Here is a 113127-nt window from a genome sequence, read left to right on the forward strand (position 1 = left end):
CCTGCCCATGTTGCCTGGACACATGCACTGACGCCGGGCGCGGGTTCCGCCCGCGAGGGTCCGCTAGACTCCGCCGCCGCGGTCCACCTGGAGGCGGTCGATGCGAGCGGGAAGCCTGGGCTGGGTGTTGGGCTTGGGGGTGTGGGGCGCGCTGGCGTCCGCGGCGGTGCCGGTGTCGGCGCGGCCGGACGTGGGCGCGACGTACGACGCGCTTCAGCGCGCGGTGCGCATCAAGCAGGTGGCGCTGTCGCCGGAGGGCGCGCGCGTGGCCTGGGTGGAGTGGGTGCCGGGGACCGCCGAGTCCACGCGGCTCCAGGTGCGGGAGCTGGCGCACCCGGAGCGGGCCCCGGTGCGCATCACCGCGTCGAAGGACGGCGCGCCGTGCGCGGAAGGGTCGCTGGCGTGGAGTCCGGACGGCCGGAGGCTCGCGTTCCTGTCCACGGCGGGGGAGGGCACGGCGCGGCAGCTCTACGTGGCGGACGCGTCGGGGGAGGGCGGGCCCGCGCGGCGGCTCACGACGCTGAAGGGCGTGCTGGCCACGCCGAAGTGGTCTCCGGACGGGACGTCGGTGGGGGTGCTCGCCATCGAGGGCGCGGAGGACGCGCAGGGCCCGCTGGGGCCGGCGGCGCGGGAGACGGGCGTGGTGCAGGAGTCCTCGCCGGTGAAGCGCTTCGCGGTGGTGTCGGTGGAGGACGCGCGGCTGCGCCTGGTGTCGCCCGCGGGCCTGTTCATCTACGAGTACGCGTGGAGTCCGGACGGGGCCCGGGTGGCGGTGACGGCCGCGCCGCCGCCGGGGGACGCGAACTGGTGGGACGCGCGGGTGTACGCGGTGGAGGCGGCGACGGGGGAGACGTCGCTGCTGCACGCGCCCACGTGGCAGGTGGCGGAGCCCGCGTGGAGTCCGGACGGGAAGCAGCTCGCGTTCATCGAAGGGCTGATGAGCGATGAGGGCAGCACGGGCGGGGACGTGCTCGTGGTGTCGGTGCCGGAGCGGCTGGCGGCGAAGCTGCGGCCCGGGGAGAAGGCGGAGTTTCCCGCGAAGGTGCCGCCCGCGCGCAACCTGACGGAGGGCTTGAAGGCGACGGCCACGGACCTCTTCTGGTCCACGCCGGAGCGGCTGGTGTTCGCGGCGCAGGCGCAGGGCGAGGCCGCGTTGATGGCGGCGCCGCCGAGGGGCGGGGCCGTGGAGACGCTGTGGAGGGGGCCGGAGCACGTGGCGGTGTCGCTGGGCCGCGACGGCGTGACGAGCGCGGTGGTGCGCGACGCCGTCAACCGGGCGCCCGAGGTGTGGACGGGACCCTTGGGGGCGTGGAAGCAGGTGACGCGCCTCAACGTGGACGTGACCGTGCCGGTGGGGGAGGTGCGCAGCGTGACGTGGACGAGCGACGGGCAGCCGGTGCAGGGCTGGTTGGTGTTGCCGGTGCCGGAGCTGTCGGGCCGCAAGGCGCCCATGGTGACGGTGGTGCATGGCGGGCCCGCGGCCGGGGTGCTGTCGACGTTCAGCCCGCAGACGGCGCTGCTGGTGGCGCGGGGCTACGCGGTGTTCATGCCCAACCCGCGCGGCAGCTACGGTCAGGGTGAGGCGTTCGTGCAGGCGAACCGCCGCGACTTCGGCTACGGCGACTTCCGCGACGTGCTGGCGGGGGTGGACGCGGTGCTGGCGTCGGCGCCGGTGGATCCCGCGCGGCAGGGCATCATGGGGTGGAGCTACGGTGGCTTCCTGACCATGTGGGCGGTGACGCGCACCCAGCGCTTCCAGGCGGCGGTGGCGGGCGCGGGCATCGCGAACTGGCAGAGCTACTACGGCACGAACCACATCGACACGTGGATGCTGCCGTACTTCGGCGCGTCGGTGTACGACGAGCCGGAGGTGTATACGCGCTCGTCGCCCATCAACGGGGTGAAGCAGGTGCGCACGCCCACGCTGGTGTTGCACGGCGAGCGCGACGTGGAGGTGCCCGCGTCGCAGGGCTACGAATTCCACAGGGCGTTGAAGACGCTGGGGGTGAAGACCCAGCTGGTCATCTACGCGGACGAGGGTCACGGCCTGCGCAAGCCCGAGCACCAGAAGGACCGGCTCTTGCGCACGCTGGACTGGTTCGACGCGAACCTGCCGGCCGCCGCCGTGGCGCCGGGGCCGAAGGTGCGGCCGTCCGCGCGTTAGTCAGGGGCCGGTGGGGACGCCGGGTTCGGGTGGGGCCACGAGCGAGGTGATGACGTGGTCGCGCCACCGGCCGTTGATGAGGAGGAAGTCGCGGGCGTAGCCCTCGGGGATGAAGCCCAGGCGGCGGAGCACGGCGGCGCTGCGGAGGTTCTCCGGCAGGTGGTTGGCCTGGAGCCGGTGCAGGCCCAGGGCGCTGAAGGCGAAGGCGCAGAAGGCGCGAAGGGCCTCGGTCATCAGGCCCTGGCCTTCGTGGCGGTGATCCAGGCCATAGCCCAGGTCCGCGGCCTGGAGGGGGCCCCGGCGGATGTGGGCGAGCGTGGCGTTGCCGATGACGGGCGCGAGCGCGAGGGGCTTGCTCCGGGGGAGGAGGAACACGCGCAGGGACAGGTCATGGCGGAAGTCCTCGCGGTCCTGGGCCAGGCGTGTGCGCCAGTAGTCGGTGGAGAAGAAGGTCGCCGGGCGTGCCGGGGACACCGGCCCCAGGTGGTCCTTGTTGGCCACGTGGTACGCCAGCACCCGCTCCGCCGAGTCCGGGGACAGGAGCATCAGGTGCAGGCGCTCGGTGGTGAGCAGGACGGGGGACTTGTCGATCATGGCGGCGTCGGACTTCAGCTCACTTCAAGGCTGGCGGCGAGGAATGATCCACGCCGCCATGCATGACCGCGGCTCCGTGGAGCCGCTTGAAGGGTCCCGGCAAGGTGGCGGAGCGGGGGGAGGACCTCGGCGAAGCCACTCGCGCGGCGACGAGGAAGCCGACGCGGCGGCCGCATCCGGACACGGGCACCTCCAGCGGGCTGGTCCACGCAGGCGATCCTTCCAAGGCGCTCACGAAAGACGCGAACGGGGCTCGTCGCGCACCCTGCCGCGACGAGCCCCAATCGCTACCGCCACTTCACGCCGTCACTCGCCGTGGTCCATGGGCTGCTCGGGGACCTGCTTCTGGGCGCCGCTGCCGCCGGTGCCTTGATCCGGGGCCGGGCTCTGGTGGTCGATGCCCGAGCCTTGCGGCTTCGGCTCCTCGCCGCTGCCTCCGACGCCGCTGCTGGAGCGGGACGGCTGCGTGCCCGCCACGTTGCGCTCCACCACGATCTCCACGCGGCGGTTGTTGGCGCGGCCCTCCGCCGTGGCGTTGCTCGCCACCGGCCGGCTCTTGCCCATGCCGCGGATCTGGATGCGCTCCCTCGGCACGCCCTGGGCGACCAGGAAGTCCCGCACGCTCTCCGCGCGGCGCTCCGACAGCTGGTCGTTGTACTCCTCCGTGCCACGCGAGTCCGTGTAGCCCTCGATGATCAACGGGTTCCTCGACTCCTTCAGCGCCGTGGCCACGTCCGACAGCCGGTCGCGTGACGCGGGCAGCAGGCTCGTCGCGTTCGTCGCGAAGAGCACGCTGCCGGACAACGTCACCACCGTGCCGCGCGCCTCCTCGCGCACCTTCACGTTCTCATCCTGGAGCCGCGTCAGCGCATGGGAGGCCCGCTGCTCCGCCTGGAGCCTCGCCTGGCGCTCCTGCTCCAGTTGCTGCGTGCGCTGCTGGAGTTCCTGGTTCAACTGAGCCAGCCGCTGCGACTCCGCCTCCTGCTGCTGCGCGTTCGCCGTGCGCATGCGCTCGGCCTCCTGCTGGCGCTGGGCGTCGTACTGCTGGCGCTGCTGCTCGTACAGCTGCCGCTGCTGTTCGTACTTCTCACGCTCCTCCTGCTGCTGACGTGCGAGCGTCTGCGCCCGCGACTCCTGATGCTGACGCAGCAACTGCTCCGCCTCCGCCCGCTGCTGCGCGGCCAGGTCCGCCTCGCCACGCGCCTCGGCGATCTCCGCCTTGCGCAGGGCCACGTACGCCAGCGAGCGGGTCTTCACCGAGCCCTTGCTCTGCGCGTACTCGTTCTCCGCCTCCTGCAACGCGGCCCGGGCCGCCGCCACGTCCGCGGGGCGCTCGCGGCCCTCGGGGCTCGTGGACACCTGCTGGTACGCCTGCCGCGCCGCGGTCAGCTCACTGGGCGGGGGCCCATGGGCACACCCCATCGTGAGCGCGGAGGCTCCCGCGATCGCCAGCCATCCAAGTTTCCATCGCTGCATGACGCTCTCCTCACAATCAAAGGGGGGACTTCAGGGCTGGCCGCGCTGCATCGAATCGACCCGTTCAGAGGTCCGGCGCGCCTCGTTCTTCAGGGGGACCGCGCGGGCCAGCGCCGCCGCCAGGTCGGCGTCCGCGGCGGCCTGACGGAAGCGCAGCTCCGCGGCCTCCTGCTCGCCCTCCTGCATCAGCCGCTCGCCGTCGTTGATCTGCTGGCGGGCGAAGGCCAGGTGTCGGGCGGCCTCCGGCACGTTGGGCGCCTGGGAGTTCTCCGCCGAGCGCAGCGCCGCCTCTGCCTGGACGCGCTGCTGATGGGTGGACGTGAGAATCACCTGCCTGCTTGCACAGCCAAGGGCCGCGACGCAGAGCAGGGAAGCGGCGAACAGCTTCGGGCGCATGGATCACCTCATGCCGGTTGGAATGCTGGGACGCTCCGGCGCGACCCAGAGGGAGTCGGTTCAGAAAGTGGGGCGTGCGACCCCGGTCGGCATCGGCGACCTGTCTCCAACAGGCACGCTGGCCAAGGGGGTTGACAGGCGTCGTGTAGGGAACGAGGCGCACAGGCAGGAGACGCCGCCCAAGCCCGGCCCCGGCTGTCCCCGCGCACGGGCCGCTGGCCGCGCGGCGGCTGGGACGCTAGAGGGGGAGCATGCGCCTGCACCTCGTGGACGGCACGTATGAGCTGTACCGGGCCCACTACTCGCCCCGGCCGGGCACCACCGCGCCGGACGGGCGCGACGTGAAGGCCACGGCCGGCGTGATGGATTCCCTCCTCGCGCTGTTGCACGACGAATCCGAGGCCGTGACGCATGTCGCGGTGGCCTTCGACAACCCCATCCGCTCGTTCCGCAACGCGCTCTTCGCCGGTTACAAGGGAGACGAGGGCGTGCCGCCGGAGCTGCGCGCGCAGTTCGACCTGGTGGAAGAGGCGGTGGCCGCGCTGGGCGTGCGCGTGTGGTCCATGAAGGACCACGAGGCGGACGACGCGCTCGCCACCGCGGCGGCGCGCTGGGCGGGCGAGGTGGAGCAGGTGCGGCTGCTCACCCCCGACAAGGACCTGGGCCAGAGCGTGCGGGGCTCGCGGGTGGTGCAAGTGGACCGGCGGCAGCAGAAGGTGGTGGACGCGGAGGGCGTGAAGGCGAAGCTGGGCGTGGCCCCCGAGAGCGTGCCGGACCTGCTGGCGCTGATGGGCGACGACGCGGACGGCATCCCGGGGCTGCCGGGCTTCGGTGCGAAGGGCGCGGCGGCGGTGCTCCAGGCCTACGGCCACCTGGAGGCCATCCCGGACAGCGCGGCGGAGTGGACGGTGAAGGTGCGGGGCGCGGACAAGCTGGCGGCGACGTTGAAGGCGCACCGCGAGGACGCGCGGCTGTACCGCACGCTGGCCACATTGGTGGAGGACGCGCCGCTGCCGGGCACCGCGTCGCTCGCGGACCTGGAGTGGAAGGGCGTCCCGGAGGCGCGCTTCAAGGCGTTCTGTGAAGGATTGGGATTGAGGAGCCTCCAGCGCCGGCCAAAGCGCTGGGCGGCATAGAGGAAGCCATGGGTATGGAATTGAAGCCGCCGTCGTCGGATGACTGGGTCCCCACGCTGGAGGACACCCCCTTCCATCGCCTGGGAGGCGAGGAGGCGGTGCACGCGCTGGCGGAGACCTTCTACGACGTGATGGACGCGGAGGAGCCCACGCTCGCGAGCATCCACGAGCTGGACGCGCAGGGCCGGGTGAACGCGGGCACGCGCCAGCGCTTCGGCATGTTCCTGGTGGGCTGGCTGGGCGGACCGCAGCACTACAGCGCGACGCACGGCCACCCCCGGCTGCGCATGCGCCACGGGCACCTGCCGGTGGACACCGCGATGCGGGACGCGTGGCTGCGCTGCATGCGCAAGGCGATGGACGTGCGGGGCATCACCGGAGGGTTGAGGGGCTTCCTGGATGGCCGCTTCGCCCAGGTGGCGGACTTCCTGCGCAACACGGAAGGGTGAGGTTCATCGAGTCCATCCGCATCGCCTGCCCGCGCGAGCGCGTGTTCGCGTACACGCAGGACTACGGGCAGCGGCTCGTCTGGGACACGTTCCTGCGCGAAGCGGTGCTGAGGGATGGCGCGACCGAGGCCGGGCCGGGGGTGAAGGCCTGGTGTGTGTCGTGGCACGGCCTGGGGATGGAGACGGAGTACGTGTCCTTCCTGCCGCCCGCGGTGACGGCGGTGCGGATGACTCGGGGGCCGCGCCTGTTCGAGAGCTTCGCGGGCTCCTGGAGTTTCGATGAAGAGGCCCCTGGCGTCACCCGTGTCACCTTCACGTATGCCTTCACGCTGAGGCGCCCCTTCGGCTGGCTCACGCCGCTGATGACGTGGACGCTGGTCCGCGAGGTCCGAGGGCGCTTGAAGGACCTGAAGCGGCGGCTGGACCTGGGGACCTCGGACCCGGCGTAGACTGGCGCGATGCGCACGCGGATGCAGCCGCCAGCCCCCGGACGTGAGGACCTCTCCACTCCTTCCGCCGATGCGCTCGCGCCGTTGTTCGAGGAGGCCGCGAGCGCCACCGGCGCCTCCCGCCGCTTGATGGCCGGGCAGCTCAATGCCCTCATCGCCCGGTTGGTCCACACGGAGGACCCCGGCGCGCTCGCGCATGCGCTGCACGGACTCCTCGGGAGACAAGGCGTGGGTGATTTGGTGGATGACCAGGGCATCCCCGTCAGCATCGCCGCGACCCGGGGCCTGTTGGCCCTGCCCCATCCCCACCCGCTGGAGGTCCCTCCCGAGCGGCTGAAGGCCGTGTACCAGTACGGCTTCACGGTGACGCCGGCTCCGGCGAAGGGGATGCTCTTCGTGTTGGGGGTGGCGTCGCTGGTGCAGTTCGGCTGCTTCATCGTGGCGGAGAACCTCCGGAACAACTCCCATGGGCTCACCGCGGCGGGGGAGGCGCCGCTGGCTCCTCCTCCCGTCTCCACCTGGACGGAGGTGCTCGCCAGGTGGGGCTCCGAGCTGTGGCTGCTCGTGCGGCCCGGCTTTCCCCTCGTGCAGTTCGTGGGAGCCGTGCTCGCGTTCTTCTTCGCCACCGTCGCCGCGGACACCACGCGGGAGCGCCGCATGGCCCGGCGCATCTTCCTGGGGCTCGGCATCGTGGGCATCGACGTGGCGTTGGCGGCTCCCGCGGGCGACCACGAGACCTGGGGAGTGCTGGCCGCGGGAGTGGGGGCGCTGATCGCGGGCCTGATGCTGCGGGCCTCCCCACCCTCCAGGCCTCCTGTCCCTTGAGTGGCCGCCTGCACGGACATGGCCGGATGGCCGCGGCGCCCCCACCCTCCCATTTTCACCACCCACCACGGGGGTCGGAACCGATGCGTTCGAACAATGATGTCTGGAAGGCGGCGGGCTTCGGTGTCCTCGCGGGGATGCGGACCCTGACCGCGCCCGCGTTCCTCGCGCACGAGCTGTCGCGCAAGCCGAGCCGGCGTCTCAAGCGCGCCCTGCCGGGCCTCACGTCGAAGCGGGTATCCCAGCGGCTGAGGGTGCTGGCGCTGGGGGAGATGGTGGCGGACAAGTCGCCCAAGGCGCTCCCGCGCATCGACCGCAGGCTCATTGGCGGACGCGTCATCGCGGGCGCCATCACCGGCGCCGCCGTGTCGCGCGACCGCAAGGGCGCCAGGCTCGGGTTCGCCATCGTCGGCGCCGCGGCGGCCATCGCCTCCAGCTACTTCTTCTACGGCTTCCGCTCGCTCGTGTCGGGCAGGCTGCGCGTGCCCAACCTGGTCGCGGGCCTCTTCGAGGACGGTCTGGCCATCGCCCTGGGCTCGCGCCTCACGCAACACCTGCGCTAGGTCCCCGGCTCACCGTGGCGTCTTGCCGGCGGTGAGCCGCGCCTCCAGCCGCTCCAGCACCGCGTGCTCCGCCCGCGCCCGCTCCGCCAGGGGCGCGAAGAGCAGGCGCGAGCGCAGGCCCATGCCCTCCGTCAATTCGAACTGGCGCAGGTCCTCCGGCAGCGCGAGCAACACCTCTCCCAAGGGCCGCACCCGGTGCAACTGATAGGAGCCCGCCGCCTCCAGGGCGCGCACTACCTCGGTCTCGGGTTCGGCGCGGGCCAGGGCCTCGCGCGCCTGCTCCTCGTAGCGCAGGCCCGCCTCCACCCGGCCCTCCAGGTCCGCGAGCACCGCGGCCGAGGTGCGCTGCGCCTCCCTCACGAGCCGCAGCGGATCCAACGCCCGCTCCACCCGCCTGCGCACCGCCGGGGACGGCGCCCGGGCCCGGCCCTCCACGCGGGACAACACCGCGTCGCGGTAGCTGGCCGCGAAGCAGACCGCGAACAGCGCCTCCTCCAGCGGCGCCCGCTCGCGCGCGGCCAGGCCCTCCGCCAGGGCGCACAGCCCCTCCCCGGTGAGCACATAGCGGCGCCCCCGGGGGAGCCCCTTCGTCCCCGCGCCCACGCTCGCCTCCGCGTGGCCCGCGCGCACCAGCCGCTCCAGCGTCCGGCGCACCTGCGTCAGGTCGATGTCCTGGGACGGCCGGGTGACGTCGTGCTCCACCCAGTTGGTGAACAACAGAAAGAAGAAGCGCACGTCCGACACGCGGAAGCCGCCAGCGCGAGCCCCCGCCCCGTGCGCCGCGAGCAGGGCCGCCTGCACGAAGGTGGCCTGCGTGTCGATGTAGCCCAACCGCGCCGTCAGGGTGCTGTTCCGCGCCATGCCCCGGAGGATGCCAGCCCCCCTTCCTCCCGTCCCATCCCCCTCAGGTGACAGTGTCCGTCCGCGCGGATAGATAGATTCGCGCGCGTCATTCGTATGAGGGTCCGGCTCGAATTTCCGGAGGGACCTCCATGCTGCCCTGGCTCGTGCTCATCGCCGGCATCTGTTTTCTCATCGAACAAGCCGGCCGTGGGTGGAAGCTGCCCCGTGTGAAGGGCTGGCACCTGCGCGTGGTGATCATCAACCTGGCGCAGGTGGGCGTGGTGGTCCTGGGCGGGTTCACCTGGGACCGGTGGTTCTCCGCCGCGTCGCTCTTCCACTTGTCCCGGCACGTGGGCCCGGTGGTGGGCGGGGTGCTGGCCTATCTCATCGCCACGTTCGTCTTCTACTGGTGGCACCGCGCGCGCCATGAGAGCGACGTGCTCTGGCGCCTGTTTCATCAAATCCATCACAGCCCGCAGCGGCTGGAGGTCATCACCAGCTTCTACAAGCACCCGCTGGAGATGACGGTCAACAGCCTGATTGGCGGACTGCTCGTCTACATGGTGCTGGGGTTGAGCCCGGCGGCGGGCGCCATCTACACGGCCTGCTGCGCGCTGGGCGAATACTTCTATCACACCAACATCCGCACCCCGCGCTGGGTGGGCTGGTTCTTCCAGCGGCCGGAGATGCACCGCATCCACCACGAGTACGGCAAGCACAAGAACAACTACGGCGACCTGCCCCTGTGGGACAAGCTGTTCGGCACCTACGAGAACCCCGCCACCTGGGACGCCACATGCGGCTTCGATGACGCGAAGGAGCAGCAGCTGGGCGCCATGCTCGCCTTCCGCGACGTGCACCGCTCGTAGGAGATGGCACACTGGCGCCCCCTTCGCTTCATCCGTGAGGTTGCGCCATGGCCAGCTCGCGTCGGCAGTTCCTGACCCACACCGTGATTGGACTCGCGAGCACCGCCGTGTCGGCGGCACCGGACGCGGGCACGGCCACGCCCGCCGGAGCGCCGCCCACCTTCGGCGCGGGCCCGACGGTGGGCCCGGAGGTCAGCCCCACCACCTTCGCGGAGGCGGAGAAGCTGATGCAGGTGCGGCTCACGCCCGAGGAGCGGGCCCAGGCCGCCGGCAACTGGCGCGTGTCCCTGGCCCCGCTCCAGGAGCGGCGCACCGGCCCGCGCACGCTCGCGCTGGAGCCCACGCTGTCGCCCGCCTCGCAGTGGAACCCCGCGCTGCCGGGCCTCAAGTCCACCGCCCCCGCGAGAGACCGCTTCGTGCGCAGCCGCGCCGCGAAGACGCCCCTGCCCACGAAGGAAGAGGACATCGCCTTCGCGCCGCTCACGCAGCTGTCGCGCTGGGTGGAGTCCCGCGCCATCACGTCGGAGCGGCTGACGCAGCTGTACCTGGAGCGCCTGAAGCGCTTCGACCCTCGGCTCCAGTGCGTCATCACCCTCACGCCGGAGCTGGCGCTCGCGCAGGCCCGGCAGGCGGACCGCGACATCGCGGCGGGCCGGTACAAGGGCCCGCTGCACGGCATCCCGTGGGGAGCCAAGGACCTGGTGGACACCGCGGGCATCCGCACCACCTACGGCGCCGAGCCCTTCCGCGACCGCGTCCCCACCACGGACGCCGCCGCGGTGGAGCGGCTTCACCGCGCGGGCGCCGTGCTGGTGGCGAAGCTCAGCCTGGGCGCGCTGGCGCTCAACGACGTGTGGTTCGGCGGGGAGACGAAGAACCCGTGGCTGCCGGAGGAGGGCTCCTCGGGCAGCAGCGCGGGGCCGGGCTCCGCGACGGCGGCGGGGCTCGTGGGCTTCTCCCTGGGCAGCGAGACGGGCGGCAGCATCGTGTCGCCCTCCATGCGCTGCGGCATCACCGGCCTGCGGCCCACCTTCGGCCGCGTGCCGCGCACGGGCGCGATGACGCTGTGCTGGTCGCTGGACAAGCTGGGGCCCATGACGCGAGGGGTGGAGGACTCGCTGCTGGTGCTGGCCGCGCTCAACGGGCCGGACGCGGGCGACGTGGCGAGCGTCCAGGCGAAGCTGGACTTCGACGCGAACGCGAGCGTGAAGGGCCTGCGCGTGGGCTACGTGCCCGCGTGGATGAAGGAGAGCCCCGCCACGGACGTGGACCGGGCGGCGCTGGAGACGCTCAAGGGCCTGGGGATGACGCCGGTGGAGGTCCAGTTCCCCGACTGGCCGTACTCCAGCCTCAACGTCATCCTCTTCGCGGAGGCCGCCGCCGCCTTCGAGGAGCTGACGCTCAGCCACGGCGTGGACGCACTCAGGATGCAGGTGCCGGACGCGTGGCCCAACCTCTTCCGCCAGTCCCGCTTCCTGTCCGCGGTGGACTTCGTCCAGGCGGACCGGCTGCGCCGCAAGGTGGCCCAGGAGATGGCGCGCGTGATGTCCCAGGTGGACGTCCTGCTCGTGCCCTCGCTGCGCGATGAGATCCTCACCGTCTCCAACCACACGGGCCACCCGTCCCTCACGCTGCGCACCGGCTTCGTGGAGGTGTCCCAGGCCCGCAGCGACTGGGCGCCGGACCCCAGGCGGCCCGTGCCCACCTTCGCCACCCCGCGCCGCGTCCCCCATGGCGTGACGCTCATCGGCCAGCTCTTCGACGAGGGCACCCTGGGCCGTGTGGGCATCGCCCTGGAGCGCGCGTCCGGCGTCGCCGGGGAGCGCCCGCCCGGCTTCTGACCCCCGGAAGGCCCGGGGCTGATTGATTTGACAGGTCAGTCCAGAATCATTACGAAACGCGCATGGCACGGACGAAGGAGTTCGACCGCGACGAGGCCGTGCGTCGCGCGATGAAGGTCTTCTGGGAGCAGGGCTACGAGGCCACCTCCACGGACGACCTGCTGCGCGCGATGGGCATCGGGCGGCAGAGCATGTACGACACCTTCGGGGACAAGCACGGCCTCTACCTGGAGGCCCTGCGCTGCTACCAGGCGGAGTACAGCGCCAACCTGGTGGAGTGCCTGCGCTCGCACCCGTCTCCGCTGGGCGCCATCCGCGAGTACCTCCTCTCCATCCCCAACGGCACCCCGAAGGAGCGCGCCCGGGGCTGCCTCACGACGAACGCGACCTCGGAGCTGGCGAACGTGGACCCGGACGTCGCCACGCTGCTCAAGACCAGCGGGGCCCTGGGCCATGGCGCGCTGGAGCGCGTCGTGAAGGAGGCCCAGCGCAAGGGCGAGCTCAGCCCCCGGGTGGACTCCCGCGTCGCCGCCGGCTTCCTCCTCACCACCATCGCCGGCCTGCGCATGTCCGCCAAGGCCGGCACCCCGCCCGAAGTCCTCCGCGACATCGTGGACTTCGCCCTCGCGGGCCTCCAGTCCCGGTAGCACCTCCTGTTCCGGCGCGGCGCCGCCGCCCGCCGTCTTCGCATGTCTGTATCTGGATTGTTCAGTCCAAATATCCGCAAGGAGCGCCACGCCATGTCGATGAGCCACTACTACCTGCTGGGCCGTTCGGGTTTGCGCGTCAGCCCGCTGTCGCTGGGCACGATGACGTTCGGGAGGGAGGGGCCGCTCGGCGGCATCTGGGGCAGCACCGAGGACGTGGCCCGGACGCTGTTCAACCGCTACCTGGACGCGGGGGGCAACTCCGTGGACACCGCGGACCTCTACACGCACGGCACCAGCGAGACGCTGCTCGGGAAGTTCATGGAGGAGCGCGGCGACCGGGACCGCATCGTCCTCACCACCAAGTACACCTACAACTCCACCCGCCCGGGGGATCCGAACGCGGGGGGCAACAGCCGCAAGAACATGATGCGCGCGGTGGAGGCGTCGCTGCGGCGGCTGCGCACCGACTACATCGACCTGTACCTGCTGCACACCTGGGACCGCATCACGCCGGCGGAGGAGGTCGTCCGCACGTTCGACGACCTGGTGCGCGCGGGGAAGATCCGCTACGCGGGCCTGTCCGACGTGCCGTCCTGGTACGCGGCCCGCGCGCAGACCTGGGCGGAGGCGCACGCGCTGACGCCGCTCATCAACCTCCAGCTCCAGTACTCGCTGGTGGAGCGCAGCCTGGAGCACGAGTTCTCCCCGCTGGCGCAGACGCTGGGCATGGGCATCACCGCCTGGAGCCCGCTGGGCATGGGCCTGCTCTCCGGCAAGTACCGCCCCAGCGAGGGCGGCGCGCAGGGTGATGGCCGCCTCATCTCCGCCGTGGGTGGCCAGCAGCTGGGCCTGTTCACCGAGCGCAACTGGCGCATCGTCACCGCGCTGGAGCAGGTGGCGAAGGAGCTGGGCAAGGACATGTCGCAGGTGGCGCTGAACTGGGTGGCGACACAGCCCGGCGTGGGCTCGGTCATCCTGGGCGCCAGCAATCCCAGTCAGCTGGACGGCAACCTCGCCGCGCTCGACTTCAGCATCCCCGCCGGGCTGCGCCGCCAGCTGGATGAGGCCAGCGCGCCGCCCGTGCCGTTCCCCCACTCGATGTTCTCCAATCCCTACCAGCTGGACCTGCACGGCAAGGCCGCCGTGGGGGACAAGCCCGCGGGCTACGCTCCCCCCGTCTTCACCGGGACCGCGGCCCGGGTCGGTTAGGGCACACCCCCTTGCTTCCCTGGGGGCGGGGGAGCGGCCAGCCCATGTCCTCGCGGTCACTGTTCCGCGAGGGCGCGCGCCGCCACCTTCCGCGCTCGCACAAGCAGGGGGGACGGATGGGATTGAATCGGCCTGGAGTGAAGCTGTGGTGGATGGTGGCGCTGCTGGCGGCGCCGGTGGCGCAGGCCTTCACGGATGCGGACGCGGTGCGGGTGCTCACCTTCGCCCGCGCGCAGCTGTCCGACACCGCGGCGGAGATGCCGAGCGTGAACCGCTCGCCGAAGGCGTCGCTGTCCAACGGGACGTGGACGACGGTGGCCAACACGGACCGCGTCGCCTGGACCCAGGGCTTCTTCCCCGGGAGCATGTGGTACATGTTCCAGGTCGCGAACGAGCCCTACTGGCGCGACCGCGCGGACCTGTGGACGCGCCCCCTGGAGGTCCAGAAGACCAACAAGGAGACGCACGACCTGGGCTTCAAGATGTACCTGAGCTACGGCAATGCCTGGCGGCTCACGGGCAACACCTACTACCGCGACGTGCTGCTCACCTCCGCCGCGTCGCTGGCCACCCGCTACAACAGCACGGTGGGCATCATCGATTGCTGTGATTGGAACTCGAGCTGGAACATCCCGCTCGTCACCGACACGATGATGGACATCGAGCTGCTGCTCTGGGGCGCCCAGAACGGCGGCCCGGCCCAGTGGCGCACCATGGCGGTGAACCACGCGCTGCGGACGCTCCAGGACGCGGTGCGCGCGGACGGCAGCTCCTTCCACTATGTGGACTACAACAACAACGGCACCATCCGCTCGCGGGGCACCTTCCAGGGTTATTCCAACTCATCCACCTGGGCGCGCGGACAGGCGTGGCTCGTCTATGGCTACACCATGGTGTACCGCTACACGAACGACGCTCGCTTCCTCGCGGCGGCGCGCAAGGTGACGGACTACTACCTGGCGCACCTGCCCGCGGACCTGGTGCCCAACTGGGACTTCAACGCGCCCAGCCAGTTCAAGGACTCCTCCGCCGCGGCCGCCGTCGCGTCGGCCCTGCTGGAGCTGAGCGCCCTGGAGACGGACGCCACCCGCCGCACGCGCTACCGCACCGCCGCCCTGGGCATGCTCGACTCGCTGGCGTCGCCCGCGTACCTGGCGCAGGGCACCAACAGCCCGGGCCTGCTGCTGCACGGCGTGGGCAACCTGCCCGCCAACCAGGAGATCAACGTCAGCCTCATCTACGGCGACTATTACTTCGTGGAGGCCCTGCTGCGCTTCAACCCGCGCCCCAACTACCCCTGGTACTCCAAGCTGAGCTTCGACCGGAGCCAGCACCTGCTGGGCACCAGCAACACCGGGACGCGCACCGTGGAGTTCGACCTCACCCCGCTGAGGGCCAACCTCAACGGAGGCATCGTGGGGTGGACGGACAGCTCCACGGAGGTGACGGGCTTCACCCGGCTGAACATGGCGCTGCGCATGAGCGAGGACGGCATCTTCCAGGTGCGCAATGGCTCGACCTATTCGTTCCTCCGCCGGGTGCCCTACGTGCCCAACCAGACGTATCACTTCCGCATGAGCGTGGACCTCAACGCCAAGCGCTACACCGTCTGGGTGAAGCCCCCTGGCGCCGCGGAGGTGATGTTGATGGACCGCGCCGTGTTCCGCTCGGACGCGCCGGCCATCAACGACCTGGGCCGCGCCGCGGTCATCTCCACCGTGGAGGACAGCGACTTCCGCGTGAACAACCACCGCGTGTCCGCGCCCAAGCTGGACGGTGACGGCGTCGCGCTGGCGCCAGAGGAGCCCCTGCCGGAGTCCCTGTGGCGGGAGCTGGATGTCCCGGAGCCGTTCCAGGCGGTGCCCACTTCCTCCGAGCGCTGACCGGAGGGTGTGGGGGGCTTCGGGAACCTTCCCGGAGCCCCCGCCCGCATCCCGGTTCCATCCTTCACACACACGAAGGGGTGACAGGTCTCACTTGGGCTTGGGCTCGCAGGAGTTGAACTGGCAGGTTTGCGTATTGTCGCAGACGACCGGGGCACTTCCCCCGGCGCCACCGCCCTCCACGCAGCACGTTGAGCCCTGTGGGTAACAGCCGTCAATGCCGGTGCCGCAGTGGATGCACATCAAGCCAGGCTCGCAAATGACCGGACCTTTTCCTCCCGCGCCCGTCCCCGCGGCGCAGCACACCGAGCCCTTGGGTTGACAGGAGAACTCCGCACCACAGCTCAGGCACATCTCGTTGGCCTGACACGTCTTCCCACCGCACTCCACGATACCGCCATCCGAGTCGAGTCCTCCGCCGACGCCGCCGGTGCACTGATCGAAACAGCCCGCGAGCGAGAACACAGCAGCTCCCAACGATACCCACAGGTACCGTCGCATCCGCGTCTTCATGGTTCCCCCCTCTTGACCGCGCCAATGCCGCGGTTCGCACTGAGCCCCCAACGCCTTGGGTTCCACGAGCGCGGGTGTGACTCATATTGAGAACGTCGCGTGCAGAACGTCATATCGGTGCGTCTGAACCAGTCGCGGCTTCACGACTTCAACAAGGCGGACAAGGGCAAGCCATTACCACCGACAGGCCCGGCATCACGTGGGAGCACGGACGCCCCCTGCGCGGTGACGACGCTCGAGGGCCGGGCCACCGTCCTCAGCGCCATTCGCCTCTCCCTGCGCGCCGTTCCCCCCGCCCGCCGGACCGTTCGGCCGCGCGGGCTCCGCTTCCTCCGTGGCGGCTGCGAAGGTGCCCCCATGGCTCAATCCCTCACGGTGCCTGACACACGGCCCTCCCTGGCTTCCTCGGCGAAGGACGCGCCAGGGTGGCGGGCCCGGCTCGCGTTCGCCGGAGGGCTCGTCCTGGCTCCCGTGGCGCTGGGCCTGTGGGCGCTCGCCGTCTGGGTCGGGGCTTCGGTGTCGGGGTGGGGGTACGTCGCGGGCCTGCTGCTCCTGTCCGCGGGGCTCCTGTCCCGTTCGCGGCGGTGGCTGGGCCGGGCCGGCCTCGCGCTGTTGCTCCTCGTCGGCTCGACGCGGCTCGTGCTCGCGCGCGGGACCCACCTGGACACGCTCCACCTGCCGGCGGGAAGCCACCGCTGGGTGAATCGGCTCGTCGACGAGCGGGATGGGACGTTGCTCGCGGCGCATGTGCTGCTGCTCACCCGGCGTCTGCCCCGCTCCGACGCACGCGAGTTCGTCCACGCGCTGGAGGCCACCTTCGAACGGATGGGCGCCGCCGAGGGACTGGTCGCCACCCCGGCCATCGCGACCTACCTGGGGCTCCAGTCCCCCGAGTCCTTCGATGCGCTGGTGGTCTCTCCAGAGGGCCAGGAAGGGACAGACACGGCCGTGGTCTTCCTTCACGGCTTCGCCGGAAACTTCGCGGTGTATTGCTGGCAGATGGCCCAGGCGGTGCGGAGCATCTCCGCGCTCACCGTCTGCCCTTCCGTGGGGCCCGCCGGAGACTGGTGGGCGCCGCAGGGCGCGCGCACCCTCGAAGCCACCTACGCATGGCTGGCGGCGCGGGGCATCCGCCGCGTCTACCTGGGTGGGCTCTCCAACGGGGCCGTGGGCGCCACGCTGCTCGTCCATCGCGTGGCACCAGCGGGGCTCGAACTGCTCGGACTCATCCTCGTGGCCGGCGCGGAGACGGCGGCGCCCGCACCCGGCGTCCCCACGCTGATGGTGCAGGGGCGGACGGATACGATGATGCCCACGGCCTCCATGCGGGCCTTCTCCCGCCGCCTGGGCGGCGGCGCGACCTACGTGGAGACAGAAGGCGGCCACTTCGCCTTCCTCGACCACGCGGAGGAGTGCAGGAGCGCCATCTCCACCTGGCTCCTCCAGCGGGAGCGCGCGGCGCGGCCCCCGCTCCAACCCCAGGACGCGACACCGCGGCGGCGCGACGCGCGATGAGCCTGAGCCGAGCGCCGCCCACTCCCCGAGCACTACCGTCGGGGTGGGAAAACGGCGAGGCGCGACGCGCGATGAGCCGAGCGCCGCCCACTCCCTTGCCGAGGTCATCCCTCGCCGTGCTTCACCCCCCCGCGCGGCCACGCTCCAGGCGCGCACCGCACGCGGGGCCTCACCGCTCACAGCTCGTGCTGGATGAGCCAGAACACCGCGGTGCGGTGCGAGCGCGGGAAGTACACGAGGTAGAGGTTGTGGAAGTCATGCGCGCCCGGGGCCACCACCGGGTTGTCGTAGAGGTGCGCCACCACCGGGACCTCCGTGCCGTCGCCCAGCTCCGCGGGGAGCACCGTGCCCAGCTCCGGGAAGGCGTACGCGATGCGGCTCGCGAAGTCCGCGTACGTCAGGTCCGCCAGCCGCTGGAACTGCACGCGCCGGTTCGAGGACAGCTCCGGCAGCGCCGCGAAGGCGCCCTCCACCACCCAGTCCAGCTGCGTGGGCTGCGTGTCCGCGATGGACGGCACGTTGAACGTCCACAGGAACTCATCGCAGAAGTTGTCGCCCGCCTTGCAGCGGGTGTGGCCCGCGGTCCGAGCCTCGTTGATGGCGTCGTTGTCCTCCAGCGCCGTGAGGGGCAGCGGGCCCGCGCCGTAGTAGCGCTGGTAGAAGTCCTTGCACACGGGCCACATCCGCGACGTGAAGGCCGCCTCTCCGTCCGCGCACCACGCCTTCTGGCCCGAGGGCCGCTGGCACTGCTCCACCCAGGCCGCGTGCGCGTCCTGCGCGTCCGTGCACTGGGGCAGCGCCTGCGCGGGCGTCAGGTGCTGCGTCTCCACCACGCTCTCGTCACACACCTCGATGCGCGTGGCCACGTCCAGGTCACACGCCGTGAACAGGTCCTCCGGCGCGCAGGCGCCGTTGAGGCAGCCCAGGTACAGGCGGAACTGCTTGCCCGCGCCCGTGCCCGTGCTCACCACCGCCAGGTACTCGCCGCCCTGGGCCAGGGTCAGGCTGTTCACCTTGGACAGCTCGCCATAGCCCGCGTCGTCGTCCTGCGCGCGCACCGTGGTGCCGTAGCTGCCGCTGGCGTCCTTCGGGCCGTAGATGAACAGGCCCGTGTCCAGGTACATGCTGCTGCCCAGGTGCGTCACCTCCAGGCGCACCTGCGCGCCCGCGGCCACCTTGAAGTTGAAGGACAGGTACTGCGGGTTGGCCGTGAAGCGCGTCTGCACCGAATCGTTCAGCCCCACCGGGCCCAGGAACGCCGTGCTGTCCACGATGTTGCCGCTCGCGGGCGCGGGCGGCGGGTACAGCACGGACCGCGTGCTCGTGCCCACCTCCGCCGGAGCTTCGGGGGACTTCATGGGCTCCTGCGAGGGACCGCACGCCACCACCAGCAGCGACGGCACCAGCCACGACAGCCGATTCCATGCGAGACGCATGCGACACTTCCTTGATTTTGGGGGAATACCTGGGTGGGACACCGCTGCGTGTTTCACACCCGGTGGTAGGCGTTCAAGTCACAACCGGCTCACGGGGCGAGAGGGAGCCCCGGAGCCGGCGGTGTCCGGCGCTTGCGTCAGGGCGCGGCGGGAAACAGGTAGCGCAGCAGGTCACCGAAGCGCGCGGACCACGCGGCCTCGTTGTGCTGGCCTCCCTGCACCACCGTGAACTTGAGGTCGCCGTCCAGCACCCACCCCTTGGCCACCAGCGCGTCGCGCAGCGCCTGGGCGTCCTCCACGGTCTCCGCCTGACTGCCGGAGCCTTCGTTCGTGCCGATGTCCTCCCAGATGCGCAGCGCGGGCTTCGCGCCCAGCGCGTCCACCTCCGCGAGGATCTCCCGGTCCGCCCACCACACCGACGGCGACACCACGCCCAGGCGGCTGAAGACGTCCGGGTGCTTGAGGCCCAGGGACATGGACACCAGTCCGCCCAGGGACGAGCCCGCGAGCCCCGTGGACTCGGCGCCCGGCTTCGTCCGGAACTCCGCGTCGATGCGGGGCTTCAGCTCCTGGATGAGGAACCGGCCATAGACGTCCGCGCGGCCCGCGTCCGGGTAGCCCTCCGCCGCGTCGGGCACGGGCGTGTACTCCGCGATGCGGTCCTGGGTGTTGTAGACGCCCACGATGATGAGCGGCTCCACCGCGCCGGCCTGCACCAGCGCCTGCGCCGTCTCATCCACGTTCCACTCGCCGGCGTACGCGGTGCGCACGTCCATCAGGTTCTGCCCGTCGTGCATGTAGAGCACGGGGTAGCGGCGGGCGGTGTCCGCTTCATAGCCGGGCGGCAGCCAGATGATGACGTCGCGCGGACGCAGCGTCGGGTCGGTGGGCGTCACGCCGCGCAGGTAGCGCACGTCGCCCGTGAGCGACGGGGGCGGGGGCGGTGGGGGCGGGGTGAGGTCCGCCCAGCCGCCCACCTCCACGGGGACGCGCTCGAAGCCGCCGCCCGTGGTGAACGCGTGGTTGGCGACCTCCGCGCCCGTGTCGCTCTTCTCCACTGTCTCCCACGAACCGCGCGTCACCTTGAACTCCAGGGCCGTATCCACCGGGAAGGTGACGGCGCCAGCGTATGCGTTGCCCACGGCCTTGAAGAGCTTTACCTCCGCGCCGTTCCAGTTCCCCAGCTGGGGCTGGTTCCCGGACAGCCAGACCTCCCCATCCCAGGGCGTGATGTCCGGCACCCGGACGATGAACACGGTCTTCGCGCCTGTCTCCCCCGCCCCCGGGCCGAAGCGCTCCACCGTCAGCGCGACATTCTCCTCGTCCTCGTGGACCGTGAGGGTGCGCTCCGCCTCCGGTGCACCTCCGGCGTCGAGCGCCACCTGCGCCGAGGGCGCGGTCATCCGCACCGCGTAGGTGAAGGCGGTGTTCTTGGGCAGGCGCGCCTTCAGGCTGAACACGCGGCCGCCCTGGTAGACCAGCTCCAGGCCCCGCCCGTCGGGTCCGCCGAACGTGGCGCTGGGGCCGGTGAGGAAGAGCTCCGCGTTGGCGGGCGTCTCCGGCGGCACCGTCAGGTCGAACTGCACGTCGGAGTAGACCCGCTCGACCGGGGGCGTGGAGTCATCCGGGTGACAGGCCCAGAGGGCCGTCAGCGCCAGGACGAGCAGCAGGGTGGGCCGCGGGGAGCGGGAAGACGCCATGGATGCGCAAGCCTCCGGTGGCGGGGGGAGGGAGGGGAACCCCCACGCGAAGTCACACCGTACCAGCGCGGTCGGACACCGTCAGGGCAGGTCCCGGTGTCCAAGGCCAGCGCACCGGGGGGAGCCCCCCTTGGCAGGTGGTGGACAGTGCCTACCTTGCGCCGCGCACGGGGGAAGACGCCGGGCCGCATACTCCCGGGCCCCCCGAAGCCAAGGAGTCACATCTCATGAAGAAGCTGACGCTGCTGGCCATGACGCTGGGCGCCCTGTCGGTGGGCGTGGGCTGCCACCGCAACACCCGCGAGTCCGCCAAGGACGACATGGAGGAGGCCGGCGACAAGGCGAAGGACACCGCCGAGGACGCCGCCGACAAGGCGGGCGACGCGGTGGAGAAGGCCGGCGACAAGATCGAGGACGCGACCGACAAGTAGTCCCGCGCGCGACCGCGCGGAAGAAACGCCAACACCCTGGACACCGGACACCCGCGCGGGGGCCGGCCTCCAGGGTGTTGTCGTCAGCGGAGTCCCCGCGCGTCAGTCGCGGACTACGGGTTGACGGGGATGTACCACTGCCAGAAGAAGCTCTTGATGGTCTGCCGCAGGCTCTGCTCGTGATTGAAGTCGATGGTGCTGCCGAAGTCCCAGGTAGCGACCTCCTTGTAGGGGTCGGCCATGCAGGACGCGGTGGCGTGGATGGCCAGGGAGTGGCCGTTGTTCACGCTGGCGGTCGCGCTCTCCCACCGGCCCACCGCGCGGGTGTAGCCGTGGGACTCGACGCGGCCGGTGCTGCCATAGCCATACACGGTGCGGGTGGCGATGTTGTCGAAGCTGCCGCCCTGGGTGACGGTGTGGTTGAGCTGGTAGACGCCATCCACGGAGTAGCGGCCCGTCTCCTCCGCGATGGCGCGGTTGCCGGGGCGGTTGTCACCGTTGATGTACGTCCGGCCCGTGATGCGGCCCTGGTGGTCGAAGCGGGCCTGGCAGGGCGAGGTGCAGGTTCCGTAGACGGGCTGGACGATGTGGAGGCTCGTCATGGAGCCGTCCGGGTTGATCACCGTCACCCACTTGTCGATGGTGTAGAGCAGCTGCGAGCAGCTGAGCCGCAGCGTCAGGTTGCTGTTGCCATCCGCCGAGCCGGAGATCTCGTGCACGCTGGAGAGGAACTTGCCCTGGGCATAGGAGGTCATCCAGTGCTTGGCGCCCTCGCCGTTCCAGCCAGAGCGGCTGCTCAGGTGCGCGGAGCCGTAGAGGGAGTAGCCGCCGCCGGCGGGGCTGCGGCCCTTCACCATCTGCCACGAGCAATTGCAGGGACCCGCGGTGGGCTTCAGCAGCGCCAGCTGGTGGGCGTACACCAGCACCTCGCCGCGCAGCTCGGGGAAGGCTTCGGAGACCTGCCCGACCAGGTCGAACTTGGCGTCCCCGGTCTTCTCACGCACGAGCTTGATGGCGTCGTCCAGGTCCTCGCTCAGGCGCACCACGCCCTCGCTGGCCGCGGTCCCCATGGTCGCCACCAGCCCGCACTTGTCATCGGACTCGCAGTCCAGGGTGAGGTCGTAGGGCCGGGTGCTCACCGCCTGGCCCTTCGCGTCCTGCAGGACCAGCTTGCGCGACCAGCCCGTCTCCCACGGATCCTTCACCGCGCCGAACAGCTTGACCTCCGACTCCTTGCCCGGCTGCGGCTTGACGTCAACGCTCTCGCCGGCGCCGTCCTTGCCGTCCAGGGACACCAGCCGCAGGCCCTGCTCCGGGCTCGCGTCCTCCGACCACAGGATGCGCGCCGTCAACGCACCGTCTTCAATGTTCACGTCGACGATGGTCGCCGCGGGAGCCTGGAAGGGGCCCTCCGACTTGGTCGCCGCGTGCGCGGGTGCGGAGGCGATGAGGCCTCCGAGCGCCAGGGAGGTCAGGGACAGCGAACGCAACAGGGACGGAACGAGGCCACGAAGGCCTCGCACGGAGCTGTGGGACATGGGGTGATTCCTTGTGAGGTGAAGATGCGTGGGCTGACAGGCTTTGTCCGCCCACGTCAGGAATGCAGAGCAGCTTCCGTGCCAGTCATTGCCTTGGGGTGAGGAATAGGAAGGCTTTGCCAGTGATTTCAATCTATGCGGGCATCACTGCGATGACATGGTTTGAGCTGTGAATGTGTCCCATCGCGCTACGAAAACCGGTGGGGTTGTAGCGCGGGCTGCTACTCCCCAGGTCCACACGGGAACCGAGTCCTGCCCCCCGTGCTAGAAGGGGAGGGTGATTTCCGCCCTTCCTGGTCCGGAGCGCGCGGGCTTCGCGCGGCTCGCCTTCGAGCGCTTCGGTCCCCGCACCGTGATACGCACCGCGTTGGCGCACAGCCCCTTACGGCTGCTCACGCCTCGCAACCACGGCCACGCGGCCTGGGCCTACACCAGCTCTTTCGGCGGCGGGCTGGTGGACGGAGACCACCTGCGGCTGGAGGTGGACGTGGCGGACGGGGCCACGGCGCTCGTGGCCACCCAGGGCGCCAACCGCGTCTACCGCTCCCCCAAGGGCTGCCAGAGCGAGCTGCGGGCGCGCGTGGGCCCGGAGGCGTTGCTGGCATGGGTGCCGGACCCGACTGTCTGTTTCGCCGATGCGCGCTATTCACAGACATTTGACGTGACGCTGGCGCGGGGTGCGTGCCTGGTATTGGCGGACGTGGTGTCGGCCGGGCGCAGCGCCCGGGGGGAGCGGTGGGCCTTCCAGCGCTACGCGTCCCGCCTGCGCGTCGAGCGCGAGGGCCGCGCGCTCGTGGACGAGCGGTGGGTGCTGGACCCCGCGCACGGGGCGCTGACCGAGCGGCTGGGCCGCTTCGACGCGCTGGCGTCGGTGCTGTTGGTGGGGCCCGCGCTCTGCTCCGCGCGGGAGGCGCTGGCCGCGCGGGTGGCGGCGCTGCCGGTGAAGCCGCGCGACCGGGAGGTGGTCTCCGCGAGTCCGCTGGGCGAGGACGGGCTGCTGCTGCGCGTGGCGGCCGTCTCGCTGGAGACGCTGCTGGCCACCACGCGCGACTGGCTGTCGTTCCTGCCGGGCCTGCTCGGGGACGACCCGTGGGCCCGGCGGGTGTGACTCAGCCGTAGCGGGTGAGGTCGAACGACTCGTAGCCGGGGTACAGCCGGTCGATGTGCTCCGCCGTCAGGTTGACCAGGTCCTTGTGGTTGTTCGTCTTCCACTCGGCGGTGTTGGCGTCCATCAGGCGGCTCTCGCCGTCCGTCTTGTGCAGGCCGATGACGTGGCCTTCCGCGGCCTCGCCCGGCTTGCGCAGGCCCATCCGGTAGTGGCCGTTCTCCTTCGTGCCGTCGAACAGCTTCTGCGCGAAGGAGTCACCCTGGATGGGCTCGTAGTCCTGCACGCGCACGCCCGGGTAGCCACCGCCGCGGCCCGCGCGGAAGGCGTCGGTCTGCGCCTGGAGCTCATGGTGCGTCTGGGTGATGGCCTCCGAGTCCTGCTTCGCCTGGGCGCTGCCCGCCTTGATCTCATGGTTCAGCGCCTTGCGCTGCGCGAGCAGGCTCTGGCGCTCGTCGGGGGACAGGTCCGGGTCGGTGAGCTTTTCGTTGATGGCCCCGCGCTGCGCCTGCTTGAGCTTCAGCGCCGCGATGTCGTCCTGGAGCTTGGAGATGGAGTCGATGTTCGCGTTGTTCTTGCGCCTGATGGCGTCGCCCTGGAGCGACTCGGCGTGCTGCTTGTCGATGAGGCCGCCGAACTGGTGGTCCGTCACCTTGCCGAACGCCTGCGAGCCCTTCTTCGGGTCGCCGCCCGCTTCGATGCCGGTGCGGATCCACTCGGAGGTCATCGCGCTGCACACGCCCGCGTCCGTGCCGGAGGGCAGGCCCGGCTTCTTCAGCATCGGGTGGCCGCCCTGGTCCGTGTAGCGCAGCACCTCCGCGCCCGGGAGCTCCTGCTTCATCTCCTCGCACACCTGCTGGATTTCAGGCCGCGGCGCCGCCGCCTTGCCCTTGCCCGGCGTGCGACCCAGGGCCAGGTCCTGGATCTCACTCTCGGAGAGCTGGGGGGCCTGCAGCTGCGGGCCCTGGAGCTCGTGCGCGTTGATGTTCGGGCGCGGCGAGGAAGAGGAGGAGGAAGAGGAGGCCGGGGAGCTCATGGACGGCTTGAACGCGTCCCCCTGCGACGTCTTGTCCGGCGTGGAGGGCCGGGGGACCGGCGACGCGCTCGGGGGCGGCGACGAGGACGACGCGGCAGGCGGCTTCATCTGCGCCGGCGGCTTCGTGGAGGTCGACGAGCTCGACGAGCTCACCGTGCTCGGCACCTTCGGCGCAGCCGGGGGCGTCGTCTTGGGCGTCCGGGAGAACGCGGCCTTGATGCTCTTCATGGAGGGGACCCTCTGGAAGGGGGAAAACGCGGAACAGCCGCATCCTGGCTCAGGGTGACGCGTCGCGCTAGGTTGAAGGGGTCGAAATCCCCGCCGGACCCCCGAGGGAGTCGCGCCCATGCATCTGTCCCCCCGTGACGTGGACAAGCTGCTGCTGCATCAGGCGGGCGTGGTCGCCCAGAAGCGGTTGGCGCGGGGCCTGCGGCTCAACTACCCGGAGGCGGTGGCGCTCATCGCCACGCAGCTGCTGGAGTTCATCCGCGACGGCCGGAGCGTGGCGGAGCTGATGGACCTGGGGCGGCGGTTCCTGGGGCGCGCGCAGGTGATGGACGGCGTGCCGGAGATGCTGATGGAGGTGCAGGTGGAGGGCACCTTCCCGGACGGCACCAAGCTCGTCACGGTGCACCACCCGGTGGTGGCGGAGCACGGGGACCTGTCGTTGGCCCTCTACGGCAGCTTCCTGCCGGTGCCTTCCCTGGAGCGCTTCACGGTGCCCGCCGCGTCGCCGGAGGGGCCGCCGGGGCACGTGCGCGCGGAGGGCGGCACGGTGGAGCTGAACGCGGGCCGCAGGGCCGTCACCCTGCGCGTCACGCACCGGGGAGACCGACCCGTGCAGGTGGGCAGTCACTACCCGTTCGCGGAGGTGAACCGCGCGCTGGTGTTCGACCGGGGCGTCGCCTACGGCCACCGGCTGGACATCCCCGCGGGCACGGCGGTGCGCTTCGAGCCGGGCGAGGTGAAGACGGTGTCGCTGGTCCCCATCGCCGGGGAGCAGGTGGTGCGCGGCGGCAACGCGCTGGGCAGCGGCAAGGTGTCCGACGCGGGCCGCGAGCAGCTGCTCGCGGCCGTGCGCGCGCACGGCTTCGGTCACGAGGACGCGAAGGAGGAGGACCGCTCATGAGCCGCACGATGGATCGCCGCCACTACGCGGACATGTTCGGCCCCACCACGGGGGACCGGGTGCGGCTGGGGGACACGGGCCTGTGGCTCCAGGTGGAGCGCGACGCCACCGTGTACGGGGACGAGTGCAAGTTCGGCGGCGGCAAGGTGCTGCGCGAAGGCATGGGCCAGCGCGCGGGCGTGGGGGACAAGGGCGCGCTCGACTGCGTCATCACCAACGCGCTCATCGTGGACTGGACGGGCATCCACAAGGCGGACGTGGGCATCAAGGCCGGGCGCATCGCGGGCATTGGCAAGGCGGGCAACCCGGACGTCATGGCGGGCGTCACGCCGGGCATGGTGGTGGGCGTCACCACGGAGGTCATCGCGGGAGAGGGGCTCATCCTCACCGCGGGCGGCCTGGACACGCACATCCACTTCATCAGCCCGCAGCAGGCGGACGAGGCCATCGCCAGCGGCATCACCACCTGGGTGGGCGGCGGCACCGGCCCGGCCACGGGCACCAACGCCACCACCTGCACGCCGGGCGCGTGGAACCTGGCGCGGATGCTGGAGGCCACGGACACGCTGCCCCTGAACATCGGCCTCACCGGCAAGGGCAACACGTCGCTGCCGGACGGGTTGTTGGATCAGGTGCGCGCGGGCGCCATCGGGCTCAAGCTGCACGAAGACTGGGGCACCACGCCGGCCGCCATCGACACCTGCCTCACGCTGGCGGATGGCGAGGACGTGCAGGTCACCATCCACACGGACACCCTCAACGAGTCCGGCTACGTGGATGACTCGCTGGCCGCGTTCAAGGGCCGCACCATCCACACGTACCACTCGGAGGGCGCGGGCGGCGGCCACGCGCCGGACATCATCCGCGTGTGCGGCGCGCCCAACGTGCTGCCCAGCTCCACCAACCCCACGCGGCCGTACACGGTGAACACGCTGGATGAGCACCTGGACATGCTCATGGTGTGTCACCACCTGGACCGCGAGATTCCGGAGGACGTGGCCTTCGCGGAGAGCCGCATCCGCGGGGAGACCATCGCCGCGGAGGACATCCTCCACGACCTGGGCGCCATCAGCATGATGGCCTCCGACAGCCAGGCCATGGGCCGGGTGGGCGAGGTCATCACCCGCACGTGGCAGACGGCGCACAAGATGCGCGAGCAGCGCGGACGGCTCCCGGGCGAGCAGGGCGACAACGACAACCTGCGCATCCGCCGCTACGTGGCGAAGTACACCATCAACCCGGCCATCGCCCACGGGCTGTCCCATGAGGTGGGCTCCGTGGAGGTGGGGAAGCTGGCGGACCTGGTGCTGTGGCGGCCCGCGTTCTTCGGCGCGAAGCCGGAGCTGGTGCTCAAGGGCGGCTTCATCGCCTGGGGGCAGATGGGGGACGCGAACGCGTCCATCCCCACGCCGCAGCCGTACCTCATGCGCCCGATGTTCGGCGCGCGCGGCCGGGCGCTCGGCTCCACCAGCATCGCGTTCGTGTCCGGACGCGCGCTGGCGGAGGGCACCGTGCAGGGCCTGGGGCTCACCAAGCGGCTGTCCGCGGTGGCGAACTGCCGCCGCCTGGGCAAGAAGGACATGCGGCTCAACGACGCGCTGCCGGTCATCACGGTGGATCCCGAGACCTACGAGGTCCGGGCGGACGGAGCGCTCTTGCGCTGCGAGCCCGCGAGCTGGCTGCCCCTGGCCCAGCGCTACTCGCTGTTCTGAGGGACGCGGCCATGGCTTCCGGCTGGAGGGTGTTGCAGCTGGCGGACTCGGGCTTTCCCACCGGGGGCTTCGCGCACTCGGGGGGACTGGAGGCCGCGGTGCAGCTGGGCGAGGTGCGCGGCGCGGCCGGCGTGCGGCGCTTCGTGGAGGCGCTGCTCTGGCAGGCGGGCCTGGGAGGACTGCCGCTCCTGGGCGAGGCGTGGCGCGACCCCGCGTCGCTCCCCGCGCTGGACGCGCGCGCGGAGGTGTTCCTCACCAACCACGTGGCCCACCGGGCCAGCCGCACGCAGGGGCGGGCCTTCCTGGACACCTGCGCGCGCATCTTCCCGGACGCGGTGGGGCCGGTGCGCGAGGCGGCCCGCGCGGCCGGGGTGCGCTTCCACCATGCGCCGGTGTTCGGCGCGGTGCTGCGCGCGCTGGAGGTGGACCTGGAGGATGCGCAGCGGCTCTTCCTGTCGCTCACGCTCCGGGGCGCGCTGTCCGCGGGCGTGCGCATGGGCGTCATTGGCACGCACGAGTCGCATCAGGTGCAACATCAGGCGACGCCGCTGCTGGACGCGGTGCTGTCGCATTGCAAGGCATTGGGCGTGGAGGACCTGGCGCAGCCCGCGCCGCTCTGGGACCTGGTGGGCGCCACGCACGACCGGCTCTATTCGAGGCTGTTCCTGTCCTGACTCCAGGACGAAGGGGAGGGCGACATGCACGACGAAGACCACCGCGGACATGGGCAGGATGGACATGAGCACACGCACGAGGACTGGGAGCACCCCGGCCACTTCGACGCGCGCGACAAGCCGCACCGGCGGGACTATTCGCAGCGGGCGTTCACGATTGGCATTGGCGGGCCGGTGGGCAGCGGCAAGACGGCGCTGGTGCTGGCCCTGTGCAAGAAGCTGCGCGACCAGTACCGGCTGGGCGTGGTGACCAACGACATCTTCACGAAGGAGGACGCGGAGTTCCTGGTGCGCAACCAGGCCCTGTCCCCGGAGCGCATCAAGGCGGTGGAGACGGGCGGATGCCCGCACGCGGCCATCCGCGAGGACATCAGCCACAACCTGCTCGCGCTGGAGCAGCTGATGGAGGAGCTGCACCCGGAGCTGCTCATCGTGGAGAGCGGCGGTGACAACCTGGCCGCGCAGTACAGCCGCGAGCTGGCGGACTACACGGTGTACGTCATCGACGTGGCGGGCGGAGACAAGGTGCCGCGCAAGGGCGGGCCGGGCATCACCCAGTCGGATCTGCTGGTCATCAACAAGACGGACCTGGCGCCGCACGTGGGCGCGGACCTGGGCGTGATGGACCGCGATGCCCGGAAGATGCGCGGCCAGGGCCCCTTCGTCTTCACCCAGGTGACGCACGACGTGGGCGTGGACGCGGTGGTGGGCCACCTGCTGGACGCCTGGCGGCGGCGCTAGAGGCGACGGCTGATGGCGGCCGGAGGCCAGCACTGGCGGTGACTGGATGTCACTCCGCCGGGAGGGGAAGACAGGGACCTGACGGACGGTCCTCCCCGGGGGCACTCCGTCACTGACAGCCGGGGTGGGATGTGTACTCTGCTGCCCGTGGGCATCCTGGAGCGGGCACGTGTGGAGTGGTTCGCGACGGCGTTCGGCCTCGTGGTGGGGACCACGATGGTGTTCGTGCCGTACGAGTTCGGGGCGGCCCTCTTCCAGTTCATCTATCCGTACGTGCGTCCGCTCGGGAGCCTGTTCCTGGTGGGCTCGGCCACGATGCTCGCCGCGCTCCTGTTCCCCAACTGGCCGGCCTTCGTGGGGTGGCTGGGACGGGTGCTCTTCCTGGGCGCGGTCGGGTTCTACTGGTGGACCGCCACGGTCCTGCCCGGTGGACTCACGGGGCTGGTGCTGTACCCGCTGCTCGCGGGGCTGCTCCTGCTGGAGCAGGCCCGCCGCTTCCGGGGGCGGGGGCTGCTGGCGGTGTTCATCGCCGCGGTGGCGCTCTCCTTCGGGGTGCTGATGGTCCTGAGCCCCCATGGCTTCATCCGCTTCTCGCTGCTGGCGTTCGGTCCGTTCATCCGGGGGCTGGGCGCGCTCTTCCTTGGGACGGGGGTCCTGCTGTCGGTGGGGTTGTGGCGCGGGTGGCTGGGGCTCAGCCGGGTCGCGCTCGCGGGGTTGTGCATCCTGTTCCTGAACATGGCCCTCGCGCTGGGGTCGCGGGGGTCGTGGGCGGGGGTGGGCGTCTACGCGGTGCTGACCGTGTCGTGCGCGGTGTTGACGTGGGTGCGCGAGCTGCCGGTGCTGAGCGGGGTGCGCTGGCGGCTGTTTCGCGGCATGGCCCTGGCGTCGGTGCTGCCCATCCTGGGGGCGGGCGCGGTGGCGTCGTTCGTCGCGCAGCGGGCCATCGAGGCGGAGCTGCGGAGCAAGGCGCAGCAGGCGGTGTCCGCGGAGACGGCCTGGCTGGAGCAGACGGCGTACATGGCGCGCTCCCTGCTGCGCGCGCAGAGCCGGGATCCGGGCTTCATCGCGGCGGTGCGCGACGGGAACGTGGAGGGCATGAGCGAACGGGTGGACCTGCTGGAGAACGACTCCGGCCTGTTCGACGCGGCGTGGCTGCTGGACTCCGCTGGGAACACGCTGGTGCCCTCCACGAAGCTGAACCGGATCGGCGCCAACCACAACTACGCGAACCGGGAGTACTTCCAGCAGACGATCCAAGGCGACAACGCGGTGCTGTTGTCGCGGCCCTTCCTCACCCGCGCGGGCCTGCCCTTCGTGGTCTTCACCACGCAGGTGGAGCTGGGAGACGGCAGGCGCGCCGTGCTGGTGGGCGGGCTGTCCCTGAGGCGGCTGGGCCTGCAGCCGACGCTGGCCTCGCGCAGCTACCACGTGGAGCTGTTCGACCGGCGCGACGGGACCCTGCTGCGGGAGACGGACCGCGGCGACGTGCTCACCCGGGCGCCGGTGCTGGGGATGCTGACGCCGCAGGCGCTGTCGACGCCGGAGGGGATGCTGGAGGCGTTCGACGCGTCGGGGCACCGCCTGCTGGTGGCGCACGAGCAGGTGAGCGAGACGCCCTGGACGGTGGTGGTGACGGCGCGGCTGCGCGAGGCGTTCGCGCCGGTGACGCGCATGGGGGCGTGGGTGGTGGCCATCGCGGTGCTGGCGGGCGCCATCTCGCTACTCTTGTCGCAGTGGGTGGGGCGGGACGTGGCGCGGCGGCTGGAGGCGCTGCGGGACGGCTTCGCCGCGCTGGGCACGCCCGCCCTGGAGCGGCGGGTGCAGGCCGGGGGGGATGACGAGTTCGCGCAGCTGGCGTCGGGCTTCAACGACATGGCGGCGCGCATCGACCGCACGCAGCAGGAGCTTCGCGAGGCCATCAACATCCGGGACCAGTTCCTGTCCATGGCGAGCCACGAGCTGCGCACGCCGCTGACGCCGCTGAAGGCGACGCTGGAGCTGCTCATCCGCCAGTCCGAATCCAGCCAGGGGCTGACGCCGGAGCGGCAGCGCGCCATCTTCGACCGGCTGAACCGGCAGGTGGACCGGCTGACGCGGCTGATTGGCGACATGCTGGACGTGTCGCGGCTGCAGTCCGGGCGCTTCGCGTTGACGGTGGCGCCCATGGACCTGGTGACGCTGATGCACGAGGTGATGGAGCGCGTCCAGTCCACGCGGCCGGAGCGCGAGGGGTTGTTGTCGCTGGCGGTCCCGGACGCGCCGCTGGTGGGCCGGTGGGACGCGCAGCGGTTGGATCAGCTCTTCACGAACCTGGTGGAGAACGCGCTGCGCTACTCGCCGCCGGGGACGCCAGTGGCGGTGCGGGTGCGAGAGGAGGACGGTCAGGTGCGGGTGGACGTGGAGGACCGGGGCATCGGCATCCCGGCGGAGAGCCTGCCGCAGCTCTTCACGCCCTTCTACCGCGCGGGCAACGCCGCCGAGCACTACGCCGGGGGCCTGGGGCTGGGGTTGGCCATCTGCCGTGAAATCGTGGAGCGCCACGGGGGCCGCATCCAGGCGCGCAGCGAGGGGCCGGGCCAGGGCACGTGCTTCACGGTGTGGCTGCCCCGCGCGGCCGTCTCGGGCGCGACCTGATGCGCTACGTGGAGGCCCGTCCGTGCGCGGCGCTGGCGCCGTACGTGGAGTGCTACTGGGCGCTGGAGCTGTCGGGGCCCGCGCCGGTGGGCGTGCACCGGGTGTTGCCGGACGGGTGTCTGGACATCCTGGTGGACCTGTCGGCGGGAGCGGGCCCTCGGGTGGTGGGGGCGATGCGCACGGCGGAGGTGGTGCCGCTGGGGGACGCGGCGTCCTTCATCGCGGTGCGCTTCCGTCCGGGGGGCGCGCAGCCGTTCCTGCGGCTGCCGTTGCTGGAGTTGACGGACGCGAAGGTGGCGCTCGGGGACCTCTGGCCGCGCGAGGCGCGCGAGTGGTGGGAGCGGCTGGCGGAGGCGGAGGGGCGGGCGGCGCGCTTCGCGTTGTTGGAGCGGCTGTTGCTGGAGCGGCTGCCCGGGAGGGAAGGGGACGCGGGGGTGCGGCACGCGGTGGACCTCATCCTGGGGGCCAGGGGGCAGGTGCCGGTGCGTTCACTGGAGGGGGTGATGGGGGTGGGGGCGCGGCAGGTGGAGCGGCGGTTCCTGGCGTCGGTGGGGTTGTCGCCGAAGGTGTTGTGCCGCATCGCGCGGCTGCAGCACGCGGTGGCGCTGTCGAGCGGGCCCCGGGCGCTGGAGGGCGCGGCGTGGGCGTTGGCGGCGGGGTACTACGACCAGGCGCATCAGGTGCGGGAGTTCCGGGCGCTGACGGGGTTGACGCCGGGGGCGTATGTGCGGGAGCAGGCGGAGGTCGGATTCGTCCAATCCCCTGGCGGGGTGGATGCGTAAGGTGCCGGTGTTCTTTTCTTGATGGGGAGGCACTCCATGTCCACCGCACCGCAGCAGGCCGAGCAGCACCACCGCATCGACTACATCGAGCTTCCCGTGAAGGACATGGCGGAGGCGAAGCGCTTCTACGGCGCGGTCTTCGGCTGGAAGTTCGAGGACTACGGTCCCCAGTACACGAGCTTCATGGATGGCCGTCTGAGGGGAGGCTTCAACCCGGAGCTGGCGGTGGTGAAGGGGGGCGCGTTGATCATCCTGTACTCGAAGGACCTGGAGGCGACGCACGCGAAGGTGCGCGAGGCCGGTGGGCGCATCGTGCAGGACACGTTCTCCTTCCCAGGCGGCAAGCGCTTCCACTTCACCGACCCCACCGGAAACGAGCTGGCGGTGTGGGGCGATCCCTAGTCGCGTCCCTGTCCGGTGCGTGGGGGCAGCCGCGCGCGCCCCGGGGTTCAGGCCTGGGGCGGGAGTCCTGGCGCGGGCTGTCCCGCGCGGTCCGTCCACCGGGCGCGGATCCACCCTCGCGCGGGCTTCTCCACGCGCTCGTAGGCCAGCACGCTCAGGGACACCGTGCCCACCGCCAGCGCGGAGACCGCCCATGCGGACGTGGGCGACGCACCCAGCCGCTTGAGCACGGACTTCCACGCGAACATCACCGGCATGTGCAGGATGTAGAGCGCGTAGCTCGCCTCCCCCAGCAGGCGCAGCGGACGCGAGGCCAGCAGCCGCGCCACCGGGCCCTGGCTCCGGGGCAGCAGCACGATGAGCGCCGCGAACACCGGCGCCAGCAGCCCGTTGTGCAGCAGCGGGAAGGGCAGCGACGTGCTGCCCACCAGCGCCGCGAGGACCGCCCCACCCAGCGCCGTCAGCACCCAGGGCCGGGCGCGCGGGGCCTCCTCCGCGCGCAGCAGGAAGAAGCGCCCCGCCAGGATGCCCAGGACGAACTCCGGCAGCCGCGCCAGCGGATTGAAGCGCAACGCCAGCATCCACGGCCCGGAGTTGTACGCGGACGCCACGCCGCCCGTGTGGTCCGGATCCACCAGGATGTAGAGCGCCGGGAGCCCCAGCGCGGCCAGATACGCCACGCCCATGCCCACCACGAGCCCCCGCGTCCCCCACCGCCCCAGCCGCCCCGCGAGGAAGGGGAAGGTCGCGTAGAAGAGCGCCTCCACCGCCAGGGACCAGCCCGCGCCGTTCCAGGCGAGCGCCGTCCACGGCATCCAGCTCTGGAGCAGCAGCGGCGCCAGCACCAGCGCCTCGCCCTGCCTCCACGCCTCCGACGGGTCCGCCAGCCACGCGTCGCGCAGGCCCTTGAGGAACGCGGGCGCGGCGACGGCCAGCCCCAGCGCGTAGACGGGGTAGACGCGCGCGAAGCGGGCCACCCAGAACGCCTTGCGCGCCTCGCGCGTGTCGGGCGGCCGCTCCAGGTAGTTGTAGCCAAGGATGAAGCCCGACAGGACGAAGAAGAAGCTGACGCCCACGTACCCGCTGTCCAGCAGCCCGTGCAGGCCCGGCGGGGCCTCCGTGCCGCTGAAGACCAGGTGATACACGTGGTAGGCGACGACGTGCGCGGCCGCGAGGAACCGCAGCCCGGTGAGTGCGTCCAGGTGCTGCCGGGAGGAGGCCATGAGGGCCGCGAGTCTCGCAGCCCCCCGCCCACACCTCAATCGGCCCCCGCCGTCCTACCTAGAGCTGTTCGACCCCCGGCACGCGGGTCGCTCCTCTGACGGTGGCCTTCGCCTCCTCGGGGCGCAGCCTGGCGCGCACGCGGGGGTCCAGCTTGAGGATGACCGCTTCCACGGCCTGGGCCTGGGTGAAGTCCTCCACCGGCGTGAGCAGGAAGAAGCCGACGGCCGCGTCGCCCCCCGCCGCCAGCGCCACCTGCTGCACGTGCGTGATGAGGTCCCGCTTGGAGTCCAACCGCCCCCGGCTGAAGGCCATCTTGCCCAGCAGCTGATGCGAATAGCCGTCCTTCGTCGACAGCATGTGGGAGGTCATCTCGATGCCCTCCGGCAACGTCTCCTGCAGGAAGATGACCGACGCGGTGTCCTTCGCCCCTTCCGCGCGGGTGAGCACCTCGCGGTCCCGCTCGGGTTGGTACTCGCCGTAGCCCCGGTACTCGTTCTGCGCCAGGGCCTGCCCCTGTAAGTACATGGGGTTCGCACAGCCCAGGGACGCGCACGTCCCCCATGCGAGGAAGAGACAGAGGGTGCGGAGGTTCATGACCTGGCGTCTAACACACCGCGCTGGGGCTCCTCTGGACGCGGCGGGCACTCTCCCGAGGAATCCGGAAATGGAGTCCCTGGCCCGGGCGTAGAAGAGGCCTCATGCTCAGCCTGCGCAATCTGGTGAAGGTGTATCCGGGCCCGGTCACGGCCCTTCGTGGCATCGACCTGGACGTGCCCCGCGGGATGTTCGGGCTGCTGGGGCCCAACGGCGCGGGCAAGTCCACGCTGATGAAGATCCTCGCCGGCCTGCTGGAGCCCACCTCCGGGGAGGTGACGCTCGACGGGCTGGACCTGGTGCGTCATCCGGAGGCGCTGCGCCCGCACCTGGGCTACCTGCCTCAGGAGTTCGGCTTCTACCCGTACCTCTCCGGCCAGGACATGCTGCGCTACCTGCTGGAGCTCAAGGGCGTCACCGCGCCGCAGGGGCTGAAGGCGCTGTGCGCGGAGCTGCTGGAGCGCGTGAACCTCACGTTCGCGGCGAAGCGCAAGGTGAAGGAGTACTCGGGCGGCATGCGGCAGCGGCTGGGCATCGCCCAGGCCCTGGCGGGGAACCCCAAGCTCCTCATCGTGGACGAGCCCACCGCGGGCCTGGACCCCGAGGAGCGCCAGCGCTTCTACCGCCTCCTGGCGGAGGTGGCCGACGAGCGCACGGTGCTCCTGTCCACGCACATCGTGGAGGACGTGGCCATGCTCTGCCCGCGCTTCGCCGTCATCCGCCACGGCCGCGTGATGGCCATCACCAGCCCCAGCGAGGCGAAGGCCGCCCTCCATGACACCCTCTTCGAGGGCTCCGTCCCCCCGGCCGACATGGCCGCCTTCCAGCAAGCCCACCGCGTCACCCAGGCCGTGCTCTTCGAGGGCCGCAACCGCGTGCGCATCCACGTGACCCCGGGCGCGGCCGTGCCCCCGGGCTTCGAGCGCACGCCGCCCACGCTGGAGGACGCCTACCTGCTCCTGATGAAGGACGCGCCCGCGCCCGTGGCCCCCGCGCCCGTGGTGGCCACCCCGGCGGTGGGCACATGAACCTGTCGCGGCTGGTCCTCGTGGCGCGCACGGAGTGGCGCCACCAGGTGAAGCGCCCGTTGTTCTGGGTGCTGCTGGTGCTGCTGCTGGCCATGGTGTGGGGCGTGACGTCCGGCAACGTCACCATCTCCGCGGGCAGCTCGGAGGTGGGCGGCAAGAAGGCCTGGGTGACGAGCGCCTTCGCCGTCGCGCAGACGGTGCTGCTGCTCACCTTCCTGGTGTTCACCTTCTTCGTGTCGGTGGGCGCGGGCATGACCCTCATCTCCGACGACGAGGCCCGCGTGCAGCCGCTGCTGCACACCACGCCGCTGACGTCGGCGGAGTACGTGTGGGGCAAGTTCCTGGGCGTCCTGGGCGCGTACGTGCTGGCGCTCGGGGTGATGATGGGACTGCTCGTCTTCTTCCATCACGTCGTGCCGCCGGGCGCGTCCGCGGAGTTCCGCGGGCCCTTCGCCGCGGGCCACTACGCGGGCGCCGCGATGTGGTTCGGCCTGCCGCTCATCGTCTTCATGGCGGGCGCCGCCTTCGCCATGGGCGAGCGCACGCGCCGCGCGGTGCCGGTGTACTTCCTGCCGGTGGGCCTGCTCTTCCTCTGCGCCTTCTTCCTGTGGGACTGGACCCCCGGCTGGTTGGACCCCCGCGTGAACCGGTTCCTGATGGCGGTGGACCCCGGCGGCTACCGCTGGCTCACCGAGACGTGGATCAAGGTGGACCGGGGCGTGGACTTCTACAACACGCAGCCCGTGGGGCTGGACGCGCTCTTCGTCACCAGCCGCTTCGTGCTGATGGGCCTGGGCCTGGGCGCGGTGGCGTGGAGCGAGCGCCACTTCCGCCGCGCGCTCCGGGGCGAGGTGAGCGCGAAGGCGCCGCGCAAGGGCCAGGTCCTGGCGGCGCCCCCCGCGCAGGTGGCGCTGTCGCACGCGGAGGCGCCGCTGTCCGCGCTGCGCATGGAGGTGCGGCCGCCGGGCTTCTGGACGGGCCTGTGGACGGTGGCGCGGGCGGAGGGGCGCGGCCTGCTGTCACAGCCGGGGCTCTACCTGTTCCTGCCGCTGTTGATGTTCCAGATGGTGGCCCAGGCCGTCACGGCGGTGGGCCCCTTCGACACCAGCCTGCTGTTGGTGCCGGGGCGCTTCGCGATGCGCACGATGGATCAGGCGTCCGTGCTCGTGTGTCTGTTGTTGATGTTCTACGTGGTGGAGTCGCTGGAGCGCGAGCTGGCGTCTGGCTTCGCGCCCATCCACGACGCGACGCCGGTGCGCACGCTGTCGGTGCTGCTGGGCAAGGCGCTGGCGAACAGCCTGGTCGCGGGGGCGCTCCTCGCGGCCATGGCGCTCGCGGGCTCGCTGGTGCAGCTGTCCCAGGGCCAGGTGCCGCTGTCGCTGGTGCCCTACGCGCTCGTGTGGGGGCTGCTGCTCATGCCCACGTTCTTCCTGTGGACGGGCTTCATCCTGGCCGCGCGCGCGGCCACGGGCGGACGCTTCGGCACCTACGCGCTGGCCCTGGGGGCGCTGGGCCTCTCGGGCTTCTTCGCCGTGCGCCGCGACCTCACCTGGGTGACGAACTGGCCGCTGTGGGACGCGGTGCGGTGGACCGACCTGGGCCCCTTCCAGGTGGACCGCGCGGCGCTGGTGCTCAACCGCGTGGCCGCGCTGGGGCTGGCCGTCTTCTTCACCGCGCTGGCGGTGCGCCTGGACGGACGGCGCGCGCGCGACTCCGTGACGACGCTGGAGTCGCTGAAGCCGTCGGGCCTCATGCGGGGCCTGCGGCGGCTGGCGCCGTACGCGGTGGTGCCGGGGGTGGCGCTCGCGTGGCTGGGCATTCTGGTGGGGCAGGGGCACCAGGGCGCGGCGGCGAAGAAGCGCGCGAAGGAGTACTGGCAGAAGAACCTGGCGACGTGGAAGGACGCGCCGCAGCCGCTGCTGGTGGACGTGGACCTGGACGTGGACCTGGAGCCGGAGGCGGGGGCCTTCCGCATGAAGGGCACGTACGCGCTGGAGAACGCGCGGGACGTGGCGCTGGCGCGCTTCGCCCTCAGCGGAGGCGATGCCTGGACGGACGTGCGCTGGACGCTGGATGGCGCGGACGTGACGCCGGAGAACCGGGCCGGGCTGTATGTCTTCACGCCGTCCCAGCCGCTGCCTCCCGGAGCGAAGGTGTGGGTGGGCTTCCAGTACCAGGGCCACCTGCCGGACGGCGTGTCCCGCGCGGGCGGCGAGGCCAAGGAGTTCATCCTGCCGTCGGGCGTGGTGCTCACCAGCGAGGAGCCCACGTTCGCGCCGGTGGTGGGCTACCAGGAGGAGCGCGGGGTCGACCCCAAGGAGAACCGCTACGAGCCGCGCGTGTATCCGGGCGACTTCTACGAAGGCCCCACGGAGGCCGCCTGGGGCAGCAACCTGCCGTTCCCCTTCCGGATCCGCGTCAGCGGGCCGGAGGCCTACACGCTCAACTCCGTGGGCGTGCGCGAGAGCGACACGGTGACGGACGGGCGGCGCACGACGGTGTGGAAGAGCGACCACCCGGTGAGCTTCTTCAACGTCATCGCGGGGAAGTGGGCCCGCGTGGAGGGCGCGGGCACGGTGGTGTTCCACGACCCGGCCCACGTCTACAACGTGAAGGAGATGTCGCGGGGGCTGGACGCCGCGCGCAAGTACTACTCGGAATGGTTCCACCCGTTCCCGTGGAACGAGCTGAAGCTGTCGGAGTTCGCGGGCCTGGCCAACTACGCGCAGGGCTTCCCCACGAACATCACCTTCTCGGAGTCCATCGGGTTCCTCACGCGCACGACGCCGGAGTCGAACGCGGTGCTGCTCGTCACCGCGCATGAGGCCGCGCACCAGTGGTGGGGCAACCTGCTCATCCCCGGCAAGGGGCCCGGCGGCAACGTGCTGTCGGAGGGCCTGTCGCACTACTCGGCGCTGAAGCTCATTGAACAGCTCGACGGGCGGGAGGCGCGCGTGCAGAACGCTCGGCGGATGGAGGAGCGCTACGGCAAGGACCGGCGCGTGGACGGAGAGCAGCCGCTGGTGAAGCTGGACGGCTCGCGCGAGGGCGACACGGTGGTCCTCTACGAGAAGGGCGGCTGGACGTTCTGGATGTTGGAGGACCTGATGGGCCGGGACGCGATGCACGCGGGGCTCCAGGCCTTCCTCCGGAAGTACATGAACAACACCGACCATCCGGTGCTGCAGGACTTCCTCGCGGTGATGCGCCCCTTCGCGCCGTCCCCGGAGGCCTTCGACCGGTTCACCCGGCAGGCCTTCTTCGAGGTGGTGGTCCCCGAGTACCGCGTCACCGACGCGGAGGTGAAGAAGGTGGACGGAGGGTGGGTGACCACCGCGACGGTGACGAACGTGGGCACCGGCCGCATGCCCGTGCAGGTGGCGGTGATGAAGGCCGGAGAGACCGACGCGCTGCTCAGCGCCGGGGCGCGCATCGAACCTGGCGCCGGGGAAGCGGCGCGGGTGACGCTGCGCTCGGAGTTCCCGCCGGAGCAGCTGCTGGTGGATCCGGACGCCCGCGTGCTCCAGCTGCGCCGCGAGCAGGCCCAGGTCGCGCTCACCCCGCCGTGACACGCTGACACGCTGACACGCTGACACGCGCGCGCTCGCGTGTCGGCGACAGGTTGTCAGCGCGTCCGGCGCCCCGGCGGGTCCTCGCTCTCTCGGAGCAAGCTGGCACATCGATTGCGATGGGCATCCCCCCGCACGACGGACCTTGGGGGTCCGGCGGCATGACGGGGGTTCATCGCATGGTCGCAAGACAGTGGGCGCTGGCGTTGTCGCTGGCGGTGGTGTCGACGTCGGCGTTCGCGCAGGAAGGCGTCACGACGGGTTCGTTTCCCGTGGAGCGGCGCAACGTGGTGACGGTGTCCGTCCCCATCCAGGCGGGCAGCACCCGGGTGGTGCTGGCGGGGGAGCGCGTGCTGGGGGAGCGCTTCTCGCTGGAGTTGGGCCTGTTCGCGGGCTTCAACCACACGCGGCAACGCTTCGAGGAGCCATGGCCCAATGGCGCGGTGGGGAGCAACCAGACGCAGTACGAGCTGGGTCTGACGCCCGGGGTGCGCTTCTACCTGGCGGGCCGGGCGCCCCAGGGGCTGTGGTTGTCACCGCGCCTGGAGGTGACCCTGGGGCGGGCCTCCCATGGGATGCTACCGAGCACCTTGAACGGTCCCCTGCTCCCGGACCTCGACGCCAACCCCTGGTCCGTGGGGGGGATGGCGGTCCTGGGGTACAGCGTGGTGGTGGATCCCGGCTTCACGGTGCAGGCCGGCGTGGGCGTGGGGGCCGTGCGCAGCGCGAACTCCTACGACCAGGGCACGTGGCACTCCGACGGAGGCATGTCCGTGGAGCGGGCCCACGACACGACGTGGAGCTTCGCGCAGCGGCTCCTGCTCAACCTGGGCTGGGCCTTCTGACGCTCAGGGCTCGTGGGCCTGGGCGCTCACGGTCCACGGCGTGCGAGAGGTGTCCACCAGAAGCAGCTGGAGGTCCCAGCTCCCGGGCTCGGCGCCGGGCGCGTCGGTGGCGACGGCGAAGAGGCGCGTGTCCGCCACGGGCGCGAGGGAGAAGGTGGTGCGCGGCGCGCGGTTGGCCTCGTTCGTGGGCACCACGCCCAGGGTGATGGCGCCCCCGGAGGGCAGCGGCAGGCCGTCCGGCGCGGTGGCGGCGGCGAAGGGCACGTTGAGGAAGGGCGCGTCCGGCAGCACGCGGCGCCCGGAGCCCAGCGGGCCCACGTCCATGGCGGGCGTGTCCGACGCCGCGTGCACCCACCGCAGTCGCAGGTTGGCGGGGTCGTCCGCGAAGCGCTCCGTCAGGGACAGCAGCGTGAAGGGGTGCGCGGAAGGTCCGGGCGGCGTCAGGTAGCCCGCGGCGACCATCAGGTAGCGCTCGCCCGGGACCAGGGTGGGCGTGGTGATGGAGGCCACCGGCGGGGCCGCGGGCCGCGCTTCCGCGGGCGTGGCGGCGAAGAGGTCCAGCACGTAGGTGCCCGGCGCCACCTGGAGCGGCGAGGACAGCGCGCCGGAGGTCAGGTCCCTGAAGAACGGGTGGTCGCCGGCGAAGAGGTCCAGCGGCGGGGCGTCCGGTGACGCGTTCAACACATACAGCGTCGGGTTCTGCCGCAGGATGGCCAGCGTGCCGTCGCGGCCGGCGGTGAGCAGCGAGAAGCCGTCGCCCGCGCGCGCGGGTTGGGACAGGAGGCCGGTGGCGACGATGAGCGTGTCGGTGCCGGAGCCGAGGGCGGGCAGGGTGAACGACGTCATCACCGGGGCCGCGCCGCCGCCGCGGAGGCCCACCTGGAGCGCCGAGCCCGAGGGCACCACCAGCGCCGTCTCCCCCGAATCACTGAAGCGCGCGAGCGACGCCACCTCCACCGAGCCGTCATTGCCCAGGTCCACGTCCACCGTGGGCGCGTCCGTGCCCGCGTTGACGACGCGCAGGCGTGCCTGTCCTCCGTCCGCGGGCACGGGGTTGTCGCGCAGCAGCAGCAGGCGGAGCGCCGCGTCGGTGGGCGCGGGCGGGGAGCCGCCAGCGGCCACCACCGTCCAGCGCGTCCCGCCCTCCATGCCCACCCCGAGCGAGAGCAGGGGCCGCGACTCCGGCGCGGCGCCCGTGGGGCGCAGCTCGACGGTGATGGGGCCCGCGTCCCGCGTGAGGTAGGGCGTGGTGGCGCCATAGGCCACGGCGTTGGCCACGGGCGTGGGGTCTCCGGCGATGTAGACGTCCACCGCGGGCGCGCCCGGCGCGGCCTGCACGAGCCGCAGCTGCGCGCGGGTGGGCGGGACGAGCACCGGCCCGTCCTGCGTGGGAGGCGCATCCGGGGCGCCCACCGTGCCGCTCCCACACGCGAGCGCGAGCATGCCCAGCGACGTGAGCGCGACGATCCGCAGTGTCTTCCCCCGCAACCCGCCCATGTTGAAGTCCCCTTCTCCCGGCGAGCCACGGACTCGGCTCGGCACTGATGTCGTCGATCCCGGTAAGGGTGGACATCCTCCAAGGGGTGGCCACCCCCCCTTCGCGGCGGGACTGTCCGCCCGCGACGTTGTGCACTGGCGCACGTCGCAAGCCGAGGGCATCACGGGCGCGTGCGTCCTCCCCGGACGGTGGGTGTGATGGGCGGTGGGACCGGAGCGCCGCGCCTGAGTGCCTGCCCGGTCGCCGCGGCGCATCACACGCGGCGGGTGGCCGCCGGTTCACCTCGCGTCATCGCGGCCGTCGCGGGGAACCGCGCGTGGGTGCCTGGAGAGGCGACGGCGCTGGTAGGGTCGGCGCACCATGACCCTCGCGTCCCTTCCGCTCATCGTGTCCCTGCTCGCGGCCCAGACGCCCGCGCCGGCCCCGTCGAAGCCCGCTCCGGCGCCGGCCGCCGCGAAGGCGCCCTCCGCCGTCCCGGGGATCGCGCCGCTGCCCGGCCTGCCCAACCTGTGGACGAGCGGCGTGCCGCCGGTGCCCCCCGCGCTCTCCCAGCGCGTCCAGCAGTACCTGGAGTCGCGCTCCGCGCAGCTCCTGGACGTGAGCGGAGATGGCCAGCAGGTGCTCATCTCCACGCGCTTCGGGGACGTCAATCAGCTGCACTTGGTGGAGATGCCGCTGGGCGCGCGCACCCAGCTCACCTTCACGAAGGAGCCCATCAACCGGGCGCGCTTCCTGCCGGGCAACCCGCAGGTCATCTTCTATCTCCAGGACACGGGCGGCGGAGAGTTCTTCCAGGTGCTCAAGCTGGACCGGCGCACGGGGCGCTCGGAGCTGCTGACGGACGGCAAGAGCCGGCACGAGGAGCTGGTGGTGTCCCGGGACGGGCGCTGGCTCGCGTACGCGGGCACGGGGCGCAACGGCAAGGACACCGACGTGTACGTGGCGCCCACCGCGGACCCCAAGCAGGCGAAGCGCGTGACGGAGGCCGACGGAAGCTGGGCGCCGCTGGACTTCTCCGAGGACGGCTCGAAGCTGCTGGTGCGCCAGTTCCGCGCGGCGGATGACTCGGACCTGAGCGTGGTGGACCTGAAGACGAACGCGCGCACGCAGCTGACGCCCAAGGAGGGCAAGGGCAGCCTGGAGGCCGCCGTCTTCACGCAGGACGGGCAGGGCGTGTACGTGGCCACGGACCGCTACAGCGACTTCTCGCAGCTGTACCGCCTGCCGTTGACGGGCACGCCCCCGGCGTCCCCGCCGTCGCTGACGAAGGCGGTGCGCTGGAACGTGGAGCACCTGGAGCTGTCGCCGGACGGGCGCAAGCTGGCGGTGGCCGTCAACGAGGAGGGCTACGGCCGGCTGTACCTGCTGGACACGCGCACGCAGGCCCTGTCGCCGGTGGAGACGCCGCAGGGGGTCATCGCGGAGGTCCGCTTCCCGCCGAAGCGCTCGGACCGGGTGGCGTTCTCGCTCACGTCGTCGCGGGTCCCGCTGGATGTCTTCACGGTGGACCTGGGCACGAAGAAGAGCACGCGCTGGACGCGCTCGGAGGTGGGCGGGTTGGATCCCGAGACGTTCGTGGAGCCGGAGCTGGTGCGCTACCCGTCCACGGACGGCGTGAAGGTGCCGGCGCTCCTGTACCTGCCGAAGCACGTGAAGGGGAAGGTGCCCGTGGTGGTGATGTTCCACGGCGGGCCGGAAGGTCAGAGCCGGCCTGGCTTCAGCGCGCAGCTCCAGCTGATGGCGACGGAGCTGGGGATGGCGGTGCTCCTGCCCAACGTGCGCGGCTCGGAGGGGTACGGCAAGGCGTTCCGGGCGATGGACGACGGCGTGAAGCGCGAGCAGAGCCTGGCGGACATCGGGGCCACGCTGGACTTCGTCGCGTCGCGGCCGGAGCTGGACGCGTCGCGGGTGGGCATCTTCGGCGGCTCGTACGGGGGCTACATGACGCTGGCGACGGTGGCGTTCTTCCCGGACCGCGTGAAGGCGGCGGTGGACGTGGTGGGCATCTCGTCGCTGCCGTCGTTCCTCCAGAACACGCAGGCGTACCGGCGGGACCTGCGGCGCGCGGAGTACGGCGATGAGCGCGACCCGGCCGTGCGCAAGGTGCAGGAGCGCATCTCTCCGCTGGGCTCGGTGGACAGGATCCGCGCGGCGCTCTTCGTGCAGCAGGGCGCCAACGACCCGCGCGTGCCCCAGTCGGAGGCGGAGCAGATCGTCCAGGCGGTGCGCAAGAAGGGCTCGGACGTCTGGTACCTGCTGGCCACGGACGAGGGGCACGGGTTCCAGAAGAAGCCGAACCGGGACATGGCCACGACCACGGCGCTGATGTTCTTCGAGAAGCACCTGCTGAGCCCGTCCGAGGGGCAGGCAGGCGGCACTGCGGACGGGAAATAGCCTTCGGCGCGCAACGACTTCCTCCGCGACGGAGATGGCGTCACCCAGGGTCGTTACACATTGTCAGTGAAGAGGATGTGGGCCCTGGGTGGGCCCGGAGGAAGGTGTCCATGAAGCGCTTGAGCCAGTCTTTGCGTCGGGGTGTGGGGGTGCTGGGGGTGCTCGTCGCGGTGGGAGGCGCGGTCGCGGCCTCCGACCAGGATCAGCTCTCCTTCCGCATCGCGCGGCAGCAGTTCAACCTGCGGATGACGCCGGACAACGTCACGGGGCAGGAGTTCCAGGTGTCCCGGACACCGGGTGAGCTGCGAGGCCGGGTGGCGGACGCCACGGTGGCGTTGAAGCTGGAGGACCAGAAGGTGAAGGGCAACATCGGTCCGTCGGTGGTGAACCTGGACGTGACGAAGGAGGGCGACGCGCTGAAGGCCAAGGGTGGCTTTGGCGGGCGTCCGGCCTCGTTGACGCTCTCGCCGGAGGAGCTGACGGTGTACGTGCGCGACTGCACGTACCGGCTGAAGGCGAAGGAGCCGGGCCGCACCTACGAAGGGCCGCGAAGCTGCGACCGCTCCCTCACGCCGCCCACGCAGGTCACGCTGCCGGACACCTTCCTCGCGGCCTCGCCCACGGAGCAGGCGTCGCTGCTGCTCCTGGCGCTGTAGGCTCCTCCTCCCCCCAGGAGGAGACGGAACGATGAACGGCAGGGCCCTCCGGTGACGCCGCGCGCGCTCTGCCTGCTCATCGCCCTGGCCGCGTTCGCGACCGCCGTGGGCACGGCGGCGTGGCTCGCGTGGCCGGGGCCGGACCTCACCTCCCAGGCCGACCTGTCCGTCGCCCCCGGCGCCGCGCGCCTCGGGCCCCGCGAGGGCTCGGGGGCCAGGGCCGTCATGCTCGCCAACGGCATCCGGCTCCCGAACGTCCCGTCCAACTGCCACGCGGACCCCCAGGGCTCGCTCGCCTGCGAGGACCGCTGCGACGCCGATGCCGCGTGTCCCGCGGGCGACGTGTGCGCGCGCCACCCGGACTTCGGCTTCCGCGAGTGCCAGCCCCGGCGCCGCTTCTGCGAGGACGCGGAGGACTGCCCCCCTTCCGAGTCCTGCCACCCGGTGGACCCCTCCGCGTCCGGCCAGGTCCTGCGCCGCTGCACGCCCGAGGGACGGCTGCGCGCCGGCGAGCGGTGCGCGGGCGACGCGCAAGCGCCGGAGGGCCGCTGCGCCCCGGGGCTCCAATGCGTCCAGGGGGCCTGCGGTCCCCCGTGCGACGTGCACGACCCGGGCGCGTGCGCCTCCGGCACCGAGTGCGCACCGAATCCCTACCGCGTGCGCGGCGCCTGCGTTCCGACCTGCCGCGACCGCCCGTGTCCCGAAGGCGAGCGCTGCGCGACGGACGGCCCGGGCGAGGTGCCCCTCTGCCGCCCCTTCGTGGGGCCCGCCTGCGCGGATGGCGCGCCCTGCGCCGCCCCCCAGGACTGCCTGCGCGGCTTCGCGGAGCCCTCGCTCGAAACCGAGGCCTTCGAGTGCCGGGCCCGCTGTGATGCGCGCACGCCGTGCGCCCGGGGGCTCACCTGCGACGAGGCCAGCGGCTACTGCTTCCAGCCCTGCACCCGCGACACCGACTGTCCCTCCCCCGAGCGCTGCCACATGCTCCACCGCCGCGAGTCCCAGCGCGGCTGCGGCGTCATCGCCGAAGGGCTCCCCGCCCTCCACCGGTGAGCGCCGGCCTCAGGCCCCGTGGGGCAGCTCCAGGCGGAACGTGGACCCTTCGCCCAGGACGCTGTCCACCTCGATGCGGCCGCCCATGGCCTCGACGATCTGGCGGGCGATCCACAGCCCCAGCCCGAAGCCGCCGTAGTTGCGCTCGGACACCGCGCGCTCGAAGCGGTGGAACAGGCGCGGCAGGTGCTCCTTCGCGATGCCGATGCCGCCGTCCCGCACCCGCACCCGCGCCCGGCCGTCCTCCACGGCCAGCGACACGCGCACCGGGTTGCCCCGCCCGTACTTCAGCGCGTTGGACATCAGGTTGGTGAGCACCTGGTCCAACCGCAGCCGGTCCCACTGGCCGCGCACCTCCGGCCCCAGGGCCAGCTCCAGCGGCGTGCCCGCGCGCACGTACTCCGGCTCGAAGCGTTCAGCCACCTCGCGCACCAGCGCGCCCAGCTCCAGGGGCTCCAGCACCAGCTCCAGCTTCCCCGCGCTCAGCCGCGACACGTCCAGCAGGTCGTTCACCAGCAGCGTCTGCCGCTTCACCTGCCGGTCCACCCGCTCCAGCCCGCGCTTGAGCCGCTCCGGGTCGAAGCTCGCGCCGGAGCGAGTCACCCCCGCCAGCAGGCTCTGCACCTGGAGCTGGAGCGCGCTGATGGGGGTCTTCAGCTCATGGCTCGCGATGGAGAGGAACTCCTCGCGCAGGCGGATGGCCTGCCGCGCGTCCCGGTAGAGGCTGGCGTTGTCCAGGGCCAGCGCCGCCCGCCGCGCCAGCTCCTGCGCCAGCGCCAGGTCTTGCACGTCGTACGCCCGCTTCGACGTGACGAACGTCAGCGCCCCCAGCGTGTGTCCGCGCACCCGCAGGGGCACGCACAGGTACGCGCACGTCCCGCCCGCGCGCGCGCACGACGGATCCGCCTCCGACAGCCCCGAGCGCGACTCCGGCCTCCCGGACTGGATGACCCGCGCCACCACCGCGAGCCCCGGCGGCGGCACCTCGCCATCCACGCTGCCTCCCGCCGTGGCCACGCAGCGCACGCCGCCGGACTCGTCCTCCAGGAACACGCCGCAGGACTCCGCGTACGCCGGCACCGCCAGGTGGGCCACGCGCTCCAGCGTCTCCTCCTCCTCCAGGCTCCCCGCCAGCACGCCGCCGGCCTCCGCCAGGAAGCGCTGCGCCGCCTCGCCGCGCTGGCGCTCGGTGATGTCCACCATCACGCTCAGACACTGCGGGGGGCCGCTCGCCGGGTGCACGCGGCCCGTCCACACCGCGACCTGCACCGCGCCGCCGTCGCGCCGCCGCGCCGCCATGGGGGCGCCGTCCAGCACCGTGCCCCGGGTGGCGCGCTCCAGGCTGTGCCGGAACGCCTCGAAGTGCTCCGGCGGCACCGCGGGCAACACCTTCCCCAGCACCTCCTCCGTCGTCCACCCCAGCATCCGCTCCGCGGCCGGGTTCCACATCCGCACCGTGCCGTCGGGGTCCAGCAGCATGATGGCCGCGGGGCTCGCCTGGATGATGGCCTCCAGCGTCCCGTGCGCCTCGCGCAGCGCCGCGCGCGCCCGCTGCTCGCGCTCCAGCAGCCGCGCCCGCGCCAGCGCCTGCGCCGCGTGGTGCGCCACCAGCTGGAGGAAGGCCCGCTCGTCGTCGTCGAACGCGTGCGCCAGGCTGAAGGTGAACACCAGCACCCCCAGCGCGCGCCCGTCCGCCACCAGCGGCAGGCACGCCGACGAGGGCGACTGCCGCTCCGGCCCCGCGAGCGCGTCCTCCGACTCCAGCCACACCGGCCGCGACTCCCGCAGCGCCCGCGCCACCGGCGAGTCCCCGTGCAGCGGCAGCCGCTTCAGCCGCTCCGCCGCGTTCGGCGAGCACCCCGCGCAGCGCAGGAGCACGGCGTGGGTCGCGTCCGGCTCCAGGCCCCACAGCCCCCCGGCCGTCGCGTCCGCCACCGCCAGCCCCTGCTCCAGCACCACCTCCGCCACGCGCGCGGCGGTGAGCGCCTCCGACAGCTCCGAGGTGACCTGCTGCAACCGCGCGAGCCTCCCCGCCGCCACCTCCGCCGCCTGCCGCGCCTGCCGCTCCGCCGCGTACGCCCGCGCCACGTCCAGCGCCAGCGCCGCCCGGTCCGCCAGCTCCTGCAACAGGAGCTGCTCCCCCGAATCGAACGGCAGCGGCTCCGGCGCGTCCCGCCACACCGTCAGCGTCCCCAGCGGACGTCCCCGCGCGCGCAGGGGCAGCACCAGCACCGCCTCCACCCCCTGCGCCATGCCCGTGTCCAGCACCTCCGCCGCCACGCCCTCGTCCGCGCGCATCCGCTGGGACAGCAGCGCCTGCAGGCGCCCCCGCGCCTCCGGCACCGACGCCGCCGACGCCACCGTGCGCAGCCACAGCCCGTCCTCCGACAAGAGCCGCAGCGCGCACGCGGACCCCAGCAGTGGCACCACCAGGCCGCACAGCCGCTCCATCACCGCGGGCGGCTCCAGGGAGGCGTCCGCCAGCACCCGGGACGCCTCCGCCAGCAGCGCCAACCGCTCCTCGATTTCCGGAAGCTGCGCCCCGAAACGCCGCGCTTCCCCCAACCTGGATGCCACCATCGTCATACGGCGTCCCCCCGTTGCGCCCCCCATGGGAACACGCCTCCGCCCGACATGCAGTGCGTCCCAGGTCCCGTCATCCCTGCTTTCTCGGATGCAGGACACCCAAACCCCGGAAGCGTTGGTCGTGGGCACGCTCCTCGTTCCCCGGCCTGGGACCCCCAGGGGCAAGGCGCCGAGGCGCGCACATGCGAACACCCTTGACCGGTTGGAAAACAAAGGAGTGGCACGGCGCCGGTTGCGGCGGGCCAGGGTTCGGCTAAAGCGGGGGCCGTGAACGCACCCTCGGATTCATCCGCCGCCTCCTCGGAGGGGCCGGATTCTCCCAAACGCATCCTGATGCTGGCGCTGGGCGCGCTGGGCATCGTCTACGGAGACATTGGTACCAGCCCGCTGTACGCGCTGCGCGAGTGCTTCACCGGGCCGCACGGCATCTCGCCGACGCCCGCGAACGTGATGGGCGTGCTGTCGCTCATCTTCTGGTCGCTCATCATCGTGGTGTCGGTGAAGTACCTGCTGTTCGTGATGCGCGCGGACAACCGGGGGGAGGGTGGCATCCTCGCGTTGATGGCGCTGGCCATGCACCGCCCCCGAGGGCAGGCGCACCGCGCCCGGCCCGTGCTCATCACCCTGGGCATCTTCGGCGCGGCGCTGCTCTACGGCGACGGCCTCATCACGCCCGCCATCTCCGTGCTGAGCGCGGTGGAGGGCCTGAGCGTGGCCACGCCCGTCTTCGAGCCCTACGTCATCCCCATCTCCCTCATCATCCTGGGGCTGCTGTTCCTGGTGCAGCGGAAGGGCACGGGCGGCATCGGCGCGGTGTTCGGCCCGTTCATGTGCGTGTGGTTCCTGGTGCTGGCGGTGCTGGGCGTGAAGGAGCTGCTGCACAACCCCGCGGTGCTCTGGTCGCTGTCGCCCCTGCACGCCGTGCACTTCTTCATCGACAATGGCCTGCACGGCTTCCTGGTGCTGGGCGCGGTGTTCCTGGTGGTGACGGGCGGCGAGGCGCTCTACGCGGACATGGGCCACTTCGGCGCGGGGCCCATCAAGCGCGCGTGGTTCGCCCTGGTGCTGCCGTCGCTCGTCCTCAACTACCTGGGGCAGGGGGCGCTGCTCTTGCGCCACGCGGAGGCGGCCCGCAACCCCTTCTACCTGCTGGCCCCGGACTGGGCCCTCTATCCGCTGGTGGCCCTGTCCACGGGCGCCGCCGTCATCGCCTCCCAGGCGCTCATCTCCGGCTCCTTCTCCATCACCCGCCAGGCGATGCAGCTGGGCTACAGCCCGCGCATGGAGGTGGTGCACACGTCCGCGGAGGAGATGGGGCAGATCTACCTGCCCGGCCTCAACGGCGCGCTGCTGGTGGGCGTGGTGGCGCTGGTGCTGGGCTTCGGCTCCTCCAGCCGGCTGGCGGCGGCGTACGGCATCGCGGTGACGACGACCATGGCCATCACCACGGTGCTCGCCTACGTCGTGGCCCGCGAGCGCTGGGGCGTCAGCCGCGCCGTGGCCCTGCCTGTCGCGGGGCTGTTCCTGGTGGTGGACGTGTCCTTCTTCGGCGCCAACGCGGTGAAGATTTCGGACGGCGGCTGGTTCCCGCTGCTGCTCGCCGTCTGCATCTTCACGCTGATGACCACCTGGAAGCGCGGCCGGGACATCCTCGCGGCCAAGCTGCGCGCGGCGAGCATCAGCCTCAAGGACCTGCTGGGCAGCTTCGGGGACCACCCGCCCGTGCGCGTGCCCGGCACCGCCATCTTCATGACGGGCAACCCGGACGGCACGCCGCCCGCGCTCTTGCACAACCTCAAGCACAACAAGGTGCTGCACGAGCAGGTGGTGCTGCTCACCATCATCCCGGAGGAGATTCCCCACGTCCCGGGCGTGGAGCGCGTGGAGGTGGAGCCCCTGGAGCAGGGCTTCGTGCGCGTCGTCGCCCGCTACGGCTTCATGGAGAACCCCAGCATCCCGGACATCCTCAAGCGCTGCCGGGAGAAGGGCCTCCAGTTCCAGCTCATGGGCACCAGCTTCTTCCTGGGCCGCGAAACGCTCATCCCCACGAAGAAGCCCAGCATGGCCATGTGGCGCGAGGCCCTCTTCTCCTGGATGAGCCGCAACGCCCGCAGCGCCACCGCCTACTTCCGCATCCCGCCCAACCGCGTCGTGGAGCTGGGCAGCCAGGTGGAGCTGTAGCTCCCCCCGCGCCGGAGGCCCTCCTGGGCCTCCGCGCCGCCGCTTTCCGCCCCACCTGTCACGACGCATCAGGACTTCACCCCACGAGAAGAAAATCTTGTTGGGTCACACCCCGCGTGTTTTCCGGGTCTTGGGCCAAATTAGAGGCACAACCCCTTGGAATCATTGATGTAGGGGTGGGGAGGGGTGGGTCTGATGAGACCGCACGGGGGCAACCCTGGGTGTGACTCGGCCCTTTACGTCCGCGCCTGCCTGCTTCATCTTGCGGCGCCGCACACCCCTAATTCCTGTTCGGATAAAAAAATACGGCAGGGCAGCAACACTTCCGCCGATCAATCGAGAATCTTTTCGCGGGGCAGAGAAAAATCCTGTCCTGTCGTAAAAGAACTTGGTTACCCTGCTTCCAGGTGTCCCCCGACACCCGGCGTCTGAAACGAGGTCAGCTCTTCCATGCTCCAGGCCATCGCCCCCGCCCCCCAGTCGTCGCCGGTGCAGAAGTCCGCCATGCCGTGGGTGACGCAGCCGCTGATGCCTCTGTCGGAGGCGGCGCCGTACACGGTGCTGAGCGCCCAGGAGCTGTACCCGCGCATCTGCGTGCGTGATCCGTACTTCGCGCTGAAGGACGTGACGGTGCTGCCGGGCGAGGTGGTGGCGCGCGTTCCGGTGCAGATGGTGTCGGAGGCGGAGGCGATGCCCATCGGCCTGGGCGAGGCGGGCCGTCACCTGGCCATCCTGGGGTCGTGCGGCGCGGCGCTGGTGGCGCCCAAGGACGGCCAGCACTTCTACCTGGCGAGCGCGGCGCGCGGTCAGTGGCTGCAGCCGTCGGCGCAGGAGCGCGGCACGGACATGCTCTGGGCGCTGGCGCAGGCGGAGTACACGGGCAAGCGCACCTGCACGGCGCGCACGCTGCTGTCCTCGTCGGACGGCACGCCGCTGTTCCGCCTGGAGGTGGACTACAACGTGCTGTCCGCGGCGGCGTTCACCCGCCTGTTCGGCGAGGCCCGCCAGGAGATGCGCCGCGAGCCGCGTCCCTCGGACACCGTGCAGCGCACCCCGGAGGAGTGGGCCAAGCTGCGCCAGAACCCGTACAGCAAGCCGCTGGACCTGCAGGACTGGCGCAACGAGGGCGACATCCTGAGCGCCTCGCTGGTGGTCACCCCGGAGCTGTGCAAGGGCCACTTCGCCATGCACCCGGTGATGCCGGTGGCCGTCGTCGCTGGCGGCATGACGCGGATGGCGACCACGCTGGGCCGCTCGCTGGAGATGAGCCCCGGCGCCCGCTTCGTGGCCAAGGACGTGAAGCTGTCCGCGGACAGCCTGGCCTACGCGGGCCAGAAGGTGGTCTTCGGCGCGCACCGCACCCGCGTCCGCGGCGCCGACCACACCTTCGCCTGCTGGGCGGCGGTGGGCGAGCGCGTCGTCGCGCAGCTGGATGTGACCTACACGCGGGTCGACTGATTCAGGCGGCTCGGGCGACGCGCGGCCCCGCGTCCCACGTCAGCTCCACTGGATGTCGTAGTCCACGCGGTCGATGCCCTGCGCCTTCGCGGTGGCCTTGCCCGTCAAGCCCAAGACCTTGAGTGAGCCGGTGAGGATGCCCACGTGGTACGCGGGCGGCATCATGTCCCGGCGCATCCGCAGGGTGCCCGACTTCGGCCCCGTCGTGAGGTACTCGCGGTTGCCGTAGGACACCGCCGCGCTGTACGCCATCTGCGCGCCCGCGAAGAGCTTCTGGGGGTCCCCCCGGGAGATGATGCCGAACACCAGCATCCCCGGCCCGGTGGAGTAGCGCGTGATGCTCACCTCTCCGCACGCGTGGAACACCCCTTCCGCGGAACCGAACGTCCCCTCCAGGAGATCCGCCGCGTTGAACATCAGCGTGAGGAACTCCCGCGCCGGGTACGAGCGCAGCTCCGCGTAGTCGTGGTCCAGCTCCCCCGTGCGCAGCTTCTCCATCCCGATGGCGCCCGCGTGCTGCTGCACCAGGCCGAAGACGGACTTGAAGATGAGGCCGCGGATGGAGTCCCCCGGTTGGAGGCTGGCGATCCGCGCGGCGAGTTCGGCCTTGTCCGATGGCATGACTTCCACTCCTCGCTTCCCAGGATGGAAGCCGGGTCCAGCTTAACGGGACACTCCCGCCTGTCGACAAAGCGCCTTCACCCGGCGTCACAGCCCACTGGCCACCCAGGCACGACGCCCCATGTCGGGGGCGCGGGCCAACGTGGTGGGTCGCGCGGGTCCCAGGTTCTCTGGTGGCGGATGGCCCCCGGGCCGGTCAGCGCTCGTCGAGCAGCACCGGGGCGAAGCCGGCCGCGTCGCACGACGCGAGCACGTAGCGCACGCCGCCGCGGTCGCCGGTGAAGCCCGCCGGGATGCCGCTCGAGTGCAGGTGGCCGTAGACGCAGACCTTGGGCGCGAACGCTTCAATGGGGGCGCTGAAGGCGGTGGGCCGCTCGTTGGCGTACACGGGGGGGAAGTGCACGGCGACGATGCGCGTGAGCGGCGTGGGGTGCGCCTGCTCCTTCTTCCGCGCGTCCTCAATCGACGTGGCCAGCCTGCGCGTCTCGCGCTCCACGTAGCCCGCGTCGGACGGCTCGTCGCCCATCTCTCCGCCGGGCATGGGCGGGGCCTCTGGCGCGGTCCACAGCCGCGTCCCCGCGATGACCCACGGCCCCAGCACCACCGCGTTGTTGTGGAGGAAGCCCTCCAGCGTGCGGAACGGCTCCAGCAGCTTGCGCAGCTTGGACGCGGAGTCGCCCCACCAGTAGTCGTGGTTGCCGCGCACCAGCACCTTGCGCCCCGGCCGCGCGTCCAGCCACGCCAGGTCGTCCATCACCTCGTGGGGCCGCGTGGCCCAGGAGATGTCGCCCGCGACGATGACCGCGTCCTCCGGACGCACCCGCTCATCCCACGCGCGTTGCAGCGGGAGCGGGTGGTCCGTCCAGCCGAAGCGGTGCATGTCCTTCTGCCGCGTGGAGGGCAGGTGCGTGTCGCCGATACCGAAGAGCCGCATGATGCTGGCGTCATAGCGGATGGCCCGCCCCGTGTCGGCCCTTCCCTCATCCCCGCCCCTTGGGCCGCCTTCTCAGGAGGTCCGGCAAGGCTGAAAATATCAATAGATACAGGAAGATATGTATCAAGTTGTTACGTTTCGGATGTCCTCCAACACGTCAGTGGAGCATGCGTGCACCACGTGTTCTCAGGGCCCGGGACAGTGGCTTCTGGGATGTAGGTAATTACATGATTTCAGGTGTTTGGGTTCCAGGGGGGCATTTCGGGGCCTGAGCAGGTGGAGCATGGATGCACCGGTCCTGGAGGCGAACGGGGGGCGGGCGGGGGGCTGACGGGGGCTGGCACGCGGGGTGCTGAAGGGAGGGCTCCAGACGCCTTCGTGGGAACGCGGAGGCGGACGTGAAGTCCCTCCCCCGACTTTTGGAGTCCCCCTCATGTCATCCTTCCGCAATCCCTTCGCGGCGGCTGCCGCCGCCCTGGTGTTGTCCGCGTGCGGTCCCCAGGCGCAGCAGCCCCAGGAGACGCCCGCCCCCACCGAGACGCCGTCGCAGCCCGGGGCGGAGACGGCGGGCAGCGCGCTGCCGCGTGAGTTGGATCCGCTGTTCGCGCAGGCCGCTCTGGAGTTCAACGTCCCGGCGGAGCTGCTCAAGGCGGTCTCCTACACGGAGACGCGCTGGCAGATGGTGCGGGGCACGGAGGAGTTTCCGGGCCAGCAGCCCGCGTCCGGCCTGATGGCCCTGCGTGGCGAGGACCTGGAGGCGGGCGCGGCGTTGGCTGGCGTGACGGCGGAGGCGGCGCGCACGGACGCGCTGTCCAACCTGCGCGCGGGCGCGGCCCGGCTGTCCCAGCTGGCCACCGAGGCGAACGTGGAGCGTGGGGACCTGGCGGCGTGGGCGCCGGTGGTGGCGCGGCTGAGCGGCATCAGCGACCCGGACGCGCAGGCGGAGCACGTGCACCGGGGCGTGTACGCGGTCCTCAACCAGGGCGCGGTGGCGCTCAACCAGGACGGCTCGGTGGCGGTGTCGCTGGAGCCCGTGCAGGTGGAGGCGAAGTTCGCGCGTCCCCCGGTGCGCGCGCTGGCCGCGGGCCCTGACTACGCCGCGTCCATCTGGCGGCCGGCGCCCACGACCAACTACGGTACGCGCACCACGGGCGCGGCGGGCGACCCGTCGATGATCATCATCCACACCTGCGAGGGCAGCTATTCCTCTTGCTGGAGCTGGCTCACCAACACCGCCGCGGGCGTGAGCGCGCACTACGTGGTGAACGAGAGCGGCAGCGAGATCTCGCAGCTGGTGCGCGAGGCGAACCGCGCCTACCACATTGGCGCGAACTACGACTGCACGCTCAACAGCAACAAGGAGTGCTGGCTCAACGGCACCCAGTCCAACCACTTCACCATCGGCATCGAGCACGGCGGCTACGCCAGCCAGACGTCCTTCCCGGCCGGGCAGATCGACGCGTCCGCGAAGCTGTCGTGCGACATCGCGCGCGACAACGCCATCCTCAAGGACAGCTACCACATCGTGGCGCACGGCAAGCTTCAGCCCGCGACGCGCACGGACCCGGGTCCCAACTGGCCGTGGTCGTCGTACCTCAGCAAGATCAACAGCTACTGCGGCACCGCGACGCCGTCCGGTGAAATCATCATCGACAGCAACAGCGCCAACAACGACGCGGCCAAGGCGCGCTTCGAGCTGACGGGCACGTGGACCGCGGGCACGAGCGCGGGCTACTACGGCAGCGGCTACTACTTCGCGTCCACGGACACGGTCTCCGAGCCGGCGACGTTCTGGTTCTACCTGAGCTCGGCGCAGACGCGCACGGTGGACGCGTGGTGGGTGGCGGGCACGAACCGGTCCTCGGCCGCGGCGTTCATCTCCTTCAACGCCGGTGGCACCAACCTGGGCACGGCGACCGTGAACCAGCAGGCCAACGGCGGCAAGTGGGTGCAGCTGGGCACGTACAGCTTCACCGCCGGCTGGAACAAGGTGCAGCTGAGCCGCTGGCAGGCGCCGGGCTCGGTGGTCATCGCGGACGCGGTCCGGGTGCGCTGACGTGACGCCACGGGGCCTTGAACGGACGTCGCGTTCCGGGTCCCTCCGGGCACGGCGGTGGTGGGCCGTGCTCGGGGTGTTGGGCGCGCTGGGGTGCCAGGGCCGCTGCGGCGGTGCTGGCTCGGCCCCGGCCGCGCCCGGTGCCCTGACGGAAGCGGAGCGGCGGGCCCTGCCGGGCGCCATCGTCTTCCTCTCGGAACGGGCGGGACAGAAGGACGTCTGGCGGGTGACGCCGGACGGGCAGGAGGCGCGGATCACCTCCGCGCCGGAGGACGAATACCCGGGCCCCCCTTCTCCCGAGGGACGGTCGCTGCTGGTGGTGGCGTCGGGGGAGGCGAACGGGCGCGTCTTCCAGCAGCTGCGCGTGCAGCCGCTGGATGGAGGCCCCGCGGTGGCGCTGCATCCGCCCCGGACGCGCGCGCGCAACGCGAGCTGGGGTCCGGATGGGAAGTGGCTGGTGGCCGAGTCGGACGCGCAGGGCTTCAGCGACGTGGTGCGCGTGCAGCCCACGGCGGACGCGGTGGACACGCGGCTGACGCACGTGAAGGAGGGCTGCTTCGAGCCCGCCGTGTCCCCGGACGGCCGCGAGGTGGCGTGCGTGTGCAGCGGCGAGGGAGACCCGGAGGTCTACGTCTACCGCGCGGACGGCACGGGCGAGCCGCGCCGCATCACCACCTTCTACCTGGAGGACCGGACGCCGCAGTGGAGTCCGGACGGCAAGTGGCTCCTGTTCGTGAGCAACCGCGAGCGCAGGGAGCGCGTGTACCTGGTGCGCCCGGATGGCTCCGACCTGCGCGTCCTGTCCGGCGAAGGCTTCGCGGGCGACGAGCGTGAGCCGGCCTTCAGTCCGGACGGCCAGCGCGTGGCGTACGTGGCGCGGCACCCGGATGGGAAGAGCCGCATCTGGGTGGCGGACGTCGCGGGGGGCACGCCGGTGGCGCTGACGGACGGCGCGCACCGCGACGACATGCCGGCGTGGAGCCCGGACGGCAAGGCGCTGGTGTTCGTCTCCGAGCGCGAGGGCGACACGGACCTGTACCTGATGCGCCCGGATGGCACGGGCCAGACGCGGCTCACCACGGCGAAGGGCGCGGACTGGCTGCCGCGCTGGTTCGTCCCGCGGTGATCAGCTCGCGCGCTGGCGCAGGGGCTCGGAGTCGGACTCCGGCCGGGCGGAGGGGACCTCCAGCGGCACGCTGAAGAAGAAGGTGGCGCCCCGGTCCGGTTCGCTCTCCACCCAGATGTGGCCGCCGTGGGCCTCCACGATGAGCCGGCTGATGTAGAGCCCCAGGCCCAGGCCCTTGCCGTCCGCGGAGCGGCCGTCCTCCGTGCGGTAGTACTTGTCGAACAGGCGCGCCGCGTCCCGGGGGGACAGCCCCGCGCCCTGGTTGCTCACCGACACCACGGCCTGGTCGTGCACGGCGGACAGGCGCACGTCCACGGGCGTCCCCTGGGGGCTGTACTTGAGGGCGTTCGTCAGCAGGTTGGTGACCACGCGCTCCAGCCTCGCCGCGTCCATGGGGACAGGGGGCAGCGGATCCGCCAGGTGCAGCCGGAAGCGCTCGCGTGCGTCGGGGGGCACGTCGCGCTCCAGCACCTCCTCCAGGAAGCGGCCCAGGTCGCGCGGCTCGCGGCGCAGGTTCACCCGGCCGGACTCCAGCCGCGAGCCCTCCAGCAGCTCTTCGATCATCGTGCTCATCCACTCCACGTTGTGGATGATGGCCTGGGCCATGTGGCCCTCGCGCTCCAGCTTGCGCTCGTGCAGCGCGCGCTGGAGCAGGTGGGCGCGCAGGTTGATGGTGTTCAGCGGGTTGCGCAGGTCGTGGGAGATGAGCCCCACGTACTCCTCGCGCAGCTTCTCCAGGTCGCGGCGCTCGGTGACGTCGCGCAGGATGGCGATGCGCGTGGCGTCGTCCTCGCCCTCCAGCGGGCTCAGCCGCACCTCCAGCGGCACGCAGGTGCCGTCCTGCCGCTGGCCGGACACCATCCGCCCGCCGGTGCTGTTCCCGGGGGTGTCCCCCGTGGAGGCCGCGGCGCGGAGCCCCGAGGGGACGAGCAGCGCGACGTCGCGCCCCAGCAGCGCTTCCCGCCGGTAGCCGAAGACGCGCTCGGCCTCCGCGTTGGCGAAGCGCACGCGGCCGGTGGCGTCCACCACCACCATGGGATCCGGCGCGGTGTCCAGGAAGGTGCGGAAGCGCTCCTCGGAGGCCGCCAGCGCGGAGGTGGCCCGCATGCGCTCGGTGTCGATCACGTCCAGCGCCCGCGCCGCCAGCAGCACCAGCGTGGCGCCACCGGCGGCCACCACGGTGGCGAAGAGGGGGAACTTCGCGTCGTGGCTGAGCCCGCCCGTCAGGTGCATCACCACCAGCGTCAGCCCCAGCACCGGCGGCCCCAGCAGCGTCACCGGCACCAGCCGCCGCGCCACGAAGCCTCCCAGCGTGTCCCGGGTGAGCCGCGCCATCAGCCCCAGGTGCGGCCGGGCGCACAGCGTGCCCACGCCCAGGAGCATCAACACGCAGGTGGTGTGCAGCCCCATGCTGCGCTCCTGGAAGAACGGCACGGCGGCGGGCGTCACCAGCGGCCCCAGCAGGAAGCCGTTGAGGCCCAGCAGCGCCGCCATCAGCGTGAGCGCCACCAGCGCGTCCGACCAGGACAGCCGCTGGGTGTGGCCCCGGTCCACCAGCGCCAGCGCCGGGCCCAGGAGCATCAGGCACAGCGCCGTCAGCGGCGACGGTCGGATGCCAGGAGGCGCGAAGCCGTCCTCCCCCAGCAGGTGCAGGAACATCGCGTCCAGGCCGCCGTTGCCCCCGGTGATGACGCCGTCCACGAGGCTCGCCGCGCCCAGCAGGGCGGTGCTCAGCGCCAGGAGGGTGCCCAGCCGGTGGCGGTGGACGCTGGTGGCGGCCGGCAGGCGCAGGCCCAGCGCGGCGCCCCCGAGCAGCAGGCCCAGCGCGGCGCTGGGGCGCATGGCGGGGAGCGCGGCGCCCATGGACTTGAGCACCATGACATCCAACGCCCAGCCCACCAGCACCAGCAGGCCGACCAGACAGGAGGCCGCCGCGGAGCTGCGCGCAAGGGCACGGGCCAACGCCGTGCTTGGTGGCATGGATCGGCCGCTCATCGTCCGCGTCCCCCCCGGAACGCCAGCCCTGCATCCTGCCACAACATCACGTCTTGAGGGGTTCTCCGGCAATGCGACGCCAGGGTTGGGCGCGTGTCCGCCCTAGGCAGGGCCGTCCGCAGTATCGAGCGCCGTCAGGGCGCGTATCGGCCTGGATACACGGTGAGCACGACGCCCATGCCCGGGCCCGCGTCGACGTTGCGCGGGACGTAGGCGTCCATTCCCTCCACGGACAGCTGGAAGGACGACACGCCGAAGCCGGAGTGCACGAAGAGGAACAGCCCCTGGGCCGCGGTGCCTGTCGTGTTCACGGACGCGAGGTCCTGGGACAGGTAGTAGACGCGGTCCGTCAGGTCGCTCCGGTCGAGCGCCACGCGCACCCCGCTCACGGGCTGGCCGTTCGCGTCCACCACGCGCCCGAGCACGAAGCCCGCGGTGGCCAGTGTGGCGGCGGGGTCCCCGGTGTGGCTCAGGAGGCGCTGCGCACCCACGGCGGCGCCCAACTGGTCGACAAAGGCCACGGGCAGGGCCCAGACGCGCGCGTCGATGATGTCCGTGCGCGGGCGGGTGCCGGTGAAGGCCGTGTCGTAGACAATCGTGGTGCTGCGCACGAAGCCCTCATGCGCGAGTCCCACCCCGAGCCCCTGGTGCACGTCGCGCACGGGCACGTCGGTGATGCGGAAGGTGCCGTCGTCGGACACCTGCCCGGTGCCGAACGTGGCGGCCGAGTCGTTGACGGCCACGCGCAGGGGCTCCTCCGCGGTGAGCGCCATCCCGCCGAGCGGGATGCCCGTGGCCGTGGCCTCCGGGAACACGTGAGCCTCACCGCTCACGAGGATGCGAAGGTTCTCCAGATCCACCGCCTCGGCGTCCTCGGTCCGCACGCCGGGGTCCGGTGTGAAGCCGCCGTCGCCACAGGCCATCACCCACAGGCCCAGCACGGCACCACCCGCCGCCCGAATGTAGTGTTTCATCGCGCTGCAACCTCTTCACGGCACCGGGGGATCGCAATCCGTCCCGGGGCGCCGTTCGTCCCCTTCACGACGCCTCGGTGGGCCACGGGGCCGGACCCACCAGACACCGGGGGCTCCCGGTGTTGAAAACACGTCGGCACCGGGAGCCTGCCTTCCGTGGAGGACGGAAGGCCGCGCCCGGTGCCGGGGAGTCTCACGCGAGGAGCGGCAGGGGAGAGGCGGAGCGCCTACCAGCGCGTCCCTCCCTTGCCGGAGGAGCTGGAGCCCTTGCCCGTGTTCCAGCCGCCACCGCTGCTGCCGCTGCTGCTTCCACCGCCGCTGCTTCCACCGCTGCTGCCACTGCTCCGGCCGCCGCTGCTTCCGCCGCCGCTGCTGCCAGGGCTGCTCCAACCGCCGCCGCTGCTGCTTCCACCGCTGCTGCCACTGCTGCTCCGGCCGCTGCTCCCGCTATTGCTGCTGCCGCTGGGGCTGCTCCAACCGCCGCCGCTGCTTCCGCTGCTGCTGCTCCCGCTGTTGCCGCTGTTGCCGCTGCTGCTGCTGCTGCTGCTGCTGCTGCTCCCGCTGTTGCCCCAGCCGCCGCTGTTGCCACGGGAGTTGTTGTCGTTGTCGTCGTCGCGGCTCTTGCTGGCCGGGGTGTTCCACCCGCCACCCTGGCTGTTGTTGTTGTCGTCGTCACGCGAGCTGCTCGCGGCGGGGGCGGCGTTGCTGCGGCCCCAGCCACCGGAGCTGCTGGGAGGCCGGGCCCCGGTGCCGGTGCCGCCCGGGGGCGGACGGCGGCCCACGTTGCTGGGGGCCGGGGCGGGAGCGGGAGCGGGCCGCGAGGGGGTGGCGTTGTTGCGGCCATACCCGGCGGAGGCCGCGTGGGTGTTGCTCCAGCGGTAGCCCCGGCTGCCGCGGTCGTAGGAGTAGCCCGCGCCCCACGAGCCCTGCGGGTAGAAGTCGTGCTGGTGGCGCCCGTGGAAGTTGCAGTACCCGCCGCTGGGGATGGGGTGGTAGTCCCAGTACCAGACGACCGTCGGGCCCCGGTAATAGTAGACGTCGTCCGTGTACACGTAGGACGCCTGGGGCGGCTGGTAGTCGTGGACGTGGTTGTAGTCCTCCGGGCACCAGCCGCCGCCGTAGTCGTCGGGGACGGGGTGGGCGCCAGCGAACCGGTACTGCGCCACGGGCGCGACGTAGGCCACGCGCCGGACCGGGCGGTGGGAGTGGGCCTCGACGACGCAGCCGGTCCCCATGAGCAGGGCGAGGGGGACGACCAGGGCGAGCAAACGGTTCATGAGGAGTCTCCTGTCGCGGAAGTGGACCCCCAAAGCGTCCCGCTCCGCAACCTCTGTGCCGTCCGACGGACCGGCGCCCGTTTAATTCATCCCGGCGGGCCGCCCGCCCTGGGAGGAGGGGAGGGGCCCACCTGATATGACGCACGGCGCGCGGCCTCCGGGGGCCGTCCCTGGGGAGGAGAACGGATGTCGGATGCGGATTTCGACCGCGGGATGGGGGCGTCCTGCGCGCTGCACCCGGAGCAGGGAGCCTCGGGCACCTGCGCGCGGTGCGGCAACTTCATGTGTGACGTGTGCAGCCAGGGCGGAACCTCGCCGCGCTGCCCCGCGTGCCGCGAGCGCTTCAGCGCCGCCTTCCCGCTGACCCGGGAGACCTGGAGCATCGGTGGGTTGTTCGCGGTGTGCTGGCCGTTGTTCAAGCGCGAGTGGGGCATGCTGTCGCTGGGGGCGTTGATCTCCATCGGCGTGTCCGGCGGCGCGCAACTGATGGTCCAGGTGGGCACGGGCATCGGTTCCGCGGTGGGAAGCGAGAGCGTCGCGATGGTGCTGGGCGGAGTGGCCTTCGTGGCGCAGTGGGCGGTGCAGGGCCTGGTGCAGCTGGGGCTCATGCGGATGTGCTTCGACGTGCTGAACGGCCGGCGCGCGGACCTGGAGCGCCTCTTCAGCCAGATGCACAAGGTGCTGCCCTACACGCTGACGATGCTGCTCGTCACCATCCTGGTGCTGGTTCCGATGACGCTCCTGGTGGTCCTGGCCGGCATGGGCTTCCTCGCGCTGTCAGGTGTCACCACGACCACGCCGATGGCGGAGGTCTGGCGCTCCGTCTCGCCCCTGCTGGGGCTGCTGGCCCTGGCCGTGATGGCGCTGCTGGTCCCGCTCATCTACGTCGCCCTGCCGCTGTACTTCCTCCAGCCGGAGCTCGCGTACGAAGAGGCGCCGCCGTCCCCCTGGAAGGTGCTGCGTCGCTGCTGGGACTACGTCCGGGGCGAGCGCCTCCCCATCCTGGGCATGATCCTCATCATCAACATCCTCCTGCTCGCGGGCTTCTGCCTGTGCTGCGTGGGGCTCGTTCCCGCCATGGCCCTGACCCAGCTGCTCATCGCGGGGATGTTCCTGGCCCTGCGCTCGCCGCGGGACGAGGCCTCGGGGCCGCATCCGGGCTGAGCACCGGACGGGAGAGGCGCCTTCGCGAAAGGGGCGAAGGCGCGCCGGCGTGGATCAGTGCACCAGCCGTTCGGAGGAGCCGGAGCGGGGCGCCACGACCTTGCCCAGGCACGCGAGGATGTGCTCGCGGTACTCGGACAGCTCACGCAGGCCGCACAGCATCCAGCGGCCACCGATGACCAGCGTGGGGACGCCTCGCACGCCCCGGCTGCCGGCCAGCCGGTGCTCGTCGTAGATGAGCCGGCGCGTCTCTTCCGACCGGAAGGCCGCGGAGAACTGGTTCATGGCCAGGCCCACGCGCGACGCCAGCTCGAACACCACGTCCGAACGCGACACGTTGACGCCCTGCTCCAGCGCGGCGCGCTGCATGGCCCGCGCGAGGAAGGCCCGCGCCTGCGGCCCCTGCAACCGCGCGGCCTCCAGCGCCGCCAGCGCCGGCACGCTGGAGCGGGGCGGATCTCCCCCCAGCCACAGGTCCGTGGAGAGCAGCGCGGCGGAGGGGTCGGTCTCGCGCTGCGCGCGCTTCACCTCTTCCACCAGCCCGCGCACCTCGCGCTCCGTGGGCAGCACATCGTGCAGACGCAGGGGATAGGGACGCACGCTCCAGCGGACCGCGTCGCCGAACTCCTGGCGAAGCACATCCAACCGCTGGTCGGCGAGGTAGCACCAGGCGCAAAGCACATCCTGGTAGACGGTGATCTGCAGCGGCTTGTGCAGCGTTTTCATCGGGGGTCGCCAGATTAGAGGCGCATCCCCGTCGCTGCCAACACCCCCGGACAATCCGCGCCGCGATGCATTCCCGTATTCCTGAGGAGCATCCAAGGCGCCGTGCGCACCGTGAACCGTCGCACGCATGCCATGAAGCAGGCGGGCAGGCACACCGGCGCTGCTCGCGTGCCTGCTTTCATACAACCCTCAGGATGCGCGGCCTGCCCGCGCCTGCAACGCGTTGCCCCGGGTCCCCGCGTACACCAACGCGTGTTCGACGATGGTGCCCGCGATGTCCTGGCCGGTGGCGCCCTCCAGGCCCTCGAAGCCGGGGCTGGAGTTGATCTCCATCAGGCGCGGACCCTCACGGCCCTCCAGCATGTCCACGCCCGCGACCTCCAGCCCGATGATGCGCGCCGCCTTCACCGCGGCCTCCACGTAGGCGGGGGGCAGGATGATGGCGCGGCCCTCGCCGCCGCGGTGGATGTTGGAGCGGAACTCGCCCTTCTTCGCCTTGCGGCGCATGGCGCCCACCACCGTGTCGCCCACGACCAGCGCGCGCACGTCGCGGCCCTCGCTCTCCGCGACGAACTCCTGGAGGACGATCTCCTGTCCCAGGTCCCAGAAGGTGTCGAGGATGGTCTGCACCTCCGGCAGCGTGTGGGCGATCATCACGCCCACGCCCTGGGTGCCCTTGATCAGCTTGATGATGACGGGCAGGCCGCCCACCTCCTGCACCAGCTTGCGCACGTTGCCTCGGTCGTGCGCCATCACCGTGCGGGGCATGTCCAGGCCCGCGCGGGCGAGGAACTGGAGCGCGCGGAGCTTGTCGCGGCTGCGCGCGATGGCGGTGGGCGGGTTGAGCACCGGCACGTCCATCATCTCGAAGTGGTTCACCACCGCCAGGCCATACGCGGTGATGGAGGCGCCAATGCGGGGGATCACCACGTCCACGCCCTTCACCTCCGCGCCGCGGTAGGTCATGCGGGGACGGCCTTGCGCCAGCAGCAGGCAGCAGCGCAGCGTGTCGAAGACGAGCGGCCGGTGGCCCCGGGCCTTGATGGCCTCCACCAGCCGGCGCGTCGAGTAGAGCGAGCGCTTGCGGGACAGGATGGCCACCGTCTTCTTCGCGCGGGGCCTGCGCGGTCGCGGTGCGTCACCGCGCTCGGGTGCCTGTGCGCCAGGGGGGACCGGCGCCTTCTTCGGCTGGGCTTTTCGGGGGGGCATGCGAGGCGCGTGACACTAGCACGCACGGGCGTGGAGGCACGGCGCATGGGCACCCTTTGCTATCCTCGCGTTCACTGATGACCGCCCCGAACCCGCACCCCGACGACATCCACACCAACCCAGGAGACGTCGGACTCGAACTGTCCTCCCAGTCCCCCCTGCTGGGCGAAACGCTGGTGGTGGATCCGCGCGCCACCGTGAAGCTGCACAAGTGCCGGCTGCTGGTGACGTCGGGGCCGGACACCGGGCGCTCCATGGCCAGCGACAAGGAGCGGCTGCGCTGCGGTGCCCACCCGGGCAACGACCTGGTGCTGGTGGAGGACCGCACGGCGAGCCGCTACCACTTCGAGGTCCAGCACACCGAACGCGGCTACCTGCTGGTGGACCTGAACTCCACCAACGGCACCTTCCTGGATGGCCGGCGCATCGAGCGGGCCTACCTGTCCCCGGGCTCGCAGATCCGCGCCGGCTCCTCCGTCATCACCTTCGCCCCCCTGGACGAAGAGGTGGCGGTGGAGCCCGACCGCGAGGGCGAGCTGTGCGGCATGGTGGGCCAGAGCGTGAAGATGCGGCAGGTGTTCGGGCTCATCAAGCGCATCGCGCCCATGGATGTCTCCGTCATCATCCAGGGGGAGACGGGCACCGGGAAGGAGCTGGTCTCCAGCGCCATCCATGAGCTGTCCATCCGCCGCAAGGGCCCCATGGTGGTGCTGGACTGCGGCGCCATCCCCCCGAACCTCATCGAGAGCGAGCTGTTCGGCCACGAGAAGGGCGCCTTCACCGGCGCGACGTCCAGCCGCCCCGGCGCCTTCGAGCGCGCGCAAGGGGGCACCATCTTCCTGGACGAGCTGGGCGAGCTGCGCCTGGACCTCCAGCCCAAGCTGTTGCGGGTGCTGGAGAACCGCGAGGTGCGCCGGGTGGGCGGCAACGACGTCATCGAGGTGGACTGCCGCGTCATCGCCGCCACCCACCGCGACCTGGTGAAGGAGATCGCCGCGGGCAACTTCCGCGAGGACCTCTACTTCCGCCTGTCCGTCATCCACATCCAGCTGCCGCCCCTGCGCCAGCGCCGCGACGACATCCCGCTCATCCTCAAGCAGGCCCTGGCGGAGCCGGAGGTGGTGGAGAAGCACGGCCGCAAGCGCTTCTGCGCGGAGGCCCTGGGCCTGCTGATGGCCTACGCGTGGCCCGGCAACGTGCGCGAGCTGATGAACGTCCTCTCCCACGTGCTGACCTTCTCCGAGGGCGAGGAGATCCTCCCCTCCCACCTGCCCCCCCGCGTCCGGGGCCAGGCCCGGGAGGGGCCCCTGCCCTTCAACGAGCACCTGGCCTTCAAGGACGCCAAGGAGCAGCTCCTGGAGAACTTCGAGCGCGAGTACGTCACCAGCGTCCTCACTCGCTGTGAGGGCAACCTGTCCCGCGCCGCCCGGGAGAGCGGCCTCCACCGCAAGTCCATTGAACGGCTGGTGAAGAAGTACCAGCTCGACGCCAAGGGCCTGAAACCCCGCTGAAACATCGGCGTCACACGGTTTTCCCTCACAGGAAATGTCACGTCCCAGGAAGTTTCCACTGGGCCCATCCTCTGCGACAATCCAAGACCCCCCTGACGCCGACACGGTGTGTCGGCGGTCACTTGACGGATACTGCGTGACTCCCCCGTCCCGCAGGATGCTTCCCCGCATGAGCGCACGTTCCCCCCGTGAAGCAGGAGAGTCCGGCCAGGCCCTGGTGGAAGCGGCGCTGTCGCTGCCCCTGGTCGTGTTCCTCATCCTGGGCGCGTTGCAGCTCTTCCTGATGATGCAGGCGCGGGTGATGACGCACTACGCGGCCTTCCGGGCGACACGCGCGGGCAGTGTGGCGCACGGGGACTGCGAGCGGATGACCCACGCGGCCATCCTGGCGTTGATCCCGACATTCCACTCGTTCATGGGGCAGGGGACGGGGTCGCTGAACGGTCCGCTGGGCCATGGCGCGGGTGGGGATGGGCCGCGGCTGCTGGCGAACGCCTTCGCGGCGCGGATGAACAACCGCTACGCGGGCTCGGGTGCGCCGGGGCCCGGCCTGGACGGCATCCACAACCGCAGCATCGTGTGGATTCTCCGGGACCTGGCGGGCGGCGGGGTGGACAGCCCGGAGGACAGCGACTTCGACCGTCCGGGGCACCTGCGGCGGTTGGAGGTGCAGCTGGTGTTCTGGTACCCGCTGCGCATCCCGTTCGCCAACTGGGTGATGTCGCGCATGTTCCTGGCGCACTTCGGCCTGCGTCCGTACACGGACGCGAACCCGCTGCTCGTCGCCGAGCGCAACGCCAACTGGAACGCGGGCGAGGTGTCGCCGTCGCACGTGCTGGACGGCGAGCTGGCGGCGGAGCTGGCGGACCGCGTGAACTCCCGGCAGTACGTCTTCCCCATCATCACGACGTTCACCATGCGGATGATGACGCCCGTGAAGGCGCGTTTCTTCGCCACCATGAACTGTCCCCGGTGACCTCCATGAAGCGCTCCCCCGCCCAGCGCGGTCAGACCCTGGTGCTGTTCGTCCTCAGCATGCTGCTGCTGGTGCTGATGGTGGTCCTCACGCTGTCGTTCACCATGAAGGTGCGCGAGCGCATCGAGGTCCAGACGGTGGCGGACGCGGCGGCGTACTCCAACGCGGTGGCCACCGCGCGCACGTTCAACACCATCGCCGTCATCAACCGCTCGGAGATCGCCCACATGGTGGCGAACGCCGGCGCGGCCAGCCTCTTGAGCTGGGCGAGCCTCTACCGGGGCGAGCTCAACGCGGCGAAGTTCGGCTACGCGTCCTGGCTGCCCGTCTACCAGGCGTTCGCCACCGCCGGGTGCCCGTGCGCCTGGAGCAACGGCTTCTGCGCGCGCATGTGCCAGTGCGGCATCCGCGGGGTGACGGACCTGGGCCGGCTGATGAGCACGCTCCAGCGCGAGGACATGCGCGTGGAGGCGGTGTTCCAGTCGTTGGATCCAATGGTGGGCTTGCAGATGCGCCTGCACCAGCTGGCCGCGGGCGCGCTCTACGCCTCCGCGCTGGCGGACTTCAAGGACCTCCAGGGCAAGGTGGGTGACCAGGGCTTCGCCAATGACATCCTGGGCGACCTGACCTCGGGGCAGAACCCGCGCGACGCGGGGTGGCGCGCGCCCTCGGCGGGCAACGTCTCCAGGAACGAGCTGGCGAACAACACGATGTGCGCGGGCAGCGGCGCGGTCTGTGACCCGCTGCCGCTGACGGTGGCCCACAGCGTGGACGCGGCCATGGGCAGCCGCGGGTTCCACTTCGTCACGTCGCGCACCATCATGGATTACGCGGCGCACGACGCGAACCTGGCCTTCGTCATCATGCCGCCGGACATCGCCGCGGTCGTCGAAGGCGAGGGGACGGGCTACTTCGGCAAGCCGGTGCTCCAGTACCCGCTGTTTCCGCCCTATGCCCCCGCGGTGACGGCCGAGGACGCGAGCATCGTGGTCTACCTCTACAACCACATCGCGCACGGTGGCGGCCCGCCGTGTCCGGTGGCGGTGGGCGGTTCGTTGCCGGCCTACGCGCAGGTGGCGGCCTCCGGCGGCATCATGCCCACGCCCACGCATATGTGGCTGGGCGGCGCGGATCCCGCGGCGATGGCGCGTCACATGCTGGTTCCCTGCCTGGGCGGCGTGTCGAGCTGCCCGGGCATCTGGCCGCCCTTCATGGACTACAACCTGCTGGAGCTGTGGCCCAACGGCGAGGGCAACAACTTCGGGCAGCCGAAGAACTTCGCGGTCATCCAGCGCGACCGCAGCAACATGCCCGCGGCGCAGCAGGACCCGTGGAACCTGGCGTTCCGCTTCCGCTTCGAGAACAACAACCCGGATCCGAACGCGGGCAAGTTCGACAACCGCAGCGCGACCATGGCGGACGGCACGCCGCTGGGCATCCAGACGGCGCTGTCCACGGGCATCGCCTACTACCACCGGGGCCGCAGCCTGAGCTTCTCCCACTGGAGCGAGCCGCCCAACCTGCTCAATCCGTACTGGCGCGCCACGCTGGTGCCGGTGGACACCGACAACTCGGGTCTGGCGGACGCCGCCAACGCCCTGGGCGCCAGCTCTCCGGCTTCCGCCCAGATGATCCGGGAACTGCAGCGCGTGGGCTTCAGGGGGTTCCAGTGATGCGCGACATCCTTCGTCACCGTCGGCACGGCCGGGGCCAGTCCATCGTCGAGGCGGCCATCGGGGTCACGCTGTTCATCACCATCCTGGTGTTCGGCATCCACTTCGCGGAGGTGGGCTTCCTGTCGCTGAAGGTGCAGGAGGCCGCGGTGTCCGCCCTGTGGAACGGCACGCACGGAGAGATGCACGACATCCCCGTGGACTACGGCTCGGCCCATGACTCCATGCAGCGGGCGGGGGATGATGCCCAGGCGCGTTACGCGGACTTCAACGGGCTGTCGTCCGTCAACCACGGCGACACCATCACCCAGGTCTTCACCCGCGGCTCGGGCCTGCGCGTCGATTGCCGCCGGAACGGGGGGCTGGGCTGGAACGGCCCCATCCTGACCCGGCTGGTCTACCGCGACGAGGGCGGCACCTCGTGCGGCTCGCAGGCGAACCTGAGCTCGTGGAACCTGCCCAGCTCGTTCCTGGACAATCCGGGCGAGGGTGGGTTGTACAAGGAGCGGCACCAGGATGCCGTCCACGCCAACATCCAGGTGTGCGGCGTGGGGCGCGCGGTGGGCGGCAATTGCAGAGCCCGCTTCTCCATGCTCGTGGATGACTGGGGCCTGTCGAACGAGGTGGAGTCCAGCACCTGTCTGTTGTTCCAGGACATGGCGGTGCCCTGCACCAACGTTCCCTTCTATTCGGCGACGAAGCTCGTCTACGAGCCCACCACGCTGCCCATCCCGACCTACGCCAGCTTCCTGGCGATGGATGCCCTCTTCTACAATCCGCTGCCCCCCCTGGTGCTGATGCAGCGGGAGAACACCTTCTGGATGAGCGCGGCGGGAGAAGAGACCAACTTCATGCAGTACTTCATGCTCCCCGCGCCCCTGGGCAACCTGTGGAACACGACGCCCGGCGCGATGATTGGCATCACCACCCCCCATTACGGAATCTCCTATCTGGAGCGCACCGGCAACGGTGGCTGCTTCCTGGGAAAGGATTGTTGAGATGAAGAAGCGAAGCCTGCTGTCGGGTGGAGTGTTGGCGCTGGTGTTGGGCGTGTGTCTGACGGCGTCCACCGCGCGCGCGGACAGCAACTCCTGCAACACCGACTGCGCGACGAAGAACGGGGACACGCTCCAGGCCTGCATCAGCGCGTGCCCGTCGCCCGGGGATCCCGGCTCCGCCAAGGCCGACAGCAACCGCAGCTGCTCCGTGCGCTGCACCCAGAAGTTCCAGGCCCAGTTCAACCAGTGCAAGTCCCGCTGCCCCAAGGCGGAGGGCGACACGGGGCCGAAGAAGGCGAAGTCCGTCAAGGCCGCGCGTTCGCACCACTAGGGAGGGGCTGGATGCGGCGCGCGATTCGTGGGGCGGTCCTGCTGCTGGCGCTGGGGGCGGTCAGCCCCGCATGGGCCCAGCGGGCCAACTTCACCTGGGAGATTCCACAGACCGTCAGCGTGGTGGACGTGCCGGGGCAGGTGGACGCCAACGGCGTGCCGGTGAAGCTGCGGGCGGTGCGCAGCAAGGAGAAGGCGCAGACCATCCTCCAGAGCGTGGTGGACCGGTTCATCTCCTGGGGCTTCGTGGTGCCGGAGGCCTACAAGCAGCCGCAGTTGTTCCGCGAGCCGATGGTGACCGCCCTCGACACGCGCAACTTCATCTCCTACACGGCCATCCTCCAGGTGAACCCGGACAGCACCACCACGGTGTTCCTGGGGGAGGCGAACCTGGGCGCCGCGAAGGCGCCCAAGCCCGCGGGGCTGCCGCTCTTCCCTGGCGCCTCCAAGGTGCTGACGGCGGAGACGGAGGGCGCGCGCACGCTGAGCTATACGGTGTCCGGCAAGACGAGCGCGGACGTGGAGGCCTTCTACCGCGAGCAGTTGCTCAAGGCGGGCTACAAGGAGATCCAGCCGCGCGTGTTCAAGTCCTCCAGCGAGGAGATCGCGCTCAACCTGGGCGTCACCAGGGAAGGCCCGGTGGCGGTGCGGTTGGTGCGCCGCGCGGCGCTCCCGGATGACGGGTTGTCTCCGGGTGAGTGAAGCTCCTGGACGAGGGAAGACGTGACCGACATGAAGACCCGAATCGCGATGCGTGGCTGGTGGGGATGGGTGGCGCTGGGCGCCATGCTGGTGGCGCCCCAGGCGCTCGCGCAGACGTGCGACCAGAAGTGCTCCCTCAACGCGGGCTCCACGCTCCAGGCCTGTGTGAACAAGTGCTCCGCCAAGGACAAGACGTGCGCTGACCGCTGCACGAAGAGGTTCCAGGACACGAAGGCGAAGTGCGCCAAGAAGTGTCCCAAGGGCAAGGGCAAGTCGGAGTCCGCGCCTCACGCGCACGACCACGACGACTGAGTCCGCGCGTGTGATTGAAGGACCGGCGGGAGGGTGTTACGGGCGCGGGAGCCATGAGCGACGCCCCCTCCCGCAAGGACCTCGACACCACCGTCCACCTGCCGCGCACGGAGTTCCCCATGAAGGGGAACCTGGGCCAGCTCGAGCCGCGCCTGCTCGCGTGGTGGGCGGAGCACGGCGTGTGGAAGCAATTGCTCGCGAAGAACGCGGGCGGTGAGCCCTTCGTGCTGGCGGACGGGCCTCCGTACGCCAACGGCCACCTGCACGCCGGGCATGCGCTCAACAAGGTGCTGAAGGACATCGTGGTGAAGTTCCGGAACCTCTCCGGACGCCCCTGTGACTTCATCCCCGGCTGGGACACCCACGGCCTGCCCATCGAGCAGGCCGTGGAGAAGCGCCTCAAGGAACAGAAGCTGGACAAGCGCACCCTGTCGCGCGACGCGCTGCTGGAGCGCTGCCGCGAGTACGCGCTGGAGTTCGTGGACATCCAGCGCCAGGAGTTCCAGCGGCTCGGCGTCTTCGGCTCGTGGGAGGCGCCCTACCGGACGCTCGACTTCTCCTATGAAGCGCAGGAGGTGCGCGAGCTGGCCGCGTTCGCGCGCAGGGGCATGTTGTACCGGCGCAAGAAGCCCGTGGCGTGGTGTCTCCAGGACCAGACCGCGCTCGCCGAGGCGGAGGTGGAGTACGCGGAGCACACGTCTCCGTCCGTGTACGTGGCCTTCGACGCGGGGGCCTCGCTGGCGGATCGGCTGCCGCGGCTCCAGGGGCAGCGGGTGTCCTTCGTCATCTGGACCACCACGCCCTGGACCCTGCCGGCCAACCTGGCCATCGCGGTGAACCCCACGTTCGAATACGTCTTCTACCGGCTGGAGGACCGCGTCCTCTGCGTGGCGAAGGACCTGCTGGCGAAGGTGCTGGCGGAGGTGAAGGCGGACGAGCTGGCGGTGAAGCACGTGCAGCTGCCCACGGGCGAGGTGTCGTCACCCGCGCTGGTGGACCCCTCGCGCATCGTCGCGTACGTGACGGGCGAGGACCTGGAGCACGTGACGTATCAGCACCCGTTCTACGCACGGCAGGGGCGCGTGGTGCTGGGCGAGCACGTCACGCTGGAGGCGGGCACGGGGTTGGTGCACACGGCGCCGGGGCACGGCCAGGAGGACTACGAGGTCGGCCTCGCGTACGGCCTGGACATCTACAACCCGGTGCGCGCGGACGGCCGCTACGACGACACGGTGGGCGAGGTGCTCGCGGGCAGGCGCGTGTTCGACGCGAACCCGGTGGTGCTGGACCTGCTGGTGCAGCGGGGGGCGCTGCTCAATGACAAGGCGGACACGGTCACGCACAGCTATCCGCACTGCTGGCGCTGCCGTCAACCCGTCATCCAGGCGGCGACGTATCAGTGGTTCATCCCCATGGATGCGCCGTTCCAGGGGACGCGGACCTTCCGGCAGGCGGTGCTGGAGCGGGTGGACACGGTGCGCTGGGTGCCGTCCTGGGGACAGTCGCGCATCCGGGGCATGTTGGAGGGGCGCCCGGACTGGTGCATCAGCCGGCAGCGCAGCTGGGGCGTGCCCATCCCCATCGCGTACTGCGACGGGTGCGACGACGCGGTGGTGTCTCCCGAGGTGATGGAGCGCGTGGCGGCGGCGGTGGAGAAGGAGGGCGCGGGCGTGTGGTACCGCACGCCGGTGAAGGACTTCCTCGGAGAGGACTTCCGGTGTCCGCGTTGCGGCGCGGGTGGGTTCCACCGCGAGACGGACATCCTGGATGTGTGGTTCGACTCGGCGTGCATGGCGTCCGCGGTGCTGGAGAAGCGGCAGCGCGTGCCGGCGGACCTGTTCCTGGAGGGGAGCGACCAGCACCGGGGCTGGTTCCATTCGTCGCTGCTGGTGTCGGTGGGCACTCGCGACGTGGCGCCCTACAAGGCATGTCTCACGCACGGCTTCGTGGTGGATGGCCAGGGCGAGAAGATGTCCAAGAGCCGGGGCAACACGGTGGCTCCGGACAAGGTCATCCAGCAGTACGGCGCGGAGGTGCTGCGCCTGTGGGTGGCGGCGAGCGACTACCGCAACGACGTGCGCCTGTCGGACGCCATCCTCAAGGGCCTGTCGGAGGGCTACCGGAAGATCCGCAATACCTTGCGCTACGCGCTGGGCAACCTGCACGACTTCAACCCCGCGAAGGACGCGGTGGCTGGGGATGCGCTGCCGCCGTTGGACCAGTGGGCGCGTGGACGGCTGGCGCAGGTGGCGGCGCGGGTGCGGCAGGCGTACGAGGACTACGAGTTCCACCTCGTGTACGCGACGGTGGTGGACTTCTGCGCCAATGACTTGTCAGCCGTGTACTTCGACATCCTGAAGGACCGGCTCTACACGGCGAAGGCGGATGGGCCCGCGCGCCGGAGTGCGCAGACGGTGTTGCATGAGGTGCTCACGGTGCTGCTGCCGCTGTTGGCTCCGGTGATGAGCTTCACGGCGGAGGAGGCGTGGCAGCACCTGCCGGGCGAGCGCGCCCAGAGCGTGTTCCTGGCGGGCCTCGCGGAGGCAGGGGCCGCGATGCCGCCGGAGCTGGAGGCGCGTTACACGAAGCTCTTCGCGGTGAGGAGCGCGGTGCAGGGCGTGCTGGAAGCGGCGCGGCGGGAGAAGCGCATCGGCGCGTCGCTGGAGGCGCGCGTGGTGCTGACGGCGGGTGGGGCGGTGAAGGAGCTGCTCCAGGCGCACCTCGCGGAGCTGCCCGGGCTGTTCATCGTGAGCCAGGTGGAGGTGGCGGACACGGCATCCGTCGCGGCGAAGGCGCTGGATGTTTCACAGGTGTTTGGAGAGGGCGCGCCGCTGTCCGCGGAGGTGCTGCCCGCGCTGGGGGCGAAGTGCCCCCGATGCTGGGTGTACTCGGAAGAGGTGGGGCAGGGCGGGGACGTGTGTCTCAAGTGCCGTGAGGCTTTGCCCTGAAGTGAGACATCATTCGGGGCAGGTGGATGTGCTGCCCCCTGGCTAGGTGTCGGAGGTCTCCAGCCGTCGCAGCGTGTCCACCAGGTTCTGCATGCGTTCGTGGTGCGTGCCGGGCCAGAAGACGCGCTGGCAGCCGGGGCACTGGCGGAAGTGGGACTGGCGCTCGGCGACACCTTCGGGGATGCGGCCGCGCACCTCCTCCGGCGTGGCGGGAGACAGCGGGGCGTTGCACGCGAGGCAGCGCGAGAAGGGCTTCATGCGCGACGTCAGGCCATAGCGCCGCACCACCTCCACCAGCTGGTGCGCCGGGTCGGTGGCTCGCGGGAAGTAGCCGTGCACGACCTCCGAACGCTTGAGCAGGCCCAGGTCCCGCGTGAGCAACACCCGCGATTCGTCGCGCGACAACCGCGCCAGGAAGTCGTCCGCGAAGTCGTTGCGCCACAGCGTGTCGAAGCCGAGCATCCGCAGGAAGCCCGAAAGCCTCCCCAGCCCCACGTCCAACACGAAGCGCGGCATCGCCGGGAGCGGCGGTCCCACGCGCGACTCCGCCGCCACGCGCGACACCCGGACCGTCACCGGATACACGTCGACGCGCGTGTCCGCCTCCACCCGGTGCCCGAACCCCACCGGCTCGCCGTCCACCAACACCACGTCCACCTCCGGGTGCGGCGGCCCCAGCGACTCGATGAGGTCCTTCACCGACGGGCTCCCCTGCAACACCTGCGTGAGCACCTGCCCCCGTCGCTCCGGTGCGAGGAAGTCGTTCAGCGCGCCGTGGAACCGCACCGTGAGCTGTCGTGCTGACATCCTGGACTCCTCACGTCTTGCTGCGTCGTGACTGGATTCGTTGATGTCTTCCTTTGAATCCGAGTCTTCCGCAGATACGTGTCGCGGTGGCTCTCGGATTCTTGAAAGGCAGGGGAAGGATTCCTCACGGACAGTCAGGGGACAGCTTCCTTGCAAACTTCTATAATCACGCGCCAGTCGGCGCGCCGAAGCCGATGGGTCACCCCCTCGACACCCTCGGAAGCAAGGATTCAGGCCCTGTATGTCCATGAAGCTCCCCCCGTTCCTCCGCCCACTCGTGGCGCTGGGGTTCCTGGCCCTCGCTTGTGGCCCGGGTGATGAGCCCACGCCTCCGTCGGATTCGGGGACCTCCGCTGATGCGGGCACCCGGAGCGACGCGGGCCCCACCGTGGATGGGGGTATCACCGAGGATGCTGGCTCCGACGCGGGCCCCATCGTCGATGCTGGCGAGCCCGTGGACTCGGACGACGCGGGCACTCCCGTTGATGCCGGATCCGACGTGGACGCTGGCTCCGACGTGGATGCCGGCTCGACGGTCGACGCGGGCACGGACGCCGGCTCGACGGTCGATGCGGGTACGGACGCTGGCTCGACGACGGACGCGGGCACGGACGCCGGCTCGACGGTCGACGCGGGCACGGACGCTGGCTCGACGACGGACGCGGGCACGGACGCCGGTTCGGGCTCCGACGGTGGCTACACGCAGATCCGCCTGATGGCGGCCAACCTCTCCAGCGGCAACGGCCAGAACTACGACCCCGGCCACGGCATCCGGCTGATGCAGGGCGTGAAGCCCGACGTCGTGATGATCCAGGAGTTCAACTACAAGTCGAACTCCGCCGCGGACATCCGGAGCATGGTCGACACCACCTTCGGCCCGGGCTTCTACTACTACCGCGAGGGCGGCGCGCAGATCCCCAACGGCGTCATCAGCCGCTACCCCATCATCGAGTCGGGTGAGTGGGACGACCCCAAGGTCGCCAACCGCGACTTCGCCTGGGCGCGCATCGACATCCCGGGGCCGCGTGACCTCTGGGTGGTCAGCGTGCACCTGCTCACCACCAGCTCCGGCAACCGCTCCGCGGAGGCCACCAGCCTGGTGAGCTACATCAAGTCGAACATCCCGGAGAACGACTACCTGGCCATCGGCGGTGACTTCAACACCGACAGCCGCTCCGAGGCCTGCCTCACCACCTTCAAGCAGGTGGTCGACACGGCCGGCCCGCACCCCGCGGACAAGAACGGCAAGGACGGCACCAACGCGTCCCGCAGCAAGCCCTACGACCACGTGCTGGTGGACAGCGACCTGCGCCCGTTCCAGGTGGCCACCGTCGTCGGCACCAGCACCTTCGCCAACGGCCTGGTGCTCGACAGCCGCGTCTACACGCCCATCTCGGACATCGCCCCGGCGATGAACACCGACAGCGGCGCCGCCAGCATGCAGCACATGGGCGTCGTGAAGACGTTCCTCACGCCCAACTTCTAGTCGGCGTGAACATGGCTCGGGCCGGTCATCGGGGGCTCCCCGGTGTCCGGCCCGTGTCTTTTCAGAAGCTCCACTTGTGCTTGTTCTTCGCGATGAAGCGCCCCACCGGCGGGATGCGCGCGATGAGCGGCGTCAGCACGAACACCGCCGCCAGCCTCAGCGGCTTCACCGCCTGCGAGGCCAGATAGGCCGCGCCCCACGCGCCCGCCTGCGCCCCCGTGCCCTGGGGCTGGAAGCCGGCCCGGATGGCCGCCCAGAAGCCCACGATGACCAGGCCGAAGATGAGGTAGTTCACCGCGATGGCCAGCGGGCCGTAGTCCACCAACAGCGCCTTGAAGCGCGCCATCAGCGAGGGCTTCGTCGCCGGCGGCGCGGTGGTTCCGGGTGGGGCAATGTCGGGAGCGGAGGGTTTCACGTCGGGCTCAACAGGCGCCATGGGCGCACCATGCCCGAAACGCGCGACCTCCGGGAGGGAGGAGGCGAGCGAGCTGGTGGACTCTGGACCGTGTCCGGGTTGTCAGGGCTCCCAGGGGCGCGATAGAGGTCGGGGCACCGCATGAAAGCCTCCCTCCGCCTCCTCCTCGTCGTGGTCCTCGCCGTGCTGGCGGCGGATCAGGTGACCAAGTACCTGGCCGTGTCGCGGCTGACGGAAGCCCTGGATGGCCGCAGCGGCATGTCGCGCGTCGCGGGCTTCCTCAGCGAGCGCAACCTGGACAACGACCCGCCCACGGAGGGCGTGTTCCGCAAGAACACCCGGCCGTACCGCTTCATCGAGGACTACTGGCACTTCCGCTACGTGGAGAACCCGGGCGCGGCGTGGGGCATGTTCTCCAACCTGCCGGACACCGCGCGCAAGGCGTTCTTCCACGTGGTGAGCCTGGCGGCGCTGGCGTTCATCCTGGCGCTGTACCGACGCACGGACGCGTCCCAGCGGCTGGTGCGCGTGGCGCTGGCGCTCATCACCGGCGGCGCGCTGGGCAACTTCGTGGACCGGCTCATCCGGGGCTACGTCATCGACTTCATCGACTGGCACTGGCGCAACCAGCCGGGCATGCGCTGGCCCACGTTCAACGTGGCGGACGCGGCCATCTGCGTGGGCGTGGCGCTGATGCTGCTGGACTCCGTGCGCCGGCCGGCCCCGGTGTCCACTCCGCCGCTCGTCCAGAATCCCTAGCACCCGCGTCCGTGACGCGCCGGGAGGGGGCGGATATAAGCCCTCTTCGTGCCGCGCAAATACGCCATCCTCCTCGCCCTCACCCTGGGCGTCATCGTGCTCGACCAGTGGACGAAGTACCTGGTCGTGCGCGACCTCACCACCCGCTTCGACGGGACCACCACGCTGGGCCAGCGGCTGGGCGCCCTGTACACGCCCGCGGAAGAGGTGGGCCGCAACGGCCTGCACTTCCAGCCCCGCACGCACGTGGAGGTGGTGGAGGACTTCTTCCGCCTCCGCTACGCGGAGAACCCGGGCGCCGCGTGGGGCATGTTCCGCGACCTGCCGCCCAACGTGCGCGGCCCGCTCTTCAACGTCGTGATGCTGGGGGCGGTGGTGCTCATCGTCTTCTACTTCCGGAAGCTGACCGGCACGGACCCCGCGGAGGTGTGGGCGCTGTGGGGCCTGCCGCTGGTGCTGGGCGGCGCGCTGGGCAACTTCATCGACCGCGTGACGCGGGCCTTCGTCATCGATTTCCTGGAGGCCCACTGGTACGACAAGGCCGCCTGGCCGTCGTTCAACGTCGCGGACGCGGCCATCTGCATCGGCGTGGGCATGCTCGTGGTGGACGGCTTCGTGCGCAAGGAGAAGCCCGCCTCCGCGCCCGCCAAGGCCTGAGCGTCCCCTCGCCGGGAACGCGCCGCTGAAGTCCGGCCGGGAATGTCGCCCCCGGCCGCTCCGGTTGTCCCCGCCGCTCGTCCGGGCCGCCCCTCCGAGGTCCCCATGCTCCCCGTCCTGTTGCGCCTCACCTTCACCAGCCTGTGGACGCAGCTGCTGCTGTACGCCGTCGCGGTGGGCGTCGTGGCCTCCGTCGCCGTCAACGGTTGGAGGGGCACGCTGGGGCCGGTGGATCCAAAGTCCGGCAAGGAGGCGCCCGCGTCGTCCCAGGACAAGCTCCTGCGCGCGGTGGGGTTCGCGGGGGTGGGCGGCTTCCTCGCGTACTTCGGACTCAAGTACGCGCTGCCCGCGGACGCGTTCCCCGGTGGCAGGGGCGAGGGCATCCCGCTGCACACCTACGGCGTGCTCCTGGCCACGGGCTTCGTCACCGCGGTGGCGGTGGCGGGCCGGCTGGCGCAGGACGAGTGGCGCCGGGTGACGCACGTGGAGGGCCAGGGCTGGGTGGACACGGAGGGCCCGAAGCGGCGCGAGCAGGTGATGGACATGGCGTTCTGGGTCCTCGTGGGTGGACTCGTGGGCAGCCGCCTGCTGTTCGTGCTGGTGAACTGGCGGGACTACGCGGACGACTGGACGCAGGCCTTCTCCCTGGGCGGCGGGCTGGTGTTCTACGGCGGCCTCATCGGCGCGGGGCTGGCGGCGTTCCTCTTCGCGCGCAGGCACGGGCTGGACTTCCTGCGGCTGGCGGACGTGTGCATCCCCACCGTGTCGCTGGGGCAGTGCCTGGGGCGCCTGGGGTGCTTCTCCGCGGGGTGCTGCTGGGGGGACATGGCGGGGAGCCACTCGGCCACGGGCGTCACCTTCCCGGGCTCCCGGCTGGCCCTGGACCTGTTCGGCCAGCCCGGGGGCGCGTCCAGCCTGGCGTATGGCTCGCAGGCGGGGGACAGCCGCTTCGTCGTGGAGGCCACCGGTGAGGTGCTCCACCACGCGGCGCCGGGCGCGGTGCGCATCTCCGACTGGGTGGTCCAGCACGGCACCACCCTGCCGGTGTACCCCACGCAGCTCTTCGAGTCGGTGGGGCAGCTGGTGCTCTTCGTGGCGCTCCTGTACGCGCGCCGCTACCGCCGCTTCCACGGGCACATCTTCGCCCTCTGGCTGATGGCCTACGCCGTCCTGCGCACCTCGGTGGAGCTGTTCCGGGGCGACCTGGAGCGCGGCACCCTGCACGGCCTGCTGGAGTCGCTGGGCGCCCACGGGCTGGCGGGCGCGGTGCCCCTGGAGGCCTGGTACAACGTGTCCACCAGCCAGTTCATCTCCCTGTGTATGTTTACGTTCGGTGCGGTGCTGCTGGCGCGCCACCGACCGGCGGGTGAGGGGGCTGCCCTGGGGTCCACACCCTCGGCGGCCTGAGGTTGCGAGCCGCGCCCGGGTTGGGGACACTCCGGGGACATGCCGCCGCCCGACAACGCCCGACCCGCCGTCAAAGGCGGGGCCCGGCCCTCCCAGGACGCCAGCTCCTCCAGTGAAGCCGCCCTCCATGAATGCGAGGAGATGGAAGCGGCGATCGCGGAGCTGCGCCACACCTACGAGCAGTACTTCATGGGGATGGAGCGCCAGGCGCCCATCCGCGCGCATGAGGACCTGAAGAAGCGGATGCTGAAGCTCAAGGGGGCCTTCATCCGCAGCACGTCGGTGAAGTTCCGCGTGCAGAGCCTCCACAACAAGTTCCTCACCTACGAGCGGCTGTGGACGCGCACGCTCCAGGAGATCGAGGCCGGCACCTACCGCCGCGACCTGGCCAAGGCCCGCCGCCGCGCCGAGGCGAAGAAGCCCGCGGCCGGGGAGCGCCAGAAGGGCGTGGTGGAGATCCCGGAAGAGATCTCCGACATGGACTTCGAGGAGATCGAGCAGCTCGCCGGGCGCCGACCCATCAACGAGCCGAAGCTCGCCTCGGAGCTGCTGGGGGTGAAGGACGTGGCGCCGGTGGGCGGAACGCCCTTCCGGGGGACGCCCGCGGTGGCGGCGCAGCCGTCGGGGGCTCCGCCCCGGGGCACGCCCGCCGGGCTGGTGCCGCCCGGCGCCACGCCGAGGTCGGGCACGCCCTCGGTGGCGCCCGTGGGGGGCCTGCCCTCCATCTCGCCCGTGATCGGCACGCCCCAGAAGGGGACTCCGGCGGTGGGCGCGGCGACGGCGAAGCTGCCCGCCGTGACACCCGCGGTGGCCGGGGGGACTCCGGCGGCGGGACGTCCCGCGGTGCCTCCTGGCATGGCCGCGAAGGCTCCGGCGGCGGCCCCGGTCGCCGCGCCGCCCCGCCCCGCGGCGGCGGGCCCTGGTGGCGGCATGTCCGACGACAAGCTGCGCGCGGTGTACGACGCCTATGTCACCGCGAAGCGCCGCTGCCAGGAGGACACGTCCAAGATGTCCTACGAGTCGGTGGCGGCCACGCTGCGCAAGCAGGTGCCGGAGCTGCTCAAGCAGCACAACGCGAAGGCCGTGGAGTTCAAGGTCGTCATCAAGGACGGCAAGGCCTCGCTCAAGGCCGTGCCCAAGTAGGGAGGCGCGGATGAACCAGGACCTGGAGGCGCTCAAGGCGCGGGTGGCTCGCCTGTCGGTGATGATCTTCGACATCGACGGCACGCTCACCGACGGCCGCATCTTCTGGGTCCCCCACTCCGGGTGGACGCAGATGTACAGCGTGCGCGACGGGATGGGCATCAAGCGCCTCCAGGAGGCGGGCATCGAGGTGGCCGCCATCTCCGGCGGGGACAGCCTCTCCGCGCAGATGCGCATGCAGTCGCTGGGCTTGCGCCACGTGCACTTCGGCAGCCAGGACAAGGTGGTGCACTTCGAGAAGCTGCTCGGCATCCTCAACGTGTCCGCCGAGCACTGCGGCTACATGGGCGATGAGGTGGTGGACCTGCCGCTGCTCAACGCGGTGGGCTTCTCCGCCACCGTGCCCGAGGCCCCGGACGAGGTGCGCGCGAAGGTGCACTACGTGGCCCAGCGCGCCGCGGGCTTCGGCGCCGCGCGCGAGGTGTGTGAGTTCATCCTGAAGCACCGGGCGCGCGCCACGCCCTCGACGTGACGGCTCCTTCCCGTCGCGCGACCGCGAGCGCACCGGGCCTCCCACCACGGGGCTCCGGGTCCTCGTGCATCCTTCATCGTGCGACTCCTCCGGACATGACCCTCCCCATCCGAGGGGTGGGTGCGATGCGGTGAGCGAGGCCCCTTCTGACGCATCGTCAAACCCGCGGGAGAGGAGCGATGCCCGAACGTTCGCTCCTGGAAACGCGCGCATCCCCGCGGTGAGTGCGGGTTGTCGCTCCTGGAGGCCGTTCCTACCTTGCGCTGCCTGACGGCCGGTGGACGGTCCGAGACGCTTGGGAGGCGACGTGGGGATGTGGCGGGTAGGGCTCGGACTGGCAGCGGCCGTGGGGCTCGCCGTGGCCACCGGATGCGGCCAGTCCCCGGAGGACTCCGAAGCGCGCCTCGCGGCCCTGGAGGCCGAGGGCAAGCAGATGGATCAGGCCCTGGACGCGGTCGAGGACCGGCTCATGGGCAGCCAGGGCCGGCTCGCGATGTGGAACGAGCTGGGGAGGCGCCACCAGGAGGTGAGCGTCATCCAGTGCAAGGTGGCCGATGCCCACATCGCCGCCATCCTCAAGCACGAGGACAAGCAGAACCAGAAGGCGCGGACCGTGAAGCAGCGCAACTCCATGGCGTCCGTGGACGCCGCGGTGCTCACCTCTGGCAAGGCGCCCAAGCAGCGCAGCAACTGACCTGGGCGGCCGGCGCGGCGGAGCCGGGTGCTAGCCGGGCATGCGCGTGGCGCGGTCGCGCATGCGCTTCTCCACCGCGATGACGCCCCGGAGGAAGATGCCGGGGGCCAGCCGCCGCAGGCGCCAGAACCAGCGCGCATCCGCCATGGGCAGCACGTGCGGCGCGCCCTGGTCCACCGCCTTGAGCAGCCGCTCGGCGACCCACTCCGGGCCAATCTTCGAATGGTCCACCAGCTTGACGCTCAGGCGGCGCGTGCCCGGGTCGGAGTACGGCGCGGCCGCGGCGGCGATGTTCGTGCGGAAGAACGTGGGGCACGCCACCGTGACGCCCAGCCCCAGCGGCTGCAGCTCCGCGTAGAGCGTCTCCGACAGCGCGACGACCGCGGCCTTGGACGTGTTGTAGGCCGCCAGGTTCGGCGCGTATACGAGCCCCGCGGCGGACGCGATGTTGAGCACGTGCCCCGAGCCCTGCTTGCGCAGCCGGGGGACGAACGCGTGGCAGCCGTGGATGACGCCCCACAGGTTCACGTCCAGCACGCGCTTCCACTCCGCCAGCGGCAGCGTCCCCACCGCGCCGCCGGTCGCGACGCCCGCGTTGTTCACCACCAGGTCCACGCCGCCGAACGCGTCGTCCGTGGCGCGCGCCAACGCCTCCACCGCGTCCGCGTTCGTGACGTCGCACGGGTGCACCCGCGCCTCGCCGCCCAGCGCCGTGACGCGGCGGGCGGTGTCCTCCGCGGCGGCCGCGTTCACGTCCGACACCATCACCCGCGCCTGGCGGGCCGCCAGGGCTTCACAGAGCGCACGGCCAAGGCCACTGCCGGCACCCGTCACCACCGCGCGAGGACGTGAGGGAAGGCTCATGGTTTCAAGACTCCAGGGACGGCGAGGGGAGGGGGCGACGTCGTGACGCGACAGGGCTAGCACGCCGGGCGAAAGGGTGGCCATTCACCCGTGCTCGCTTTTCACGAAGCCCGGGTTTCCGACGGGCGGGCGGGCAGGCGCACGGTTCGTGACCCGGGGGCGGAAGTTGGCTAGAACCCGGGGCGTGCAACGCGTTGGGTTGGCAGCAATGGCGGTCGCGGCGGCCGGGCTCCTCGGGTGCAACAACCTGGAGTCCTGCGGTTCGACGTCAGTGGACATCACCCGGACCGACGGGGGTCTCTACCGTTGCGTGACCTCCGAGGACTGCCCCCGGACCTCGCGTGTCTTCGTCTGCGTGACGGACGTCTCCTCCGAGCGCGAGTGCGTGCGCTGCGACGAGACGCGCTGCGTGCGCCTCATCCCGGAGTCCTGCCAATGACGCGCGGCGCGCCGCGCTGGGCCTGGGTGCTGACGGTGGGGGCGCTCGCCGTCACCGGGTGCCGCGACAAGCCGGTGGACCACATGCAGCGCGCCCGGGACGCCATCTTCGAGAAGCGCCCGGACGAAGCGCTGGTGGAGTACCGCAAGGCGTACGACATGCTGCTGCGCGACGAGTCCGCGGAGGCGCTGGTGATGCGCGCCCGCGCGCTCAAGGGCGCCGCGGACGTGTACTGGCTGGAGCAGCGCAAGGTGAAGGAGGCGGTGTCCGTCTACCGCCAGCTCATCCAGCAGTGCCCGGAGTCCCCGGAGGCGCTGGACGCGCGCATCATCCTGGCGGAGCTGCTGCGGGTGCACTACCGCGACCTGCGCGGCGCCATCGACCAGCTCACCGCGGCCCTGCACCGCAACCCGCCGCAGAGCGCGGAGCTGCAGTACCAGGTGGCCAAGCTCTACTTCGAGCTGGCGGACTATCCGCAGTGCGAGCTGGAGGCGAAGAAGCTGCCCGAGCGCTTCGCCGCCAGCGCCTACGTGGACGACGCGCTGTTCCTCCAGGCGCAGGCCCTGGCCATGGTGGACGGCAAGCGCCAGGAGGCCCTGCGCACGTACGCGGACCTGCGCACGCGCTTCCCGGATTCGGAGCTGGCGCCGTACGCCCTCTTCGAGATGGGCAAGCTGCGCGCGGACGCGGGCGACAACGAGAAGGCCATCGAGACCTGGGTGGAGGCGTTGAAGACGCACCCGGAGCCGGCGCTGGTGCAGGACGCCATCGCGCGGGCTCGCCGCCGGCTGGCGAACCTCACGCCGGAAGGCATTGGTCAGAAGGAAGTGGCGTTCGACCGCAGCAAGCAGGCGCGCACCTCCGTGGAAGCCATGGGCGGCTCCGCCGAGGAAGCGGCCCACGACCGCGGCGACTGAGCGCCCGCCGTCCCTGGCGCATTCGCGTGCGCCCTCCGTTCCCGCGTGCCATGTAACGCTCCGGGCCGGGAGACGGCGGGGCCGTGTCCCTTGCGTGGGAGGCATCACATGAACGTGCTGGTGACAGGGGCCACGGCGGGCATCGGGCAGGCCATCGCGCGCCGCTTCGTGCGGGAGGGCGCGCGGGTCATCGCCGCCGGGCGGCGGGGCGACCGGCTGGAGGCGCTCCGGGCGGAGCTGGGTGAGCGGCTGCTGCCGGTGACGCTGGACGTGACGGACAAGGAGGCCGTGAAGGCCGTGTTCGCTTCGCTGCCCGCGGACTTCGCGCCGGTGGATGTGCTGGTGAACAACGCGGGGCTGGCGCTGGGGATGGAGCCCGCGCAGGCGGCGCGGCTGGAGGACTGGGACGTGGTGGTGGACACCAACGTGAAGGGCCTCCTGTACTGCACGCGCGAGGCGCTCACGGGCATGGTGGCGCGCGACCGGGGCCACGTCATCAACATCGGCTCCATCGCGGGGGAGTTCCCCTACCCGGGCGGCAACGTGTACGGCGCCACGAAGGCGTTCGTGCATCAGTTCACGCTGAACCTGCGCGCGGACCTGCACGGCACCTCGGTGCGCGTCACCGACATCCAGCCGGGGCTGCTGGGCGGGACGGAGTTCTCCAACGTGCGCTTCCGCGGGGACGACGCGAAGGCCGCCGCGCTCTACGGCAACACCCAGCCGCTCACGCCCGACGACGTCGCGGACACCGTGTACTGGGTGGCCACGCGGCCCGCGCACGTGAACATCAACGTCGTCTCGATGATGCCGGTGGTGCAGGCCTTCGGCCCGCTGCTGGTGAAGCGCCAGGGCTGACGTCCGCGCGCGCTCAGCCCGGCACGGGCAGCAGCGCTTCCAGCAGCGGCGCGGGCACCGCCGGGTCGTCCGCGTCCGCCACCAGCAGCAGGTGGATGCGTCCGCCCTCCACGCGCGCGTCCACGCCCTCCAGCTTCACGGCGGCGTCCACCGCGTCCAGGTACACCGGCGTGCCGTCCGGCGCGAGCACCCCCACCGCGGAGCCCCGCACCGGCCCATCCGCCACGCGGTCGCGGGACGCCTCCGCCGTGGCGGTGAACACCACGCGCCCGTCCGGCAGCGGCGATGCATCCGTGAAGGACAGCCGGACGCCGTTCGCCTCGCCCAGCTCCCAGCGGCGCACGGTGCGCACCGCCTCCGGCCCCAGCAGGCCCGCGTCCACGCTGCCCAGCACGCGGTCCAGGTCCAGGTCCACCAGCGCGTCCACGCCGCCCTCGCCGTTGCCCCGGTTGAGCAGCCGCAGCCGCTTGCCCGCCACCGCCGCGCCCTCCACGTTGAGCGCCACCAGCTCCCGCTCCAGCTGCACGTAGAGCGCGGCGCAGTCCACCGTGCGCGCCGGCCCCGCGAGCGTCCCGTCCGCGTTCAGGGGCAGCACCGCCGCGCGGCGCCTCGCGGGCGTCGAGCCCGACGGCAGGGCCAGCAGCGCCCCGTGCGCGAAGGACGCGCAGGGCCCCAGCCGGCACAGCGCCTCCAGGTCCGGCTTCGCCGCCTTGCGCGCCGCGTGCGCGTCCGGGAGGTCGCCGGGGAAGAGCCGCACGGTGTGCCCCGGCGCGTCGCCCGTGGCGGGGAACACGGCCAGGTGGAGCGAGTCGTCCGCGACGACGTAGAGCCAGTCCCCCGCGCGCACCAGCCCGCTGGCGGCGGCCACGTGGGCGGGACGGCCAGGGGCTTCGGGCGCCTCGAGGGTGAGCGTGCGCCGACGGGTGGTGGGAATCACGTGGGGCCTCCGGGCCTTCCGGGTGTCAGGCCCCGGAGCGTCGCCGACTACAGCAGGGTGCCGCGAAGGATGAGGCTGGCCGCCGTGAAGTAGATGACGAGTCCGGACACGTCCACCAGCGTGGCCACGAAGGGCGCGGACGCGCTCGCGGGGTCGAAGCCCACGCGCCGCAGGATGAACGGCAGCATGGACCCGGACAGCGTGCCGAACGTCACCACGCCCACCAGGGACGCGCCCACCGTCATGCCAATGAGCAGCGCGTGCTCCCCATAGCTGTGGAACAGGGTCTGCCACACCAGCACGCGCGTGAGGCCCACCGCGCCCAGGACCGCGCCCAGCGCCAGCCCGGTGCCCAGCTCCCGCCGGGCCACGCGCCACCAGTCCTTCAGCCGCATCTCCGACAGCGCCAGGGAGCGGATGATGAGCGTGGTGGCCTGGCTGCCGGAGTTGCCTCCGGAGCTGATGATGAGCGGGATGAAGAGGCTCAAGACCACGGCGCGGGCGATTTCATGCTCGAAGTAGCCCATGGCCGTGGCGGTGAGCATCTCCCCCAGGAAGAGCACCAGCAGCCAGCCGGCGCGCTTCTTGAGCATCGCCAGGAAGCCCACGTCGAAGTAGGGCGCGTCCAGGGCCTCCATGCCGCCGACCTTCTGGATGTCCTCCGTGGCCTCCTCCTGCACCACGTCCACGATGTCGTCCACCGTGACGATGCCCTTCATGTGCCGCGCCTCGTCCACCACCGGCAGGGCCATGAAGCTGTGCTCGGAGAAGGAGCGGCTCACCGCCTCCTGGTCCGTGTTCTCCGCCACCGTGATGACGTCGCGCTGCATGACGTCCGCCACGCGCTTGTCCGGCGCGGCCTGGAAGAGCTGGCGCAGGGACAGCACCCCCTGCAGCCGCTGCTCGGCGTCCAGCACGTAGGCGTAATAGACGGTCTCCACCCGCTCCCGCGCCTGCTTGCGCAGGTAGCCGATGGCCTCGTCGATGCTCATGTCCGGGCGCACGCGGGCGAAGCGCGGGTTCATCAAGCCACCCGCGTCGTCCTCCGCGTACGCCAGCAGGACGTTCACCTCGCGGCGGCTGGCGTCGTCCAGCTGCGACAGGATGGCGTCCACCTGTTCCGCCTCCACCGCCTGGACCAGGTCGGCCAGGTCGTCCGGGGGGAGCAGGCGGACCCAGGTGCGGCGCTCGCCCTGGGGAAGGCTGAGGATGAGTTCGCCCTGTTCGCGCGCCGTGAGGCCCAGGAAGAAGTCGTCCGCCACCGCCGCGGGCAGCAGCCGGAACCCCTCCAGGCGCTCGTCCACGGACAGCACCGCCCAGGCCTCGTGAAGCTCATCGGGGGACAACGCGTTCTGGCTCTGGGGACTCTCCACCATGACGACGGCCTCGGTAAGGGGGGAGGGTGCGCGTCTCGATGCGACGCGCGCGGGCCTCTCTACACCCCTGCCGCGGACACGGCGAGCGGAAGGCGCGAAACATCGCGCTGAATTCGCGTCCGCCTGCCTGGTCTGTCCAACCCTCCCGGCCGCCCCCCGGGCCCGACCCCAGGACCCGGTGCCCGGTCCAGGGGCCTGGCGGCCCCCGCGAGAGGGCGGCCCGCGAGGGGGTCAGGGCTTCTGCTGGATGAGCTCGACCTTGTAGCCGTCGGGGTCTTCCACGAAGGCGATGACGGTGGTGCCGTGTTTCATGGGGCCGGGTTCGCGGACGACCTTGCCGCCGGCCTGGCGGATGGCGTTGGCGGTGGCGTGGATGTCGCTGACGCCCAGGGCGATGTGGCCGTAGGCGGAGCCCAGCTCGTACTTCGCCGTGTCCCAGTTGTGGGTGAGCTCCAGCGCGGGGTGGGTGTCCTCGGGGCCGTAGCCGACGAAGGCGAGCGTGAACCGGCCGTCCGGGTAGTCCTGGCGGCGCAGGAGCGTCATGCCGAGCACGCGGGTATAGAAGTCGAGCGACTTCTCCAGGTCGCCGACACGGAGCATGGTGTGGAGGATGCGCATGGGCTGGCTATAACCGCCGGGGATGGCGGGGTGAAGCCGCGCGTGACGCCTCCCGTCGGGGGGTGACGACCGGGTGACGGACGGCCTCCGGGGGAGGGCGCGGTGCGGGGCCATGCGAGCAGGCGTCCGTTCGAGCGCGAAAAGGCGACACCCGAGGGCCACGCGGGACGGGGACGGGCGTCCGCCGCGTGCTATGGAACACGGCATGAAACACGCTCAAAGCCAGGCCCTCTTCGCCCGTGCGCAGGCGCGCATCCCGGGTGGCGTGAACTCTCCGGTGCGTGCCTTCCGCGGCGTGGGCGGCGACCCCGTCTTCTTCAAGGAAGGCGCCGGCGCGTGGCTCACCGACGTGGACGGCAACCGCTACGTGGACCTGGTGGGCAGCTGGGGCCCGCTCATCCTGGGGCACGCGTATCCGCCCATCATCGACGCCATCCTGGAGTCCGCCCGGCGCGGCACGACCTTCGGCGCGCCCGTCGCGGCGGAGGTGGAGTTCGCGGAGCTCCTCTGCGCCACGATGCCGTCGGTGGAGAAGGTGCGGCTGGTGTCCAGCGGCACGGAGGCCACGGTGGCCGCCATCCGCGTCGCGCGCGGCTTCACCGGCCGCGAACACATCCTCAAGTTCGAAGGCTGCTTCCACGGCGCGGGCGATCCGTTCCTGGTGAAGGCGGGCAGCGGCGTGGAGACGCTGGGCCTGCCGGACTCGCCGGGCGTGCCGGCCGCGCTGGCGTCGCTCACGCTCACCGCGCCCTTCAACGACCTGGAGGCCGTGGAGCGCATCTTCCAGGAGAAGGGCAAGGACATCGCCTGCACCATCATCGAGCCCGTGGTGGGCAACATGGGCGTGCTGGTGCCCCGGCCGGGCTACCTCCAGGGGTTGCAGGCGCTCTGCCAGAAGTACGGCGTGCTCTTCGTGATGGATGAGGTGATGACGGGCTTCCGGCTGGCGCGGGGCGGCGCGCAGGAGCTGTACGGGCTCAAGCCGGACCTGACCACGATGGCGAAGGTGGTGGGCGGCGGCATGCCGCTGGGCGCGTACGGCGGCCGGCGCGACATCATGTCCAAGGTGGCGCCGGAGGGGCCGGTGTATCAGTCCGGCACGCTGTCCGGGAACCCGGTGGCGGTGGCGGCGGGCATGGCGTGCCTGAAGGCGCTGGCGGCGCCGGGCACGTACGCGCGGCTGGAGCAGGTGAGCCTGCTGTTGGAGGAGGGCTTCCTCGCGGAGGCGAAGGCGGCGGGCGTGCCGGTGACGGTGAACCGCGTGGGCAGCATGCTCACGGTGTTCTTCACGTCGGAGCCGGTGTTCGACTACGGGTCCGCGAAGAAGGCGGACCCGGCGAAGTTCGGGCGCTTCTTCCACGCGATGCTGAACGAAGGGGTGTACCTGCCGCCCAGCCAGTTCGAGGCGGCGTTCGTGTCGCTGGCCATCGGCGAGCCGGAGGTGGCGCACGTCCTCGCCGCGGCCCGCAAGGCGTTCCGCGCGCTTGGCGACGCCCGTTGAACCGGAGGCCCTGACCGGGCCCGTGCGCTTCGGTCCCTACACCCTCGTGCGCCGCATTGGCGCCGGGGGGATGGGGGAGGTCTTCCTCGCGCGCGAGGAGGGCGTGGGCCGGGCGGTGGTCGTGAAGAAGGTGCTGCCGGGGCTGGTGGACAGCCGGCAGTTCGTGGGCCGCTTCCGCGACGAGGCCCGCGTGGTGGTGCGGCTGGCGCACCCGAACATCGCGCGTGTGTACGCGATGGGGGAGGTGGACGGGCAGCTGTTCCTCGCGATGGAGTACGTGCTGGGCAAGACGCTCAGCCGGCTCGCGTACCGGCTGCGCCAGCGCCAGCGGCTCATGCCCCTGGGCCCGCTGCTGCAGCTGGGCCAGCGGCTGTGCGAGGGGCTGGCGTACGCGCACGACGCGACGGATGAGGAGGGGCACCCGTTGCATCTGGTGCACCGCGACCTGTCCCCCGCGAACGTGTGCGTGAGCTACGCGGGCGAGGTGAAGATCATCGACTTCGGCGCGGCGCAGTCCACGTTGAAGGAGCAGCAGACGGCGCCGCGCGTGGTGATTGGCAATCTCACGTACATGGCGCCGGAGCAGGCCCGCAAGCGCACGGTGGATCGGCGGGCGGACCTGTACGCGGTGGGCGTGGTGTTGTGGGAGTTGTTCTCATGGAAGCCGTTGTCGCAGCGGGGCGACCCGTTGGAGCGCTGGCGGCGCGCGGCCTATCCGCAGTGGGAGCCCGCGGGGCGCTACCGGCCGGACCTGCCGCGCGCGGTGGACGCGTTCCTGGTGCGGGCGCTGGCGTCCGAGCCGAATGACCGCTTCCCCACGGCGACGGCGATGGCGGAGGCGTTGGCGGCGCTGAAGGAGAAGCTGGCGCCGGAAGCGACGGATCAGGACCTGGTGCGGCTGATGTCGGCGGCCTTCCCTCGCGAGAAGGTCGTCGAGCAGCAGACGTTGGATGCCCTGTTGCGGGAACAACCCGAGCGCGCGAGCACGCAGCAGGAGTTCCCGTCGGTGGACCTGCCGCCCACGGCGGACCTGCTCCGGGCGCAGGAGGACATCGAGACGGAGGCGCTGGACGCGGCGAAGTTGCGACGGGCCGCGAATGTCTCCGCGGGCCAGGAGACGGAGGCGCTGGACGCGGCGCAGGTGGAGCAGGCGCTGCGGGCCGCGCGGCTGGACGCGGGGGCGGGCCTCTCCGCGGGCCAGGAGACGGAGGCGCTGGACGCGGCGCAGGTGGAGCAGGCGCTGCGGGCCGCGCGGCTGGGGGCGGGCCTCTCCGCGGGTCAGGAGACAGAGGCGCTGGACTCGGCGCAGGTGGAGCAGGCGCTGCGCGCCGCCGCGGCCTTGAAAGCGGCGAGCACGGAGGGGGCCGTGGCGCGGCGGCCGTGGGTGGTGGTGGCGGATGAGGGCGGTCTCCGCCGGGCGCCTCCGGTGCGGCTGCACAACCAGGAGGTCACGAAGGACGCCTGGGTGCCGGGCGTGGGCACGGCGGAGCCCACCGCGCCAGGACAGCCACCCCTGAGTGGATGGGGCACGAGTGCTGGCGTCGCGGAGCCCACCGCGCCAGGACAGCCATCACAGCCTGGACAGGGCACGAGTGCTGGCGTCGCGGAGCCCACCGCGCCAGGACAGCCATCACAGCCTGGACAGGGCACGAGCGCTGGCGTCGTGGAGCCCACCGCGCCAGGACCGTCCCTATTGAGTGGACAGAGCACGAGCGCTGGCGTCGTGGAGTCCACCGCGCCAGGACAGCCGCCACCGAACGGGTGGGCCCCGGGCACGGGCGCCGCGGAGTCCACCGCGCCAGGACAGCCGCCACCGAACGGGTGGAGCACGGGCCCCGGCATCGCGGAGCCCACCGCGCCAGGACAACCACGACCGAGTGGGTGGGCTCCGGGCCCTGGCATCGCGGAGCCCACCGCATCCGTGACGCCGCCCCCTGCCGATGGGACTCCAGGCGCGGGCGGAGAAGCCGCCACCGCGTACGAACGCTCCATGCCCCACCGCGCGGAATGGACGCCGGGGTCGGGGTCGGACGACGCCACCCCACGAGAGGCTTCCACGCCGACGGAACCCTCTCGGGGCCCGGGCTCCGAGGACCCCACCGACCCGGGTGAAGGCGCTCGCGAGGGTGCGGATTCCAGCCCGGACAGGCAGGCTGCGGTTGGCCAACCGCGTCACATCGATTGGAATCCGAGCCCGGACGCGGAAGACTCCGCTTCACACCTTCGAGCGTCTCACCGTGAGGGGCCGCCCCTGGCCCCGGAGGACTCACCGATGCAGAACCGCCCCTCGCGCCCGGGCTGGACTCCCGGCGCAGGCAGTGAGGACTCCACGACGAACGAGCGGCCCTCGCGCAAGAGCGGAGCAGGCTCCGCCGGCTGGACGCCGGGCTCCGGCGAGGACGACGCCACCGAAGGCGCCGCTCCCCTGGCCCGCCACCCGGACACGGACGACGAAGAGGAGAGCACCGACGTCGAAAAGCCGGGACGCTCCAAGGCGAACCCGCCTCCCGCGCAGCGCGCCCCCGCGCCGACAGCGCGCCCCAATACCTCCGTGGGCGCGGCCCCGCAGTCACGCTCCGGCGCCGAAGCCTCTCCCGCGCGCCCCAATACCTCCGTGGGCGCCGCACCCCAGGCGCGCCCCGCCGCTCCATCGCGTCCCGCCGGCGGGGATGACCCCCAGTCCCGTCCCGCCACGTCCGTCGGGGCCGCCCCCCAGGCGCGCCCCGCCGCCCCGCCGCCCACCGAGTCCTTCCCGGACGCCACCCGGCCCATGTCCAAGGAGGAGCTGCCCGTGCCCTGGACGCCCTCCGGCGCGGGCGAAGCCACCGAGGCGCTGGAGGCCGCGAAGATCTTCGGCGCCTTGTCCCAGACGACGGGCAACATGCCGGCCTACCTGGCGGAGAAGGCCGCACCCTACGTCCCGCCCAAGGAAATCCCTCGCAGGCAGGCGCCCGTCGTCGACGAACGGCCCCACGAAACCCGCCCGATGCAGGTGCGGACCAAGACGCGCGAAACGCTCGTGGGCTACGACATGGACATCTCCGCGGCCCTCAAGGAAGCGGAGCTGAAGCGCCGCGAGGCCGAGCTGGCGGCGCAGAAGCGCGACAACAAGAAGAAGCCCGCGAAGTCCTCCGGCCCCGGGATGCCGCGCCTGTGGCCCATCCCGCCCCAGTACCGCTTCTGGGCCATGCTCGCGGTGGTGGCCCTGGCGGTCGGCCTGGGCTTCGGGCTGGTGTGGCTCTCCCTGGGCCTGGGGGGCGGCGACTGAGCCGCCTGCGTCAGTCCCTCGCCAGCAGCCGGTGCGCGGGCCTTGGCCCGTGAAGCCGCCGCCGGAGTCCTCCACCGGGTCGTCCGGCTGACGCGCGGGCTCGCGTCCCGCCGCGCGCCCTCCGTGTCCGGCTCATCCGCCCGTCAGGGCCAGGGGTGGGGTGGGCCCCAACTGGAGGAACAGCCGGGCGATGGTGCCCCCCTTCTCCGGTATCTCCAGCGACAGCTGGCCCTGATGCGAGTCGATGATGCGCTTCACCACGGCGAGCCCCAGCCCGGTGCCCTGGGCCTTGGTCGTGAAGAAGGGCTCGAAGACGCGCATGCGCAGCTCCTGCGGGATGCCTGGCCCGGTGTCGCAGATCTCCACCTGCACGCCGGCCCGCTCCACCCATGCCTTCCGCGCCACCACCCGCAGCGTGCCGCCATGGGGCATGGCCTGCACCGCGTTGAGCGCCAGGTTGAGGAAGGCCTGGCGCATGAGCCGCTCATCCACCGTCACCGACGGCAGGTCCTCTTCCATCAGCCACTCCACCAGGATGGGCGGAGGCTGGCCGCCGTCCACGTTGGAGAGCGCGCCGCCCACCGCCTCCTCCAGGAGCTGCGTCAGCACCGCGGGATACAGGTGCAGCGACGGAGGCCGAGCGAAGGTGAGCAGGTCCGCGACGATGCGGTTGAGCCGGTCCGCCTCCTCCCCCACGATGTCCACCAGCGGCGTCGCCGGACTCTCCGGACCGATGATGCGGCGGATGGTGGCCACCGAATTGAAGATGGCGCCCAGCGGGTTGCGCACCTCGTGGGCCACCACCGCGGACAGCTCGCCCAGCGCGGCCAGCCGCTCGCGGTGGACCAGCTGCTCCTGCGTGCGCTTCAGCTCCGCGTTGCGCTTCTTCAGGTCCTCCACCAGCCGGGCGCCCTCCAGCGCCAGCGACAACTGGTTGGCGATGGCGTCCGCCCGCTCCAGCTCCGGGGGCGTGAAGCGGCGCGGCCGGCGCGTCTCCACCATCACCGCCACGCCCACCATCTGCGCGTGCACCGCGAGCGGCAGCACCATGTACGCCACGCCGTCCGTGGCCCGGCGCAGCTCGTCGTTCATCCGCACATCCACGCGCGCGTCCTCCACCCGGAGCGGCTGGCGCGTGCGGAACACCTCGCCCGCGAGCGAGTTCGGTGACAGGTCCAGCGGCAGGTGGCGCCCCACCAGCTCCGGGTGTCCCCCCGTCGCCGCGCGGATGGCCAGCCGGGCGCCCTGCTCATCCGGCAGCAGCACGTACGCGTCCGGGACATCCACGATGCGCGCCAGGCTGGTGACGCCCGTGGCCAGCAGCCGGTCCAGCTCCAGCGTGGCCGCCAGCGCCTTGCCCACCTCGTGCATCAGCGCCAGGTCCTCCGCCCGGCCGCGCACCTCGTCCAGCAGCCGGTGGGACTCAATGGCCGCCGCGAAGTGCGTGCCCATGGCCTGGAGCGTCTCCACCTCCAGCGCGGTGAGCCGCCGCCGCGCGTGGAACAGCACGCTCAACGTCCCCACCCCACGCGAGCGCACCCGGAGCGGCACCGACACCAGCGTCTGGAACGCCAGCGCCCGCAGCGCGTCACGCGTGGGCGCGGGGCAGGCCTCCGCGTCCAGCACCTGCACCGCGTCCACCAACCCGCCCGGCCGGGGGAGCGACCCCAGGCGCGCGCGGCGCACGCGCGCCACCGCGTCCTCGGACAGGCCCCGAGCGTAGACCAGCTCCAGGGACTCGCCCGTCTCGTGCCGCGAGTCCGCGGGCAGCAGCAGGCACACCGCGTCGCAGCCCAGCAGCCCGGAGATCTCCTCCGTGCCGGAGCCGAAGAAGGCGCGCGGGTGCGGCGCGGAGGCGGCCTGGGACGCCAGCCGCCCCAGCGCGGTGAGCGCCGTCGCGCGTACGCTCAGCCGCTGGATGGTGCGCGCCGCGTCCAGCGCGGACGACACCTGGTGGCCAAACAGCCGCACCGCGGCCACGTCCTCCTCGCTCAGCCAGTCCGCCGCCAGCACCAGCATGGCCAGGGGCGCGTTCTCCACGTCGATGCGCACCCCCACCGCGTGCTGCGTCTCCGCGCGCCGGAACACCGCCAGCACCGAGTCCATGCGCGCTTCCGACACGAACCGGGACGCCTCCGCGCCCAGGTCCTCCACCCACGCATCCCCGTCGCGCCAGGTGCGCACCAGCGCCGGCGCCCAGCCGCCCGGCGCCTCCGCCCGCACGCGGCCCCCCAGGGATGGCGCGTGCGGCACCAGCCTCGGGGACAGCCCCGCCACCGACAGCTCCACCCCCACGCCGCGAGGCGTCAGCCACGCGAAGCCCAGCTCCAGCGACTCCAGCCCCCGGAACACCTCCTCGCGCACCGCGTCCTCGGAGTGCAGCGTCCGCACCGCGCTCCCCAGCTCCGCCAGCCGCCGCAACACCGTGCGGCGCCTGACCCGGGACGTCACTTCCCGCGCTTGCACCACCCAATCCCTTGCATGGGAATGCACTGTCAATTCCACGCGGACTCCGCCGCTCCCGGCGCGGATCCACGCTTCGTACGTGCCCGCCACCGGCGTCGTCCCCAGCCGCCGCGCCATCCGGTCCGCCGGGTCCTCCTGGGGCCCGGGGTCCCAGAGGAGCGCCGTCACCGGCTGCCCCACCAGCTGCTCGCGTGGCACGCCCACCAGGCGCGACAGCGCCGCGTTCGCGTACACGAGCAGGCCGTCCCGAAGCACGAACACGCCCAGGGGCATGTCGTCGAAGAGGCGGTACCCCGCCCCGGGCTCTTCGGGAACCGTCCCCACCCGACGGTTCATGCGCTCTGTGCTTCTCACCCGCGTCACGTTGGCACCCTTGGGGGCCTCCGGTGAAGCCACCCCCGTCACCCAATCGCCCACCAGCGCACAACACGCCCCCACCGCGTCACGCCAACGCGCCGTTTCAAACCTTGCACGTCATGAATCACTTTCATCCACCCAACCCAGGGTGTGGCTTGGTTGACATTGAGAATGGAAACATCTAGAACCATGAATTTATAACAACGCGACTTGCGCTGGACTCCCAGGCCTGACCGGGAGTGACCAGTGTTCGCGTCACCCAGGGGAATGTCTTGAGCCTGCCCCGTGCGACTTCCGGCGTCATCGTCCAGCAGCAGGACGGAGCCTTCTTCCTTCTGGACACCGAAGGGGGAGAGGTCTTCCGGGTGAACGAGACCGCCGCGCGCATCTTCGAGCTGTGCCAGAGCGGCACGTCGCTCGACGGGGCCGTGGCGTCGCTGGCCCGGAGCGCGGGCGCGGTGGGCCAGGACGCGGACATCCGCGAGGACGTCCAGCGCACCGTGGAGCAGTTCCTGGAACTGGGGTTGTGCGAAGCCGCGCAGTCCGTCTGATCGCCTTTCGAAGTCGCCGCCCTCCGCTGTCCGCCGCGAGGCTCCCCCCTTCCGCGGCCTTGATGCCTCATTCATTCGAAGAGCCGCCCCGTGAGAGGGGTTGGGCCGCGCCATGCCCTGGCTCCAGGTGTCGTGGGTGTCTTGAGCTCAAGACACCTACCGACCTGGTCGTGAAACACGTGTTTCACGGCCGGATGAAGCACGTCTGGGTGTGCCAGGGAATGTCAGACCCCCGGGTCACACTCCGCCGCGCTTCACCGCAGTGCAGTCCCACGCAGCACTCATCCAAGGAGAAACACCATGTACGTCCAGGCCCAGATCGTCCGCGTCGCGGCGTCGTCCGACAAGTGCACCTGCTCCAACGGCATGACCGTCTTCACGACGAACGCGGAGTAGTCCTTCCCAACAGGTCGTTCCACCACACCCAACCCAAGGAGAAACACCATGTACATCCAGGCCCAGATCGTCCGCGTCGCCGCCGCCTCCGACAAGTGCACCTGCTCCGGCGGCATGACCGTGCTCACGAACAGCACGAGCGTGGAGTAGTCGCCGTCCGCTGCGTCCGTCGCACCGTGGTTCCCAAATCCCAGACGAGGAGAAACACCATGTACATCCAGGCCCAGATCGTCCGCGTTGCCGCCGCCTCCGACAAGTGCACCTGCTCGAACGGCATGAACGCGAACCTGTCGACCACCAGCGCGGAGTAGTCGCGTCCCGCTGTCTTCGCAGTGCCGCAGTCCCCACACCCCAGACGAGGAGAACCACCATGTACATCCAGTCCCAGATCGTTCGCGTTGCCGCGGCCTCCGACAAGTGCACCTGCTCGGGCGGCATGACCGTCATCGTGCGCAACGACGCGCTCAACCAGGCGGAGTAGCGCTGTCTTCAGCCGGGGGGAGGCCGCTGTCGCCTCCTCCCGGCTGTCTTTTCCTCCCCCGCGCGCCGACGCCCCATGTTTCCCGCCTCCACCTCGTTGCTGCTCTTCACCCAGGCGGACGTCGGCGGACACGCGCTCTTTCGCGTCGTGGCCGTGGACGTGTCCGTGCGCCCCGGCCAGGGTCGGCTGTGGACGGACCTGTCCCGGGGCAATGCCTTCACGCCCGCGTGGCAGGACCACGCGCGGCACCTCGCGGCGCTGGGCCGTGAACACTACGCGCTCCCGTGGGAGCGGACGGACCTGCACGTGTCGCCGCGCGGCAGGGGCGTGACGCTGGATGGCCGCAGCGCCTCGCTGCCGCTGTTCGTCGCGTGGGTGGCGCTCTTGAGCGGCCGCCCGCTGCCTTCGCCCTTCCTGGGCACGGGGGTGGCGCTGGAGGCGCATGGCGAGCGGCTGGCGCCCGCGCCGCGCGAGTTCCTGCAGGGAAAGCTGGGCGTGGCCCAGGCCTACGTGAAGCAGGTGTTTCCGAGGGCCGGGAAGGTGGCGGTGTACGTGCCAGAGGGCAGTGGCTTCGACGCGGCGCCGCTCACCGCGCTGGACGTGCGGCCGGTGCCCACGCTCACGAAGGCGGTGGCGGCGGTGCTGGGGCTCGGGACGCGAACGGACGCGGCGGACGCCGCCACGAACGGGGAGGCGAAGGAATGATCCACCAGGGCGTGCGCGCCATCCGGGAGATGTACGGGCTGACGGCGGGGCTCACCAACCTGCGCGTGATGCTGGGCTCGGGCCTGGTGGGCATGGTGGCCGCGGGCCTGCTCAACCCGGTGATGCCGCTGTACCTGCGCTCGCGCGGGCTGGGCTTCCAGGAGATTGGCGTCCTCTACACCGTGGGCTCGCTGCTCCCCATCTTCGTGCAGCCGGTGCTGGGAACGTTGTCAGACCGCCATGGCAGAAAGCCCTTCGTGGTGGGCCTCTCGCTCATCACGTCGCTGATGGTGCCCGCGGTGGCCCTGGTGGATGACCCGAAGCCGCTCGCCGCGGTGATGATCTTGAAGATGCTCCTGTCGCGCAGCGCGGCGCCCGTGTCCAACGCGATGGTGGCGGACTTCGCGCCCACGAAGCAGCGCGCCACCATCTTCGCGATGCTGGACGCCACGTCGAACCTGGTGTTCGTGGCGGCGCTGTTCGCCTCGTCCGCGGTCATCCGCGCGCTGTCGGTGAGCGGCACGTTCTTCCTGGCGGGGGGCCTGTTCCTGGTGAGCAGCCTGCTGCTGCTGTCGCTGGACGACGCCCGGCCCGCGCCGCGCGCGGACGCCGCGGCCGGCGGGGTGCGGGCGGGGTGGCGGCTGGCGTTCCAGGGGCTCTTGTCCCCCATGACGTACGTGAAGCAGCACCCGGGGCTGCTGGGCCTGTTCCTCTGGCAGTTCTTCTTCACCTTCGCGCTGGCGCTGTTCCCCACGTACCTGCCGCTGTACGCGGTGGAGCTGGGCGCGCCCCGGGAGATGGTGGGCCCGCTGGTGGCGGTGTCGTGGCTCGTCTTCGCCTTCGTGCAGCCCTTTGGCGGACGGCTGTCGGACCGGCTGCCCCGGCGCGTGGGGCTCATCACGCTGGGCCAGGCGGGCATGGCGGTGATGGCGGCGGTGCTCGGCGCCTCTGGCTGGCTGCCGCACGGCTACGCGCTGGGCTCGCTGGTGGTGGCCTGGATGCTGCTCGCGGTGCCGGACGGCCTGCACCGCTCGTCCGCCGCCGCGCTGGTGGTGGAGCAGGTGCCTTCACCCACGGAGCGCGGCCGCTTCATGGGGGCGCTGGGGTCCTGCGCCGCGCTGGCCGGCGTGCTCGCGCCCATCACCTACGGCTTCGTCGCGCAGAAGGCCGGCATCGGCTTCACGTTCCTCCTCTCGTCGGTGTCCTTCGTGCTGGCGCTCGGCTGCGTGTCGAGGGTCCGCGAGTCCACCGACGCCCCCCCTGTCGCGGCCCCCGTGGCCGCCCTCACTCCCACCTCGGAGCCCGGATGAGCCCGCAGAGCCATGTGTGTCGTTGGGGCACCGCGCTGTTCGTCGCGCTGGTGCCCACCCTGGGATTCGCTGATTCGACCTACAAGGTCACGGCGACGCGGACGCAGGACGTCATCACCATCGACGGCAAGGGGGACGAGCCCGCGTGGCAGACGGCGCCGGAGATTGGCGGCTGGTACCTGACGCGCATCAACTACGGCAAGCCCGCGCCGGACGACACCAAGGTCCGCATCCTCTACGACAAGGACAACCTCTACTTCCTCTTCCACTGCCTGGATTCAAAGCCGGAGCGCATCACCGGCTACACGGTGCAGAACGAGGGGTTCCTCCACCAGGAAGACAACATCACCATCATCCTGGACACGTACCTGGACCACCGCAACGCGTACTACTTCTGGACCAACCCGCTGGGCGTGCGCACCGACGGGCGCATCGTGGATGACGGCGAGGCGTTCTCCACCAACTGGCGCGGCGAGTGGGAGACGAAGTCCACCATCGTGGCGGACGGTTGGATTTCGGAGGTGCGCATCCCGTTCGCGAACTTCCAGTTCGAGAAGAAGGACGACATCACCTTCGGCATGCTCCTGGACCGCGAGCAGTCGCGCAACCAGGAGTGGAGCAACTGGACGCCGGACGGCATGAACAGCGCGAAGGTGAGCCGCTATCCGCACCTGGCGGGGCTCAAGGACATCAACCCGCGCTCCATCTTCAGCATCACCCCGTACGTGGCCACCACGGTGGCGCTCAAGTACAACGACGACCGCGGCGCGTTCCGCCCCAACGTGGGCGCGGACGCGCGCATCGACCCGGCGCCCTGGGTGTCGCTGAAGCTGACGGCCAACCCGGACTTCAGCGACGCGGAGGCGGACCAGGGCTTCCTGCTGCTGGACACCGAACAGCCGCTGCTCCCGGAGCGCCGCCAGTTCTTCCTGGAGAGCGAGCACCTCTTCATCGCGCCCATCAACATCTTCACCTCGCGCCGCATCGCGCTGCGGCCGCATGACCGCGTGTGGGGCGGCCTGCAGCTCACCGGCAAGGTGGGCGGCATGAACTTCGCGATGATGGACGTGCAGCACCGCGACTTCACCGGCAAGGACGCGGGAGGCCGGGACATCTACGAGAACGTCAACTCCGGCGTGCTGCGCCTGCAGCAGGACATTGGCAAGCGGTCCATGATTTCGCTGGTGGCGCTCAACCGCAGCGGCCGGGGCGGCATCTTCGGGGACTCCGACTTCCAGACGCTGGGCGTGGACGGCAACTTCCACCTCTTCGAGGAGTTCTTCATCCAGGCGCAGGCGCTGCGCAGCTGGAGCCCGCTGGGCAACGTGGACGCGGACGCGTACCACGTGGGCCTGCACCGCTTCGACACGCTGTCGGAGTTCTGGTTGCAGTTCGAGGACATCGGGAAGAACTACGCGAACCCGCTGGGCTGGACGCCGGTGGTGGACAAGCAGGGCTACAACTCACACCTGTTCCTCAACCCGTTCCCCAAGTGGCGCTTCCTGCCCCGGCTGGACGTGACGTGGGACACGCTGTGGCGCCGCAACCACGAGCACCAGCGCACGCGCTGGCGCCAGCGGCTCAACGTCCAGCCGTACCTGCACCACGACTTCGCGCTCTACATCGACGGCGTCTACGACGACAACGAGGGCTTCAAGAACCGCGTGGGCACGTTCGGCTTCACCCTGTTCCCGCACGACTGGCAGAACTACACGCTGACCGCCATTGGCGGACGCTTCCTGGGCGGCGAGCTGCGCGGCCTCAACGGGGCCGTCAACTTCAAGGTGGGGCCGCACATCGTCGCGCGCTTCAGCGGCTTCTACACGCGCAACTTCGGCGTGCCGACGAACAGCGACCTCTTTGGCAAGTCCGGCGACGGCTACAGCTTCTCCGGCTACGCGCAGCTGCGCTACCACTTCAGCCCGGACCTCTACGCGCGCCTCACGCTGCAGAAGGGCGACGTGTACGAGCTGGCGGACTACAACTCCGTGAAGGGCACGTTCCTGGACGCGATGGTGGGGTGGCACTACCGCCAGTGGAGCGACATCTTCCTCGTCTACACGGATCAACCGTTCGCCGGCTCGCAGGAGCGGCGGATCCTCTCGAAGATCTCCTTCAACTACTGACCTTCTTGCGTCCCCTTGATTCGGGAAGAGAGCACACGCATGAGCACCGCCGACCCCGCAGGCCTCAAGCGCCGCTACGATGAGGTGTCCCCCCGGTATGACCAGGGAGGCCCCAGCCAGGTCGCCATCAAGCTGTTCTGGCTCACCTACGAGCACCTCACCTGGAAGCCGGTGGAGGCGCTGCTGCCCAAGGACGGCACGTCCTGGCGCGTGCTGGACGCGGGCGGGGGCGGGGGCAAGTTCGGCACGCGCTTCGCGGAGGCCGGCCACCACGTCACCGTGCTGGACATCTCTCCGGGCATGCTGGAGGGCGCGCGCGCGCAGTTTGGCGCCAGGGGGCTCCTGGACCGCGTGCGCTTCGTGGAGGGCAACGTGGCGGCGCTGGAGCTGGAGGACCAGTCGTTCGACCTGGTCTTCTGCGAAGGCGACCCGGTGTCCTACTGCCTGGAGGCCTACCCCCAGGCGGTGAAGGAGCTGGTGCGCGTGGCGAAGCCGGGCGCGCCGGTGGTGCTGGGCGTGGACAACCGCTACGAGGCGTTCTCCGGCTACCTGAAGATGGGCAAGCCGCAGGAGGCGTTCCGCACGCTCCAGGACGGCCGCACGACGTGCCCCTACGGCCTGCCGGTGCACGCGTTCACGGTGCGCGAGCTGGAGCAGGCGGTGGCGGACGCGGGCGCGGAGCTGCTGGAGATCTTCGGCAAGCCGGTGATGTTCTTCGACATGCTCAACGCCATGTCCGCCGCGCGCGGCGGCTCCGCGGAGAAGCCGTGGGACGCGTGGAGCGCGCGCGAGGAGATCCTGGCGTTGCAGGAGAAGCTGGCGCACGAGGGCTTCGCCGTCCTGGGCCAGCACTTCCAGGTGATGGCGCGGCGCCGGGCCTGAGGGGAGCGCGCACCGTGGGCCTTCCCTTCCTTGGCGTGGGACTCAGCTACCGCTGGGACCTCAATCCGCACCTCGCGCGAGGCAACCCCGGCGTGGACTGGCTGGAGGTGACGCCCGAGCACTTCCTGCCGCTCACGCCGGACGCGGAGCGGCGGCTGGACCTGCTCGCGAAGCGCTATCCGCTGGTGGGCCACAGCCTGGAGCTGTCGGTGGGCTCCGACGGCGTGGACGCGCCCGGCTACCGCGAGGGCTTGCGGCGCATCACCCAGCGCACGAAGAGCGCGTGGCACGGGGACCACCTGTGCTTCACGCGCGTGGGCTCCTTGCCGCTGCGCGCGCTCACGCCGGTGCCGCTGACGGACGAGGCGGTGGCCACCTGCGTGCGCAACGTGAAGGCGGCGCGGGAGGACCTGGGCGTGCCCTTCGTGGTGGAGAACATCGCCTACCTCTTCCACACCCCGCTCAACACGCTGGACGAGGCGGAGTTCCTGCGCCGCGTGGTGGAGGGCGCGGACTGCGGGCTGCTGCTGGACCTGCACAACCTGTACTGCAACGCGGCCAACCACGGGTTCGACCCGTATGCCTTCCTGGACCGTCTGCCTTTGGAGCGCGTGGTGCAGATCCACCTGGCGGGCGGCGTCACGATGGAGGGCTTGCGCTTGGACAGCCACTCCGCGCCGTCGCCGGAGGAGGTGTGGCGCTTGCTGGAGTACGTGGCGCCGCGCTGCCCGGTGCGCGGGGTGAACTTCGAGATGGACAGCGGCTTCCCGCCCTTCGCGCGGCTGGTGGAGGAGCTGGCCCGCGCGCGCGCCATCCTCCAACGCTGCGGCGCGCACGCGGCCTGAGGGAGGGCAGGGGAGGGCAACGGCATGGGCTATCCAGAGACCTTGGAAGTGCTGGCGAGGCTGCACGTGGACCCGCGCTTCCGCGCGGCATGGACCGAGGACGCGGCGCGCGCGCTGGCCCCGCTCCCATTGATGCCCGCGGAGGCCGCGGCGCTGTGCCGCGTGGACGGGCCGGTGGTGGAGCGCGCCGGGCGGATGATGGACTACCACCGCGCCGAGCGCGTGCGCGAACAGCTCCCCTGGGTGGATGAGGCGAAGCGGCCGGAGCTGGGGCCGCTGCGCCAGCGCTTCCTCCAGGACGTGCTGCCAGAGGTGCTCAACCGCGAGGAGGCCATCGTCTGGTGTCGCTTCCTGGAGGCGGACGCGCGGGCACCCCACGCGACCCTGCTCCAGGGGCTGCCGGCCTACGTGCCGCAGCTGGCCCGCTGCGAGCGGCTGCGCATCGCGCTCGCGTGGGGCCTGTTGCCCCTGCCGCCGGTGGGGCCCCATGTCGAGGCCTTCGACTTCCCGGTGCTGAGCCTGCTCGCCGCGCTGGAGGCGCCGGGCTGGCCTCCGGCGGAGGCGCGGCCCACGCGCGTGGAGTACCTCAAGGTGCCGGGCCTGCCCGCGGTGATGGTGCGCGAGCTGCCGTCACCCTGAGGGAGCCTCCATCACTGTCAGCGCCTTGGGGCGGGGACCTCCGTCCTCAGTGGGGACGGCCGCCCGGCTTGCGGTGGTGCGCCTTCTCATAGGTGCCCATGAGCTGGGTCTCACCCACGATGTGCCCCTCCATGGCCTTGAGCAGGTCCGCGCGCGACGGGTGGCCCAGGTCCGGCAGCACCGTGTCCAGGGCGTACAGCCGGAAGAAGTAGCGGTGGTTGCCCACGGGCGGCATGGGCCCGCCGTAGTCCTGCCGGTTGAAGTCGTTGCGCCCCAGCTTCACCCCCTCCGGCAGCACGTCCAGGGTGGCCCCGTCCGGGATGTTCTGCGCGTTGACGGGGAGGTTGTAGAGGACCCAGTGGCAGAAGGTGCGCTGGGGGTTCGCGGGGTCCGGGGCGTCCGGGTCCTCCACGATGAGGGCCAGGCTCTTCGCGCCCGCGGGGAGGTTCTCCCAGTGGAGGGGGGGCGCCTTGTCGTCGCCCTCGCCGGTGTAGGCGATGGGGATGGGCATCCCGTCCTTGAACTTCGGCGAGGTGAGCTCGAGCGGTTTCGGCATGCGTGACTCCTGTGGGCAAGCCCGGCCAACGTGTCCGTCGGCAAGCTGGTGATGCCCCCGCCCCGGTGCGCAGAGGCGGAGGGCGCTCCGCCCGGCCGCCCGTCACCCCCCTGGGGGCATGCCGCCCGCTGATCCACCGGGCGCCCCCCGGGCCGCCTGCCATGGCGGGGCGGTTCCTCAGAGGAGGAATCCCCCCTGCTGGCACCGCGCCGTGGTAGCTGCGCTTGCGGGTTCGGCAACCCCTGCTGGACGCGGGGTGGCCCGCGCCCCCGTAGCGGTTGCACGCGCCGCGCATTCGGTGCTAAGCGGCGCCCGCGCGTGTATGGGCGGGGTCGGGGTTGGCGAAGGAAACCCAAGACTTTCCCGGGGTTTGGTGAGGCGTCCGCATGACAGACCAGGAGCCACGGGAGCGGGCGGACGCGCCGGGCAGTGAGCTGGGCGAGACGGCCCGGCAGATGCGGGCGGCGGAGCCGTACATCTCCGCGGTCTGGAAGCTGGTGGGCGGGGCGGTGGTGGGGGTCCTGGGAGGGTACTTCCTGGACAAGTGGCTGAAGACGTCACCCTGGCTGCTGCTGGGCCTGAGCCTGCTGGGGATTGGCGTGGGGTTCTACAGCTTCCTCCATGCGATGGCGCGGCTGGGGAAGCGCAAGTGACGGGGACGGGCGGCGGGAAGCAGGGGCGAGACCCGTTCTGGACGCACGCGGGGCTGGCGGCGACGGTGATGGGCGTGGGCGCGGTGGTGGCGGCGGCCTTGCCGAAGGCGGCGGAGGACCGGGTCGCCGCGCTGCTGGGCGTCGGGGTGGCGGCGGTGACGGGCGTGCTGGCGCTGGTCCTGAAGCGGCGCGCGGCGCTTCAGGCGGACCTGAAGGCGGCGTTGAAGGTCGTGGGTGTGGTGTTCGCCCTCAGGGGCGTGGGCGTGGGGATTGGGCTGGCGTGGGTGGTGTCCCGGGGTTTGAGCGCGATCGCGTTCGTGGGCGGCTTCTTCGGCGTCTACTTCGCGCTCCAATGGATTGAAGTCAGCTACGTGATGGCCGCTTCGAAAGACGCGGCGGGCGGAGACGAGTGATGCGCAAGGCAATGGTGCTGTTCGCCTGTCTGTTCGCGGGCACCGTGTGGGCCTCCGAGCCGCATGGCGGGAGCGCGGCGGCGGGTGAGCACGGCAAGCCCCACGACGAGACGGACGCCGAGGGCGAGGACGTCGCCGGCTACATCCTCCACCACGTGTCCGACTCGAACGAGTACGAGTTCGAGATCCCCCTCAGCCACGAGCACGTGGCCTTCCACCTGCCGAAGATCCTCATCCCCTTCCACGAGGGCGCCTGCACGCCCGTGGTGGACCCGCACGGTGGCCACGGCGAGGTGTACCCGGGCCTGGGCGCCGGCTGCCTGGACCTCTCCATCACCAAGCACACGGTGATGATGTGGCTGGCGGCGCTGCTGCTCATCGGCTCGCTGCTCCTCTGGAGCAACCGCGACAAGACGAAGCTCGTGCCGCGCGGCGCCGGGGCGAACCTCTTCGAGATGCTGGTGCTCTTCGTTCGCGACGAGCTGGCCATCAAGAACATCGGCAAGGAGGAGGGCCCCCGCTACGTGCCCTACCTGCTCACCGCGTTCTTCTTCATCCTCTTCATGAACCTGCTGGGCCTGTTCCCCTGGATGGCGACGGCCACGGGCAACATCGCGGTCACGTGCGGCCTGGCGGTGTGCACCTTCATCGTCACGCAGGTCGCGGGCATCCGCGCGGCGGGCCTGGGCGGCTACCTGAAGCACCTGACGGGCGGCGTGGCCCCCTGGCTGTGGCCCATCATGATTCCGGTGGAGTTCCTGGGCCTGTTCACCAAGCCCTTCGCGCTCACCATCCGCCTCTTCGCCAACATGCTGGCGGGCCACATCGTCATCTTCTTCCTGCTGGGCCTCATCTTCATGCTCCGCAGCCCCGCGGTGGCGCTGGTGAGCGTGCCGTTCGCCTTCGGCATCTACCTGCTGGAGCTGTTCGTGGCCTTCGTGCAGGCGTACGTGTTCACCATGCTGTCGGCGCTGTTCATCGGGATGAGCGTGGCCATGGGCCACCACGATGACCACGGCCACGGGCACAAGGAAGGTGGCGAGAGCCACGACCACGGCAAGGCGCACCACGCCTGAGCCGCTTCCCCTCAAGGTTGACGGGGCGCCTGTCGGTGTGACGGCGCGCCCCGGTTGAAGACCCGGCGGTTCGAAAGGCCGCCGGAGGTAGTCCTAAAGGGCCTTCACGACCCCCCCACAAGCGGGTCCCGCCTCACGAAAGAAGACGTGCTCCCATGACCAACATCGCTCTTGCCTTCCTCGCCGCCGGTATCGGCGCGGGTCTCTCCATCATCGGCGCCGCGCTCGGCATCGGCAAGCTGGCCGCCGCCGCCATGGACGCCACGGGCCGTCAGCCGGCCGCGGGCGGCGACATCCGCACCACGATGATCATCGCCGCGGCGCTCATCGAAGGCGCCACGCTGTTCGCGCTGGTCGTCTGCATCCTGCTCGCCATCAAGGTCTAGGCAGGGTTGGCAGTCACGGGAGCCGGCGTCCACTTCGGGAAGAAGGGGCGCCGGCGCTCCGGCTGTAGGTACCGTCGCACCTGTCTCACCTGTTGTTCCCGCACCTCACCTTCGCTGTCCGTTGCATCCGGGACCCGCCATGTTCCTGCCCTCAGTCCTCGCCGCCAGCAGCTTCGTGGAGGTCCGTCCGGGCCTCATCTTCTGGACCATCGTCACCTTCGTCATCGTCATGCTCGTCCTGCGGGCGAAGGCGTGGGGGCCCATCCTGTCGCTCGTGGAGGAGCGCGAGAAGCAGATCTCCAACGCCATCGAGAGCGCCAAGCGTGAGCGCGCCGAGGCGGAGAAGCTGCTCGCCGACCAGAAGACGGCCATCGCGGAGGCCCGCCGCGAGGCGGCGGAGATGATGCGCCGCAACACCGCGGACATGGAGAAGTTCCGCGACGAGCTGATGGCCAAGAGCCGCAAGGAGGCCGAGGAGCTGAAGCTCTCCGCCCGCCGCGAGATTGAAGACCAGAAGGCCAAGGCCATCTCGGAGGTCCGCGCCATGGCCGTCGACCTGGCGATGGAAGTGGCCGGCAAGCTCATCAACGAGCGGATGGACGACTCGAAGCACCGCGCCCTGGCCGAGCAGTTCGTGCAGGGCCTGCCCGGGGCGACGAGCGCCACGGCGACCCGCCGCTCGGCCTAACCCAGGCCGGGAGTCTTCCGCCGCGCCCGCCCGTTCCAGGATTCCATCATGGCTCTCTCCATTGGCATCGTCGGTCTGCCCAACGTGGGCAAGTCCACCCTGTTCAACGCCCTGTCCGCCGCGGGCGCGCAGGCGGCGAACTATCCGTTCTGCACCATCGAGCCGAACGTGGGCGTGGTGCCGGTGCCGGACGACCGCCTGGACCAGCTGTCGGCGCTCATCAAGCCGCTGAAGAAGATCCCCACCTCGCTGGAGTTCGTGGACATCGCGGGCCTGGTGCGCGGCGCCTCCAAGGGCGAGGGCCTGGGCAACCAGTTCCTGGGGAACATCCGGCAGGTGAACGCGGTGCTCCACGTGCTGCGCTGCTTCGAGGACGACAACGTCACCCACGTCGAGGGCGGCGTGAATCCGGTGCGGGACCGGGACGTGGTCGACACGGAGCTGTGCCTCAAGGACCTGGAGACCGTGGAGAAGCGCCGCGAGCGCTCGCTGAAGAACACCAAGGTGGGCGGCAAGGCCGGCGAAGAGGCGAAGGCCGAGGTCGCCCTCCTGGAGCGCATCAAGGCGAAGCTGGATGAGGGCGTCACGGTGCGCGCGCAGAAGCTCACCGACGAAGAGAAGGCGGCCATCCAGGACCTGTTCCTGCTGACGGACAAGCCCGTGCTGTACGTGGCCAACATCAGCGAGAAGCAGATTGGCAAGGAGGACGCGGACCCGCGAGTGCAGGCGGTGCGCGAGATGGCCGCGAAGGAGGGCGCGGGCGTGGTGGTGCTGGCGGCGGCGCTGGAGTCTGAAATCCAGCAGCTCCCCGAGTCCGACCGCCCTGGCTTCCTGGCGGACTCCGGCCTGACGGAGCCGGGCCTGCACAAGGTGGTGCGCGAGGGCTACAAGCTCCTGGGCCTGTGGACGTACTTCACGGTGGGCGAGCAGGAGTGCCGCGCGTGGACCATCCACAAGGGCTTCAAGGCGCCGCAGGCGGCGGGCGTCATCCACTCCGACTTCGAGCGCGGCTTCATCAAGGCGGAGGTCTTCGGGTGGACGGACCTGGTGAAGCTGGGCAGCGAGGCGGCGGTGAAGGAGAAGGGCCTGCTGCGCGTGGAAGGCAAGGAGTACGTCGTGCAGGACGGCGACTGCATGCACTTCCGCTTCAACGTCTGACGCGGGCTTCCGCTTTCGCGGTGGCGACGGGCGCTGCCTTCCACTTTGGAAGGGGCGCCCGTTTCGTTTCTAGCGAGGGCCGCTCAGCCAGGTGAACACCCAGAGGCCCACGGCGAGCAGGGCCAGCACGGTGGAGAAGATGGCGGAGCGCTTCGCGCGGCCCGTGGGGTCCGGGGTGTTCCGGGCGTAGCGCCACACGCCGCCCACGCGCAGCGCGAGGAAGAGGGCGAGCAGCACCGGGCCCACGACCTGCCAGCCTTCGGGGCGTTTGAGGATGACGATCCACGACGCGATGAAGGCGACGTTGCCGAGCAGCATCACGGCGGGATAGGGCAGGTTGGGACGTGGGGTGCTCACGGGGCGCCAGTCTGCGCATCGCGGGCCGGAGGGCAACGGGGAATGCGCGCGGCGTGCATGGCAGGTGACAGCCGCGCGCCATGGCTTCCGGGGCTAGCGTGAGGGCGACCCGAGGGGATCCACGTAGCGGGCGCGGGGGCGGAGCAGGTGGCCCTGGTCGCGCTGCTCCAGGACGTGGGCGACCCAGCCCGCGGTGCGGCCCAGGCTGAACATCACGGTGGCCGCGCCCGGGGGCAGGCCCAGCGCGTCCGCCAGCATCACCAGGCCCAGGTCCACCGAGGGCGGCGGGTGGCCGGCGTCGCGCAGGGTGTCCATCACCGCGCGGGCCACGCGGACCTTCAGGGCTTCGGGCTTCACGCTCAAGGCGGCCTCGATGAGCGGAGGCGTGCGGGGGTCTCCGTGCGAATAGAGGCGGTGGCCGAAGCCCGTCACGGCCTCACCCCGGCGCAAGCGGCCGTGGAGCACGGGCGCGGCGCGCTCGGGGCGCCCCACCTCCGCGAGCAGCGCCTCCACGCGGTCACAGGCGCCGCCGTGCCGGTGGCCGGAGATGGCCGCCAGCGCCGCGCTCACGCACGCGTACAGGTCCGCTCCCGAGGAGGCCGTCACGCGGGCGGCGAAGGTGGAGGTGTTCAGCTCGTGGTCCGCGCAGAGCACCAGCGCCAGGTTGATCAGCTCCGGCGCCCGCTTCGACTTCGCGGCCCAGGCGGTGGCCAGCGACGCGGCCACCGTGGGCTCCCGCAGCGCGAGCAGGACGCGCTCCGGAGCCTGCGCCACGCAGACCCACGCGCCCAGGTGGCGGATGAGCGCGCGGGCGCGGACCTTGTCCTGCTCCACCGGCGCGGAGAACCGGCCCGCGTCATTGGCCGCCAGCAGGGGCACCAGCGCCGCCAGCGCGGACAGGGGCGGCGTGTCTCGCGGCAACATCGCCGCGAGCGCGGCGGGAGAGACCCGGGGAGCGCTTCGCGACGAAGGTGCCTCCGGCGCGGGCCACGCGGTGGGCCCTGGCGGCAGGCGGCCGGTCCACAGCAGCTCCGCGACGTCCTCGAACAGGTGCCCGTCGGTGGCCAGCCTCACGGCGTCATGGCCCCGGTACTGAAGCCCCTCCTCGCCAATGCGAGACACCGAGGAGTCGATGACCGGCTCACCCCAGCGCAGCGCCCCGGACGCCACCGCCGCGTGGCCCGCACGGGCATCGTGGCGCGTCTTCAGCCGCTCCACGTCCGTGCGCAGGTAGCGATTCTCCTTCGTGCCCTTCTCCGGCACGCACCGCACGAGCCCTCGGCTCACGTACGTGTAGAGCGTCGCCCGCTTCACCTCCAGCAGGGCCGCCGCTTCGTCCGCGCGCAGCAGCTCCTCCTCAGGTGGATGGTCGAATCGAGATTGAGAGCGGCCCCCTGTACGACGCACCATGCTTCACGTGCCTCCTGGAGCAGGAGTCTCGACTCGACTGGATATCCTGTCGAGTTGAACCCTCCGCACGGGAGGCCTTTCGAGCGGGGAGCGACCATGCCAGTGGACTTCGGACGCACGTCGTTGGACTACGCGAAATACCGGGCTGGATTCCCGGAGGCCTTCTTCACGCGGCTGGAACGGGATGGGGTCATCGCACCGGGCCTGCGCGCGCTGGACCTGGGCACCGGCACGGGCACCATCGCCCGGGGACTCGCGCGGCGCGGCCTTCAGGTGACCGCGCAGGACGTGTCCGCTCCGCAACTGGAATCCGCCGGACTGCTGGCCCGCGAGGAGGGCCTCACCGTGGACTTCCTCCAGGGACGGGCGGAGGAGACCGGCCTGCCTTCGGGCTCGTTCGACCGCGTGTTCGCGGGCCAGTGCTGGCACTGGTTCGACCGCGCCGCCGCCGCGCGCGAGGTCCTCCGGCTGCTCAAGCCCGGGGGGAGGTTGATCCTCGCCTACTTCGACTGGCTGGCCCTCCCCGGCAACGTGGTGGAGGCCACCGAAGCGGTGATGGAGGACTTCAGCCCCCGCGCCCACCTGAACGTGGATCGCTTCGGCCACGGCGTGGGCCTCTACCCGGAGTGGTTCCGCGACCTGGGCGTGGCGGGCTTCCAGGACCTGACGTCGTTCACCTTCGAGTCGCCCACGCCATACACGCACCTGGCCTGGCGCGGACGCCTGCGCGCCAACGCGCGGATCGGCGCCCTGCTTCCCCCGGACGCCGTGGCCCGCTTCGACGCCGCGCTGGCCGCGCTGCTCGCCGAGCGCTTCCCCCAGGAGCCCATGTCCGTGCCCCACCGCGTGTTCGCGCTCGTCGGGGTGCGCCCGTGAAGCCCGCCGCCCACTTGGTCCACGCGGACGACCTGCCCTGGACCGACGTCGCCCACGGCACCCGCGTGGCGCTCAAGCGCAAACAACTGGGCGCCGCCGCGCACGGGCGCAAGCTCGGGTGCAGCCTGGTGGAGGTGCCGCCGGGCCGCGCTTCGTGGCCCCTGCACTACCACCTGGGCAACGAGGAGGCCGTCTACGTCCTGTCCGGCGCGGGGACGCTGCGCCTGGGCGCGGAGACGTTGCCCGTGCGCCCGGGTGACTACGTCGCGCTGCCGCCGGGCGCGGAGTGCGCGCACCAACTCATCAACGACGGGCCGGAGCCGCTGCGCTACCTGTGCTTCTCCACCATGGAGGCGCCCGACGTGCTCGTGTATCCGGATTCGAGGAAGGTGGGCGTCTTCGCGGGCGCCGCGCCCGGAGGGGACAAGGCCGCGCGCACGCTGCATGCCTACCTGCCCCTCGCCGCGGCGGTGGACTACTGGGAGGGCGAACCCCCCTGATAGGGTGCGCGGCCCATGGCCCCCCTGCTGGACGTGCTCGACCGCGAGCGGCTGCTCAAGGACTCCGCCGCGGCCTCCGCGCTGCTGCCCAAGGGCGAGCCTCCCCACGTGTCGTTGCTGCGCCTGTGCGAGGCGGGCTTGCTCGTGGGCGGGCTCACCGTGGGGTACGGCGTCCGGCCGGATGAGCTGGTGGGCCCCCTCACCCTGGCCATGGGGGGCGCGGCCCGGCGGCTCAAGGTCGTGGACGTGCGCGAGCGCCCCGCCCTGGAGCTGCACGTCGCGATGGGCGACGTCACCGAGCGCTGGGAGGTGGAGGACGTGCCCGCGCTCGTGCACAACCTCAACGACCTGTACCGGGACGCGGCCGACGTGCGCGCGGTGGCCGTGCTGGGGGAGTGGGAGGACTCGCTTCAGCTCTGGTGCGTGGAGCGCCGGAGTCTGGGGCGGCTGTCGCGGCAGCCCTTCTTCGCGCCCGTCAATGCCCGGGCGCTCGCGGACCTGGGAACGCCGCGCTGAAGGGGGTGGGCCTCACTCGACCCCGGACGCCCGGTGGGGCACCATGGGGGCATGCGGATCCCCCTGGCCCTCATCGTTGGATTGCTCCTGGCGCAGGTCGCTCGCGCGGAGCCGGACTCCTTTGGACTGGGCACGGGACGCGATGGCGTGCTGGCCCTCACCCCCGGCCAGGGCGTCACCCTGGGGGAGTCCGCGCCCCTGGGCAAGTCCGTCGACGAGGGCGCGAAGGAGCTGTCGGCGTCTGGCCTCAAGATCTCCGCGGGTGACCTGCTGATGATCCACCAGAGCACGGGCCTGCCGACCGTGCCGGACGTGGGGAGCACCACGGCCTTGTTGCTCGCGACCCGGTCGGACCCGAGCCACTGGGAGCTGGCGCGGGTGGCGGGGGTGAGCGCGGGGCTCATCACGCTGACCGCGCCCCTGCGCCACTCCTACATCACGGGCCGTGCCCAGGTGCTGCGCGTGCCCGAGTACTCCGACGTCGTCGTCCCGGAGGGGGCCCGGCTCACGGCGTCGCCGTGGACCGGCAAGTCCGGCGGCATCCTCGCGATGCTGGTGTCCGGCAAGGTCGTCAACAATGGCTCCATCGACGCGGACGGCGCGGGCTTTCCAGGCGGCGGCTTCGCGGTGGGCACCGTCGGCCAGAAGGCCTGCACCGGGCTGGAGCTGACGAAGAGCGCGGGCGGCTCCATGCGCGGGGAGGGCGTGGCGGGCGTCGCGTCGCAGAAGGGCCTCATCACCGGGCGCGGCAACCTCGCCAACGGCGGGGGCGGAGGCAACTGCGACGCCGCGGGAGGTGGCGGGGGCGGGCACGGGGGCGTGGGCGGCAATGGGGGCGACACGTCGGCCGGGGACGGGCCGCGCGTGGAGGGAGGGCAGGGCGGGACGGCGCTGAACTACCTCATCTTCGACCGGTTCATGTTCGGCGGTGGCGGTGGCTCGGGCCAGGGCGCCGAGTCCACCGGCTCCAGTGGTGGCGCCGGCGGCGGCGTGGTGTTCATCCGGGCCACCGCGTTCGAGGGCAAGGGCCTCTTCAGCGCCTCTGGCGCGGCGGCGGCGGCCTCGCTCGGCTACGCGGGGGCGGGGGGCGGCGGCGGGGGCGGGGTGGTGACGCTGCGCGCGGTGGAGTCCGTGTCCTGCGGCGCGTTGGTGGCGGCGGGCGGCGCGGGCGGTGACGCGAAGCTGGACAAGGTGCCCCAGGGGCCGGGCGGCGGTGGCGCGGGTGGCCGCGTGCTGGTCCAGGGCAAGCAGCTCGACTGCGCGCCGTCCGTGAACGCGGGGAGCCCGGGCACGTCCAGCTACCCGGGCGCGGGTTCGCACGGCGCGGGGCCGGTCTCCACGGGCGAGGGCCCTTCGGCGGGGACGGTGCAGGTGCTGGACTACGCCTTCCAGCTGCCGTCCACGCCCACCATCACCGCGCCCGTGTCGGGCACGGCGTCCACCACCACGCGCCCCCGCTTCGAGGGGATCGCGGGAACGAACGGGCCCGTCGTGCACATCGTCGTGGATGGACGGGAGATCGGCGCGTCGGTGCCGGGGACGGACGGCCGCTTCGTGCTGAACACCCCCTCGCCGCTGGCGGCAGGCGAGCACGTCGCGGTCGCCTGGGCGGAGGGCTTCGGCGTGGCCAGCCCGGGGTCTGATCCGGTGCGCTTCAGCTCATCCCCGGTGGTGCTGGCGGACGGCGGCGTCGTGCAGATGGCCGTGCTGGTGGTGCCCTCGAATGGGGACACCGTGAGCCCCACCCCGCTGTTCGCCGGGACGACGTCCAACGGCGTCACCGTGGGGGTCG

The 113127-nt window shown here is 71.3% G+C and carries 99 protein-coding genes (2 of these 99 cut by a window edge); 70 read left to right on the plus strand and 29 right to left on the minus strand.

Going from position 1 to position 113127, the window contains the following annotated elements; all coding sequences use genetic code 11:
- Together GTY96_RS12565 and GTY96_RS12570 are read left to right on the plus strand one after the other, a co-directional pair.
- Positions 1-31 carry the 3' end of a hypothetical protein gene (locus tag GTY96_RS12565; protein ID WP_143906274.1) on the plus strand. Its footprint begins 491 nt before the window's first position, so 31 of the gene's 522 nt are visible here — the last part of the coding sequence; the start codon falls outside the window, past its left edge; the stop codon is at positions 29-31.
- Between the two features lie 69 nt (positions 32-100).
- A complete protein-coding gene (locus GTY96_RS12570) occupies positions 101-2164 on the plus strand; it encodes a S9 family peptidase (RefSeq protein ID WP_161664839.1) in 2064 nt (687 codons plus the stop codon).
- Here GTY96_RS12570 and GTY96_RS12575 read toward each other — a convergent pair whose 3' ends face one another.
- From GTY96_RS12575 to GTY96_RS12585, 3 genes are all read right to left on the minus strand, one after another.
- Entirely contained in the window at positions 2165-2758 is a 594-nt protein-coding gene (locus tag GTY96_RS12575) for a GNAT family N-acetyltransferase (protein WP_143906270.1), read from the minus strand.
- 306 nt (positions 2759-3064) lie between these two features.
- Positions 3065-4234 carry an OmpA family protein gene (locus GTY96_RS12580; RefSeq protein ID WP_143906268.1) on the minus strand — a complete coding sequence of 390 codons (1170 nt, stop codon included), beginning with the start codon at positions 4232-4234 and terminating at the stop codon, positions 3065-3067.
- A gap of 30 nt (positions 4235-4264) precedes the next feature.
- Complete coding sequence (locus GTY96_RS12585) at positions 4265-4630, minus strand: DUF4398 domain-containing protein (RefSeq protein WP_143906266.1); 366 nt, start codon at positions 4628-4630, stop codon at positions 4265-4267.
- A gap of 251 nt (positions 4631-4881) precedes the next feature.
- Here GTY96_RS12585 and GTY96_RS12590 point away from each other — a divergent pair, with 251 nt between their 5' ends.
- The 5 genes from GTY96_RS12590 to GTY96_RS12610 all read left to right on the plus strand — a co-directional run bounded on the left by GTY96_RS12590 (position 4882) and on the right by GTY96_RS12610 (position 8052).
- Positions 4882-5766, plus strand: a complete 885-nt coding sequence (locus tag GTY96_RS12590) for a 5'-3' exonuclease (protein ID WP_143906264.1) — start codon at positions 4882-4884, stop codon at positions 5764-5766.
- An 8-nt stretch (positions 5767-5774) separates the two neighbouring features.
- On the plus strand, positions 5775-6215 hold the full coding sequence (locus tag GTY96_RS12595) for a group II truncated hemoglobin (protein WP_186002096.1): 441 nt from the start codon (positions 5775-5777) through the stop codon (positions 6213-6215).
- Positions 6212-6664, plus strand: coding sequence for an SRPBCC family protein (locus GTY96_RS12600; protein ID WP_161664840.1), 453 nt, complete (start codon positions 6212-6214; stop codon positions 6662-6664). The genes GTY96_RS12595 and GTY96_RS12600 overlap by 4 nt, the downstream gene beginning before the upstream one ends.
- Positions 6665-6673: 9 nt before the next feature.
- On the plus strand, positions 6674-7489 hold the full coding sequence (locus tag GTY96_RS12605) for a hypothetical protein (protein ID WP_161664841.1): 816 nt from the start codon (positions 6674-6676) through the stop codon (positions 7487-7489).
- Positions 7490-7572: 83 nt separating this feature from the next.
- Positions 7573-8052: a DUF4126 family protein gene (locus tag GTY96_RS12610; protein ID WP_143906259.1), complete on the plus strand. Its 480-nt coding sequence runs from the start codon at positions 7573-7575 to the stop codon at positions 8050-8052.
- 9 nt (positions 8053-8061) lie between these two features.
- On the opposite strand, the gene GTY96_RS12615 is transcribed toward GTY96_RS12610, so the two are convergent.
- Complete coding sequence (locus GTY96_RS12615) at positions 8062-8913, minus strand: hypothetical protein (protein WP_143906258.1); 852 nt, start codon at positions 8911-8913, stop codon at positions 8062-8064.
- Positions 8914-9044: 131 nt separating this feature from the next.
- Here GTY96_RS12615 and GTY96_RS12620 point away from each other — a divergent pair, with 131 nt between their 5' ends.
- The 6 genes from GTY96_RS12620 (at position 9045) to GTY96_RS12645 (ending at position 17375) form a co-directional block, all read left to right on the plus strand.
- On the plus strand, positions 9045-9764 hold the full coding sequence (locus tag GTY96_RS12620) for a sterol desaturase family protein (RefSeq protein WP_143906256.1): 720 nt from the start codon (positions 9045-9047) through the stop codon (positions 9762-9764).
- A gap of 47 nt (positions 9765-9811) precedes the next feature.
- Positions 9812-11605: an amidase gene (locus tag GTY96_RS12625; RefSeq protein ID WP_161664842.1), complete on the plus strand. Its 1794-nt coding sequence runs from the start codon at positions 9812-9814 to the stop codon at positions 11603-11605.
- A 62-nt stretch (positions 11606-11667) separates the two neighbouring features.
- The gene (locus GTY96_RS12630; RefSeq protein ID WP_161664843.1) at positions 11668-12252 is read left to right on the plus strand and encodes a TetR/AcrR family transcriptional regulator; all 585 of its coding nucleotides are present in this window, start codon (positions 11668-11670) and stop codon (positions 12250-12252) included.
- A gap of 93 nt (positions 12253-12345) precedes the next feature.
- Entirely contained in the window at positions 12346-13464 is a 1119-nt protein-coding gene (locus GTY96_RS12635; RefSeq protein WP_161664844.1) for an aldo/keto reductase, read from the plus strand.
- Between the two features lie 44 nt (positions 13465-13508).
- On the plus strand, positions 13509-15347 hold the full coding sequence (locus tag GTY96_RS12640) for a glycoside hydrolase family protein (RefSeq protein ID WP_235685565.1): 1839 nt from the start codon (positions 13509-13511) through the stop codon (positions 15345-15347).
- A gap of 870 nt (positions 15348-16217) precedes the next feature.
- The gene (locus GTY96_RS12645; protein WP_161664845.1) at positions 16218-17375 is read left to right on the plus strand and encodes an alpha/beta fold hydrolase; all 1158 of its coding nucleotides are present in this window, start codon (positions 16218-16220) and stop codon (positions 17373-17375) included.
- 176 nt (positions 17376-17551) lie between these two features.
- Here GTY96_RS12645 and GTY96_RS12650 read toward each other — a convergent pair whose 3' ends face one another.
- Together GTY96_RS12650 and GTY96_RS12655 are read right to left on the minus strand one after the other, a co-directional pair.
- Complete coding sequence (locus tag GTY96_RS12650; RefSeq protein WP_161664846.1) at positions 17552-18811, minus strand: hypothetical protein; 1260 nt, start codon at positions 18809-18811, stop codon at positions 17552-17554.
- Positions 18812-18948: 137 nt separating this feature from the next.
- On the minus strand, positions 18949-20511 hold the full coding sequence (locus GTY96_RS12655; protein ID WP_161664847.1) for an alpha/beta hydrolase-fold protein: 1563 nt from the start codon (positions 20509-20511) through the stop codon (positions 18949-18951).
- 227 nt (positions 20512-20738) lie between these two features.
- Between GTY96_RS12655 and GTY96_RS12660 the strand changes: the two genes are divergently transcribed.
- Positions 20739-20942, plus strand: a complete 204-nt coding sequence (locus tag GTY96_RS12660) for a YtxH domain-containing protein (RefSeq protein WP_143906242.1) — start codon at positions 20739-20741, stop codon at positions 20940-20942.
- Positions 20943-21055: 113 nt separating this feature from the next.
- On the opposite strand, the gene GTY96_RS12665 is transcribed toward GTY96_RS12660, so the two are convergent.
- Positions 21056-22480 (minus strand): hypothetical protein, encoded by a 1425-nt coding sequence (locus tag GTY96_RS12665; protein ID WP_161664848.1) that lies wholly within the window; start codon positions 22478-22480, stop codon positions 21056-21058.
- A gap of 277 nt (positions 22481-22757) precedes the next feature.
- On the opposite strand from GTY96_RS12665, the gene GTY96_RS12670 reads away from it, so the two are divergent.
- The gene (locus tag GTY96_RS12670; RefSeq protein ID WP_161664849.1) at positions 22758-23588 is read left to right on the plus strand and encodes an urease accessory protein UreD; all 831 of its coding nucleotides are present in this window, start codon (positions 22758-22760) and stop codon (positions 23586-23588) included.
- Between the two features lies 1 nt (position 23589).
- Here the strand turns inward: GTY96_RS12670 and GTY96_RS12675 are convergent, their stop codons facing one another.
- Complete coding sequence (locus tag GTY96_RS12675; RefSeq protein WP_161664850.1) at positions 23590-24621, minus strand: hypothetical protein; 1032 nt, start codon at positions 24619-24621, stop codon at positions 23590-23592.
- Between GTY96_RS12675 and GTY96_RS12680 the strand changes: the two genes are divergently transcribed.
- The 8 genes from GTY96_RS12680 (at position 24620) to GTY96_RS12715 (ending at position 32695) form a co-directional block, all read left to right on the plus strand.
- Complete coding sequence (locus GTY96_RS12680) at positions 24620-24907, plus strand: hypothetical protein (protein ID WP_161664851.1); 288 nt, start codon at positions 24620-24622, stop codon at positions 24905-24907. The genes GTY96_RS12675 and GTY96_RS12680 overlap by 2 nt on opposite strands.
- 60 nt (positions 24908-24967) lie before the next feature.
- Positions 24968-25750 (plus strand): urease subunit gamma, encoded by a 783-nt coding sequence (gene ureA, locus GTY96_RS12685; protein WP_161664852.1) that lies wholly within the window; start codon positions 24968-24970, stop codon positions 25748-25750.
- Positions 25747-27462: an urease subunit alpha gene (gene ureC / locus GTY96_RS12690; RefSeq protein ID WP_143906230.1), complete on the plus strand. Its 1716-nt coding sequence runs from the start codon at positions 25747-25749 to the stop codon at positions 27460-27462. The genes ureA and ureC overlap by 4 nt, the downstream gene beginning before the upstream one ends.
- Before the next feature lie 11 nt (positions 27463-27473).
- Positions 27474-28136 carry an urease accessory protein UreF gene (locus GTY96_RS12695; protein ID WP_161664853.1) on the plus strand — a complete coding sequence of 221 codons (663 nt, stop codon included), beginning with the start codon at positions 27474-27476 and terminating at the stop codon, positions 28134-28136.
- A 24-nt stretch (positions 28137-28160) separates the two neighbouring features.
- Positions 28161-28877 carry an urease accessory protein UreG gene (ureG, locus tag GTY96_RS12700; RefSeq protein ID WP_161664854.1) on the plus strand — a complete coding sequence of 239 codons (717 nt, stop codon included), beginning with the start codon at positions 28161-28163 and terminating at the stop codon, positions 28875-28877.
- Positions 28878-29006: 129 nt separating this feature from the next.
- On the plus strand, positions 29007-31511 hold the full coding sequence (locus tag GTY96_RS12705; RefSeq protein WP_201756026.1) for a sensor histidine kinase: 2505 nt from the start codon (positions 29007-29009) through the stop codon (positions 31509-31511).
- Positions 31511-32293, plus strand: coding sequence for an AraC family transcriptional regulator (locus GTY96_RS38235; protein WP_161664855.1), 783 nt, complete (start codon positions 31511-31513; stop codon positions 32291-32293). Before GTY96_RS12705 ends, GTY96_RS38235 begins: the two co-directional genes overlap by 1 nt.
- A gap of 36 nt (positions 32294-32329) precedes the next feature.
- Entirely contained in the window at positions 32330-32695 is a 366-nt protein-coding gene (locus tag GTY96_RS12715; RefSeq protein WP_161664856.1) for a VOC family protein, read from the plus strand.
- A gap of 47 nt (positions 32696-32742) precedes the next feature.
- Here GTY96_RS12715 and GTY96_RS12720 read toward each other — a convergent pair whose 3' ends face one another.
- On the minus strand, positions 32743-33918 hold the full coding sequence (locus GTY96_RS12720; protein WP_161664857.1) for an acyltransferase family protein: 1176 nt from the start codon (positions 33916-33918) through the stop codon (positions 32743-32745).
- A gap of 58 nt (positions 33919-33976) precedes the next feature.
- Positions 33977-34513: a hypothetical protein gene (locus GTY96_RS12725; protein WP_161664858.1), complete on the minus strand. Its 537-nt coding sequence runs from the start codon at positions 34511-34513 to the stop codon at positions 33977-33979.
- Positions 34514-34617: 104 nt separating this feature from the next.
- Between GTY96_RS12725 and GTY96_RS12730 the strand changes: the two genes are divergently transcribed.
- The 3 genes from GTY96_RS12730 (at position 34618) to GTY96_RS12740 (ending at position 39955) form a co-directional block, all read left to right on the plus strand.
- A complete protein-coding gene (locus tag GTY96_RS12730) occupies positions 34618-35541 on the plus strand; it encodes an ABC transporter ATP-binding protein (protein WP_161664859.1) in 924 nt (307 codons plus the stop codon).
- Positions 35538-39110: a M1 family aminopeptidase gene (locus GTY96_RS12735; RefSeq protein WP_161664860.1), complete on the plus strand. Its 3573-nt coding sequence runs from the start codon at positions 35538-35540 to the stop codon at positions 39108-39110. The genes GTY96_RS12730 and GTY96_RS12735 overlap by 4 nt, the downstream gene beginning before the upstream one ends.
- 179 nt (positions 39111-39289) lie before the next feature.
- Positions 39290-39955: a hypothetical protein gene (locus GTY96_RS12740; RefSeq protein ID WP_161664861.1), complete on the plus strand. Its 666-nt coding sequence runs from the start codon at positions 39290-39292 to the stop codon at positions 39953-39955.
- 3 nt (positions 39956-39958) lie between these two features.
- On the opposite strand, the gene GTY96_RS12745 is transcribed toward GTY96_RS12740, so the two are convergent.
- Positions 39959-41452, minus strand: coding sequence for a DUF4397 domain-containing protein (locus GTY96_RS12745; protein ID WP_161664862.1), 1494 nt, complete (start codon positions 41450-41452; stop codon positions 39959-39961).
- 361 nt (positions 41453-41813) lie between these two features.
- Between GTY96_RS12745 and GTY96_RS12750 the strand changes: the two genes are divergently transcribed.
- From GTY96_RS12750 to GTY96_RS12760, 3 genes are all read left to right on the plus strand, one after another.
- Positions 41814-43847, plus strand: a complete 2034-nt coding sequence (locus GTY96_RS12750; protein WP_161664863.1) for a S9 family peptidase — start codon at positions 41814-41816, stop codon at positions 43845-43847.
- 110 nt (positions 43848-43957) lie between these two features.
- Positions 43958-44503, plus strand: coding sequence for a hypothetical protein (locus GTY96_RS12755; protein WP_143906208.1), 546 nt, complete (start codon positions 43958-43960; stop codon positions 44501-44503).
- A 51-nt stretch (positions 44504-44554) separates the two neighbouring features.
- On the plus strand, positions 44555-45553 hold the full coding sequence (locus GTY96_RS12760; RefSeq protein ID WP_161664864.1) for a hypothetical protein: 999 nt from the start codon (positions 44555-44557) through the stop codon (positions 45551-45553).
- A 9-nt stretch (positions 45554-45562) separates the two neighbouring features.
- On the opposite strand, the gene GTY96_RS12765 is transcribed toward GTY96_RS12760, so the two are convergent.
- Complete coding sequence (locus tag GTY96_RS12765) at positions 45563-48139, minus strand: sensor histidine kinase (RefSeq protein ID WP_161664865.1); 2577 nt, start codon at positions 48137-48139, stop codon at positions 45563-45565.
- Between the two features lie 333 nt (positions 48140-48472).
- Here GTY96_RS12765 and GTY96_RS12770 point away from each other — a divergent pair, with 333 nt between their 5' ends.
- On the plus strand, positions 48473-50320 hold the full coding sequence (locus GTY96_RS12770; RefSeq protein ID WP_143906609.1) for a potassium transporter Kup: 1848 nt from the start codon (positions 48473-48475) through the stop codon (positions 50318-50320).
- A 450-nt stretch (positions 50321-50770) separates the two neighbouring features.
- Positions 50771-51778 carry a hotdog family protein gene (locus GTY96_RS12775; protein ID WP_143906202.1) on the plus strand — a complete coding sequence of 336 codons (1008 nt, stop codon included), beginning with the start codon at positions 50771-50773 and terminating at the stop codon, positions 51776-51778.
- A gap of 39 nt (positions 51779-51817) precedes the next feature.
- On the opposite strand, the gene GTY96_RS12780 is transcribed toward GTY96_RS12775, so the two are convergent.
- Both GTY96_RS12780 and GTY96_RS12785 read right to left on the minus strand, forming a co-directional pair.
- A complete protein-coding gene (locus tag GTY96_RS12780; RefSeq protein WP_143906199.1) occupies positions 51818-52399 on the minus strand; it encodes a DUF2378 family protein in 582 nt (193 codons plus the stop codon).
- Between the two features lie 196 nt (positions 52400-52595).
- Entirely contained in the window at positions 52596-53333 is a 738-nt protein-coding gene (locus tag GTY96_RS12785; RefSeq protein WP_143906198.1) for a metallophosphoesterase, read from the minus strand.
- 433 nt (positions 53334-53766) lie between these two features.
- Between GTY96_RS12785 and GTY96_RS12790 the strand changes: the two genes are divergently transcribed.
- Positions 53767-55389, plus strand: a complete 1623-nt coding sequence (locus GTY96_RS12790) for a golvesin C-terminal-like domain-containing protein (RefSeq protein ID WP_143906196.1) — start codon at positions 53767-53769, stop codon at positions 55387-55389.
- Positions 55390-55465: 76 nt separating this feature from the next.
- Positions 55466-56515: a TolB family protein gene (locus GTY96_RS12795; protein ID WP_407926976.1), complete on the plus strand. Its 1050-nt coding sequence runs from the start codon at positions 55466-55468 to the stop codon at positions 56513-56515.
- On the opposite strand, the gene GTY96_RS12800 is transcribed toward GTY96_RS12795, so the two are convergent.
- The 3 genes from GTY96_RS12800 to GTY96_RS12810 form a co-directional block, all read right to left on the minus strand.
- Positions 56516-58495 (minus strand): sensor histidine kinase, encoded by a 1980-nt coding sequence (locus GTY96_RS12800; RefSeq protein ID WP_161664867.1) that lies wholly within the window; start codon positions 58493-58495, stop codon positions 56516-56518.
- A 149-nt stretch (positions 58496-58644) separates the two neighbouring features.
- Positions 58645-59484, minus strand: coding sequence for a carboxypeptidase regulatory-like domain-containing protein (locus GTY96_RS12805; RefSeq protein WP_161664868.1), 840 nt, complete (start codon positions 59482-59484; stop codon positions 58645-58647).
- A 227-nt stretch (positions 59485-59711) separates the two neighbouring features.
- Positions 59712-60761: a hypothetical protein gene (locus GTY96_RS12810; RefSeq protein WP_161664869.1), complete on the minus strand. Its 1050-nt coding sequence runs from the start codon at positions 60759-60761 to the stop codon at positions 59712-59714.
- Positions 60762-60947: 186 nt separating this feature from the next.
- Between GTY96_RS12810 and GTY96_RS12815 the strand changes: the two genes are divergently transcribed.
- Positions 60948-61925: a hypothetical protein gene (locus tag GTY96_RS12815; protein WP_161664870.1), complete on the plus strand. Its 978-nt coding sequence runs from the start codon at positions 60948-60950 to the stop codon at positions 61923-61925.
- A 54-nt stretch (positions 61926-61979) separates the two neighbouring features.
- Here GTY96_RS12815 and GTY96_RS12820 read toward each other — a convergent pair whose 3' ends face one another.
- Both GTY96_RS12820 and GTY96_RS12825 read right to left on the minus strand, forming a co-directional pair.
- A complete protein-coding gene (locus GTY96_RS12820; RefSeq protein ID WP_143906186.1) occupies positions 61980-62651 on the minus strand; it encodes a DsbA family oxidoreductase in 672 nt (223 codons plus the stop codon).
- 189 nt (positions 62652-62840) lie between these two features.
- The gene (locus GTY96_RS12825; protein ID WP_143906185.1) at positions 62841-63860 is read right to left on the minus strand and encodes an ATP-grasp domain-containing protein; all 1020 of its coding nucleotides are present in this window, start codon (positions 63858-63860) and stop codon (positions 62841-62843) included.
- A gap of 77 nt (positions 63861-63937) precedes the next feature.
- Here GTY96_RS12825 and GTY96_RS12830 point away from each other — a divergent pair, with 77 nt between their 5' ends.
- The 8 genes from GTY96_RS12830 (at position 63938) to ileS (ending at position 73310) form a co-directional block, all read left to right on the plus strand.
- Positions 63938-65371, plus strand: coding sequence for a sigma 54-interacting transcriptional regulator (locus tag GTY96_RS12830; RefSeq protein ID WP_186002092.1), 1434 nt, complete (start codon positions 63938-63940; stop codon positions 65369-65371).
- Between the two features lie 169 nt (positions 65372-65540).
- Positions 65541-66347, plus strand: a complete 807-nt coding sequence (locus tag GTY96_RS12835; RefSeq protein WP_161664871.1) for a TadE/TadG family type IV pilus assembly protein — start codon at positions 65541-65543, stop codon at positions 66345-66347.
- A 5-nt stretch (positions 66348-66352) separates the two neighbouring features.
- Complete coding sequence (locus GTY96_RS12840) at positions 66353-68020, plus strand: pilus assembly protein TadG-related protein (protein ID WP_161664872.1); 1668 nt, start codon at positions 66353-66355, stop codon at positions 68018-68020.
- Positions 68020-69018: a pilus assembly protein gene (locus GTY96_RS12845; RefSeq protein ID WP_201756027.1), complete on the plus strand. Its 999-nt coding sequence runs from the start codon at positions 68020-68022 to the stop codon at positions 69016-69018. Before GTY96_RS12840 ends, GTY96_RS12845 begins: the two co-directional genes overlap by 1 nt.
- A gap of 1 nt (position 69019) precedes the next feature.
- Positions 69020-69349, plus strand: coding sequence for a hypothetical protein (locus tag GTY96_RS12850; protein ID WP_143906176.1), 330 nt, complete (start codon positions 69020-69022; stop codon positions 69347-69349).
- An 11-nt stretch (positions 69350-69360) separates the two neighbouring features.
- Positions 69361-70050, plus strand: coding sequence for a hypothetical protein (locus tag GTY96_RS12855; RefSeq protein ID WP_161664873.1), 690 nt, complete (start codon positions 69361-69363; stop codon positions 70048-70050).
- Between the two features lie 30 nt (positions 70051-70080).
- Entirely contained in the window at positions 70081-70362 is a 282-nt protein-coding gene (locus GTY96_RS12860; RefSeq protein WP_143906172.1) for a hypothetical protein, read from the plus strand.
- 53 nt (positions 70363-70415) lie between these two features.
- Positions 70416-73310: an isoleucine--tRNA ligase gene (ileS, locus tag GTY96_RS12865; protein WP_161664874.1), complete on the plus strand. Its 2895-nt coding sequence runs from the start codon at positions 70416-70418 to the stop codon at positions 73308-73310.
- Between the two features lie 42 nt (positions 73311-73352).
- Here the strand turns inward: ileS and GTY96_RS12870 are convergent, their stop codons facing one another.
- Positions 73353-74117 carry a Mut7-C RNAse domain-containing protein gene (locus GTY96_RS12870; RefSeq protein ID WP_143906168.1) on the minus strand — a complete coding sequence of 255 codons (765 nt, stop codon included), beginning with the start codon at positions 74115-74117 and terminating at the stop codon, positions 73353-73355.
- 241 nt (positions 74118-74358) lie between these two features.
- Here GTY96_RS12870 and GTY96_RS12875 point away from each other — a divergent pair, with 241 nt between their 5' ends.
- The gene (locus GTY96_RS12875) at positions 74359-75603 is read left to right on the plus strand and encodes an endonuclease/exonuclease/phosphatase family protein (RefSeq protein ID WP_143906166.1); all 1245 of its coding nucleotides are present in this window, start codon (positions 74359-74361) and stop codon (positions 75601-75603) included.
- Positions 75604-75664: 61 nt separating this feature from the next.
- On the opposite strand, the gene GTY96_RS12880 is transcribed toward GTY96_RS12875, so the two are convergent.
- On the minus strand, positions 75665-76018 hold the full coding sequence (locus GTY96_RS12880; RefSeq protein WP_143906164.1) for a hypothetical protein: 354 nt from the start codon (positions 76016-76018) through the stop codon (positions 75665-75667).
- Between the two features lie 141 nt (positions 76019-76159).
- Between GTY96_RS12880 and lspA (GTY96_RS12885) the strand changes: the two genes are divergently transcribed.
- The 6 genes from lspA (GTY96_RS12885) (at position 76160) to GTY96_RS12910 (ending at position 81210) form a co-directional block, all read left to right on the plus strand.
- Complete coding sequence (gene lspA / locus GTY96_RS12885; protein ID WP_143906162.1) at positions 76160-76777, plus strand: signal peptidase II; 618 nt, start codon at positions 76160-76162, stop codon at positions 76775-76777.
- Between the two features lie 48 nt (positions 76778-76825).
- Positions 76826-77434, plus strand: a complete 609-nt coding sequence (lspA, locus tag GTY96_RS12890) for a signal peptidase II (protein ID WP_161664875.1) — start codon at positions 76826-76828, stop codon at positions 77432-77434.
- Between the two features lie 105 nt (positions 77435-77539).
- The gene (locus tag GTY96_RS12895; protein ID WP_161664876.1) at positions 77540-78841 is read left to right on the plus strand and encodes a prolipoprotein diacylglyceryl transferase; all 1302 of its coding nucleotides are present in this window, start codon (positions 77540-77542) and stop codon (positions 78839-78841) included.
- 39 nt (positions 78842-78880) lie between these two features.
- Positions 78881-79984, plus strand: coding sequence for an MXAN_5187 C-terminal domain-containing protein (locus tag GTY96_RS12900; protein ID WP_161664877.1), 1104 nt, complete (start codon positions 78881-78883; stop codon positions 79982-79984).
- 10 nt (positions 79985-79994) lie between these two features.
- A complete protein-coding gene (locus GTY96_RS12905; RefSeq protein ID WP_161664878.1) occupies positions 79995-80516 on the plus strand; it encodes a KdsC family phosphatase in 522 nt (173 codons plus the stop codon).
- A gap of 358 nt (positions 80517-80874) precedes the next feature.
- Positions 80875-81210, plus strand: coding sequence for a hypothetical protein (locus tag GTY96_RS12910; protein ID WP_328700857.1), 336 nt, complete (start codon positions 80875-80877; stop codon positions 81208-81210).
- 30 nt (positions 81211-81240) lie between these two features.
- Here the strand turns inward: GTY96_RS12910 and GTY96_RS12915 are convergent, their stop codons facing one another.
- Positions 81241-82074, minus strand: a complete 834-nt coding sequence (locus GTY96_RS12915) for an SDR family NAD(P)-dependent oxidoreductase (RefSeq protein WP_161664879.1) — start codon at positions 82072-82074, stop codon at positions 81241-81243.
- A 435-nt stretch (positions 82075-82509) separates the two neighbouring features.
- On the opposite strand from GTY96_RS12915, the gene GTY96_RS12920 reads away from it, so the two are divergent.
- Positions 82510-83430 carry a tetratricopeptide repeat protein gene (locus GTY96_RS12920; protein WP_143906148.1) on the plus strand — a complete coding sequence of 307 codons (921 nt, stop codon included), beginning with the start codon at positions 82510-82512 and terminating at the stop codon, positions 83428-83430.
- Positions 83431-83538: 108 nt separating this feature from the next.
- Positions 83539-84288, plus strand: coding sequence for an SDR family NAD(P)-dependent oxidoreductase (locus GTY96_RS12925; RefSeq protein ID WP_161664880.1), 750 nt, complete (start codon positions 83539-83541; stop codon positions 84286-84288).
- 13 nt (positions 84289-84301) lie between these two features.
- Here GTY96_RS12925 and GTY96_RS12930 read toward each other — a convergent pair whose 3' ends face one another.
- The 3 genes from GTY96_RS12930 to gloA form a co-directional block, all read right to left on the minus strand.
- Positions 84302-85225: a DUF6929 family protein gene (locus GTY96_RS12930; protein WP_161664881.1), complete on the minus strand. Its 924-nt coding sequence runs from the start codon at positions 85223-85225 to the stop codon at positions 84302-84304.
- Positions 85226-85272: 47 nt separating this feature from the next.
- A complete protein-coding gene (mgtE, locus tag GTY96_RS12935) occupies positions 85273-86601 on the minus strand; it encodes a magnesium transporter (protein WP_143906144.1) in 1329 nt (442 codons plus the stop codon).
- A 231-nt stretch (positions 86602-86832) separates the two neighbouring features.
- Positions 86833-87219 carry a lactoylglutathione lyase gene (gloA, locus tag GTY96_RS12940; RefSeq protein WP_143906143.1) on the minus strand — a complete coding sequence of 129 codons (387 nt, stop codon included), beginning with the start codon at positions 87217-87219 and terminating at the stop codon, positions 86833-86835.
- 205 nt (positions 87220-87424) lie between these two features.
- On the opposite strand from gloA, the gene hemL reads away from it, so the two are divergent.
- Positions 87425-88720, plus strand: coding sequence for a glutamate-1-semialdehyde 2,1-aminomutase (gene hemL / locus GTY96_RS12945; protein ID WP_161664882.1), 1296 nt, complete (start codon positions 87425-87427; stop codon positions 88718-88720).
- Positions 88704-91988, plus strand: coding sequence for a protein kinase domain-containing protein (locus GTY96_RS38240; RefSeq protein WP_201756028.1), 3285 nt, complete (start codon positions 88704-88706; stop codon positions 91986-91988). Before hemL ends, GTY96_RS38240 begins: the two co-directional genes overlap by 17 nt.
- A 132-nt stretch (positions 91989-92120) precedes the next feature.
- Here the strand turns inward: GTY96_RS38240 and GTY96_RS12955 are convergent, their stop codons facing one another.
- On the minus strand, positions 92121-94790 hold the full coding sequence (locus GTY96_RS12955) for an ATP-binding protein (RefSeq protein WP_201756029.1): 2670 nt from the start codon (positions 94788-94790) through the stop codon (positions 92121-92123).
- Between the two features lie 293 nt (positions 94791-95083).
- On the opposite strand from GTY96_RS12955, the gene GTY96_RS12960 reads away from it, so the two are divergent.
- From GTY96_RS12960 to GTY96_RS12990, 7 genes are all read left to right on the plus strand, one after another.
- Entirely contained in the window at positions 95084-95362 is a 279-nt protein-coding gene (locus GTY96_RS12960; protein WP_161664883.1) for a PqqD family protein, read from the plus strand.
- 952 nt (positions 95363-96314) lie between these two features.
- Positions 96315-96944: a hypothetical protein gene (locus GTY96_RS12965; RefSeq protein WP_143906140.1), complete on the plus strand. Its 630-nt coding sequence runs from the start codon at positions 96315-96317 to the stop codon at positions 96942-96944.
- On the plus strand, positions 96941-98254 hold the full coding sequence (locus GTY96_RS12970; RefSeq protein ID WP_161664884.1) for an MFS transporter: 1314 nt from the start codon (positions 96941-96943) through the stop codon (positions 98252-98254). Before GTY96_RS12965 ends, GTY96_RS12970 begins: the two co-directional genes overlap by 4 nt.
- Positions 98251-100380 (plus strand): carbohydrate binding family 9 domain-containing protein, encoded by a 2130-nt coding sequence (locus GTY96_RS12975; protein WP_143906138.1) that lies wholly within the window; start codon positions 98251-98253, stop codon positions 100378-100380. The genes GTY96_RS12970 and GTY96_RS12975 overlap by 4 nt, the downstream gene beginning before the upstream one ends.
- Positions 100381-100419: 39 nt before the next feature.
- Positions 100420-101262, plus strand: coding sequence for a methyltransferase domain-containing protein (locus GTY96_RS12980; RefSeq protein WP_143906137.1), 843 nt, complete (start codon positions 100420-100422; stop codon positions 101260-101262).
- A gap of 14 nt (positions 101263-101276) precedes the next feature.
- Positions 101277-102107, plus strand: a complete 831-nt coding sequence (locus tag GTY96_RS12985; RefSeq protein ID WP_161664885.1) for a DUF692 domain-containing protein — start codon at positions 101277-101279, stop codon at positions 102105-102107.
- A 24-nt stretch (positions 102108-102131) separates the two neighbouring features.
- On the plus strand, positions 102132-102746 hold the full coding sequence (locus tag GTY96_RS12990; protein ID WP_161664886.1) for a hypothetical protein: 615 nt from the start codon (positions 102132-102134) through the stop codon (positions 102744-102746).
- 46 nt (positions 102747-102792) lie between these two features.
- Here the strand turns inward: GTY96_RS12990 and GTY96_RS12995 are convergent, their stop codons facing one another.
- Positions 102793-103302, minus strand: a complete 510-nt coding sequence (locus GTY96_RS12995; RefSeq protein ID WP_143906131.1) for a YbhB/YbcL family Raf kinase inhibitor-like protein — start codon at positions 103300-103302, stop codon at positions 102793-102795.
- A 386-nt stretch (positions 103303-103688) separates the two neighbouring features.
- On the opposite strand from GTY96_RS12995, the gene GTY96_RS13000 reads away from it, so the two are divergent.
- From GTY96_RS13000 to ychF, 6 genes are all read left to right on the plus strand, one after another.
- Positions 103689-103955 (plus strand): AtpZ/AtpI family protein, encoded by a 267-nt coding sequence (locus GTY96_RS13000; RefSeq protein WP_143906129.1) that lies wholly within the window; start codon positions 103689-103691, stop codon positions 103953-103955.
- The gene (locus tag GTY96_RS13005; protein WP_143906127.1) at positions 103952-104368 is read left to right on the plus strand and encodes a hypothetical protein; all 417 of its coding nucleotides are present in this window, start codon (positions 103952-103954) and stop codon (positions 104366-104368) included. The genes GTY96_RS13000 and GTY96_RS13005 overlap by 4 nt, the downstream gene beginning before the upstream one ends.
- Complete coding sequence (gene atpB, locus GTY96_RS13010; RefSeq protein WP_143906125.1) at positions 104368-105444, plus strand: F0F1 ATP synthase subunit A; 1077 nt, start codon at positions 104368-104370, stop codon at positions 105442-105444. Before GTY96_RS13005 ends, atpB begins: the two co-directional genes overlap by 1 nt.
- A 155-nt stretch (positions 105445-105599) precedes the next feature.
- On the plus strand, positions 105600-105830 hold the full coding sequence (locus GTY96_RS13015; RefSeq protein ID WP_014400382.1) for an ATP synthase F0 subunit C: 231 nt from the start codon (positions 105600-105602) through the stop codon (positions 105828-105830).
- 139 nt (positions 105831-105969) lie between these two features.
- The gene (atpF, locus tag GTY96_RS13020; RefSeq protein WP_161664887.1) at positions 105970-106518 is read left to right on the plus strand and encodes a F0F1 ATP synthase subunit B; all 549 of its coding nucleotides are present in this window, start codon (positions 105970-105972) and stop codon (positions 106516-106518) included.
- A 48-nt stretch (positions 106519-106566) separates the two neighbouring features.
- Positions 106567-107676: a redox-regulated ATPase YchF gene (gene ychF / locus GTY96_RS13025; RefSeq protein WP_161664888.1), complete on the plus strand. Its 1110-nt coding sequence runs from the start codon at positions 106567-106569 to the stop codon at positions 107674-107676.
- A gap of 69 nt (positions 107677-107745) precedes the next feature.
- On the opposite strand, the gene GTY96_RS13030 is transcribed toward ychF, so the two are convergent.
- Complete coding sequence (locus GTY96_RS13030; protein WP_255442734.1) at positions 107746-108033, minus strand: hypothetical protein; 288 nt, start codon at positions 108031-108033, stop codon at positions 107746-107748.
- A 93-nt stretch (positions 108034-108126) separates the two neighbouring features.
- Complete coding sequence (locus tag GTY96_RS13035; protein WP_161664889.1) at positions 108127-109443, minus strand: citrate synthase family protein; 1317 nt, start codon at positions 109441-109443, stop codon at positions 108127-108129.
- A 96-nt stretch (positions 109444-109539) separates the two neighbouring features.
- On the opposite strand from GTY96_RS13035, the gene GTY96_RS13040 reads away from it, so the two are divergent.
- The 4 genes in view from GTY96_RS13040 to agmC are tightly spaced (at most 51 nt apart) and all read left to right on the plus strand, a layout consistent with a single transcriptional unit that may run on beyond the window.
- Positions 109540-110319 carry a class I SAM-dependent methyltransferase gene (locus GTY96_RS13040; protein ID WP_143906117.1) on the plus strand — a complete coding sequence of 260 codons (780 nt, stop codon included), beginning with the start codon at positions 109540-109542 and terminating at the stop codon, positions 110317-110319.
- Positions 110316-110819, plus strand: coding sequence for a cupin domain-containing protein (locus GTY96_RS13045; RefSeq protein WP_143906115.1), 504 nt, complete (start codon positions 110316-110318; stop codon positions 110817-110819). Before GTY96_RS13040 ends, GTY96_RS13045 begins: the two co-directional genes overlap by 4 nt.
- 15 nt (positions 110820-110834) lie before the next feature.
- Positions 110835-111335, plus strand: coding sequence for a hypothetical protein (locus tag GTY96_RS13050; protein WP_143906113.1), 501 nt, complete (start codon positions 110835-110837; stop codon positions 111333-111335).
- A 51-nt stretch (positions 111336-111386) separates the two neighbouring features.
- A protein-coding gene (gene agmC / locus GTY96_RS13055; protein ID WP_161664890.1) for an adventurous gliding motility protein AgmC crosses the window boundary here: on the plus strand, positions 111387-113127 show its 5' portion. Its footprint extends 614 nt past the window's final position; only the first 1741 of its 2355 coding nucleotides appear in the window; the start codon lies at positions 111387-111389; its stop codon lies off the right edge, out of view.

The sequence above is a fragment of the Corallococcus silvisoli genome, assembly GCF_009909145.1.
Classification (GTDB): domain Bacteria; phylum Myxococcota; class Myxococcia; order Myxococcales; family Myxococcaceae; genus Corallococcus; species Corallococcus silvisoli.

Excerpts from the sequence above, each read along its gene's own strand:
- GTY96_RS12570 (WP_161664839.1), top strand. The coding sequence starts at position 101 with ATGCGAGCGGGAAGCCTGGGCTGGGTGTTGGGCTTGGGGGTGTGGGGC.
- GTY96_RS12575 (WP_143906270.1), bottom strand. The coding sequence starts at position 2,758 with ATGATCGACAAGTCCCCCGTCCTGCTCACCACCGAGCGCCTGCACCTG.
- GTY96_RS12580 (WP_143906268.1), bottom strand. The coding sequence starts at position 4,234 with ATGCAGCGATGGAAACTTGGATGGCTGGCGATCGCGGGAGCCTCCGCG.
- GTY96_RS12585 (WP_143906266.1), bottom strand. The coding sequence starts at position 4,630 with ATGCGCCCGAAGCTGTTCGCCGCTTCCCTGCTCTGCGTCGCGGCCCTT.
- GTY96_RS12590 (WP_143906264.1), top strand. The coding sequence starts at position 4,882 with ATGCGCCTGCACCTCGTGGACGGCACGTATGAGCTGTACCGGGCCCAC.
- GTY96_RS12595 (WP_186002096.1), top strand. The coding sequence starts at position 5,775 with ATGGGTATGGAATTGAAGCCGCCGTCGTCGGATGACTGGGTCCCCACG.
- GTY96_RS12605 (WP_161664841.1), top strand. The coding sequence starts at position 6,674 with ATGCGCACGCGGATGCAGCCGCCAGCCCCCGGACGTGAGGACCTCTCC.
- GTY96_RS12610 (WP_143906259.1), top strand. The coding sequence starts at position 7,573 with ATGCGTTCGAACAATGATGTCTGGAAGGCGGCGGGCTTCGGTGTCCTC.
- GTY96_RS12615 (WP_143906258.1), bottom strand. The coding sequence starts at position 8,913 with ATGGCGCGGAACAGCACCCTGACGGCGCGGTTGGGCTACATCGACACG.
- GTY96_RS12620 (WP_143906256.1), top strand. The coding sequence starts at position 9,045 with ATGCTGCCCTGGCTCGTGCTCATCGCCGGCATCTGTTTTCTCATCGAA.
- GTY96_RS12625 (WP_161664842.1), top strand. The coding sequence starts at position 9,812 with ATGGCCAGCTCGCGTCGGCAGTTCCTGACCCACACCGTGATTGGACTC.
- GTY96_RS12630 (WP_161664843.1), top strand. The coding sequence starts at position 11,668 with ATGGCACGGACGAAGGAGTTCGACCGCGACGAGGCCGTGCGTCGCGCG.
- GTY96_RS12635 (WP_161664844.1), top strand. The coding sequence starts at position 12,346 with ATGTCGATGAGCCACTACTACCTGCTGGGCCGTTCGGGTTTGCGCGTC.
- GTY96_RS12640 (WP_235685565.1), top strand. The coding sequence starts at position 13,509 with ATGTCCTCGCGGTCACTGTTCCGCGAGGGCGCGCGCCGCCACCTTCCG.
- GTY96_RS12645 (WP_161664845.1), top strand. The coding sequence starts at position 16,218 with ATGGCTCAATCCCTCACGGTGCCTGACACACGGCCCTCCCTGGCTTCC.
- GTY96_RS12650 (WP_161664846.1), bottom strand. The coding sequence starts at position 18,811 with ATGCGTCTCGCATGGAATCGGCTGTCGTGGCTGGTGCCGTCGCTGCTG.
- GTY96_RS12655 (WP_161664847.1), bottom strand. The coding sequence starts at position 20,511 with ATGGCGTCTTCCCGCTCCCCGCGGCCCACCCTGCTGCTCGTCCTGGCG.
- GTY96_RS12660 (WP_143906242.1), top strand. The coding sequence starts at position 20,739 with ATGAAGAAGCTGACGCTGCTGGCCATGACGCTGGGCGCCCTGTCGGTG.
- GTY96_RS12665 (WP_161664848.1), bottom strand. The coding sequence starts at position 22,480 with ATGTCCCACAGCTCCGTGCGAGGCCTTCGTGGCCTCGTTCCGTCCCTG.
- GTY96_RS12680 (WP_161664851.1), top strand. The coding sequence starts at position 24,620 with ATGGACGGCTTGAACGCGTCCCCCTGCGACGTCTTGTCCGGCGTGGAG.
- GTY96_RS12675 (WP_161664850.1), bottom strand. The coding sequence starts at position 24,621 with ATGAGCTCCCCGGCCTCCTCTTCCTCCTCCTCTTCCTCGCCGCGCCCG.
- ureA (WP_161664852.1), top strand. The coding sequence starts at position 24,968 with ATGCATCTGTCCCCCCGTGACGTGGACAAGCTGCTGCTGCATCAGGCG.
- ureC (WP_143906230.1), top strand. The coding sequence starts at position 25,747 with ATGAGCCGCACGATGGATCGCCGCCACTACGCGGACATGTTCGGCCCC.
- GTY96_RS12695 (WP_161664853.1), top strand. The coding sequence starts at position 27,474 with ATGGCTTCCGGCTGGAGGGTGTTGCAGCTGGCGGACTCGGGCTTTCCC.
- ureG (WP_161664854.1), top strand. The coding sequence starts at position 28,161 with ATGCACGACGAAGACCACCGCGGACATGGGCAGGATGGACATGAGCAC.
- GTY96_RS12705 (WP_201756026.1), top strand. The coding sequence starts at position 29,007 with ATGTGTACTCTGCTGCCCGTGGGCATCCTGGAGCGGGCACGTGTGGAG.
- GTY96_RS38235 (WP_161664855.1), top strand. The coding sequence starts at position 31,511 with ATGCGCTACGTGGAGGCCCGTCCGTGCGCGGCGCTGGCGCCGTACGTG.
- GTY96_RS12715 (WP_161664856.1), top strand. The coding sequence starts at position 32,330 with ATGTCCACCGCACCGCAGCAGGCCGAGCAGCACCACCGCATCGACTAC.
- GTY96_RS12720 (WP_161664857.1), bottom strand. The coding sequence starts at position 33,918 with ATGGCCTCCTCCCGGCAGCACCTGGACGCACTCACCGGGCTGCGGTTC.
- GTY96_RS12725 (WP_161664858.1), bottom strand. The coding sequence starts at position 34,513 with ATGAACCTCCGCACCCTCTGTCTCTTCCTCGCATGGGGGACGTGCGCG.
- GTY96_RS12730 (WP_161664859.1), top strand. The coding sequence starts at position 34,618 with ATGCTCAGCCTGCGCAATCTGGTGAAGGTGTATCCGGGCCCGGTCACG.
- GTY96_RS12735 (WP_161664860.1), top strand. The coding sequence starts at position 35,538 with ATGAACCTGTCGCGGCTGGTCCTCGTGGCGCGCACGGAGTGGCGCCAC.
- GTY96_RS12740 (WP_161664861.1), top strand. The coding sequence starts at position 39,290 with ATGGTCGCAAGACAGTGGGCGCTGGCGTTGTCGCTGGCGGTGGTGTCG.
- GTY96_RS12745 (WP_161664862.1), bottom strand. The coding sequence starts at position 41,452 with ATGGGCGGGTTGCGGGGGAAGACACTGCGGATCGTCGCGCTCACGTCG.
- GTY96_RS12750 (WP_161664863.1), top strand. The coding sequence starts at position 41,814 with ATGACCCTCGCGTCCCTTCCGCTCATCGTGTCCCTGCTCGCGGCCCAG.
- GTY96_RS12755 (WP_143906208.1), top strand. The coding sequence starts at position 43,958 with ATGAAGCGCTTGAGCCAGTCTTTGCGTCGGGGTGTGGGGGTGCTGGGG.
- GTY96_RS12765 (WP_161664865.1), bottom strand. The coding sequence starts at position 48,139 with ATGACGATGGTGGCATCCAGGTTGGGGGAAGCGCGGCGTTTCGGGGCG.
- GTY96_RS12770 (WP_143906609.1), top strand. The coding sequence starts at position 48,473 with ATGCTGGCGCTGGGCGCGCTGGGCATCGTCTACGGAGACATTGGTACC.
- GTY96_RS12775 (WP_143906202.1), top strand. The coding sequence starts at position 50,771 with ATGCTCCAGGCCATCGCCCCCGCCCCCCAGTCGTCGCCGGTGCAGAAG.
- GTY96_RS12780 (WP_143906199.1), bottom strand. The coding sequence starts at position 52,399 with ATGCCATCGGACAAGGCCGAACTCGCCGCGCGGATCGCCAGCCTCCAA.
- GTY96_RS12785 (WP_143906198.1), bottom strand. The coding sequence starts at position 53,333 with ATGCGGCTCTTCGGTATCGGCGACACGCACCTGCCCTCCACGCGGCAG.
- GTY96_RS12790 (WP_143906196.1), top strand. The coding sequence starts at position 53,767 with ATGTCATCCTTCCGCAATCCCTTCGCGGCGGCTGCCGCCGCCCTGGTG.
- GTY96_RS12800 (WP_161664867.1), bottom strand. The coding sequence starts at position 58,495 with ATGCCACCAAGCACGGCGTTGGCCCGTGCCCTTGCGCGCAGCTCCGCG.
- GTY96_RS12805 (WP_161664868.1), bottom strand. The coding sequence starts at position 59,484 with ATGAAACACTACATTCGGGCGGCGGGTGGTGCCGTGCTGGGCCTGTGG.
- GTY96_RS12810 (WP_161664869.1), bottom strand. The coding sequence starts at position 60,761 with ATGAACCGTTTGCTCGCCCTGGTCGTCCCCCTCGCCCTGCTCATGGGG.
- GTY96_RS12815 (WP_161664870.1), top strand. The coding sequence starts at position 60,948 with ATGTCGGATGCGGATTTCGACCGCGGGATGGGGGCGTCCTGCGCGCTG.
- GTY96_RS12820 (WP_143906186.1), bottom strand. The coding sequence starts at position 62,651 with ATGAAAACGCTGCACAAGCCGCTGCAGATCACCGTCTACCAGGATGTG.
- GTY96_RS12825 (WP_143906185.1), bottom strand. The coding sequence starts at position 63,860 with ATGCCCCCCCGAAAAGCCCAGCCGAAGAAGGCGCCGGTCCCCCCTGGC.
- GTY96_RS12830 (WP_186002092.1), top strand. The coding sequence starts at position 63,938 with ATGACCGCCCCGAACCCGCACCCCGACGACATCCACACCAACCCAGGA.
- GTY96_RS12835 (WP_161664871.1), top strand. The coding sequence starts at position 65,541 with ATGAGCGCACGTTCCCCCCGTGAAGCAGGAGAGTCCGGCCAGGCCCTG.
- GTY96_RS12840 (WP_161664872.1), top strand. The coding sequence starts at position 66,353 with ATGAAGCGCTCCCCCGCCCAGCGCGGTCAGACCCTGGTGCTGTTCGTC.
- GTY96_RS12845 (WP_201756027.1), top strand. The coding sequence starts at position 68,020 with ATGCGCGACATCCTTCGTCACCGTCGGCACGGCCGGGGCCAGTCCATC.
- GTY96_RS12850 (WP_143906176.1), top strand. The coding sequence starts at position 69,020 with ATGAAGAAGCGAAGCCTGCTGTCGGGTGGAGTGTTGGCGCTGGTGTTG.
- GTY96_RS12855 (WP_161664873.1), top strand. The coding sequence starts at position 69,361 with ATGCGGCGCGCGATTCGTGGGGCGGTCCTGCTGCTGGCGCTGGGGGCG.
- GTY96_RS12860 (WP_143906172.1), top strand. The coding sequence starts at position 70,081 with ATGAAGACCCGAATCGCGATGCGTGGCTGGTGGGGATGGGTGGCGCTG.
- ileS (WP_161664874.1), top strand. The coding sequence starts at position 70,416 with ATGAGCGACGCCCCCTCCCGCAAGGACCTCGACACCACCGTCCACCTG.
- GTY96_RS12870 (WP_143906168.1), bottom strand. The coding sequence starts at position 74,117 with ATGTCAGCACGACAGCTCACGGTGCGGTTCCACGGCGCGCTGAACGAC.
- GTY96_RS12875 (WP_143906166.1), top strand. The coding sequence starts at position 74,359 with ATGTCCATGAAGCTCCCCCCGTTCCTCCGCCCACTCGTGGCGCTGGGG.
- lspA (WP_143906162.1), top strand. The coding sequence starts at position 76,160 with ATGAAAGCCTCCCTCCGCCTCCTCCTCGTCGTGGTCCTCGCCGTGCTG.
- GTY96_RS12895 (WP_161664876.1), top strand. The coding sequence starts at position 77,540 with ATGCTCCCCGTCCTGTTGCGCCTCACCTTCACCAGCCTGTGGACGCAG.
- GTY96_RS12900 (WP_161664877.1), top strand. The coding sequence starts at position 78,881 with ATGCCGCCGCCCGACAACGCCCGACCCGCCGTCAAAGGCGGGGCCCGG.
- GTY96_RS12905 (WP_161664878.1), top strand. The coding sequence starts at position 79,995 with ATGAACCAGGACCTGGAGGCGCTCAAGGCGCGGGTGGCTCGCCTGTCG.
- GTY96_RS12915 (WP_161664879.1), bottom strand. The coding sequence starts at position 82,074 with ATGAGCCTTCCCTCACGTCCTCGCGCGGTGGTGACGGGTGCCGGCAGT.
- GTY96_RS12920 (WP_143906148.1), top strand. The coding sequence starts at position 82,510 with ATGACGCGCGGCGCGCCGCGCTGGGCCTGGGTGCTGACGGTGGGGGCG.
- GTY96_RS12925 (WP_161664880.1), top strand. The coding sequence starts at position 83,539 with ATGAACGTGCTGGTGACAGGGGCCACGGCGGGCATCGGGCAGGCCATC.
- mgtE (WP_143906144.1), bottom strand. The coding sequence starts at position 86,601 with ATGGTGGAGAGTCCCCAGAGCCAGAACGCGTTGTCCCCCGATGAGCTT.
- gloA (WP_143906143.1), bottom strand. The coding sequence starts at position 87,219 with ATGCGCATCCTCCACACCATGCTCCGTGTCGGCGACCTGGAGAAGTCG.
- hemL (WP_161664882.1), top strand. The coding sequence starts at position 87,425 with ATGAAACACGCTCAAAGCCAGGCCCTCTTCGCCCGTGCGCAGGCGCGC.
- GTY96_RS12955 (WP_201756029.1), bottom strand. The coding sequence starts at position 94,790 with ATGAACCGTCGGGTGGGGACGGTTCCCGAAGAGCCCGGGGCGGGGTAC.
- GTY96_RS12965 (WP_143906140.1), top strand. The coding sequence starts at position 96,315 with ATGTTTCCCGCCTCCACCTCGTTGCTGCTCTTCACCCAGGCGGACGTC.
- GTY96_RS12970 (WP_161664884.1), top strand. The coding sequence starts at position 96,941 with ATGATCCACCAGGGCGTGCGCGCCATCCGGGAGATGTACGGGCTGACG.
- GTY96_RS12975 (WP_143906138.1), top strand. The coding sequence starts at position 98,251 with ATGAGCCCGCAGAGCCATGTGTGTCGTTGGGGCACCGCGCTGTTCGTC.
- GTY96_RS12980 (WP_143906137.1), top strand. The coding sequence starts at position 100,420 with ATGAGCACCGCCGACCCCGCAGGCCTCAAGCGCCGCTACGATGAGGTG.
- GTY96_RS12990 (WP_161664886.1), top strand. The coding sequence starts at position 102,132 with ATGGGCTATCCAGAGACCTTGGAAGTGCTGGCGAGGCTGCACGTGGAC.
- GTY96_RS12995 (WP_143906131.1), bottom strand. The coding sequence starts at position 103,302 with ATGCCGAAACCGCTCGAGCTCACCTCGCCGAAGTTCAAGGACGGGATG.
- GTY96_RS13000 (WP_143906129.1), top strand. The coding sequence starts at position 103,689 with ATGACAGACCAGGAGCCACGGGAGCGGGCGGACGCGCCGGGCAGTGAG.
- atpB (WP_143906125.1), top strand. The coding sequence starts at position 104,368 with ATGCGCAAGGCAATGGTGCTGTTCGCCTGTCTGTTCGCGGGCACCGTG.
- GTY96_RS13015 (WP_014400382.1), top strand. The coding sequence starts at position 105,600 with ATGACCAACATCGCTCTTGCCTTCCTCGCCGCCGGTATCGGCGCGGGT.
- atpF (WP_161664887.1), top strand. The coding sequence starts at position 105,970 with ATGTTCCTGCCCTCAGTCCTCGCCGCCAGCAGCTTCGTGGAGGTCCGT.
- ychF (WP_161664888.1), top strand. The coding sequence starts at position 106,567 with ATGGCTCTCTCCATTGGCATCGTCGGTCTGCCCAACGTGGGCAAGTCC.
- GTY96_RS13035 (WP_161664889.1), bottom strand. The coding sequence starts at position 109,443 with ATGGTGCGTCGTACAGGGGGCCGCTCTCAATCTCGATTCGACCATCCA.
- GTY96_RS13040 (WP_143906117.1), top strand. The coding sequence starts at position 109,540 with ATGCCAGTGGACTTCGGACGCACGTCGTTGGACTACGCGAAATACCGG.
- GTY96_RS13050 (WP_143906113.1), top strand. The coding sequence starts at position 110,835 with ATGGCCCCCCTGCTGGACGTGCTCGACCGCGAGCGGCTGCTCAAGGAC.